This is a genomic window from Neisseria weixii, from assembly GCF_002327085.1.
Classification (GTDB): Bacteria; Pseudomonadota; Gammaproteobacteria; order Burkholderiales; family Neisseriaceae; genus Neisseria; species Neisseria weixii.
In genome coordinates this window covers 1839214-1954556 of record NZ_CP023429.1, presented here as the reverse complement: position 1 = coordinate 1954556, position 115343 = coordinate 1839214, and the positions used below count along the sequence as shown (strand labels likewise).

At 48.4% G+C, this 115343-nt stretch carries 77 protein-coding genes, 2 tRNA genes and 34 pseudogenes (2 of these 113 only partly in view); 73 read left to right on the top strand and 40 right to left on the bottom strand.

Annotated features, from left to right (window positions below):
* On the top strand, positions 1–665 hold the 3' portion of the coding sequence (locus CGZ65_RS09925) for a formate dehydrogenase subunit gamma (protein WP_198345278.1). Its footprint begins 7 nt before the window's first position; only the last 665 of its 672 coding nucleotides appear in the window; the start codon falls outside the window, past its left edge; the stop codon is at positions 663–665.
* A gap of 91 nt (positions 666–756) precedes the next feature.
* Here the strand turns inward: CGZ65_RS09925 and CGZ65_RS09920 are convergent, their stop codons facing one another.
* From CGZ65_RS09920 to CGZ65_RS09910, 3 genes are all read right to left on the bottom strand, one after another.
* Complete coding sequence (locus CGZ65_RS09920; protein ID WP_378595734.1) at positions 757–1554, bottom strand: formate/nitrite transporter family protein; 798 nt, start codon at positions 1552–1554, stop codon at positions 757–759.
* A gap of 136 nt (positions 1555–1690) precedes the next feature.
* Positions 1691–3076: a Re/Si-specific NAD(P)(+) transhydrogenase subunit beta gene (gene pntB / locus CGZ65_RS09915; RefSeq protein WP_096295690.1), complete on the bottom strand. Its 1386-nt coding sequence runs from the start codon at positions 3074–3076 to the stop codon at positions 1691–1693.
* 11 nt (positions 3077–3087) lie between these two features.
* A complete protein-coding gene (locus CGZ65_RS09910; protein ID WP_096295689.1) occupies positions 3088–4629 on the bottom strand; it encodes a Re/Si-specific NAD(P)(+) transhydrogenase subunit alpha in 1542 nt (513 codons plus the stop codon).
* Positions 4630–4866: 237 nt separating this feature from the next.
* Here CGZ65_RS09910 and gloA point away from each other — a divergent pair, with 237 nt between their 5' ends.
* Positions 4867–5280, top strand: a complete 414-nt coding sequence (gloA, locus tag CGZ65_RS09905; protein WP_096295688.1) for a lactoylglutathione lyase — start codon at positions 4867–4869, stop codon at positions 5278–5280.
* A gap of 70 nt (positions 5281–5350) precedes the next feature.
* Here gloA and CGZ65_RS09900 read toward each other — a convergent pair.
* The 3 genes and pseudogenes from CGZ65_RS09900 to CGZ65_RS15370 all read right to left on the bottom strand — a co-directional run.
* Positions 5351–6412, bottom strand: a pseudogene (locus CGZ65_RS09900) (2,3-butanediol dehydrogenase).
* A 234-nt stretch (positions 6413–6646) separates the two neighbouring features.
* Positions 6647–7726, bottom strand: a complete 1080-nt coding sequence (locus tag CGZ65_RS14300) for a calcium-binding protein (protein WP_232507600.1) — start codon at positions 7724–7726, stop codon at positions 6647–6649.
* Positions 7727–8185: 459 nt separating this feature from the next.
* Positions 8186–9071 (bottom strand): annotated as a pseudogene (locus CGZ65_RS15370) (hypothetical protein); the annotation flags it as partial.
* Positions 9072–9377: 306 nt separating this feature from the next.
* Here CGZ65_RS15370 and CGZ65_RS12945 point away from each other — a divergent pair.
* Entirely contained in the window at positions 9378–9593 is a 216-nt protein-coding gene (locus tag CGZ65_RS12945; protein WP_157742770.1) for a hypothetical protein, read from the top strand.
* 358 nt (positions 9594–9951) lie between these two features.
* On the opposite strand, the gene CGZ65_RS12940 is transcribed toward CGZ65_RS12945, so the two are convergent.
* Entirely contained in the window at positions 9952–10107 is a 156-nt protein-coding gene (locus CGZ65_RS12940; protein WP_157742769.1) for a hypothetical protein, read from the bottom strand.
* 285 nt (positions 10108–10392) lie between these two features.
* Here CGZ65_RS12940 and CGZ65_RS09880 point away from each other — a divergent pair.
* Positions 10393–11047: pseudogene (locus CGZ65_RS09880) on the top strand (IS1595 family transposase).
* 625 nt (positions 11048–11672) lie between these two features.
* Here CGZ65_RS09880 and CGZ65_RS09875 read toward each other — a convergent pair.
* From CGZ65_RS09875 to CGZ65_RS09860, 3 genes and pseudogenes are all read right to left on the bottom strand, one after another.
* Positions 11673–12281, bottom strand: a pseudogene (locus CGZ65_RS09875) (calcium-binding protein); the annotation flags it as partial.
* A gap of 490 nt (positions 12282–12771) precedes the next feature.
* Positions 12772–13296, bottom strand: a complete 525-nt coding sequence (locus tag CGZ65_RS09870; protein WP_096295685.1) for a hypothetical protein — start codon at positions 13294–13296, stop codon at positions 12772–12774.
* Positions 13297–14308: 1012 nt separating this feature from the next.
* Positions 14309–15354: pseudogene (locus CGZ65_RS09860) on the bottom strand (histone deacetylase family protein).
* Positions 15355–15518: 164 nt separating this feature from the next.
* On the opposite strand from CGZ65_RS09860, the gene yajC reads away from it, so the two are divergent.
* The 8 genes and pseudogenes from yajC (at position 15519) to CGZ65_RS09825 (ending at position 23826) form a co-directional block, all read left to right on the top strand.
* Positions 15519–15782: a preprotein translocase subunit YajC gene (yajC, locus tag CGZ65_RS09855; protein WP_096295683.1), complete on the top strand. Its 264-nt coding sequence runs from the start codon at positions 15519–15521 to the stop codon at positions 15780–15782.
* Between the two features lie 71 nt (positions 15783–15853).
* On the top strand, positions 15854–17716 hold the full coding sequence (gene secD, locus CGZ65_RS09850) for a protein translocase subunit SecD (protein ID WP_096295682.1): 1863 nt from the start codon (positions 15854–15856) through the stop codon (positions 17714–17716).
* Positions 17717–17719: 3 nt separating this feature from the next.
* Positions 17720–18655 (top strand): protein translocase subunit SecF, encoded by a 936-nt coding sequence (secF, locus tag CGZ65_RS09845; RefSeq protein WP_096295681.1) that lies wholly within the window; start codon positions 17720–17722, stop codon positions 18653–18655.
* Positions 18656–19107: 452 nt separating this feature from the next.
* The gene (locus CGZ65_RS09840; protein WP_096295680.1) at positions 19108–20400 is read left to right on the top strand and encodes an MFS transporter; all 1293 of its coding nucleotides are present in this window, start codon (positions 19108–19110) and stop codon (positions 20398–20400) included.
* A 243-nt stretch (positions 20401–20643) separates the two neighbouring features.
* A pseudogene (locus CGZ65_RS09835) lies at positions 20644–21293 on the top strand (IS1595 family transposase).
* Between the two features lie 327 nt (positions 21294–21620).
* Positions 21621–21767: a hypothetical protein gene (locus CGZ65_RS13455; RefSeq protein ID WP_198345275.1), complete on the top strand. Its 147-nt coding sequence runs from the start codon at positions 21621–21623 to the stop codon at positions 21765–21767.
* Positions 21731–22942 (top strand): sugar porter family MFS transporter, encoded by a 1212-nt coding sequence (locus CGZ65_RS09830; protein WP_198345274.1) that lies wholly within the window; start codon positions 21731–21733, stop codon positions 22940–22942. Before CGZ65_RS13455 ends, CGZ65_RS09830 begins: the two co-directional genes overlap by 37 nt.
* Positions 22943–22944: 2 nt before the next feature.
* Positions 22945–23826 carry a carbohydrate kinase family protein gene (locus CGZ65_RS09825; RefSeq protein ID WP_096295679.1) on the top strand — a complete coding sequence of 294 codons (882 nt, stop codon included), beginning with the start codon at positions 22945–22947 and terminating at the stop codon, positions 23824–23826.
* A 290-nt stretch (positions 23827–24116) separates the two neighbouring features.
* Here CGZ65_RS09825 and CGZ65_RS09820 read toward each other — a convergent pair.
* Positions 24117–24673, bottom strand: a pseudogene (locus CGZ65_RS09820) (nitroreductase family protein).
* A 125-nt stretch (positions 24674–24798) separates the two neighbouring features.
* Positions 24799–25905 (bottom strand): phosphoserine transaminase, encoded by a 1107-nt coding sequence (serC, locus tag CGZ65_RS09815; protein WP_096296167.1) that lies wholly within the window; start codon positions 25903–25905, stop codon positions 24799–24801.
* A 365-nt stretch (positions 25906–26270) separates the two neighbouring features.
* Between serC and rimP the strand changes: the two genes are divergently transcribed.
* From rimP to CGZ65_RS15210, 12 genes and pseudogenes are all read left to right on the top strand, one after another.
* Complete coding sequence (rimP, locus tag CGZ65_RS09810; protein ID WP_096296166.1) at positions 26271–26702, top strand: ribosome maturation factor RimP; 432 nt, start codon at positions 26271–26273, stop codon at positions 26700–26702.
* Between the two features lie 26 nt (positions 26703–26728).
* Complete coding sequence (nusA, locus tag CGZ65_RS09805; protein WP_096295678.1) at positions 26729–28234, top strand: transcription termination factor NusA; 1506 nt, start codon at positions 26729–26731, stop codon at positions 28232–28234.
* A gap of 11 nt (positions 28235–28245) precedes the next feature.
* Positions 28246–31053, top strand: a complete 2808-nt coding sequence (gene infB / locus CGZ65_RS09800; protein ID WP_096295677.1) for a translation initiation factor IF-2 — start codon at positions 28246–28248, stop codon at positions 31051–31053.
* 337 nt (positions 31054–31390) lie between these two features.
* Positions 31391–31656: pseudogene (locus CGZ65_RS09795) on the top strand (FeoA family protein).
* Positions 31657–31765: 109 nt separating this feature from the next.
* A pseudogene (feoB, locus tag CGZ65_RS09790) lies at positions 31766–33630 on the top strand (ferrous iron transporter B).
* Positions 33630–33779, top strand: a complete 150-nt coding sequence (locus CGZ65_RS09785; protein WP_096295676.1) for a FeoB-associated Cys-rich membrane protein — start codon at positions 33630–33632, stop codon at positions 33777–33779. Before feoB ends, CGZ65_RS09785 begins: the two are co-directional and overlap by 1 nt.
* Positions 33780–34078: 299 nt before the next feature.
* Entirely contained in the window at positions 34079–35596 is a 1518-nt protein-coding gene (locus CGZ65_RS09780) for a calcium-binding protein (RefSeq protein ID WP_096295675.1), read from the top strand.
* Between the two features lie 14 nt (positions 35597–35610).
* Positions 35611–35877 (top strand): calcium-binding protein, encoded by a 267-nt coding sequence (locus CGZ65_RS09775; protein ID WP_096295674.1) that lies wholly within the window; start codon positions 35611–35613, stop codon positions 35875–35877.
* Positions 35878–36159: 282 nt separating this feature from the next.
* Positions 36160–37113, top strand: a complete 954-nt coding sequence (locus CGZ65_RS14290; protein WP_232507428.1) for a PhoX family protein — start codon at positions 36160–36162, stop codon at positions 37111–37113.
* A complete protein-coding gene (locus CGZ65_RS14285) occupies positions 37026–37619 on the top strand; it encodes a PhoX family protein (RefSeq protein WP_415906984.1) in 594 nt (197 codons plus the stop codon). The genes CGZ65_RS14290 and CGZ65_RS14285 overlap by 88 nt, the downstream gene beginning before the upstream one ends.
* Positions 37541–37756 (top strand): alkaline phosphatase PhoX, encoded by a 216-nt coding sequence (locus CGZ65_RS15215; protein ID WP_232507599.1) that lies wholly within the window; start codon positions 37541–37543, stop codon positions 37754–37756. The genes CGZ65_RS14285 and CGZ65_RS15215 overlap by 79 nt, the downstream gene beginning before the upstream one ends.
* Positions 37717–38018 (top strand): annotated as a pseudogene (locus CGZ65_RS15210) (alkaline phosphatase PhoX). Before CGZ65_RS15215 ends, CGZ65_RS15210 begins: the two are co-directional and overlap by 40 nt.
* A 117-nt stretch (positions 38019–38135) precedes the next feature.
* Here CGZ65_RS15210 and CGZ65_RS09765 read toward each other — a convergent pair.
* The 3 genes from CGZ65_RS09765 to rnhA all read right to left on the bottom strand — a co-directional run bounded on the left by CGZ65_RS09765 (position 38136) and on the right by rnhA (position 40603).
* Positions 38136–39323 (bottom strand): LD-carboxypeptidase, encoded by a 1188-nt coding sequence (locus CGZ65_RS09765; RefSeq protein WP_096295673.1) that lies wholly within the window; start codon positions 39321–39323, stop codon positions 38136–38138.
* A 278-nt stretch (positions 39324–39601) separates the two neighbouring features.
* On the bottom strand, positions 39602–40000 hold the full coding sequence (locus tag CGZ65_RS09760; protein WP_096295672.1) for an HIT family protein: 399 nt from the start codon (positions 39998–40000) through the stop codon (positions 39602–39604).
* 165 nt (positions 40001–40165) lie between these two features.
* Positions 40166–40603 (bottom strand): ribonuclease HI, encoded by a 438-nt coding sequence (gene rnhA / locus CGZ65_RS09755; RefSeq protein ID WP_096295671.1) that lies wholly within the window; start codon positions 40601–40603, stop codon positions 40166–40168.
* Between the two features lie 167 nt (positions 40604–40770).
* Between rnhA and tehB the strand changes: the two genes are divergently transcribed.
* On the top strand, positions 40771–41580 hold the full coding sequence (tehB, locus tag CGZ65_RS09750; RefSeq protein WP_096295670.1) for an SAM-dependent methyltransferase TehB: 810 nt from the start codon (positions 40771–40773) through the stop codon (positions 41578–41580).
* Between the two features lie 55 nt (positions 41581–41635).
* On the opposite strand, the gene CGZ65_RS09745 is transcribed toward tehB, so the two are convergent.
* Both CGZ65_RS09745 and pmbA read right to left on the bottom strand, forming a co-directional pair.
* Positions 41636–42808 carry a glycosyltransferase gene (locus CGZ65_RS09745; RefSeq protein ID WP_096295669.1) on the bottom strand — a complete coding sequence of 391 codons (1173 nt, stop codon included), beginning with the start codon at positions 42806–42808 and terminating at the stop codon, positions 41636–41638.
* A 288-nt stretch (positions 42809–43096) separates the two neighbouring features.
* A pseudogene (gene pmbA, locus CGZ65_RS09740) lies at positions 43097–44427 on the bottom strand (metalloprotease PmbA).
* Between the two features lie 151 nt (positions 44428–44578).
* On the opposite strand from pmbA, the gene yjgA reads away from it, so the two are divergent.
* The 4 genes and pseudogenes from yjgA (at position 44579) to CGZ65_RS09720 (ending at position 48243) form a co-directional block, all read left to right on the top strand.
* Positions 44579–45118 (top strand): ribosome biogenesis factor YjgA, encoded by a 540-nt coding sequence (gene yjgA / locus CGZ65_RS09735; RefSeq protein ID WP_096296165.1) that lies wholly within the window; start codon positions 44579–44581, stop codon positions 45116–45118.
* Positions 45119–45198: 80 nt separating this feature from the next.
* Positions 45199–45911, top strand: a pseudogene (locus CGZ65_RS09730) (hypothetical protein).
* A 117-nt stretch (positions 45912–46028) separates the two neighbouring features.
* Positions 46029–47728 (top strand): annotated as a pseudogene (gene recJ / locus CGZ65_RS09725) (single-stranded-DNA-specific exonuclease RecJ).
* Between the two features lie 86 nt (positions 47729–47814).
* Complete coding sequence (locus CGZ65_RS09720; protein WP_096295668.1) at positions 47815–48243, top strand: hypothetical protein; 429 nt, start codon at positions 47815–47817, stop codon at positions 48241–48243.
* A gap of 68 nt (positions 48244–48311) precedes the next feature.
* Here CGZ65_RS09720 and ppsR read toward each other — a convergent pair whose 3' ends face one another.
* Positions 48312–49133, bottom strand: coding sequence for a posphoenolpyruvate synthetase regulatory kinase/phosphorylase PpsR (gene ppsR / locus CGZ65_RS09715; RefSeq protein ID WP_096295667.1), 822 nt, complete (start codon positions 49131–49133; stop codon positions 48312–48314).
* 433 nt (positions 49134–49566) lie between these two features.
* On the opposite strand from ppsR, the gene ppsA reads away from it, so the two are divergent.
* The 3 genes from ppsA (at position 49567) to CGZ65_RS12935 (ending at position 53864) form a co-directional block, all read left to right on the top strand.
* Positions 49567–51954, top strand: coding sequence for a phosphoenolpyruvate synthase (gene ppsA / locus CGZ65_RS09710; RefSeq protein ID WP_096295666.1), 2388 nt, complete (start codon positions 49567–49569; stop codon positions 51952–51954).
* Positions 51955–52299: 345 nt separating this feature from the next.
* Positions 52300–53037, top strand: a complete 738-nt coding sequence (locus tag CGZ65_RS09705; RefSeq protein ID WP_096296164.1) for a toxin-antitoxin system YwqK family antitoxin — start codon at positions 52300–52302, stop codon at positions 53035–53037.
* A 659-nt stretch (positions 53038–53696) separates the two neighbouring features.
* Positions 53697–53864 carry a hypothetical protein gene (locus CGZ65_RS12935; protein ID WP_157742767.1) on the top strand — a complete coding sequence of 56 codons (168 nt, stop codon included), beginning with the start codon at positions 53697–53699 and terminating at the stop codon, positions 53862–53864.
* Between the two features lie 122 nt (positions 53865–53986).
* Here the strand turns inward: CGZ65_RS12935 and prmB are convergent, their stop codons facing one another.
* Together prmB and CGZ65_RS09695 are read right to left on the bottom strand one after the other, a co-directional pair.
* Entirely contained in the window at positions 53987–54886 is a 900-nt protein-coding gene (gene prmB / locus CGZ65_RS09700; RefSeq protein ID WP_096295665.1) for a 50S ribosomal protein L3 N(5)-glutamine methyltransferase, read from the bottom strand.
* 183 nt (positions 54887–55069) lie between these two features.
* Positions 55070–57325 (bottom strand): nitric-oxide reductase large subunit, encoded by a 2256-nt coding sequence (locus CGZ65_RS09695; protein ID WP_096295664.1) that lies wholly within the window; start codon positions 57323–57325, stop codon positions 55070–55072.
* Between the two features lie 375 nt (positions 57326–57700).
* On the opposite strand from CGZ65_RS09695, the pseudogene nirK reads away from it, so the two are divergent.
* From nirK to CGZ65_RS09670, 5 genes and pseudogenes are all read left to right on the top strand, one after another.
* A pseudogene (nirK, locus tag CGZ65_RS09690) lies at positions 57701–58878 on the top strand (copper-containing nitrite reductase).
* A gap of 118 nt (positions 58879–58996) precedes the next feature.
* The gene (locus CGZ65_RS09685) at positions 58997–59590 is read left to right on the top strand and encodes a c-type cytochrome (protein WP_096295663.1); all 594 of its coding nucleotides are present in this window, start codon (positions 58997–58999) and stop codon (positions 59588–59590) included.
* Positions 59591–59719: 129 nt separating this feature from the next.
* Positions 59720–60478, top strand: a complete 759-nt coding sequence (locus CGZ65_RS09680; protein WP_096295662.1) for a formylglycine-generating enzyme family protein — start codon at positions 59720–59722, stop codon at positions 60476–60478.
* Positions 60479–60703: 225 nt separating this feature from the next.
* A complete protein-coding gene (gene rpsO, locus CGZ65_RS09675; protein ID WP_095503573.1) occupies positions 60704–60973 on the top strand; it encodes a 30S ribosomal protein S15 in 270 nt (89 codons plus the stop codon).
* Positions 60974–61094: 121 nt separating this feature from the next.
* Positions 61095–61628, top strand: a complete 534-nt coding sequence (locus CGZ65_RS09670; protein ID WP_096295661.1) for a glutathione peroxidase — start codon at positions 61095–61097, stop codon at positions 61626–61628.
* Positions 61629–61711: 83 nt separating this feature from the next.
* On the opposite strand, the pseudogene accD reads toward CGZ65_RS09670, so the two are convergent.
* The 3 pseudogenes from accD to CGZ65_RS09655 all read right to left on the bottom strand — a co-directional run bounded on the left by accD (position 61712) and on the right by CGZ65_RS09655 (position 64072).
* Positions 61712–62584 (bottom strand): annotated as a pseudogene (gene accD, locus CGZ65_RS09665) (acetyl-CoA carboxylase, carboxyltransferase subunit beta).
* A gap of 58 nt (positions 62585–62642) precedes the next feature.
* Positions 62643–63427: pseudogene (trpA, locus tag CGZ65_RS09660) on the bottom strand (tryptophan synthase subunit alpha).
* Positions 63428–63575: 148 nt separating this feature from the next.
* Positions 63576–64072, bottom strand: a pseudogene (locus tag CGZ65_RS09655) (FxsA family protein).
* 340 nt (positions 64073–64412) lie between these two features.
* Between CGZ65_RS09655 and CGZ65_RS09650 the strand changes: the two are divergent.
* Positions 64413–65081 (top strand): murein hydrolase activator EnvC family protein, encoded by a 669-nt coding sequence (locus tag CGZ65_RS09650; protein ID WP_096295660.1) that lies wholly within the window; start codon positions 64413–64415, stop codon positions 65079–65081.
* Positions 65082–65278: 197 nt separating this feature from the next.
* On the opposite strand, the gene dcd is transcribed toward CGZ65_RS09650, so the two are convergent.
* From dcd to CGZ65_RS09635, 3 genes are read right to left on the bottom strand one after another with little or no spacing between them, the layout of a single operon-like run.
* Positions 65279–65845 carry a dCTP deaminase gene (dcd, locus tag CGZ65_RS09645; RefSeq protein WP_095502485.1) on the bottom strand — a complete coding sequence of 189 codons (567 nt, stop codon included), beginning with the start codon at positions 65843–65845 and terminating at the stop codon, positions 65279–65281.
* A gap of 60 nt (positions 65846–65905) precedes the next feature.
* The gene (locus tag CGZ65_RS09640; protein ID WP_096295659.1) at positions 65906–66331 is read right to left on the bottom strand and encodes a hypothetical protein; all 426 of its coding nucleotides are present in this window, start codon (positions 66329–66331) and stop codon (positions 65906–65908) included.
* Between the two features lie 50 nt (positions 66332–66381).
* Entirely contained in the window at positions 66382–67281 is a 900-nt protein-coding gene (locus CGZ65_RS09635; protein ID WP_096295658.1) for a recombination-associated protein RdgC, read from the bottom strand.
* A gap of 151 nt (positions 67282–67432) precedes the next feature.
* Between CGZ65_RS09635 and CGZ65_RS09630 the strand changes: the two genes are divergently transcribed.
* Positions 67433–67508: transfer RNA gene (locus CGZ65_RS09630), tRNA-Glu, on the top strand.
* Positions 67509–67689: 181 nt separating this feature from the next.
* A complete protein-coding gene (gene serS, locus CGZ65_RS09625) occupies positions 67690–69036 on the top strand; it encodes a serine--tRNA ligase (protein ID WP_096295657.1) in 1347 nt (448 codons plus the stop codon).
* Positions 69037–69309: 273 nt separating this feature from the next.
* Here serS and CGZ65_RS09620 read toward each other — a convergent pair whose 3' ends face one another.
* Together CGZ65_RS09620 and CGZ65_RS09615 are read right to left on the bottom strand one after the other, a co-directional pair.
* Entirely contained in the window at positions 69310–70116 is an 807-nt protein-coding gene (locus CGZ65_RS09620; RefSeq protein WP_096295656.1) for a basic amino acid ABC transporter substrate-binding protein, read from the bottom strand.
* Positions 70117–70233: 117 nt separating this feature from the next.
* On the bottom strand, positions 70234–70485 hold the full coding sequence (locus tag CGZ65_RS09615) for an NGO1151 family protein (RefSeq protein ID WP_096295655.1): 252 nt from the start codon (positions 70483–70485) through the stop codon (positions 70234–70236).
* 86 nt (positions 70486–70571) lie between these two features.
* Here CGZ65_RS09615 and CGZ65_RS09610 point away from each other — a divergent pair, with 86 nt between their 5' ends.
* The 5 genes and pseudogenes from CGZ65_RS09610 (at position 70572) to CGZ65_RS09590 (ending at position 74018) form a co-directional block, all read left to right on the top strand.
* Positions 70572–71372, top strand: a complete 801-nt coding sequence (locus CGZ65_RS09610) for a hypothetical protein (protein WP_096295654.1) — start codon at positions 70572–70574, stop codon at positions 71370–71372.
* 5 nt (positions 71373–71377) lie between these two features.
* A pseudogene (locus CGZ65_RS09605) lies at positions 71378–71865 on the top strand (DUF3465 domain-containing protein).
* A 239-nt stretch (positions 71866–72104) separates the two neighbouring features.
* Entirely contained in the window at positions 72105–73274 is a 1170-nt protein-coding gene (gene metZ / locus CGZ65_RS09600) for an O-succinylhomoserine sulfhydrylase (protein ID WP_096295653.1), read from the top strand.
* Positions 73275–73356: 82 nt separating this feature from the next.
* Positions 73357–73563: a DUF2788 domain-containing protein gene (locus CGZ65_RS09595; protein ID WP_095502476.1), complete on the top strand. Its 207-nt coding sequence runs from the start codon at positions 73357–73359 to the stop codon at positions 73561–73563.
* 134 nt (positions 73564–73697) lie between these two features.
* On the top strand, positions 73698–74018 hold the full coding sequence (locus CGZ65_RS09590; RefSeq protein WP_198345273.1) for a hypothetical protein: 321 nt from the start codon (positions 73698–73700) through the stop codon (positions 74016–74018).
* Between the two features lie 281 nt (positions 74019–74299).
* On the opposite strand, the pseudogene CGZ65_RS09585 reads toward CGZ65_RS09590, so the two are convergent.
* Positions 74300–74934: pseudogene (locus CGZ65_RS09585) on the bottom strand (bifunctional 4-hydroxy-2-oxoglutarate aldolase/2-dehydro-3-deoxy-phosphogluconate aldolase).
* An 83-nt stretch (positions 74935–75017) separates the two neighbouring features.
* Positions 75018–76853, bottom strand: coding sequence for a phosphogluconate dehydratase (gene edd, locus CGZ65_RS09580; RefSeq protein WP_096295652.1), 1836 nt, complete (start codon positions 76851–76853; stop codon positions 75018–75020).
* 454 nt (positions 76854–77307) lie between these two features.
* Here edd and zwf point away from each other — a divergent pair.
* The 5 genes and pseudogenes from zwf to pgi all read left to right on the top strand — a co-directional run bounded on the left by zwf (position 77308) and on the right by pgi (position 83178).
* A pseudogene (gene zwf / locus CGZ65_RS09575) lies at positions 77308–78751 on the top strand (glucose-6-phosphate dehydrogenase).
* Positions 78752–78963: 212 nt separating this feature from the next.
* Positions 78964–79658 (top strand): annotated as a pseudogene (gene pgl, locus CGZ65_RS09570) (6-phosphogluconolactonase).
* Positions 79639–80616, top strand: coding sequence for a glucokinase (locus CGZ65_RS09565; protein ID WP_096295651.1), 978 nt, complete (start codon positions 79639–79641; stop codon positions 80614–80616). The pseudogene pgl and the gene CGZ65_RS09565 overlap by 20 nt, the downstream one beginning before the upstream one ends.
* Positions 80617–80681: 65 nt before the next feature.
* Complete coding sequence (locus CGZ65_RS09560) at positions 80682–81530, top strand: SIS domain-containing protein (protein ID WP_096295650.1); 849 nt, start codon at positions 80682–80684, stop codon at positions 81528–81530.
* 6 nt (positions 81531–81536) lie between these two features.
* Positions 81537–83178 (top strand): annotated as a pseudogene (pgi, locus tag CGZ65_RS09555) (glucose-6-phosphate isomerase).
* Positions 83179–83424: 246 nt separating this feature from the next.
* On the opposite strand, the gene CGZ65_RS09550 reads toward pgi, so the two are convergent.
* The gene (locus CGZ65_RS09550; protein ID WP_096295649.1) at positions 83425–84099 is read right to left on the bottom strand and encodes a DUF3108 domain-containing protein; all 675 of its coding nucleotides are present in this window, start codon (positions 84097–84099) and stop codon (positions 83425–83427) included.
* A gap of 14 nt (positions 84100–84113) precedes the next feature.
* Positions 84114–84740, bottom strand: coding sequence for a phosphoribosylglycinamide formyltransferase (gene purN / locus CGZ65_RS09545; protein ID WP_096295648.1), 627 nt, complete (start codon positions 84738–84740; stop codon positions 84114–84116).
* Between the two features lie 195 nt (positions 84741–84935).
* Between purN and CGZ65_RS15365 the strand changes: the two are divergent.
* Both CGZ65_RS15365 and CGZ65_RS14270 read left to right on the top strand, forming a co-directional pair.
* Positions 84936–85698 (top strand): annotated as a pseudogene (locus CGZ65_RS15365) (integrase core domain-containing protein); the annotation flags it as partial.
* Positions 85631–85769, top strand: a pseudogene (locus tag CGZ65_RS14270) (lipoprotein signal peptidase); the annotation flags it as partial. The pseudogenes CGZ65_RS15365 and CGZ65_RS14270, both read left to right, overlap by 68 nt.
* Positions 85770–85824: 55 nt before the next feature.
* Here CGZ65_RS14270 and CGZ65_RS09535 read toward each other — a convergent pair.
* A pseudogene (locus CGZ65_RS09535) lies at positions 85825–87869 on the bottom strand (AsmA family protein).
* 232 nt (positions 87870–88101) lie between these two features.
* Here CGZ65_RS09535 and CGZ65_RS09530 point away from each other — a divergent pair.
* The gene (locus CGZ65_RS09530; protein WP_096295647.1) at positions 88102–88974 is read left to right on the top strand and encodes a chorismate mutase; all 873 of its coding nucleotides are present in this window, start codon (positions 88102–88104) and stop codon (positions 88972–88974) included.
* A 161-nt stretch (positions 88975–89135) separates the two neighbouring features.
* Here the strand turns inward: CGZ65_RS09530 and CGZ65_RS09525 are convergent, their stop codons facing one another.
* On the bottom strand, positions 89136–89984 hold the full coding sequence (locus CGZ65_RS09525; protein WP_096295646.1) for a c-type cytochrome: 849 nt from the start codon (positions 89982–89984) through the stop codon (positions 89136–89138).
* Between the two features lie 284 nt (positions 89985–90268).
* Between CGZ65_RS09525 and CGZ65_RS09520 the strand changes: the two genes are divergently transcribed.
* Positions 90269–90344, top strand: a tRNA-Arg gene (locus tag CGZ65_RS09520).
* 78 nt (positions 90345–90422) lie between these two features.
* On the opposite strand, the gene CGZ65_RS09515 is transcribed toward CGZ65_RS09520, so the two are convergent.
* Positions 90423–91616 carry an amino acid aminotransferase gene (locus CGZ65_RS09515; protein WP_096295645.1) on the bottom strand — a complete coding sequence of 398 codons (1194 nt, stop codon included), beginning with the start codon at positions 91614–91616 and terminating at the stop codon, positions 90423–90425.
* A gap of 176 nt (positions 91617–91792) precedes the next feature.
* On the opposite strand from CGZ65_RS09515, the pseudogene folP reads away from it, so the two are divergent.
* The 8 genes and pseudogenes from folP to CGZ65_RS15195 all read left to right on the top strand — a co-directional run bounded on the left by folP (position 91793) and on the right by CGZ65_RS15195 (position 99145).
* Positions 91793–92636 (top strand): annotated as a pseudogene (folP, locus tag CGZ65_RS09510) (dihydropteroate synthase).
* Positions 92637–92790: 154 nt separating this feature from the next.
* Entirely contained in the window at positions 92791–94131 is a 1341-nt protein-coding gene (glmM, locus tag CGZ65_RS09505) for a phosphoglucosamine mutase (RefSeq protein WP_096295644.1), read from the top strand.
* A gap of 222 nt (positions 94132–94353) precedes the next feature.
* Entirely contained in the window at positions 94354–95046 is a 693-nt protein-coding gene (locus tag CGZ65_RS09500) for a DedA family protein (protein WP_096295643.1), read from the top strand.
* Between the two features lie 162 nt (positions 95047–95208).
* Positions 95209–95508 carry an EF-hand domain-containing protein gene (locus CGZ65_RS09495; RefSeq protein ID WP_096295642.1) on the top strand — a complete coding sequence of 100 codons (300 nt, stop codon included), beginning with the start codon at positions 95209–95211 and terminating at the stop codon, positions 95506–95508.
* 95 nt (positions 95509–95603) lie between these two features.
* A pseudogene (locus CGZ65_RS09490) lies at positions 95604–96607 on the top strand (asparaginase).
* A 44-nt stretch (positions 96608–96651) separates the two neighbouring features.
* Positions 96652–97422 (top strand): annotated as a pseudogene (locus CGZ65_RS09485) (TatD family hydrolase).
* A gap of 675 nt (positions 97423–98097) precedes the next feature.
* Positions 98098–98292, top strand: a complete 195-nt coding sequence (locus tag CGZ65_RS14260; RefSeq protein ID WP_232507427.1) for a hypothetical protein — start codon at positions 98098–98100, stop codon at positions 98290–98292.
* Positions 98289–99145, top strand: a pseudogene (locus CGZ65_RS15195) (YeiH family protein). Before CGZ65_RS14260 ends, CGZ65_RS15195 begins: the two are co-directional and overlap by 4 nt.
* 99 nt (positions 99146–99244) lie before the next feature.
* Here the strand turns inward: CGZ65_RS15195 and CGZ65_RS09475 are convergent.
* Positions 99245–99893: pseudogene (locus CGZ65_RS09475) on the bottom strand (IS1595 family transposase).
* A 576-nt stretch (positions 99894–100469) separates the two neighbouring features.
* On the opposite strand from CGZ65_RS09475, the gene prfA reads away from it, so the two are divergent.
* On the top strand, positions 100470–101546 hold the full coding sequence (gene prfA, locus CGZ65_RS09470; protein ID WP_096296162.1) for a peptide chain release factor 1: 1077 nt from the start codon (positions 100470–100472) through the stop codon (positions 101544–101546).
* Between the two features lie 8 nt (positions 101547–101554).
* Here prfA and CGZ65_RS09465 read toward each other — a convergent pair whose 3' ends face one another.
* Together CGZ65_RS09465 and CGZ65_RS09460 are read right to left on the bottom strand one after the other, a co-directional pair.
* A complete protein-coding gene (locus CGZ65_RS09465) occupies positions 101555–101746 on the bottom strand; it encodes a hypothetical protein (RefSeq protein WP_096295641.1) in 192 nt (63 codons plus the stop codon).
* A 133-nt stretch (positions 101747–101879) separates the two neighbouring features.
* Positions 101880–102122 carry a hypothetical protein gene (locus CGZ65_RS09460; RefSeq protein WP_096295640.1) on the bottom strand — a complete coding sequence of 81 codons (243 nt, stop codon included), beginning with the start codon at positions 102120–102122 and terminating at the stop codon, positions 101880–101882.
* Positions 102123–102288: 166 nt separating this feature from the next.
* On the opposite strand from CGZ65_RS09460, the pseudogene CGZ65_RS09455 reads away from it, so the two are divergent.
* From CGZ65_RS09455 to trmA, 3 genes and pseudogenes are all read left to right on the top strand, one after another.
* Positions 102289–102926: pseudogene (locus CGZ65_RS09455) on the top strand (IS1595 family transposase).
* Positions 102927–103116: 190 nt separating this feature from the next.
* The gene (pta, locus tag CGZ65_RS09450) at positions 103117–104649 is read left to right on the top strand and encodes a phosphate acetyltransferase (protein ID WP_096295639.1); all 1533 of its coding nucleotides are present in this window, start codon (positions 103117–103119) and stop codon (positions 104647–104649) included.
* 392 nt (positions 104650–105041) lie between these two features.
* Positions 105042–106123, top strand: a pseudogene (gene trmA / locus CGZ65_RS09440) (tRNA (uridine(54)-C5)-methyltransferase TrmA).
* Between the two features lie 106 nt (positions 106124–106229).
* Here the strand turns inward: trmA and lolA are convergent.
* A complete protein-coding gene (gene lolA / locus CGZ65_RS09435) occupies positions 106230–106850 on the bottom strand; it encodes an outer membrane lipoprotein periplasmic chaperone LolA (RefSeq protein ID WP_096295637.1) in 621 nt (206 codons plus the stop codon).
* 672 nt (positions 106851–107522) lie between these two features.
* Here lolA and CGZ65_RS12925 point away from each other — a divergent pair.
* From CGZ65_RS12925 to CGZ65_RS09415, 5 genes and pseudogenes are all read left to right on the top strand, one after another.
* A pseudogene (locus CGZ65_RS12925) lies at positions 107523–107767 on the top strand (hypothetical protein); the annotation flags it as partial.
* Between the two features lie 19 nt (positions 107768–107786).
* A complete protein-coding gene (locus CGZ65_RS09430; protein ID WP_096295636.1) occupies positions 107787–108758 on the top strand; it encodes a cation diffusion facilitator family transporter in 972 nt (323 codons plus the stop codon).
* 67 nt (positions 108759–108825) lie between these two features.
* Positions 108826–109473: an HAD family hydrolase gene (locus CGZ65_RS09425; RefSeq protein WP_096295635.1), complete on the top strand. Its 648-nt coding sequence runs from the start codon at positions 108826–108828 to the stop codon at positions 109471–109473.
* 75 nt (positions 109474–109548) lie between these two features.
* Complete coding sequence (locus tag CGZ65_RS09420) at positions 109549–111024, top strand: hypothetical protein (protein ID WP_096295634.1); 1476 nt, start codon at positions 109549–109551, stop codon at positions 111022–111024.
* Between the two features lie 237 nt (positions 111025–111261).
* Entirely contained in the window at positions 111262–112455 is a 1194-nt protein-coding gene (locus CGZ65_RS09415) for an amino acid aminotransferase (protein ID WP_096296161.1), read from the top strand.
* Between the two features lie 120 nt (positions 112456–112575).
* Here CGZ65_RS09415 and CGZ65_RS09410 read toward each other — a convergent pair.
* Positions 112576–112787, bottom strand: a pseudogene (locus CGZ65_RS09410) (YqaA family protein); the annotation flags it as partial.
* A 213-nt stretch (positions 112788–113000) separates the two neighbouring features.
* On the opposite strand from CGZ65_RS09410, the gene CGZ65_RS09405 reads away from it, so the two are divergent.
* Together CGZ65_RS09405 and nhaC are read left to right on the top strand one after the other, a co-directional pair.
* On the top strand, positions 113001–114215 hold the full coding sequence (locus tag CGZ65_RS09405; RefSeq protein WP_096295633.1) for a sugar MFS transporter: 1215 nt from the start codon (positions 113001–113003) through the stop codon (positions 114213–114215).
* A 167-nt stretch (positions 114216–114382) separates the two neighbouring features.
* Positions 114383–115343: the 5' portion of a Na+/H+ antiporter NhaC gene (nhaC, locus tag CGZ65_RS09400; protein ID WP_096295632.1), read on the top strand. 419 nt of this gene lie beyond the right edge of the window; the window shows 961 of its 1380 coding nt (coding positions 1–961); the start codon lies at positions 114383–114385; its stop codon lies off the right edge, out of view.

Sequence of the window (115343 nt, the reverse complement as noted above, 5' to 3'; positions counted from 1 at the left end):
CAAAGTTAATTCAGCGTTACAAACGCAGTGAACGCATCAATCACTGGGTTGTTGCCTTGTGTTTTATTTTGCTGGCCGTATCCGGTTTGGCTTTCTTCTATCCGGCATTTTTCTGGTTGACCGGTATTTTTGGTACGTCGCAATTGGCGCGGATTTTGCACCCGTTTATCGGCGTGGTGATGTTTATCGGCTTTTTCATTCAATTTTTCCGTTATTGGAAATTCAACTTCTTTGATAAAGAGGATGTGAAATGGATGAAGTCGGTGACCACCATTTTGAAAGGCCATGAAGTGGGTGATGTCGGCAAATACAATGGCGGTCAGAAAGGCATGTTTTGGTTAATGACGGCTTGTATGCTGGTGTTGGTGATTACTGGTGTCATCGCATGGCGTCCGTATTTTGCCGAGATGTTCCCGATTTCGGTGATTCGTTTGGCGTTGCTGTTCCATGCCGGTGCTGCGATTGTCTTGATTGCCGGTATTATCGTGCACGTTTATGCAGCTATTTGGGTTAAAGGCACGGTTCGTGCTATGACCGAGGGCGTGGTTTCGCAACAATGGGCGAAAAAACACCACCCGAGATGGTATCGTGAAGTGATGGCCAAAACCGATGAAAAACCGGTTGAAACGTCAATCACAGATGTCAACCAGCAACACAAGCTATAAAAGCTTAGGATAGCGCCAGAATAATTTAGGGTGCTGCATAGCAAAAGGCCGTCTGAAAAATATTTTTCAGACGGCCTTTTTAATCGTTTTATCAATGCGTAGAATCAGCTGCTTCTGCTTGCTTTCGGTAAGCCAACACATAAAGCATACCGACAAATATTGAGCCACCGACCGCATTACCCAAGTAAACCGACACCATATTGTGCATAAACTGCGCCCAAGAAATATCGGCACCGCCCCAAATCGCAGCCGGAATGACAAACATGTTGGCAACAACGTGTTGAAAACCGATTAACACGAAAATCATAATTGGAAACCAAATCGCCAAAATCTTGCCACCGTAAGTATGCGCGCCGTAGCACAGCCACGCACCCATCGCCACCATCCAGTTACAACCAATGCCGGACACGAAAGCATGTGCAAAGTCTGCCGAGACTTTGGTTTTTGCCACGGTAATGGTTTCGTGTAGGTAATGACCTTCGGTCAAGCCCAAAAAATGGCCGAAAAACCAAGCTACAAAAAATGCGCCGAGTACATTTGTCAACGATACAATCAGCCAGTTGCGCATCCATTGAGCAGCAGTAATCTTTTTCATCATCAGGGCCACTGGCAGCACCATCATATTGCTGGTAATTAGTTCCGCGCCACCCAATAAAATACAAATCAGGCCGATGGGGAAAACAGCCGCGCCGAGCAAGGTGGCCAAGCTGCCCATTTCTTCCGGCATGCCGCCGACTACGCGGATGTAGGCCAGATAGCCGATGGAAATAAATGCACCACCCAAAAAGCCCAAGACGCTGAGTTGCAGCGCGTCACCATTGCCTTTTGCGACGCCTTTATCAGCGGTGGCGCGCAGGATTTCATGTGGATATAAATCACTCATGTTTATTGTCCGTATTGAATATAAGCGTTATTTTACGGTGGTGAAACGCTGTCGCGCTTGATATAACTCAAGGGTGTATTTTTGTTATTCCATGTAATGAGGCCGTCTGAAACGTTTCAGACGGCCTCAAGTCGGTTTCGGCTTATTTTTTCAGTTCGGCCAAAATATCATCAACGGTTTTCTTGGCATCGCCGAAGCACATCACGCTGTTTTCGTTGAAAAAGAGCGGGTTTTGCACACCTGCGTAGCCGGTGTTCATCGAGCGTTTGAACACCACCACTTCTTTGGCTTTCCACACTTCCAACACCGGCATGCCGGCAATCGGCGAATTGGGGTCGGTTTGTGCGGCGGGGTTGACCGTATCGTTGGCGCCGATCACCAGCACCACGTCGGTGTCGGGGAAATCGTCGTTGATTTCATCCATCTCCAATACGATGTCGTAAGGTACTTTGGCCTCGGCCAGCAACACGTTCATATGGCCGGGCAGACGGCCGGCAACGGGGTGGATGCCGAAGCGCACTTCGGTGCCGTTTTTACGCAGAAGCTCGGTGATTTCGGCCACCGGATATTGCGCCTGTGCCACCGCCATGCCGTAGCCCGGGGTAATGATGACGCTCGAGGCGTTTTTCAGCATTTCTGCCACTTCGGCAGGCTTGGCTTCGCGGTATTCGCCCACTTCTTCGCTGCCTGCGGCGGCAGAGGTGCCGTCGGTGCCGAAGCCGCCGGCAATCACCGAAATAAACGAGCGGTTCATGGCTTTACACATGATATACGACAGAATCGCGCCGCTCGAGCCTACCAGCGCACCGGTAACAATCAGCAAATCGTTGCCGAGCATAAAGCCCGCCGCTGCGGCCGCCCAACCGGAGTATGAGTTCAACATCGATACCACTACCGGCATATCGGCGCCGCCAATGGAAGCGACCAAATGCCAGCCGAAAGCCAAGGCGATTAAGGTCATCACAATCAGGGCGAACCAGCTGCCGTCGGCGCCGACAAACAGCAGCAGCAACAGAAACGACACCACAATCGAAGCCAGGTTCAGCTTGTGTTTGTGCGGCAGTTGCAGCGGTGCGCTGCTGATTTTGCCGTTGAGTTTGCCGAAGGCCACAATCGAGCCGGTAAACGTTACCGCGCCGATAAACACGCCTAAAAATACTTCCACCAAATGAATGGTGTGCATTTCCGGGTCAACGTTGCCCGCTTCGATAAAGCTGTTGAAGCCCACCAGCACGGCGGCCAGGCCGACGAAGCTGTGCAACAGCGCGATCAGTTCGGGCATTTCAGTCATTTCGACTTTTTTGGCTTCGTAAATACCGATAGCAGCACCGGCAGCCATCGCCAACACGACCCAGAAAAAGCCTGAAGACTGTTCACTGAAAATGGTAGCAAACAAGGCAATCGCCATGCCGACCATGCCAAAATAGCAGCCTTGCTTGGCCGTTTCCTGTTTTGACAAACCGGCCAGCGCGAAAATAAACAAAATTGCGGCGACGATGTAGGCCGCAGTTACCAAACCTAAAGACATATCGTAACCCCTTATCCTTTGCGGAACATATTCAACATGCGGCGGGTGACATAGAAGCCGCCGAAGATGTTAATGCTGGCAATCAACACTGCGATAAACGCCAACAGCGACACAAAGCCGTGTCCTTGGCCGATTTGCAGCAGCGCGCCGACCACGATGATGCCCGAAATCGCATTGGTTACCGACATCAGCGGCGTGTGCAGCGAATGGCTCACGTCCCACACCACATAATAACCAATCACACAAGCTAACACGAACACGATAAAGTGGTTCAGAAAGGCGGCCGGTGCCACCGCGCCCACCCATAAAACCAACACCGCGCCGATTACGGCAGGTGCCAGTTTTTTCCAAGCGGGAACGGGTTTCGGCTCGGGTTTGGCTGCGGGCGCGGCTTTTTCAGACGGCGTTTGCTGCGGTGCGGCGGAAACCTGGATGGCGGGCGGCGGGAACGTGATTTCGCCCTCGCGGGTAACGGTCATGTTGCGGATAATCACGTCTTCGAAATCCAGCGCGATTTCGCCGTCTTTATTGGGGCTTAACAGCTTGGTTAAATTGACCAGATTGGTGGCGTAAAGCTGGGAAGACTGCCCCGCCAAGCGGTTGGCCATATCGGTGTAGCCGATGATTTTCACGCCGTTGTCAGTGATGAACAATTCGCCCGGTTTCGTCAATTCGCAGTTGCCGCCGGTGGCCGCAGCCAAATCCACAATCACGCTGCCCGCCTTCATGCTTTCCACCATTTCTTTGGTAATCAGCTTGGGCGCGGGTTTGCCGGGAATGGCGGCGGTGGTGATGATGATGTCCACCTCTTTGGCCTGCTCGGCAAACAGCTTCATTTCGGCGGCGATGAATTCTTCGCTCATCACTTTGGCGTAGCCGTCGCCGCTGTCGCCCGCTTCCTGTGGGAAATCGAGTTTTAAGAACTGGCCGCCCATCGATTCGATCTGCTCGGCCACTTCCAAACGGGTGTCAAACGCTTTCACCACCGCGCCCAGCGAGTTTGCCGTGCCGATGGCGGCCAAACCGGCTACACCCGCGCCGATAATCAGCACTTGTGCGGGCGGCACTTTGCCTGCGGCGGTAATCTGGCCGGTGAAGAAACGGCCGAACGCGTTGGCCGCTTCAATCACGGCGCGGTAGCCGCTGATGTTGGCCATAGAAGAGAGCGCATCCAAAGCCTGCGCGCGCGAAATGCGCGGCACCATATCCATCGCCAGCACATCCACTTTTTTATCGGCAAGTTTCTGCACGAGTTCGGAGTTTTGTGCCGGCCACAAAAAGCTCACTAGCGTTTGGCCGGCGTTCAGAAGGCCTATTTCTGATTCGGCCGGCGCGTTTACTTTATAAATTAACGGGCTTTGCCACACCGTATGCGCATCGGCCACAACGGCACCGGCGGCTTCGTAAGCGGCATTATCCAAGCTGGCAGCCAAACCGGCATCGTGTTCCACCACAACCTCAAAGCCCAGCTTCTGCAACTGGGCTACGGTCGCAGGCGTACATGCCACGCGGGTTTCACCGGCCAGAGACTCTTTAGGAATACCAATCCTCATGTCTTCGTCCTTTAAGTTGGTTAATCAAGCTTATGTAAATGAATCTTAACCAATACTTTATAACTAATTTTTGCCTGAAAGACAATGAAAAAATTCTTTTTCTTAATATATTAATTTTAACTATACTTAGTCCGAAAAAGACTTTAGACTGCGGAATTAGACTGCGGAAAAGGAGGTGGATAGCGTAGAGATTGTCGTGTTAAAATAAGAATTTAAAACCAATAAAAGGAACACATCATGCGGATGCTCCACACTATGCTGCGTGTCGGTAATCTGGAAAGATCACTTGATTTCTATCAAAACGTTTTGGGCATGCAACTTCTGCGCCAACACGATTATCCGGACGGTAAATTCTCTTTGGCTTTTGTCGGTTACGGTAACGAAGCGGAAAATACCGTATTGGAGCTGACCTATAACTGGGATACTGAAAACTATAATTTGGGCGATGCCTTCGGCCATATTGCGATTGAGGTGGACGATGCTTACCAAGCCTGTGAAATGGTGAAACAAAAGGGCGGCAAAGTCGTGCGCGAAGCCGGTCCGATGAAACACGGTACCACCGTGATTGCGTTTGTGGAAGATCCCGACGGTTACAAAATCGAGTTCATCCAAAAAAATTCCGGCCATGATTCGGTACAATACGATAAGTAATTCAAGGCAATTAAGAAAGGCCGTCTGAAATTTAAGTTTCAGACGGCCTTTTATTTAACAATTCAATAGGTTAAAGATTCGGGTTCACAATGATTTTTACCGCAGACTCATTGTTGTGAATCAGGCGCTCGAAGCCTTCGGAAATCAATTCGTCCAATTTAATACGCTGGGTAATGAACGGCTCGAGATTGATTTGGCCTTCTTCCACCAGCTTGATGGTTTCGGCATGGTCGTTGCAGTAGGCGATGGTGCCGTGTACATCCAATTCTTTCATCACTACGCTGTGCACATTGATGGTTGCCGGCTGGCTCCAAATCGATACAATCACCACTTTGGCAGTCGGCTTGCAAGAAGCCACTAAAGTATCCAATACTTTATTCACGCTCGTGCATTCAAATGCCACATCCACGCCTTCGCCGTTGGTCAGTTTCAGCACTTCTTCGGTCACATCGACTTCGGAAGGGTCGAGAATATAATCAGCTACACCGGCTTCTTTGGCTTTGTCTTTACGGGCTTTGCTCAATTCGGTGATGATGGCTTTAATACCTTTGGCTTTCAAAATCGCCGCCAGCAACAAACCGATGGAGCCTGCGCCGCCTATCAAGGCAACATTGCCTTCTTTTGCGCCACTGCGCACATAAGCATGGTGACCAACAGATAAAGGTTCAATCAAAGCGGCCTGATCTAATGGGATATCGTTGGGAATCGGATGCACCCAACGGTGCTTAACGGCAATTTTTTCCGCCAAACCACCGCAGCCGCCTAAGCCGATGAAGTTCATATCTTTAGACAAATGGTAATTGCTGCCTTCGCCGGTGTCCACATAATCACGGATAATGTAAGGTTCGACAACCACATGCTGGCCGACTTCGATGTAGTCCACGCCTTCACCTACAGCGTATACCACGCCGGAAAACTCGTGACCCATGGTGACCGGTGCTTCCTCGCCGGAAATCGGATGCGGATGGCCGCATGGCGGAATAAAAATCGGCCCTTCCATAAACTCATGCAAATCCGTACCGCAAATGCCGCACTAAGCCACGTTGATGCCGACGGTACCCGGTGCCACGGTAGGTTCGGGGATGTCTTCAATGCGGATGTCGCCTTTGTCGTAGAAACGTGCTGCTTTCATATGTAACTCCTTATCTGATGGGTTGGGAAATAAATGATAAACAAGTAACAATGTATATGGATTTAAGTAACTGAAAAATATTTTTATAATAAATTCATATCACAATATACAATTCATTTTCAATAAATTATAAATAAATATAAAAGAGGCAAACTATCTTACTCCCATTCCACCGTGAAATAAAGTGTAGCAAAAAGGCCGTCTGAAAATTTTCAGACGGCCTTTAAAGCCTAATCAGACAACTGCAACAGCATTCATTGCATCATTCGCCGAAACAGTTTTGTCCTCAAACGCAAACTCGGTATAACGGTAATGACTGCTACTAAAGAAGTTTTGAACATTAACCTGATCACCTTCTCCATAAGCCTTCACCACCAAATCATTACCGAAACGGCTGAACACCGCATCAGAAAACTCAGCACCATCAAACAGCAAGGTATCGATATGCTCGTCTTTGCTGCCGTAGTCCGATACGGTATCAGTACCGTGGCCTTTGGTAAAGACGTATGTGTCGGCCTCGTTGCTGCCGCCTTCCAATCTGTCATTGCCTTCACCGCCCATGAGAATGTCGCTGCCGCTGCCTCCGACCAATGTATCATTACCGCTCTCTCCGAGCAGACGGTCATTGCCTTTATCGGCTTCGAGACGGTCGTCGCCGTCGGCACCGTTCAAAACATCATTGCCTTCGTAACCGTAAATGGTGTCATTGCCCGCACCGCCGTTAACCGTATCGGCATTGCTCCACCCCTGTAAGGTTTCGTTTTGCTCCGTACCGTTTACAGTCAGTGCAACATCAGCACCTTTAACGGTTTGGTCATCGAAAACAAAATTGAAATTCTGACGGTCACCGTTATAGAAAAAGTAGTCGAGAGTCACTTGGTCTTCCGAACCGTAGGCTTTGACAATCAAGTTATAGCCGTTACGGATAAAGGCAGTATCGGAAAGCTTCGCGCCTGTGAACACCAATGTATCGGTATGTGCGGCTTTGCTGCCGCTGTCGGAAACCACATCCTGTCCGTGGCCTTTGGCGAAGACGTAGGTATCGGCTTCGCTGCTGCCGCCGTTCAGTTTGTCGTTGCCCGCACCGCCGGTCAGGGTGTCGTTGCCCGTTCCGCCATTAAGGGTGTCATGACCATTACCACCGGAGAGAATATCATCTCCATTTCTACCTTCTAACGTATCATTGCCTTCACCACCCAACAGGAAGTTGGATAAATCTGTGCCGCGTAATGTTTCATCGGCATCAGTACCTAATTGATGCCCAAGCTTTGTCAAGGCCGTGCCGCCAAGTTGTTCCGCATATTGTTCGAACATACCTTGCGCCACTGCTGCCTGAACATATTGCGCAAACAGTGATGAAAGCTGCTGAATCCCTACGCTGCCGTTATCCTGAGAATAAGCGACAAACTCCCCCAAATCCACAAACGCTTTTTCAGGATTTTCCGCGTGTACTTCGCCGAATTTAGCCAATACGCCGCTGTAATCGAGTTTGAACTCGTCATTTTCGAGGACGAGGCCGATTTCGTTCAAATACGGCTGCAAACGGGTTTGGAACAACAGTGCCCGGTAGACATTTTTATTAAGGGAATCGTATGCCTTGTCGATAACCGAGAAAATGCGCTTGGTTTCGGTATCGTTCATGCTGAACATTACGTGTGATTTTTCACCGGAGAACGCATCGAGTGTGGCGACTTTTTGGCGGTAGTGCTGGATTTTGTCCAAATATTCTTGCGGAATGGAATAACCCAGAACCAAACCGGCTTGAGTAGGCGTAAGGGCCACACCTTCGTTAGCGGTGCGGAACATGGCGGTAGAGAAAGTGAAGCCGACGTGATAATCCGGATCGGTTTTCGCCCACTCCTGAACCAGTTTGTTCAGCAAAGCCTGTTGCTCCGCCTTGGTTTCCGCATCCGAATAAGCCTTGAGCGTTTCCGCCAAATCAGGCGACAATGCCGCCGCTTCGCGCAAATCGCGTAAGCGGCCGATGCCCTGCAGGTTTGCCGCCCGCATTTGTTCTTCGGTCATTCTTACCGAACCGGCATAGCGGCTGTGCAAAGTATCGTTGGCCAACAGCAGGTCGCCCATATCGCGGGTTTCGCCGCCGGCAGTAGTGTATGAACCTTTTTGGGCGAGGGTGTTGCCGTTGCCCAAACGGGTGTTGACATCTTGATAGGCGGCATCAAGAGATTGGATATTGAGTTCGGCAAGGGTAAACAGTTCGCCTTCCTGAGATACGCCGTCCTGATTCAAATCGCGCCATACCTTGAGTTTGTCGAAATCCGCATCTTGGGCATCGACTTTGCCGTCTGACATTGGTATCGGACTCGGCCAATGCGGCATAACCGTGTGCGGCGTTGCTGCCGTCTTTCAATACGGTGCTGTCGCCGAACAGTTCGCCGCCGTTGTTGATCAGGCCGTCTGAATTGCGGTCAATTACCAGCAAACCGTCGTCGGCGGCCGCCCAGCCCGTTGATGTGCGGATACCGTCTTTATCGTGGTCGAACAACGCACCCGCATAACCTTGCGTGCCGATGGTTTCGATGCCGTCGCCGTCAAGGTCGAGAACCAGCGGGTCGTAGACGTGGTATTTGCCGTCGCGGTTGATGTCTTTCCACGGGTTAAGTTCATCGGGAATAGTTCGTAGAATTGACGCGACCATCGTTCAGCCAAATCCCATCCAAAGCCTTTCCAATTATCAGCATTGAATAAATCATCAGGGGACATTGTTTGATTTCCTAAAGTAGCTTCTCCGTATGCTTTAATACTAAGCCCAATAGCATTCAACTCAAGACCAAGAGCTTCACCTGCTTTCCCACCCACTAATGATGCAGTATCGCCCGCAATACTGAAAACATCACCAATTACATTTTGAACATCTGTAAGTTTTATTGGTTCATTTTTTTCTACTTGTTTCGATAGCCTATTTATATTCATTGTCAAACTGGTAGCAGCAGCACCAAGTGCAATGGCATCGGAACCTTTTGAATTATTTCCAGCAATAGTTGCAATTGAATTTGCTGTAGAAATAACACCTGATGCGGTAGATAAAATACTTCCTGCATCCCCTTTGCTGACCGCTTCTCCAAAGCTGGTTAAAGCCCCATACATATTAGTTGCACCACCACCAATTTGCGTCATTGCTTGTGCTGATTGCTTTGCTATATTAAAAATTTTCATTTAAAATTCCTTTCGAACTGAGAAGATTTTTTTTGTTAATGAAATAAAGAAAACAGATGGAATGGAAAGAATAAAAATAGGAAATATAAATATTTTATAATTTTCAATATCTAAAATTAATGTTAAAAATAAACATATATTCAAAGCAATTAATACTGTTTCAAATTTCCTAATATTCATATCTTTATCATAAGTATCAATCTTTATTCTTCTAAAGAAGAATAAAGATAGCAAAATGAGATATGAACAGACTACAGAAATTCCCACATTATTCTTAAAATTCAACATATTGAATAATATAGATGATATTGCATATAAATAATATAGATAGCAAAAATATTTTTTTTGATTTACCATAAATTTTATCTTTCTGTTTTCCCTAAATTAACTCCTACAATTAAAGCTGTTCCCACTTGCCCAACAGAACCAGGAAACATTAAAGCTACGCTGCCAATTGCCGTTACGGTACCTGAAACGGCTGCTGTGGTATTCCCTTGACTTGTGCTTGCACCAATCATTCCATCTACCGTACCAATCTTACCCCAATATTGGATAATAAATACGTTACACCCTGTTTAGACATAATTTTCTCCTAAATAACAAAAGAACAAATCCTAGAATAAAAAAACAAAAGACACCCCTAAAAAAACAACAAATGATCTCACTGTATTTTTCTGTTCAATTTCCATTAGTATTTTGGCTTGCTCCACCTCCAAATTCTTATATATTTTTCCATCTTTAAAATATATTTCATTAATAAAAAAGGGGCTGACGTAGATTAGCAGTTAGGTTACACTCAAAAAATGAAGATAACCCATTGCAAACTAAGCAAGCCTACCCAGCGAAAACTCCTCCACTTTTTTGTATTGGAAGTTACTGCACGCGCAGCAGCCAACGTACTCGATATTCAACCCAATCCAGCTATGCTGTTTTACCGCAAAATCCGCCAAGTCATTGCCTGCCATTTAGAGCTTCAGGCAGACGAAGTTTTTGATGGTGCTGTCGGGCCGGATGAAAGCTGTTTTGGCGGGCAGCGTAAAGGCAGGCGCGGTCACGGTGCTGCCGGTAAAGTGGCTGTCTTCGGTATTTTGAATACGCAATGGTAAGGTCTATACCGTTGTGGTTAAAAATACCAAACAGGATACTTTACTGCCTGTTATTAAAAGAAAAATCATGCCTGACAGTATTGTTTATACTGATTGCCATAAAAGCTATGATGTGCTGGATGTGAGCGAATTTACCCACCATCGCATCAATCATTCCCAGCTGTTTGCAGACCGCCAAAATCATATCAACGGCATTGAAAACTTCCGGAATCAGGCGAAGCGCGTCCTACGAAAATATAATGGAATTGACCGTAAATCTTTCCCTTTATTCTTGAAAGAATGCGAATTTCATTTTAACTTTGGTACACCAAAAGAACAGCTGAAAACACTGCGGATTTGGTGTGGTATTTAAAGCTAATCTACGTCAGCCCCATAAAAAAAGTTGATTTACTCTGTTGAACTCCAGTGATTTTTTTAGCATCTATCTTTACAGCAAAGCCAACCGAACCACATAAATCATCACCTTCCAAAACAAAGGGCTGTAAAAATCTTTCTTTTTTCTTTATAAATAGCTACTCCTGACTTAGCTGAATTTGTAGCTTTTACTGCTATAATTTGTACATCTTCCAAATTAATTTTTTTTATTTTTTTAGTCACTAAAAAAATATTAAAATTAAAAATAAATAATTAATATTAAAAATATAATAAATATTACCCCAGATAAAGAAAAAAGAAGATTCTGCCATGACTTTAATCTCGCACCTAATTCTTCCATAAAAGTTCCTAACGATAAGATAAATATGCTTGTTAGCATATTTTGAAGTCAGCATATTTATAATAAACACAAAAAACTAAAGGGGTATTTCAGATAACACGGCTTATTCAAAACCATTTAAGATAACCCTAGCTATCTAGAGCAACCCAAATTGAAAGCAAATACCAAGTCTTCCAAATTTTTTCATCTTAATATACAAGCCTAAATTACTCCACCGCAATCAAAACAAACGGCATATTAAGATATCAAATGGCATATATTATGCCGCCAGCAGCAAATCGCCCATTTCGCGGGTTTCGCCGCCGGCAGTAGTGTATGAACCTTTTTGGGCAACAGTGTTGCCGTTGCCCAAACGCTGGTTAACGTCTTGATAACCGGCATTCAGGGACTGAACGCCAACTTCGGCCAAGGCAAACAGTTCGCCTTCCTGAGATACGCCGTCCTGATTCAAATCGCGCCATACCTTGAGTTTGTCGAAACCCGCATCTTGGGCATCGACTTTGCCGTCCGAATTGGTATCGGACTCGGCCAATGCGGCATAGCCGTGCGCGGCATTGCTGCCGTCTTTCAATACGGTGCTGTCGCCGAAAAGTTCGCCGCCGTTGTTGATCAGGCCGTCTGAATTGCGGTCGATGACCAGCAATCCGTCGTCGGCAGCCACCCAGCCCGTTGATGTGCGGATACCGTCTTTGTCGTGGTCAAACAATGCACCCGCATAGCCTTGCGCGCCGACGGTTTCGATGCCGTCGCCGTCAAGGTCGAGAACCAGCGGGTCGACAATGTGGTATTTGCCGTCGCGGTTGACAGAATCCTGCCACTCTTTCCAGTCGTTAGGGTCGCACCAATTTTTTTGATTTTCAGGATTACCCCAATCATCTTGTCGATTATTATCAGGATGACTTTTTATAATATCCTTTAATGTTATCGCACCATTTTTATTCTCCCAAATGGTATAACCTAAACCTGCAACAGTTAGTCCTACCGCAACTAATTGCCCACCTGGAATCATGGCAGCTACTGCCGCACCAGTTGTTAACATATCACCTACAGTCACTTTTCCAATAGTTTCTCCTACACTCCCTGTATCTTTATAATTATTATGAGCATTGATACCAACTTGTAGCATTCCTAATGCTCCGCCTGCTTTGGTAAATTTTGATATACTGGATCCAGTAACTACTTCTCGAATATTACCTATCTGGCCTAAAGTTGCTCCTGTAGCTCCTACTAGTGCAGAAGTTGAATTATTTGGGTTAGTGTTAACAGAGATAGCTTGACCCGCCAAATTACTTACAGTTCCTGCATTTCCTGATGAATAGCTAATAAAAGCTGAATATTTTGATGCCATTTTTAAAATATCCTTAATTAATAGTTTGTTTTTTGTAAAAAATAAAGTAAATAAAAGACATAACCATTAAGTATGAAAATACAATAATGCTAAATGCTCTTTTTATTTTAAAACCGTAAATAGTTGTATTTGCATATTTTTCAATGTATTCTCTAGGAACAGGAAAAACCTTTAGCGTCTGCCCCCCAGATAAAAATTCACCCTCAGTAACCATTGAGTGAGCTATCATATCAGTACCAACGATTTTCAAAACATAAACACTTTTCCCTTTGAATTCCTGACCATGTTTGCTATTTAAGCATAGTGAATCCAAAAAATAAGTACATGATGATAAATATTTAACCCCATTATAGTTAAATGAAATTGAACCACGAGCCCCTCGGTTTTTAACTTCATATAAAACTCCATCAGGAATTTTTTCATGTACTAAATATATTTTCTCATATCCCAATGAAGGAAATAATTCAAAAATCACACTTAAAAAGAATAAAAAAACAGCTAATAGAAAATTTTTTCTTATACTGATTTTATTAAACATTTCATTTATTTCTTTCTAGTTATTAAAAAAGCATATTTTAGAACTCATAGAATCCGTAGGTACGGTCAGCCGCCTCCAACGGCATAACCGTGCGCACCTCCATAAAAGCCATCAGCCCTATCTGCTCCCAGTTTTCCAAATCCGTTTCAGACGGCCTTGTATCGGTTCGCCATCCATTCGTACGGTTATGCTGCCGGGGGAGGCTGACATACCTACGGCTTGCTATCGATTTGTATAGCAATCGTAACATGGGGATTATAACAATCAATTATTGCCGTAAAGTGGGCAATTATGCCCTTACATCAGTATGCCGTCTGAAATATCTGCCCGACCCTAACTTGCCCTTAAAATCCTGTGTCATCATCACATCATCCTACTGTGCATTCTACAATCCAATCATCTTTCATAAAATGACTATCGGATGATCGATTATTCTGTATATCAAACGGAAAAACAGGTTTATTTTTGTAAAATAATTTAAATGACATTTGCGTTTTCATACAAATGAGGCTGTCTGAAAACCCGCTTGGATTTTCAGACGGCCTTTGTTTTTCAAAAATGGGGAAGCAAAACGAACGGGCTTATACGGCAAGTGTTAAGATTGGTATTTATATCCGCTGTAAAATGGCAAACCGTCAGTTTCATTAATCCGCAATTATTTGATGTGGGCAGCAAGTGCCCCTTACGGCTTGCTTTGATTCGTCATTCCCGCGCAGGCAGGAAGCCAGAATTTTAACCGGCTGTAAATTTTTAATATTTCTGAAACCGATAAGTCTGGATTCCCGCCTGTACGGGAATGACGAGCATAGAACTCGTAGAACTCGTAGGTACGGTTAGCCGTCCGCAGCGGCGTAACCGTACGCAGTCACGGCAGACATAGAAAACGGTAATGCCGTCTGAAACGGTTTTCAGACGGCATGTCGGCGTGCAGGGTTGAATTAATGTGTTTGTACGGTTACGCCGCAGTGGGCGGCTAACCTTACCTACTGGTGTGATTTCAGATGGCCTGTTCTCAATGTTTCAGCTGTTTTTGGTATTCCGTAACATAGGCGGCTTTTCTCATGCCGGCCAATACGCGGATATGGGCGGCGGCGGATTTGCCCAGTGATTCGGAGGTATAGCCGCCTTCGAGTGCGGAGACGATGCGGCCGGGGCAGCTTGAGGCCGTCTGAATGATCTTGTGGGTCAGCCATGCGTAGTCGGCTTCATGCAGGTTGAGGTAGCTGGTTTGGTCTTGTTTATGGCCGTCGAATCCGGCGGAAATCAGAACTAATTCGGGCTTGAACTGTTTGAGTTTGGGCAGCCATTGTTCGCGGATTACGGTGCGGAACCGGCGGCTGTCGGTGCCTGCTTTCAGGGGAGTGTGGACGATATGGGGATTACGGCCTGTCGGGATGTTTTCTTTGGGAAAAGGGAAAATGTCGGCTTCGAAACTGTCGAGCAGCATGATGCGCGGGTCATCTTTGAAGATTTCGAGCGTGCCGTCGGCATGGTGGGCGTCGAAATCGATGATGGCGATGCGTTGCAGGCGGTGTTCGGCGATGGCGTGCATGGCGGCGACGGCGATGTTGTTGATGATGCAGAAGCCGCCGGCGCGGTTGCTTTGGGCATGGTGGCCGGGCGGGCGGGCAGCGCAAAAGGCGTGGTGGGCTTTTTTTTGGATGACCATGTCGACGGCTTTGATGAGTGCGCCTGCGGCGAAACGTGCGGCTTCTAAGGATTGATGGCTGATGACGGTGTCGTCGTCGACGCGGTAGATTTTTCCGGGCTGCGGCTGTACGCTTTCGAGAAAGCGCAGGTAGTTGCGCGGATGGACGAGTGCCAAGCGGCTGTCGTTGATTTCGGGGGCGACGGTTTTTTGCAGGCGGGGCCAGATGTTTTCGGCTTTGAGTGCGGCTTCGATGGCTGAAATGCGCTGCGGTGACTCGGGTGGTGGGTGTCGGGTCGGGATTGGGTGAATATGGGATGGCTTATCCAGACTGTGCGGGCGTTTTTACCGATGAGACGGCGCAGGCGTGTGCGGATACGTTGGATAAGGCGTGTAAGAAGGGGATTCATGGATTGCGTGTTTTTCAGACGGCCTGACTGATAAATATGGTTAATAAGTACGGAAATACTTGGAAATTTTTCAGACGGCCTTTAGAATAGCGTAATTTCGGGGCTGGCTCAACTGAAATTTCGGTCCTGCTTTTCAATTGCAATGATTATAGAATGGAAAAACTATGGAACAAAGCATGTTGGCTCAATTTGCACCGCTGGTTTTGATTATGGTGGTGTTTTATTTCCTGATTATGCGCCCGCAACAAAAGAAATTCAAAGCCCACCAGCAAATGCTGTCTGAATTGAAAGCCGGTGACAAAGTCGTCTTGGCTGCCGGTTTCAAAGGCCGTATTACCAAAGTCGGCGAACAGTTTTACGGCGTAGAAATTGGCCGCGGCGTGGAAGTGGAAGTTGACCGCAACGCCATCGCCAGTAAAGCCGAATAAAATTGATTGCCGCAAAAGCCGCCTCATTGTGAGCGCGGCTGTTTGTCTTTAAGAAAAACTGAAGGTTTCCCATGAACCGTTACCCTTTATGGAAATACCTGCTGATTGCGTTCACGATTGTTGTGGCGGTGATTTACGCACTGCCCAATTTGTTCGGTGAAACGCCTGCGGTACAGGTATCGACCAACCGACAATCTATTGTCATCAACGAACAAACCCAAAACAGGGTTGAATCTGCTTTGAAGGCGGCCAATATTTCGACCGACGGTATGTTTATCGCCGATAATTCGCTGAAAGTGCGTTTTAAAGATGCGGAAACGCAGCTGAAAGCACGCGATGTGATCGAAAATACCTTGGGAGAAGGCTATATTACCGCGCTTAACCTGCTGGCTGACAGCCCCGAATGGATGGCGAAAATGAATGCCAATCCGATGTTCTTGGGCTTGGACTTGCGTGGCGGCGTGCATTTCACCATGCAGGTGGACATGCAGGCGGCCATGCAGAAAACATTTGAGCGTTACGCAGGCGATATTCGACGCGATTTGCGCCGTCAAAAAATCCGGATTGGCACCATCCGCCATACAGACAGTAGCCTGACTGTGCCATTCCAAGATGCGGCGGATGTGCAGAAAGCCTTGCCGCAACTGCAAAACCTGTTACCGGAAGCCACGCTGACGGCGGAAGGTAATAATGTGGTGTTGACCCTGTCTGAAGCGGCGGTGGCCAAAATCCGCACTGATGCGGTGAAGCAAAACATCACCACGCTGCACAACCGTGTGAACGAGCTGGGCGTAGCCGAACCGGTGATTCAGCAATCCGGTGCCGAACGCATTGTGGTGCAGTTGCCGGGTGTGCAGGATACGGCTAAAGCCAAAGACATTATTGGCCGTACCGCTACTTTGGAAGTGCGTATGGTGGAAGACGATCCGGCGCAAATTACCGCTGCTTTGAACGGCAATGTGCCGAGTGGTTACGAATTGCTGTATAGCGCGGGCGAGCAACCGCAAGCCACTTTGGTGAGCAAGCAGGTTGAACTTACCGGCGACAACATCAACGACGCACAACCAAGCTTTGATGAAATGGGCGCACCTGCCGTGAGCATTAATTTAGACGGCACCGGCGGTACTATTTTTGCCGAGCTGACTTCACAAAATGTCGGCAAACGCATGGCGATGGTGTTGATTGACCAAGGCAAAGCCGAAGTGGTGACTGCGCCGGTTATCCGCTCTGCCATTACCGGTGGTCGTGTGCAGATTTCCGGCAGTATGAGCAGCGCGGAAGCCAACGATACTTCTTTGCTTTTGCGCGCCGGTTCGCTGGCTGCGCCGATGGAAATTGTGGAAGAACGCACTATCGGCCCGTCTTTAGGTAAAGAAAACATCGAAAAAGGCTTTAATTCGACACTGTGGGGTTTTGCTGCCGTCGCTGTGTTTATGGTCATTTACTACCGCTTGATGGGGGTGTTTTCTACCATCGCATTGACCACCAATATCCTGTTTTTGATTGCGATCTTGTCTGCCTTGCAAGCTACGTTGACCTTGCCGGGTATTGCTGCTTTGGCTTTGACTTTGGGTATGGCTATTGACTCGAACGTATTGATTAATGAACGTATCCGTGAAGAATTACGCGCCGGCGTGCCGCCACAGCAGGCAATTAATTTGGGTTACCAGCATGCGTGGGCGACCATTGTCGATTCCAACTTAACTTCGTTGATTGCCGGTATTGCTTTGCTGATCTTCGGTTCGGGGCCGGTGCGCGGTTTTGCTGTGGTGCATTGTTTGGGTATTTTGACCTCGATGTATTCGTCTGTGGTGGTGTCGCGCGCATTGGTGAATTTGTGGTATGGCCGCAAACGCAAACTGCAAAGCATTTCCATCGGTTCGGTATGGAAGCCGGAGCCGGTTGCCTCAAATACTGTGGCGGATAAGGAGTAAAACATGGAATTATTTAGAATCAAACGTGATATTCCATTCATGAGCTACGGCAAACTGACCACATTTATTTCGTTGGCGACGTTTATCGCAGCTGTATTTTTCTTGATTACCAAAGGATTGAATTTCTCGGTGGAATTTACCGGCGGTACCGTGATGGAAGTGCAGTATCAGCAAGGTGTCGATGTCAATCAAACCCGTGAAAAGCTCAATACGTTGAATTTGGGTGAGGTGCAGGTGCAAGCCTTAGGCACCAACAAGCACATCCTGATTCGCCTGCCTAATAAAGAAGGCGTGTCATCGGCGCAACTGTCGAATCAAGTGATGGATTTGTTGAAACAAAACAATCCTGATGTCACGTTGCGCCAAGTCGAGTTTATCGGCCCTCAGGTTGGTGAAGAGTTGGTTACCAACGGTTTGTTGGCGTTGGGTATAGTTATCGTCGGCATCATCATTTACCTGTCGATGCGTTTCGAATGGCGTTTTGCCGTGGCGGCGATTATTGCCAATATGCACGATATTGTGATTATTCTCGGCTGCTTTGCGCTGTTCCAATGGGAGTTTTCATTGACTGTGTTGGCCGGTATTTTGGCAGTGTTGGGTTACTCGGTAAACGAATCGGTGGTGGTCTTTGACCGTATCCGTGAAAATTTCCGCAAACCGGCCATGCGTAACCATAGCGTGCCGCAAGTGATTGACAATGCGATTACTGCAACCATGAGCCGTACCATCATTACCCACGGCTCGACCGAAGCAATGGTGCTGTCGATGCTGATTTTCGGCGGAGCTGCCTTGCACGGTTTCTCGTTAGCTTTAACCATCGGTATCGTATTCGGTATTTACTCATCGGTTTTGGTGGCAAGTCCGCTGTTGCTGATGTTCGGCCTGAATCGCGAAAATATCTCGAAAGCACCGAAGAAAAAAGAAGAAGTGGTGGTGTAAAAAACATCATGTTTTCAGATGGCCTTATTTGCATACTAGGCGGTCTGAATTAAGAACACGCTGATTTTCAGTGTGTTTTTTTTACGGGTATTCCATTCATATAAAAAATGGAGGCCTTTGCAAAATCCCTATCTTTAGCACATTCCTTCGTTATGCGCTGCTCGAAAGCTTATCTGCCTTAATGATATATCTGCGCTTTCTGTGCTGCTCTAACTTCGAACTGCATTCAAACCTAGGGTTTTGCAAAGGTCTCAGCAGATGGCATTTGGGAAGTGAATTTACGTTTTCAAGGCCGTCTGAAATATTCAGACGGCCTCACAATGAATTCCATTCATATCATATACGCAAATTTAGAATTTGCTTGCACACAGTGAAGTCGTTATAGTGGCGTATTCGGGTGGTATAGCGAATGATAACAAAGCCCGAGTTCTTATTGAAAGAGAAGGTTATTCATGGATTTAAGACAAAAAATTGCCCAAAGCCCGATGAGTGGTTTTCAATGGATGGTGGTTGCATTGACCTTCATTTTAAATATGCTCGACGGATTTGATGTGTTGGCGGTAGCGTTTACTGCAAAAAGTATTCAAACCGAGCTGGGTCTGGATGGTGCGCACATTGGTACTTTGATGAGTGCCGGTTTGCTGGGCATGACTTTAGGCTCGGTATTTTTGGCGCCTTTGGCTGACCGTTTTGGCCGCCGCCCGCTGCTGATTTTTTCAACGTTGCTGTCTGCCATTGGTATGCTGATGACGTATTTCTCGCATTCGATGGAAACGATTGCGTTTTGGCGTATTGTTACCGGCTTGGGTGTGGGCGGTATTTTGCCGTGTACCAATGTGATTGTGAGTGAGTATGCCAACCAAAAATGGCGTGGTTTGGCGATTGCGATTTATGCGTCAGGCTTCGGTATCGGGGCGATGTTGGGCGGTATGTCGGCAGTGATGCTGCAGGGTGAATACGGTTGGCGTTCGGTATTTTTGGTTGGCGCGGTGCTGACCATGTTGGCGGTAGTGTTATTGATGGTGGTGTTGCCGGAATCGGTGGATTTCCTACTGACCAAACGTCCGGCCAATGCCAAAGCGCGTTTGGATAAGATTGCAGCCAAAATGGGCTTAAGCGGCGATTGGGTATTTTCTGAGGTCGAGCAGGGCGTGAAGAAGGCCAAAGTGTCGGTTCTGCGTTTGTTTGAGCCGCAATACCGGGCGACCACGCTGTTGATTTGGCTGGCGTTTATCACTGTGATGGCTTCGTATTATTTTATCAACTCATGGACACCCGCGTTGTTGGAGCAGGCCGGTATGGCAAAAGAGCAAAGCCAGTCGGTCGGCATGGCGATTTCGGTGGGCGGTGCAATCGGCTCGTTGATTTTCGGCTTCTTGGCCAGCCGTTGGGCGGCGCGCACGGTGTTGATCAGCTTTGGGGTGTTGGCAGTGGGTGCAATTTTCGCCTTCTTGTCATCAAGTGCCTTGAGTGCGGCACTGGTGTTTGCCGTATTGTTGGGCGCCTTGATGAACGGTTGCATTGCCGGTCTTTACACCATCAACCCGACCCTTTACGCCGCTGATTTCCGCAGTACCGGCGTGGGCGTAACCATCGGAATCGGCCGCTTGGGTTCGATTTTGGCACCGATTATGGCCGGTGGTTTGCTTGACTCAGGTTGGGCGAAAGATGATTTATATGGTGCAACCGCAGCCGTGATTATATTGGCGGTGGTAGCATTGTTCTTCTTGAAGCCTAAGGTGTAGCGGCTTAAAAAAAATATGCTCGATTATTGAGAATCAGGTCGTCTGAAACGGGAAATCAACCTTTCAGACGGCCTTAATATTTTATGAATGGTTAGTGTTTACAATACATTAATAAATGTAGTTGAATTTCATTTTTTGTGTTTGAAGTGGATATTGTGCAGAGGGAATATGAAATAAAAATAAAAAATTTAGGGGCTGTACTAGATAACTAGGGAAATCTAATTTCAGGTTAGAATAACCCCTATGAGAAGAAGCCGTTTAAGTCAGTACAAGCAAAACAAACTGATTGAACTGTTTATTGCGGGTGTTACTGCCCGTACTGCAGCTCAATTAGCCGGTGTTAATAAAAACACGGCAGCCTATTGCTTTCATCGTTTGCGCGTACTGATTTTCCATAACAGCCCGCATCCGGAAATGTCTGATGGCGGAGTAGAAGTTGATGAAAGCTGTTTTGGCGGGCAGCGCAAAGGCAAACGTGGTCGCGGTGCAGCCGGCAAAGTCGCTGTATTCGGGCTTCTGAAGCGCAACGGCAAGGTTTACACCGTTGCTGTGCCCAATACACAAACTGCCACTTTATTGCCGGTAATACGTGAGCAAGTAAAGCCTGACAGTATTGTTTACACTGATTGTTACAAAAGCTATGACGTACTTGATGTGAGTGAGTTTAGCCACTTTCGCATCAATCACAGTACACACTTTGCTGATCGGCAAAATCACATCAACGGAATTGAGAACTTTTGGAATCAGGCAAAACGCCGCTTACGTAAGTTTAACGGCATTCCCAAAGAGCATTTTAAGCTGTATTTAAAGGAATGTGAATGGCGTTTTAACCACAGTGAGATAAAGTCTCTTGTTCTATTTTAAAACAATTAGTAAAGCAGAATTTATTCTAGTTGTCTAGTACAGCCCCAAAATTTAAGTGGTTAAAGTATTTATTTGCATAGGTTTTGCGGTGTATCAAATTTATATTTCAGATTCTTAAAGGATTGCTTGTCAGTTTCAAACTTTTTAAACATAATAGCTTGTATGTAAATCTTATTACAAATTTTAGATTTACAATAACATGAATTTAAATGAACCAAAGCCCCATTTCTCACACAGAATTCAAACCGAAAATAGTAATTAGCAGGCCGTCTGAATGCAGACGGACATCGGTTATAAATTAAAGTATTCGAACATATACTTTTTTCATTTTGATACTTAGAGTGAGGACTCTTTTTATGAATCAATCCAAACTTCTTTATTGGTCCGTGACCGTTGCATTGGCCGGGTTTTTGTTCGGTTTTGACACAGTGGTGATTTCCGGTGCCGACCAAGCATTGCAGGATTTGTGGGCAGTTCGCCTTTATTCCATGGTTTGGTGGTGATGTCGTCCGCCTTGTGGGGTACGGTAATCGGTGCGCTGTTCGGCGGTATTCCGACTGATAAATTCGGCCGTAAGAAAACACTGATTGTGATTGGTGTGTTATATGTAACCAGCGCTTTGGGTTCGGCTCTGGTGTCGGATCCTTATCTGTTTGCTTTTTTCCGCTTTATCGGCGGTTTGGGTGTGGGGGCGTCCACCATTGCCGCGCCGGCTTATGTAACCGAAATTGCGCCGGCCGAAAAACGCGGCCGTTTGGTGGCGATGTATCAGTTCAATATCGTATTCGGTATTTTAATGGCGTATTTGTCTAACTTCATCATCAGCAATATGGATTTGGGTGAACAGACTTGGCGCTGGATGCTGGGTATCGAAGTGATTCCTGCCGTGATTTATACTTTGATGGTGTTTGGTGTGCCGATGTCGCCGCGTTGGTTGGCGATGAAAGGCCGTCTGCAAGAAGCGGAAGCGGTGTTGAAAAAAATCAACCCGGATGCTGATGTGAAAAGTTTGCTGGAAACCAATCTGGAAGAAGGCCACAAACATGAAAGCATGTGGTTGAAAAAATACCGCTATCCGGTGATTCTGGCCTTTTTGATTGCCTTCTTTAACCAAATGTCGGGCATTAACGCTTTCTTGTACTACGCGCCGCGTATTTTTGAAATAGCCGGTTTGGAGCAAAGCGCCGCGATGTTGAGCAGCGTGGGCATCGGTGTGATTAACTTGTTGTTTACCTTTATCGGTTTGTCGCTGATTGATAAATTCGGCCGTCGTCAATTGATGTATATCTGCTCGTTCGGCTACATCATTTCGTTGAGCTTGGTATCGCTGGCGTTCTTTATGGGTTGGAAAGGCATGGCTGTGCCGGTGTTTTTCTTCCTTTTTATCGCCGCCCACGCGATTGGCCAAGGTACGGTGATTTGGGTGTTTATTTCCGAAATTTTCCCAAGTCATTTGCGTGCTCAAGGCCAGTCTTTGGGTAGTTCAACCCACTGGTTATTGGCTGCTGCGATTCCGGCTGCGATTCCGTTCTTGTTCTCAAGCATCGGTGCGGCATGGGTATTCGTTTGCTTCACGCTGATGATGGTATTACAACTGCTGTTCGTGATGTTTATGATGCCGGAAACCAAAGGTGTTCCGTTGGAAGAATTGTCTAAGTCGTTAATTAAGGAAGATTAAGAATGAAAGTAACCAGTTTCGGTGAAGTGCTGTGGGACGATTTCCCAAGCGGGAAAGTATTGGGCGGTGCGCCGCTGAATGTGGTCGTGCGGCTGAGGGCCTTGGGTGCGGATACCAGCATCATCAGTTGCCGTGGCAATGATGAAGACGGCGAAGAATTATTGCGCCAGATTCTGAGTAAGCATGTGAATGCCGACCTTGTGCAGATTTGTCCTGACCAAGCCACCAGTTTGGTAAAAGTATCGCTTGACAAAAGCGGCAGTGCTTCATACGAAATTGTTTACCCTTGCTCTTGGGACCGTATTCGGGTGCAGCCCGAAGCTTTGCAGCGTGTGGCCGAATCGGATGCCTTTATTTTCGGCAGCCTTGCCACGCGTGACGAAGTTTCCCGCAATACCTTGGCACAATTATTGGAGCAAGCCAAATTCAAGATTTTCGATGTCAACCTGCGCAAGCCGCATTACGATACTGACCGTTTGTTGGCAACCATGAAAAAAGTAGATATGGTGAAATTGAATGACGATGAATTGTACGAACTAGCTGAAGTATATGGTTCGCCTTATCATTCGATTGAACAAAACATCGCCTACATCGCCAAGCTTACCGGCGTGGAAACCTTGGTGGTGACGTTGGGCAGCCACGGTGCGGCTTTGTATCGCGACGGCCAGCTTTACCGCCACAGCGGTTTCCGCGTCAAAGTAGCGGATACCGTCGGCTCGGGCGATAGCTTTTTGGCCGGTCTGACGTATAAACTTCTGAATAACGCCGACCCGCAAGAAGCCATAACTTTTGCTTGTGCATTAGGTGCTTTAGTCGCTTCGCGTCATGGTGCGACACCTGAAATTTCTTTGCAGGAAATCGAAACTTTTATGAATCCGGCTTAATTCTTCCGTCATGCATAAAAGGCCGTCTGAAAAATATTCTTAACTTGTCCAAGTATTGGGGGCAGTTCATATTGTTCAGACGGCCTTTGCCTCTTCATTCAATCCAAATCAAGAAACCTTTGCAACATCCCCATTTGGGCACATTTTTTCGTTGTGCGCTGCTGGAAAGCTTGCCTATCTTTATAGGTTTTTGCTTTCTTTGCTGCTACGACTTTGAACTGCACTTCAATCTAGGGTTTTGCAAAGGTCTCGGTTTTTCTTTTATTTGTATTTGGTTTTGTTCGATTGAATCACCAATACGTCACGAACGAATCCAAATCGGTATTTTTCGCGCCGCCGGTTTCCTCATCGGGCGTACCGACCATAATCAGACCGATGATTTTGTCTTTTTCGCCGCATTCAAAGGCTTTTCGCAACAGCGGGCTGTTGGCCCACAAACCAGTAATCCAGACATTATCGAAACCTTGGGCAGTGGCAGCCAATTGCAAGCCGTAGGCCGAACAGGCTGCGCTGAGCAATTGTTCCCATTCAGGTTTTGGTTTCGGTACGTTTTGATTCGGTGCAAAGGTCACCCCAATGACCATTGGCGCCATATGCCCGACTTTTTCTGCTTTTTGCATTGACTCTTCGCCGAAGTTCAATTCGGTAACGGTTTGGCGCAAGAGTTCACGAAAACGGAATAAACCGGCTTCGCTTTGAATCACGGTAAATTTAAACGGACGCATATTGCCATGATCCGGCACTTGGGTCGCAGCTTGCAACATGATTTCCAATTGCTTGGCATTGGGGCGGGAGCGACCAATTTTTTAGACGAGCGTCGGGTGGTTAATAATTCGAGGGCGTTCATGAGAAATTCCTGTGATTTGATGTGTGATGGTTCTTTATAGCACAAAATATTTTTTCAAGCGAATGGACGAATCATAAAAGAAGGCCGTCTGAAAATGTTCAGACAGCCTATGACTTTGGGTTTAATCAACCATAGCGGCGTTGGAAATCCTGCATAAATTCGACCAAGGCTTCAACACCGGCCAGCGGCATAGCGTTGTAAATGCTGGCGCGCATACCGCCGACGGTTTTGTAGCCTTTGAGCAAACGCAGGCCGCGCAGATCGGCTTCTTGCACGAACAATTTATCCAGCTTGGCGCTGTCGGTTTTGAACACCACATTCATTTTAGAGCGGGCGCTGACGGCAATCGGATTGATATAAAAGCCGCCGCTGCCGTCGATGGCATCATAAAGCGTTTTGGCTTTGAGATTGTTCACCGCTTCGATGGCCTGCACGCCGCCTTGCGTTTGCAACCAACGGAACACCAAGCCCGACATATAAATCGGGTAGGTTGACGGTGTGTTGTACATGCCGTCTTTTTCGATGTGGGTACGGTAGTTGAACACGCTCGGAATGTTTTTCGGGCAGCGGTCCAGCAAATCATCGCGGATAATCACCACCGTCACACCGGCCGGGCCGATGTTTTTCTGTGCACCGGCATAAATCAAACCATAGTCAGCCACATTGAATTCGCGCGATAAAATCTCGCTCGACATATCGCATACCAAAGGCGGCATGCTGTCTGAAAGTTTGGGGACATCTTGATATTGCAAGCCGTTGACGGTTTCATTGATGGCGAAATGCACGAAAGCCGAATCTTTGGAAATGTTCCAATCTTCCACGGCAGGCAGGTCTTTGTAATCAAACAATTCACCGCCGTGTGCAGCGATATTGACCTTAGCGTTGCCTAACAGCGGCATTTGCTCGGCGGCCAAGCGGCTCCAGTTGCCGGTGATGACAGCATCGATGCTCTTGAAACCATGCGCCAGATTCATCGCCGTCATGTTAAATTGCGTGGTGGCGCCGCCTTGTAAAAAAAGCACTTTATAATTATTGGGAATGTTCAATAGTTGGCGCAAATCTTGTTCGGCGTGATGCAGAATCGACATAAACATATCGGAGCGGTGGCTCATGGCCATCACGGGAAAGCCGGTGCCGTTGTAATCCAGCATTTCATGCTGGGCGGTACGCAAAACGGCTTCAGGCAAAACGGCAGGACCGGCGGAGAAATTGTAAATCGGTTGGGTAGACATGACGTGTTGTTCGCAATAGGGAATGATGGAGCTTTTGATTTTAGGGTTTGCCATCAGGTTTAGCAAGTATTTAAACGGACATTGAGGCCGTCTGAAAAGTTATTATTGATTTTAAAATATTGTTTATACTATATTTTATTAATATTTTGTGCGATTGTCGGAGAATGCAATAAGATTATTTTGTTGACAATCAATGCATATGAAAAGGTTTGGCGAAATGCAAGAATACGACTATGCCGTCTGAAAAAAGGTAAGCGAAATCAATGCTTTTCTTTTGCTTTTAAATGCGTTATAATACGGCAATTTTTCAAATTTATAGAAAAATGGCCGCCGGGCCATTTTTTGTTTTTATACTGTGGAGTCGCATGGATATTCAAAATATTCTTGATAAAACCCTGCCCGGTTTGGGCTATGAGCTGGTGGATTTCGAGCTGGCCGCGCAAGGCGATTTGCGCGTGTTTATTGATAAGCCGCAAGGCATTACCGTGGAAGATTGCGCTACGGTGAGCAACCATCTGAGCCGCGTTTTCATGGTGGAAGACGTGGATTACAAGCGTTTGGAAATTTCCAGCCCGGGCTTGGATCGTCCGCTGAAAAAAGCTGCCGATTTTGTCCGCTTTGCCGGCGAAAATGCCAAAATCAAAACCCGTCTGCCGATTGACGGCCAGAAAAACTTTATCGGCCGCATCGAAAAATGTGAAAAAGATGTGGTGACCGTTGCTTTCGACGGCAAAACCGCTGAGATCGAAATCAGCAATATCGACAAAGCCCGTCTGCGTCCTGAATTCAAATTTTAAACATATACATAACGGAGATTCTAAAGATGAGTCGTGAGATGTTACAACTTGCCGAAGCTTTGGCAAGCGAGAAAAACGTAGAAGCAGAAGTGGTGTTTCAGGCTTTGGAGTTTGCGCTGTCAACCGCTGCCAAAAAGAAAGCCAACCGCGAACACATGGATGTGTGTGTTGAAATCGACCGAGATACCGGCGAATACCGCACTTTCCGTCGTTGGTTGATTGTGGCCGACGAAGATTACACTTATCCGGATGTGGAAAAAACCATTGAAGAAATTCAAGAAGAAATTCCGGGTACCGATATTCAAATCGGTCAATATTACGAAGAGCAGCTGGAAAACGAAGGTTTCGGCCGTCAAGCTGCGCAAACTGCCAAACAAATTATTCTGCAACGCATCCGCGATGCCGAACGCGAGCAAATCCTGAATGGATTCTTGCAACAAAAAGAAGACATCATTATGGGTACGGTAAAACGTGTCGAGCGTCACGGCATCATCGTGGAGGTGATTTCGGGCAAACTGGATGCGTTGATTCCGCGCGACCAAATGATTCCGCGTGAAAACTTCCGCAGCGGCGACCGCATTCGTGCCTTATTTGTGCGTGTGGAAGAAATCGGCAATACCAGCCGTAAGCAGGTGGTGCTGAGCCGTACTTCGGGCGAATTCTTGGTCAAACTCTACGAGCAGGAAGTGCCTGAAATTGCCGATGGCCTGTTGGAAATCCGCGAAGTGGCGCGCGATCCGGGGCAACGTGCGAAAGTAGCGGTAAAAGCCAACGATCAACGCATTGACCCGCAAGGCACCTGTATCGGTGTACGCGGTTCGCGTGTGAATGCGGTGAGCAATGAGTTGTCGGGCGAACGCATCGATGTGGTGTTGTGGTCGTCTGAAACTGCACAATTTGTGATTAATGCATTGTCGCCTGCCGAAGTCAGCCGTATTTTGATTGACGAAGATAAACACGCTGTTGATGTGATTGTGGCGGAAGACCAATTGGCCTTGGCTATCGGCCGTGGCGGCCAAAACGTGCGTTTGGCCTCGGATTTGACCGGCTGGCAGCTGAATATTATGACTGTTAAAGAAGCAGACGAGCGCAATGAAGCAGAAGATGCCGCCATTCGCGAACTGTTTATCGGCCACATGAACATCGATGCTGAAACGGCGGATGTCTTGGTACAAGAAGGTTTCCAAACTTTGGAGGAAGTAGCTTATGTGCCTGCGGCCGAGTTGTTGGAAATCGAAGGTTTTGACGAAGAAATCGTTGAAGCTCTGCGCAACCGCGCCCGCGACGCGATTTTGACCTTAGCCATTGCCTCTGAAGAGAAATTGGCCGATGTGTCGGAAGAGATGCGAAATCTGGAAGGTTTGGATTCGGATATGCTGCGCGATCTGGCACAAGCGAGTATCGCCACGCGTGATGATTTGGCCGAATTGTCTGTGGATGAATTGATTGAAATTACCGGTGTAACCGAAGACGAAGCCAAAACCGTGATTATGGCTGCGCGCGAACATTGGTTCACTGAAGAAAGTAACTGAGGGGGTAATAGATGAGTAACACAACCGTAGAACAATTTGCCACCGAAATGAATAAATCCGTCGATGTCTTGCTGAAACAATTGCAAAGCGCCGGCGTGAATAAAAGCAGCGGCAGCGACTCTTTGACTTTGGAAGACAAGCAGCTTTTGGCTCAATATCTGAAAAAGCAAAACGGCAGCGACAATACCACCATCAGCATTTCCCGCACCAAAAAAGAAGTTAGCACGCTGGGCAGCGTTAAGGTAGAAACACGGCGCCGCAGCCGTGTCGTGAGCATTCCTTCTGCCGACGAAATTGCCGCTGAAGCCAAAGCCAAGGCGGAAGCGAAAAAAGCAGCCGAAGCGGAAGAAGCGCGCAAAGTACAAGCTGAAAAAGAAGCAGCTGAAAAGGCCGCTGCCGAGCGCGCTAAAGCCGAAGCGGAAACAGCCCGCTTGAAAGCAGCGCAACAAATCAAAACAGAAGAGAAAAAAGCTGTTGAACCTGAAGTGAAGCCGTCCGAAGAAAAGGCTGAAGAAGCCAAACCGGCTGCTAAACCAAAACAAGACAAACCGCAAAACAAAGGGAAAGAAGCACCGAAAAAAGCCGCGCCTGCACCTGAAGCACCTAAACCTGTGGTGAGTGCTGCGGAACAAGCTGCGCGTGATGAAGAAGCAGAACGTGCCGCCAAGCTGAGAGCTGCCCAAGAAGCCTTGTTGCGTGAAAAACAAGAGCGCCAAGCGCGTCGTGAAGCTGTGAAGCAACAGGCTGCTCAAGAGGCGAAAGAAGCTAAGGCAGCTAAAGAAAACAAAGCGGGCGAAGTACGTAGTGCGAAGCCTTCCAAACCGGCCAAGCCTGCTGATAAAGCAGCTGATGGTGATAAAGGCGCGAATCCGGCCCGTGCGAAAAAAGACGATCGCCGCAACCGTGATGATGCGGATGCCCGTCCGCGCGGCGGCAAGAATGCCAAAGGCGGCCGCAATCAAAACAGCAGCCAAGATGAGCGCGTTCGTGGCGGCAAAAAAGGCAAGAAGCAATTGAAGCTGGAACCAAATCAACACGCTTTCCAAGCACCGACCGAGCCGGTAGTGCATGAAGTGTTGATTCCGGAAACCATTACTGTGGCCGATTTGGCACACAAAATGGCGGTGAAAGGCGTGGAAGTGGTGAAAGCCCTGATGAAAATGGGCATGATGGTCACCATCAACCAATCCATCGACCAAGATACCGCATTGATTGTGGTGGAAGAACTAGGCCACATCGGTAAACCTGCGGCGGCTGATGATCCGGAAGCATTTTTGGATGAAAACGCCGAAGTCGTCGAAGCGGAATTGTTGCCACGTCCGCCGGTGGTAACCGTGATGGGTCACGTTGACCACGGTAAAACCTCCTTGCTCGACTACATCCGTCGTGCCAAAGTGGTTCAAGGCGAGGCTGGCGGTATTACCCAGCACATTGGTGCCTACCATGTGGAAACCCCGCGCGGTGTGATTACCTTCTTGGATACACCGGGTCACGAAGCGTTTACCGCCATGCGTGCCCGCGGTGCCAAAGCGACCGATATTGTGATTCTGGTGGTGGCAGCCGATGATGGCGTGATGCCGCAAACCATCGAAGCGATTGCCCACGCGAAGGCAGCAGGTGTACCGATGGTGGTTGCCGTCAATAAAATCGATAAAGAAGCAGCCAACCCTGAGCGTATCCGCCAAGAATTGACCGCACATGAAGTGGTACCGGACGAATGGGGCGGCGATGTGCAGTTCATTGATGTTTCGGCCAAAAAAGGTCTGAACATTGATGCCTTGCTCGAAGCTGTGTTGCTGGAAGCTGAGGTATTGGAATTGACCGCACCGGTAGAAGCGCCGGCCAAAGGTATCATCGTTGAAGCCCGTTTGGACAAAGGCCGCGGTGCCGTAGCTACCCTGTTGGTGCAAAGCGGTACGCTGCGTAAAGGCGATATGCTGTTGGCCGGTACGGCCTTTGGTAAAATCCGTGCCATGAGCGATGAAAATGGTAAGTCGATTAGCGAAGCTGGTCCTTCTATTCCGGTGGAAATTTTGGGCTTGTCTGATGTGCCGAATGCGGGTGAAGATGCCATGGTGTTGGCCGACGAGAAAAAAGCGCGCGAAATTGCTTTGTTCCGTCAAGGTAAATACCGTGATGTCCGTTTGGCCAAACAACAAGCGGCGAAGCTGGAAAACATGTTTAACAACATAGGCGAAAGCCAAGCCCAATCTTTGTCGGTTATCGTCAAAGCCGATGTACAAGGTTCTTACGAAGCTTTGTCAGGCAGTCTGAAAAAACTGTCGACCGACGAAGTCAAAGTCAATGTATTGCACAGCGGTGTCGGCGGTATTACCGAGAGTGACGTCAACTTGGCCATCGCTTCCGGCGCAGTGATTATCGGCTTTAACGTGCGCGCTGATGCATCTGCACGCAAACTGGCTGAAACCGAGAGCGTAGAAATCCGCTACTACAATATCATCTACGACGCGATTGACGATGTGAAAGCAGCCATGAGCGGTATGTTGGCACCTGAAGAAAAAGAACAGGTAACCGGTACCGTGGAAATCCGTCAAGTCATCAGCGTATCCAAAGTCGGCAATATTGCAGGCTGTATGGTGACCGATGGTGTGGTAAAACGCGATTCGCACATCCGTCTGATCCGTAACAACGTGGTGATTCATACCGGCGAACTGGCTTCGTTGAAACGCTATAAAGACGATGTCAAAGAAGTGCGCATGGGCTTTGAGTGTGGTTTGATACTCAAAGGCTATAATGAAATCATGGAAGGCGACCAGCTCGAATGCTTCGATATCGTCGAAGTGGCGCGTTCGCTGTAAATATTATTGGCTGGTCTTAATAGGCCATCTGAAAAACTGCACCTTTCCAATTGGAAAGGTGCAGCAGTTTTTTTATATGTGAATGTTGCTTTTTAAATATGTTTGATGTGGTGTATTTAATTGATGTTATGTTCTTTTCTTAGGATAATTCCTTTGATTTTAAATGATTTTTTAATTTTTGAGATTTAGTCAATAATTTTTAAAGAAATTAATTGATATTTAAATTCAGGTAAGTTGGCTGAGAAAACATGGCAGTAGTTGTTTGCTTATTTTACTCATATTATAATAATATAAATAAAAATTATTTCTATTTATTTTTTTATAGAAGGAAGAAGCAATGACTACTATCGTCTTAACTGATTTAATCAAGGGTAAGCAGGCTCATATTGATTCCATTGGCAGTAATCCGGAATTTGGCGCATGGGATGCTATTGTCAGTCGAAGGTTGGCGGATTTGGGTTTTTCCCGGGAATGCCGTTGCTGGTTATTGCTACCGGATTGATGGGAAAAGGGCCGTATGCGGTGCGTTTGGGCAACCAGTCCCAATTTTCATTGCGAAGTGGTGAGGCGAAGAAAATTTTGTGCCGCATTGCGGATGGGTAGAAGTTCTGAGATAAAACACTTAATGAAATGAATAAGTTAGAAAATTTTAATAATAAATACAGGTTTTAATTTTCATTTCAGACAGCCTCGTATGCCGTTGGGAGATATCATGAATTCTATACGTTATTATGCACTGGTCGGTGCACCTAATTGTGGTAAAACAGTATTATTTAATGGTTTGACAGGAGCGAATGCCAAAGTTGCCAACTATCCGGGAGTAACGGTGGATCGGCGTGAAGGTGCGTTTATTCATCATCCTCACAATCGTGTCATTGATTTACCCGGTACTTATAGTTTGCGTACCACCAGCCTTGATGAGGCGGTTGCGCGTGATGTGGTTGTCGGAAAGCTAGGGCAGCGTCCGAATGCGGTGATTGCTGTTGCTGATGCCACGAATCTACGCATGACATTACGCATGATTTTGGAACTTAAGACCTTAGGGCTGCCGATGGTAGTTTCCCTGAATATGAGTGATGTGGCCAAATCACGCGGTTTGCAAATTGATGCGGAGAAGCTGAGCCAGCTGTTGGGTGTCAAGGTGTTGGAAACGGCTGCCATTCGTTCTGAGTCTATCGAAGCGGTTTATCAGGCCGCGCTTGAATTGTCGGAAGAGACGCCGATTTTGCCGCGAAGTGAAGATGTGTTGGCAAAACTAGAGAAACTCGACAGTAATCAGCTTTATGAAGAAGTTGAAGATATTTTGAAACAGGTTGTCCGCACTCAGATGGTGTTGCCTGAATGGCATCGGCGTTTGGACGGTTTGTTTCTTCACCCTGTTTGGGGTATTCTGATTTTGCTGGCGATTTTATTGTTGGTATTTCAGGCCGTGTATTCTTGGTCGGAGCCGATTATGGATGCCATTGAAGGCCTGTTTGCTGCCTTGGGCGAGTGGGTGGCGGCAGTTATGCCGGCAGGTCTGTTGCAGGATTTATTAATCAACGGGTGATTGCGGGCTTGGGTAGCGTGCTGGTTTTTCTGCCGCAGATTACGATTTTATTTGCATTTATTTTGCTCTTGGAAGATTCGGGCTATCTGCCGCGTGCTGCGTTTTTGCTCGACAATGTGTTGGCAAAAAGCGGTTTGTCGGGGCGCGCGTTTATTCCTTTGCTGTCGAGCTTTGCCTGTGCCGTGCCTGCCGTGATGTCGGCGCGTACCATTCCCAATCCGCGTGAACGTTTAGTTACCATTACGATTGCCCCGATGTTGACTTGTTCTGCCCGATTGCCGGTTTATGCTTTGATTATTGCAGCCGTTATCCCTGAAAAAACAGTGTGGGGCATATTCAATTTGCAGGGTTTGACATTGTTTGGCCTGTATCTTGCCGGTATTTTGTCGGCAGCTTTGACGGCGTGGGTAATGAAACGTTTTGCTGCGAGGCAGGGCAAAATACGCGCTTTTCCGTTGCTTATGGAATTGCCTACCTTCCGTATGCCGAATTTTAAGCACATTATGATGACTTTGTGGGATAGGGTTCAGGCATTTTTAAAACGAGCCGGTACGATTATCTTTGCTTTATCGGTGGTGCTGTGGGCCTTGGTTAGCTTTCCATCCATGCCGGGAGATACAACAGGCGCCGCGATTGATTATAGTTATGCCGGTACATTGGGGCGCTGGATTCAACCTATTTTTGAACCGCTGGGATTTACTTGGCAAATGTGTATTGCCATGATCCCGGGTGTGGCTGCGCGTGAAGTGGTGGTGGCGGCATTGGGAACGGTATATGCGGTTAGTGCCAGCTCAGAAGACGCGGTTCAGACGGCCTTGATTCCTATTGTGCATGATCAGTGGGGCTTGCCGACTGCATTTGCTTTCTTGGCGTGGTATGTTTATGCACCGATGTGTATGGCAACCTTGGCAGTGATTAAGCGTGAAACCAAATCTATGCGCGATACTTTATTGATTACTGCCTATTTGTTTGCATTGGCATACTTTTTTGCCTTTGTGGTTTATCAGGTCAGCTTGAGGATAATGTGATGATACAAAATATTTTGGTTGGCATAATTGTATTAGGCTGCGTTGTGTATGTATTGAAACATTTCTTCTTTAAACCTAAAGCACAATCTTCAGGTTGTGGCTGCGGTTGCGAAGGTTGCAGCGGAAAAAGCAATGGCTGTCATCATTAAAACCGATATATCCTGATTGTAGTGTCAGAGTATGGAGCTTTATGTTAGGCCGTTTGAAAAATCGATTATCGGTTTTCAGACGGCCTTAATGTTGGCAGAAAACTTAGGATAATATTTGGGCGGTATTGGAACTTTTAGATTTTGATTTGCTGAATATATTTTGTATTTGTTTTTATTAAACTATTTTGTTGGTTGGTGAGGCTAAAACAAGCACTATACGGTCTGGTTTTATTCAGTTTTCAGACGGTCTATAGGCTGCATTCCATTTCACAATTAACTTAATTTATGCAGGCTTAACCATGGAAACGAATCAACAATTACTTGCTGCTCAAAACTTGATCCAACATTTCGAAGGCACGGCTGCCGATGATGCTTATTATGTGAAACCAACCCAAGATACCATTAAAGAACAGGCCAATGGCGGTTATGATACGGTGTACAGCGATGTCAGCTATGTGTTGCCGACCCATGTCGAAGCGCTGGTGTTAAACGGCAGCGCCAATATTTACGGCTCAGGCAACAACAGCGGCAATATGTTGGCAGGCAATGAAGGCAAAAACCGCTTGAACGGCGGTCGTGGTAATGATGAAATATTCGGTAATCACGGCAACGATGTGCTCAACGGCGGTGAAGGCCACGACAAACTTTATGGCGGTACCGGTAATGATGTTTTGAACGGCCAAACCAGTAATGATGAGCTATACGGCGGCTTGGGTAGCGATACTTATCTTTTCCAAGCCAATAGCGGTAAGGATTTTTTATCTGACCGCGAAGGCAATAATACCGTACGTTTTGCTGCCGGTGTCAGTCCTGAGGGCATTCGTATTGAATCGCGTTTAGACAGCGGCGGCAACACCGGCTGGATACTCCATTTTGACGAGCAAAATGCTTTGATTATCGCCAATCAATACACAGCTTCAAGCAACAAACCTGCCGTAGCTGATTTTGTGTTCAATTCCAAAACTTACTCACATACTGAATTGGCTGCTTTGCATGGTGTGGCACTGCCTAGCGCTCATGTGGCGGAAAAAGGCCAAACCATTGAAGGCACACAGCAAAACGATGTGTTAACCGGCACGGCAGGTCACGACAAAATCTACGGCTTGGCCGGCGATGATACACTTTATGGCCTAGACGGCGATGATTTGCTGGATGGCGGCAGCGGCATTGATGTGATGCATGGCGGTTTGGGTAACGATACTTATGTGGTCGAAGGTGTGAAAGACCAAGTCATTGAATCAGAAGGCGAAGGTATTGATACGATTCAAGCTTCGGTAAGCTATACCCTCAGCCGTAATGTCGAAAACCTGATGCTCATCGGCTCGGCCAATATTTTCGGCGCAGGCAACAGCAGCGATAATGTTTTGGTGGGCAACATCAGCAGCTACACCGCCGATGAAATGGCGCGTTTGTATGATTTGCCATACGGTGTGGTTACGCAGTCTGAAGGTCCGAATGGCGAAGTGGTCTATACCGGCAGCAACCGGGACGACATTATTGAATTCAGCGAAGTTGATTTCAATAGCGACCAAGTCATTATCAACACTTTTGTCGGTAGCGACAGCATTCGTGTCGGCACGTTTGCCGGTTCGCACATCAATTACACCATTGACAGTGGCGAGGGCGATGACAAGATTGAGTTCTTGAGCGGCAATGTCACCATCAATGCCGCAGATGGCTACGGCCGCATCGAAACGGGCGAAGGCTATGATGTGATTACCGGCGGTAAGGGCAATGATGAGATTTTCGATTTATACGGCGAAACCCTGGTGAATTTCGGACGGGCGACGGTAAAGACAGCCTTAATCTTGACTTGAATTCTGAGAACGAAATGTTGCATTTCACCGGTGGTTTAACCTTGTCGGACTTAACGCTGACCACTACCACGCAAGGTGTGTCGACATCTTGGATAGTCGGCATCAAGGGCAGCAATGATTCGGTCACCATTGCGCAATACGAAGACGGTATATTGAATGTCAACGATCAACCCGGTACCGGCGTTGACCGCTTTACTTTTGAAAACGGTCAGAGTTACAGCGCTGCCGAATTCAGCGCCGCATTATGCCAGCTTGAGCAAAACAATACTGCTGTGATCTGATGATTATTGATAGGTAACAAAAATAAAAGGCCGTCTGAAAGCCATTGGCTTTCAGACGGCCTTTTTTGTGCTTTATTAATTAATCGTTGATTTATATTGGTTTTGTGATGGTCAAAAGATTAAAGAATTTTTAGTTTTCAATTAACATCGTCACATCTTTGTCACATTCCCTTGCTAAACTGCCTGCGGTCATTGAGCAACAGGCTGTCTGAATTGAGCGGGCATTTTGTCGGGCAAATATATTCAGCAGGCCGTCTGAAACATATCTGAATAGGGAATATCATGGGCAAACCATTTGTCGGCACCATCAAAAAATCACACGCCGAAGACATCGACAACAGCAGCAATAATCCGGCGTTTTCTCAAATTATGGACGCACGCCTGTCACGCCGCCGCGTGTTGCAGAGCTTCGGCGCATTGGGCGTGACCAGCATGCTGCCGTTGAGCCTGATGAGCAAGGAAGCGCAAGCCGCAACCGAAGCAACACGTTTCCAACCGGTGCCGCGCTTTGCCCGAGCCACCGCCTTAGGCTTTAAAAGCGTACCGTTTTCCACCAAAGACAAGGTGATTGTACCGGAAGGCTACACCGCGCAAGTTTTGTACCGTTGGGGCGACAGCACCGGTATTGCCGGTAATATGCCGGCGTTTAAAATTAATGCAGGCAACAGCGCGGCCGATCAGGCAGTACAAGCCGGTATGCACCACGACGGCACCGCCAACTGGTCGCTGGAAAAAGCACGCAAAGGTCAAAACGTGATGGGCATTTCGGTGGTAGAAGTGCGCCGCGATCCCAATGGTTGGCAAGTGGTGCGTCCGTCACTGTTTGCCCGCCGCATTACCGCCAACACCCCGATGAGTGTGACCGGTCCGGCGCGCGGCCACAGCCTGATGCGCACCGAAGCCGACAGCCAAGGTGCGCTGGTGTTGGGGATCATGCAAAACTGTGCCAACGGCCGTACGCCGTGGGGCACTTACTTAACCTGTGAAGAAAACTGGAGCGATATTTTTACCAACAACAGCGGTGAAATCACGCCTTTGGAAAAACGCTACGGCATCGGTAAGGAAGAAAACGATTATCTCTGTGGAGCAAAGTGGACGAGTGTTTCGACAGTAGCAAAAATCCGAATGAGCCCAACCGCTTCGGCTGGATTGTCGAAATCGACCCGTTCAATCCAAAATCTACTCCGCGCAAACATACCGGTTTGGGCCGCTTCAAACATGAAGGCGCCGAGATGACCGTAACCCCGAGCGGCCGCCTGGCAGTATATATGGGTGACGACCAACGCTTTGAATATATTTATAAATTTGTCTCAAAAAAACGTTATCAACCGGGTGAGCAACACCGCGCTGCCAATATGCATTTGTTGGAAGAAGGCACGCTGTATGTGGCACGCTTCAATGAAGACGGCACCGGCGAATGGTTGCCGTTGGTACATGGCCAAAACGGTTTGACCGCAGAAAACGGTTTTGCCGACCAAGGTGAGTTGTTGGTGAAAACCCGTTTGGCGGCAGATAAAGTCGGCGCCACCAAAATGGACCGTCCGGAATGGATTTCTGCCGACCCGTTTAAATCCGGCAGCCTGTATTGCACGTTGACCAACAACAGCGACCGCGGCAAAGAAGGCAAGCCGGGGCGGATGCGGCCAATCCGCGCAATAACAACCTGTTCGGCCACATCATCCACTGGCAGGAAGCCGACGGCGACGGCACGCAAACCGAATTCAAATGGGATATTTTGGTGATGGCGGGCAAGCCGGATGCCGAAAAAGAGCAGCATCGCGGCAACATCAGCGCGACGCCTTCGGCAGTCCTGACGGCTTGGCATTCGACCATCGCGGTGTGTTGTGGATTCAAACCGACGTATCGACTTCTACGTTGAACATGAAAGAATACGCCGGTATGGGCAACAACCAAATGGTGGCCACCATTCCGGGTACCAATGAATACCGCCGTTTCCTGACTGCCCGAACGGTTCGGAAGTGACCGGTATTGCGTTCACGCCGGACAATAAAACCCTGTTTATCAACATCCAGCACCGGGCGAACCAGCCAAAGGTGCGTCTGATCCGACCAATCCGAAAGCGGTATCATCATGGCCGGAAGGCATTCGTGGCGGCCGTCCGCGTTCGGCGACAGTGGTGATTACCAAGAATGATGGTGGTTTTATCGGTAGTTAAAGAAAAACATTTCCCCCCGTTTGATGACAACACAAAGGCCGTCTGAAAATATTTTCAGACGGCCTCTCATATTGAAGATGAATTACTCAATCACTTCTTCGATAATCGTGTTGTAAGAAGAAGGTTCGTAAACCGGCATCGGCGGCGGCAACAGTGCATCCAGGCTGAGGCTGGAGGCTTGCAGGGTCGGGTAGCCGCTGAAGGTCACCGAATAGCCGCCGTTTCCGGTGCTGCGCACTTTGGCATGCGCTCCCAGCGGGAAGGTGGCTTTATTGGTGATGTGGCCGAACGGGAAACCGCTCAACACCGGCACACGCGTGACGCGGTTGATTTGGTTGATGACCGCCGACAAATCATAGCTTGAGTCGTACACATCGCGGATGGTGCCCATGCGGAAATCGCCGAAGATAATCGCGCGTTGCTTTTGCAACACGCCGGAAAGATACAGCGTATTGAGCATGCGCTCAATGCGGTAAGGCTGTTCGCCTACGTCTTCGATAAACAGGATGCCGCCGTTAATGTCTGGCATGTAAGGCGTGCCGGCCAACGAAGCCAATACGCTCAAGTTGCCGCCCCAGAGCGTGCCTTCCACGTTCACATCGCTGCGCTGGATGGCGGCGACATCGATGGTGTTGGTGGTATGGGTGGTGCCGCGGATAAACGAATCCATGGTGTACACGCTCGGGTTGGGTTTGCCGAATTCGCTATACACCATCGGGCCTGCGAAACTCATCATATTGCCTTTGGCCAACAAAGCCAATTGTACGGCGCACACGTCGCTGAAACCGAAAAACAAGGTGCCGCGCTCACGCATACACGCGCCCAACGAAGCAAAATCAATGCTTGGCAACAAACGTGCCGCACCATAACCGCCGCGCAAGCCCATCAATACTTTAGGTGTTTTCACACGGCCGCCGGCGACTTCTTGGAAATCGTTGATGCGCTCGGCATCCGTTCCGGCGAAACGCTGATAACGGCGCGAACCGGCCTGCTGGTTGGTTACGGTAAAACCGGCGTTATAAAGACGGGTCAGGCCGACATTGACGCGGTCGTAAGATTCGGCAAAGCCGGAAGGAGCGACGACACGCAAAATATTGTCGCCGGAGCGGGCAGGTTGAGGACGGCGGGGTTGCACAGTTTGGCTTCTTGGCGGGGTACGGTTAACAGTAGGTTTCTGGGTAGAGCTGGTGCCACAGGCTTGCAGCAATCCTGCGCCGGCCACTGCGGCCGAAGCGCGCAAAAAATGGCGGCGGGAAGGTTTCCAAGACATAAAACATCCTTTTTGATGCGGCGGAAAACCGCCTGTATGTTATTTAACTCAGGCCGGAACCTTTGCAATCTCTCCATCTTTGGCACATTTCTGCGTTATGCGCTGCTTGAAAGCTTGCTATCTTCATGATATGTCTGCGCTTTCTGTGCGGCTATAACTTCGAACTGCACTCAAACCTAGGGTTTTGCAAAGGTTTCAGGCCGTCTGAAAGGCAGCCGAATAAATGGGGTTGATTGACTACTTCAGACGGCCTGCTAACACAAAAAGCCGTCTGAAACTTAAGCCAACAAGGCTTTGACTTGTTGCGGCCAATCTTGCGGCAGCATCATTTCGTGGCTGCGGACAGCCGCTGCCCAAATTGGTGCCGGAAAGTTGGCGTCGTTTTCAAAACGGGCAATCACATGCCAATGCAGGTGCGGTACAACATTGCCCAAGCTCGCCAAATTGATTTTGGCCGGCTGCAGCACTTGGCGCATGGCCGATTCCACTCGATAGACCATGTCCATGATTTCATCGCGTTGTGCTTGCGGTAAATCAGTCATTTCCGCGACATGTTGCTGCCAAATCACGCGGCAGAATGCAGGCGAACCGGCTTCGTTGTGCACGGCAATCACACGCAGGTTCGGCGTTTGCAGCAAAACATCTTCATTTTCCGCATGGCAAATCGGGCAACTCATGACAATCCTTATGACATCAATCGAATCGAAGCGTATTTTAAGGGAAAAGGCCGTCTGAATCATCTTTTCAGACGGCCTTTTGACATAACTTTAGAAAAATGTGGCAATTTGTCGGCCGGAAAACAAGTTGGCAGGAATATATAATGAATCTTTGATTGGCACAAACTACCTAAATTTCGCCGCACCGCGGTTGGCCAATTCATCAGCGCGTTCGTTTTCCGCATGTCCGGCGTGGCCTTTGACCCATGTCCAATGCACATCGTGTCGGCTGACCAATTCATCCAGCGTTTTCCACAAATCATCATTTTTGACCGGCTTTTTGGCGGCGGTTTTCCAGCCGTTTTTTTTCCAGCCGGCAATCCAGCTTTCCATGCCGTTTTTGACGTATTGCGAGTCGGTGCAGATTTGCACGGTGCAGCGGCGTTTCAAGCTTTTCAAACCTTCGATGACGGCGGTGAGTTCCATGCGGTTGTTGGTGGTTTCGGCTTCGCCGCCGAACAGCTCTTTTTCATGCCCGCCATACCGCATCAACACGCCCCAGCCGCCTGCGCCCGGATTGCCTTTGCAGGCGCCGTCGGTATATAGGTAAACGGTTTTATCCATAAAATTCCTCTTGATTCAACCGCCGAATCATAACACAGGCCGTCTGAAAAGATTGAATTTAAAATAAACAAGCATATAATATGAATGTTATTTAAAAAGGAAACCACATGAGCGCGTCACAAGCATTATTCCGCTATCAGCAATCGCCGGCCTAGACGGCCGACACCATTCCCGAAGCCTTATTGAATCAGCACAATACCCAAGAAGGCACATGGGGCAATTTGGTCATCAAAAAAGGCCGTCTGAAATTTTATGAATTGTCGGAAACCGGCGAAATTCTGGCCGAACACGAACTCACCCCCGAGAGTCAAGACTGGCTGATTGCGCCGCAGCAATGGCACAAAATCCAAGCGCAAACGGATGACACCGAAATCCAGCTCGAGTTCTACTGCCGAGCCGCCGATTATTTCCACAAAAAATACGGCATGAGCGCCACGCATTCCGCCGTACGCGCCGCCGGAAACATCGTGCCGCCGGGCAAAGCGCTGGATATGGGCTGCGGGCAAGGCCGCAATGCGCTGTATCTCGCGTTGCAAGGTTTTGACGTGACTGCCGTCGATAACAACCCAATGGCGGTGCAAAACGTGCAGGAGCTGGCCGCGCGCGAAGGGTTGAAAGTTGACGCGTTTGAATACGATTTGAATGCCGCCGATATTCAGGACGATTTCGATTACATTGTGGCGACCGTGGTGATGATGTTCCTCCAACCGCGTTTTATTCCGCAAGTAATTGCCAACATGAAAACGCGCACCAAAGCCGGTGGTTATAATTTGATTGTCTCGGCGATGGATACCGAAGATTTTCCATGCCCGATGCCGTTTCCGTTTAAATTCAGCGAAGGCGAATTGAGCGAATATTATCAGGATTGGGAATTGGTCGAATACAAAGAAGAATTGGGTGCCATGCATGCCAAAGACGAATTCGGCAATCCGATTCGGTTTAAATTTGTGACCATGTTGGCGAAGAAACCGGTATAAATCAATAGGCCGTCTGAAATGTTCAGACGGCCTTATGCTGATTAATATTTTATGGTTATGCCAATATTTCTTCGAATTTGCTAATCAATCGATTGATGACGGCTTCTTCGCTGAATTCGGCCAAACAATCTTGACGCAGCTTTTGCGGTAGGAAACGGTTGCGCTGTTCATACATTTGAATCAAGGCAGCGGCGAGGGCATCGATGTTTTCAGTCGGAATCAGAAAACCGTTTTCCGGCCGCACAATCGACTGTGGGCCGCCGCATTTTGTAGCAATCACCGGTAAGCCTTGTGACAGGGCTTCGATGTACACCACGCCGAAGGTTTCGGTGCGGCTGGCCAACACAAACGCATCGCTTTGACGCATTAAATTCAATACTTCATCGGTTTTCAGCGCACCTAAGAAGCTGACTGAATCGATGATGCCCAATTGTTTGGCAAGATTTTTCAGATTCTCGCCTTCAGGGCCGGCGCCGCCGATGTTGAGTTTTAAACCGGGATATTTCTGTAAGGCTTTGGCAAAGGCGGGCAACAGCAAATCATGGCCTTTTAAGTGGCGCAAATGGGAAACGCTGCAAAAGGTGAAACCGCCGCCTGATTTTTCTGGAAATTCAAACGGCTCGGTAAAATTTTTGCCCAAGATATTCGGCAGATACGACCAATGTGTGCCGGGGTATTTTTGATTGAGTAAGTCGGCGAAATCGCGGCTGACGGCGTAAAGGCCCGAAGCATGTTTGGCTGCTTCACGCATGGCCGGCCATTGGTCGTCACGAATCAGATCGCGGGCGTAGGTGCTGCTGTGTTCGGTGATGATGTAGGGAATGCCGTATTTTTTAAAGATTTTACAGGCCAAAATGCCGGCATAATTCACCACGTGCGCATGAATCAAATCGGGTTTGCCGTTTTCTTTGATGTAGGCTTCAAATGCTTTCATGCCTGCGCGTACCCACAACACGCGGTTTAAATCAATAAAAGGCGAGCGGGGGAACAGATACATGCCGTCATAAGCATAGATATCTATTTGGTTTTCCTGATATTTTCTAAGGCCGTAAGGGCCGCTAAGCAAGGTTTTCGGCTGCGCACGCAGGTGGCGGAACATCGGCGCAACGACACTGACTTTCTTGATTTTACTGCTTTTTTGCAAACCTTGAGCCTGAATTCCGAAAAAAATTCCATCAACATCTTGCTCGGATTTGGGATACCAAGAAGGGAGAACGACAACGTGCATGGGGATTCCTGAAAAGAGATGGGGAATGATTCAAGTCATTCAGACCTAAAGAATCGAAAATAATTCAATTTCAATAATGGATGTTTGATTGGAAGAATGTGCCGTCTGAAAGAAAATAGTTTCAGACGGCCTGAGACTTTGCAAACCCCCGGGTTTGAGTACAGTTCGAAGTTAGGGCAGCACAGAAAGCGCAGACATATCATCAAGACAGGTAAGCTTTCGAGCGCATCACGAAGAAATGTGCCCAAGATGGGGATTTTGCAAAGGTTCCGGCCTGAACATTAATCCTTATTCACCCGCCACAGTCATTTCGCTAATCAGTATCGAGCCGATTTTGTTGGACGAGCGGCGCAGGGCATCGTTGGCAACGCCGAGCACGTTTTGATACATATCTTGCAGCCGTCCGGCGATGGTGATTTCGTGTACCGGGTAGGCAATCACGCCGTTTTCGATCCAGAATCCGGCAGCCCGCGCGAGTAGTCGCCGGTGATGGTGTTGACGCCTTGCCCCATAAGTTCGGTTACCAGCAAGCCTGTGCCCATTTCTTTGAGCAGGTCGGCTTGGGTGGCGTGGGTGTGGTTGAGATACAGGTTGTGTGCGCCGTCGGCGTTGCCGGTGGAGGTCATGCCGAGTTTGCGGGCGCTGTAGCTGCTCAAAAGATAGCCTTGTACCACGCCGTTTTCAATCAGGAAGCGAGGGCGGGTGGCGACGCCTTCGGAGTCGAAATAGGTACTGCCGAAGGCGCGCGGGATGTGCGGTTCTTCGCGTAGGTTGACGAAATCGGGCAGGATTTTTTTGCCCAAACTGCCGATTAGGAAGCTGCTTTGGCGGTAAAGCGCACCGCCGCTCAGTGCGCCGACCAAATGGCCGATTAAACCGCCGGCAACGGTGGTGTCAAACATCACCGGGTAGCTTCCGGTGGGTAAAATCCGGCTGTTGAGACGGCGCACGGTGCGTTCGGCAGCGATGCGGCCGATGTTTTCCGGTAAATCCATATCTTGATGAAGGCAGGACGCATCATACCAATAATCGCGCTGCATGCCTTGCTCGTCGGCGGCGACCACGCTGCAAGAAATGCTGTGGCGCGTACCCTGCTGGTGTGCCATAAAGCCGTGCGAATTACCGTAAACGTATTGATAATGGCTGGTTTGCACGCCCGCACCTTCGGAGTTTTCGATGCGCACGTCAAACGACAAGGCGGCTTGTTCGCATTGTTTGGCCAATTCTATGGCGGCTTCTGCGCTTAAATCCCACTCGTGATAGCGGTCGAGATCGCCGATTTCGGCGGGCATCAAATCTTTATCGGCCAAGCCTGCGCAATCGTCTTCGGCGGTGTATTTGGCGATGTCTATGGCGGCCTGTACGGTATCCTGCAAGGCATGGGGTGAGAAATCGGCGGTGCTGGCACGGCCTTTGCGTCGGCCGACGTAAACGGTAATATCCAGCGATTTATCCTGCTGGAATTCGATTTGCTCGATTTCGTTCAGGCGCACGCTCACGCCTTGGCCGATGGATTCGCTGAAGTCGGCTTCGGCAGCCGTGGCACCCAATTGCTGTGCCAGCGACAGGGTTTGGCCGCACAGTTGGATCAGTTCGTCTTGAGAGTGGTTAAACAGCATAAAGATTATCCGGAAAAAATTGCGCTTATTTTAACTGTTTTCAGACGGCCTCGGTAAAAATGTCGTCATTGGCAGAATATATTGAACCGACAGCGGCGTCATCTCATGGTAAAATCAGCGATTGAAAAATTTTACCGAATCGAATAACGAGATGATTGAAAACGAAGAAGAATGGGTGAGCAAAACCCAGATGAAAAAGCAGATGAGCCATCTGCAGGATTTGGGCATGGAGTTGACCAAGCTGTCGAACGAAACGCTGAAGAAAATCGGTTTGGACGAAGATTTATACGAAGCTGTGCAAGGCTATAAAAAAATCACGTCCAACAGCGCGCTTAAACGCCAAGCGCAATACATCGGCCGCCTGATGCGCGATACCGATCCCGAGCCGATTGAACGTTATCTGGCCAAGCTGCGCGGTGACAATGTGGCGCACAATGCCTTTTTGCAACGCGTTGAGCAAGCCCGTGAACGCCTGATTGCCGACGATGAGGCGTTCACCGCGTTTATGGCCGATTACCCGCAGGCCGATGCCGGTAAGCTGCGCACCTTAATCCGCAATACGCGCAAAGAGCAGGAGCAAAACAAACCGCCGAAAAGTTTCCGCGCGCTGTTTCAGGAAGTGAAGGCTGTGATGGAGGGTAAGACGGGCAGGTATGAAGGCGGCAGCGGTTTGGAAAGCATTGACGGATAAGTGCGGAATGTTTTGTTTCAGACGGCCTTCTCTTAAAGGCCGTCTGAAAAAGCGGTTTGTCCTAAACGAGGAGCGTTAATATGAAGCTGATGAAAACAATGGCTGTTGCAGTGTGCGCGGCGATGACTTTAAACGGTTGTACCATGTTTTATGGGGGGAAAACGACCCGTTCAGTGAAACGACGACGACCCGCCAGGCGGCTCAAGACGAGATTCAGGCGTTCGGCGTCGTGCAACAGGCCAACAGCCAATTGGAAAAAGGCAGCTTGGTGATGATGGGGCGGAAAAACTGGTTTGTCGTCAACCCTAAAGATTCGGCCAAAATTCAGAGCATATTGAACGTAAAACTGGACAAGGCTTTCCAAATCGTCGACAGATACGCCCACAAACCGTTGGAAAGTTTTCCTGTTACCCTCAAGTCGGCAAAAAGCCATGAGTTCACGACCGATTTCTGCCTGCGTTACGATACGGCCAAAGCCGACGACATCGCCAAGCTGAAAGCCTTGTCGTTTGAAATGCGCAAGCCGTCGGAGAAAGGCAAAGACCAAACGCCGTATTATGTGCGCTGCGATACGGCGGCAGGGAAGTTTTACCAATCCCCGCCGAATTACCGCGCCGATTACCACTTTGGAACCCCGTTCCCCGTGTCGGTGAACTATACCGTTAAGCATAAATCCACCGATGCCGGAAAATTAATCAGCAATCTTTTCTGGACGCCGATAACGCTGGCCGGAGATGCTGTTTTGGCGGTGGTGGCCGTGGTTGTATCGCCGTTTTCCCTGATGAACCGGTAAAACTGTTTTTGAAGCGGAATGCGGTTATGTTGCCGTTCCGTAATATTTCAGACGGCCTCTTACATTATTAATGAGGCCGTCTGAAAATCTTTTGAATTCTATCTAAGAAAATCAGAAATGACCGTAAAAATCCAAATTCGCCCTGTCAACCAGTCGGTTTGCAATACTTTGATTAACGCAGGAGCCGACCCGCTGATTGCGCGCCTGTGCGCCGCGCGCGATGTACAGACGCCGCAGGAATTGGAAGACAGACTTAACGGATTGCTGCCGTATCAGTCGCTGGTACAATGCGAAGCGGCGGCGGCGCGTCTGGCGGATGCGGTGCAGAAACAGGAAAAAATCCTGATTGTGGCCGATTACGATGCTGACGGTGCGACGGCTTGCGCTGTCGGTATGAAAGGCTTGGGCGCAATGGGTGCGGTAGTGGATTTTCTCGTCCCCAACCGTTTCGAACACGGCTACGGCCTCACGCCCGAACTGGCGGAAATTGCGGCAGAAAAGGGCACAAACCTGCTGCTGACGGTGGACAACGGCATTGCCAGTTTGGCCGGTGTGGCGCGCGCACAGGAATTGGGCCTGGACGTTGTCGTTACCGACCACCACCTGCCGGCCGAGCAGGTGCCGGATTGCATTATTGTCAATCCCAACCAGCGCGGTTGCGGTTTCGAGAGCAAAAGCTTGGCCGGTGTGGGCGTGATTTTTTATGTGTTGATGGCTTTGCGTGCCGAATTGCGCCGCCGCCACTATTTTTCAGACGGCCTGCAAGAGCCTAATTTGGCGGAATTGTTGGATTTGGTGGCGTTGGGTACGGTGGCCGATGTGGTTTCGCTTGACCACAACAACCGCATTTTGGTGTCGCAAGGTTTGAAACGTATGCGGCAGGGCAAGATGCGGCCGGGTATCCGCGCATTGTTTGAAGTGGCGAGGCGTGATTGGCGTAAGGCGCAGCCGTTTGACATGGGTTTTGCACTGGGCCGCGCATCAATGCAGCCGGCCGTTTGGACGATATGTCACTCGGCATTGCCTGTTTGCTGGCCGACAATGACGCACAGGCTCAAGAGCTGGCGGCGCAGTTGAACAACCTTAATATCGAGCGGCGCGAAATCGAGCAGTCCATGCTGCAAGATGCTTTGGATTCGTTCCCCGAAACCTTGCCAAGCCGGCAAACCACGCTGGTGGCTTACCGCGAAGACTATCATCAGGGCGTGGTCGGCATTGTCGCCAGCCGCTTGAAAGACCGTTTTTACCGACCGACCATTGTGTTTGCGCCGGCGGATAACGGTGAAGTGCGCGGCTCGGGCCGGTCCATTCCCAACCTGCACTTGCGCGATGCGCTGGATTTGGTCAGTAAACGCCATCCCGATTTGATTTTAAAATTCGGCGGCCACGCAATGGCAGCGGGTTTGAGCATTTTGGAACACAATATCCCCGCGTTTCAGACGGCCTTCGAACAAGCCGTGCGCGATATGGTGCGCGAAGACGATTTGTCGCAAACCTTCATCACCGACGGCAGCCTGCCTGCGGTCGAAATTACCTTGGAACAAGCACAAAACCTTGCCCGTCATGTGTGGGGGCAGGGTTTTGCGCCGCCGAGTTTTACCGATGAATTTCATGTCGTGCGCCAGCAATGGATGGGTGCGGAGGGCAAGCACAAAAAAGTGTGGCTGCAAAAAGACGGCTTTGAGTTTGAAGCAATGTTTTGGCGATGCTGCGAAGAAATCCCCGAATACATCCGCACCGTGTATCGCCCCGTAGCCAATGAATGGCGCAATCATGTGGAATTGCAGCTTTATATTGATTACTGGGAAGCGGCGTAAAGAATATGTAAGGTTTAGGCCGTCTGAAATATTGGGTTGGTTTCAGACAGCCTGAATGTTGTTTGGATTTTAACTTAAGTCGTACCATGAAATTTCTCATCTTTTTACTTGTTGCCACTTTAGGTAATGTGCTGTACCACACCGGACAAAAATCCCTGCATGATGTAGCAGCCAATCCGATGAGTGTGTTGTCGGTGTATTATGCCGCGGCGCTGGTGTTGTGTCTGCTGCTGTTGCCTTGGTTCGGCAAAGTGTCGTTTAACGATACCGCCACGCTGGCAGCGAATTGGCGCGTTTGGTTGGTATCCGGTGGTATTTTGCTGATTGAGTTGGGTTTTTTGTTGGCCTATCAATCTGGCGGCTCGGCGCAATGGTCGGGTGTGGCGGTGAACGGTATGGCGGCTTTGCTGTTGATTCCGTTGGCGATTTGGCTGTTTGGCGAGCAGTTTTCATGGCAGAAGATAGTGGGGATTGTGCTGACCTTGAGCGGGCTTTATTTTTTGGTGAGAAAATAGAACGCTGGATTCCATCATAAAAGGCCGTCTGAAACACGATGTTTCAGACGGCCTTTGTGATGCATATATTAGAAACGGCGTTTCAACTGACAAGCTTGCAGGATGTACACGGCCAATTCTTCTACCGATTTATCGGTGGTATTGGTATAAGGAATGCCGTGTCGTTTAAACATCGCTTGCGCATCGGCCACTTCGCTGCGGCAAGTGTTGAGTTGTGCATAGGTCGAATTCGGACGGCGCTCTTGGCGGATGGCTTGCAGGCGTTCGGGCTGAATAGTCAGGCCGAACAATTTGTCTTTATAAGGTTTGACCATGCGCGGTAAATCGCTGGATTCCAAATCATCGGGAATCAGCGGATAGTTGGCGGCACGGATACCGTATTGCAGCGCAAGATAAAGGCAGGTCGGTGTTTTGCCCGAACGCGATACCCCCATCAAAATCACATCGGCTTCCTGCAGGTTTTTGTCGCTGACGCCATCGTCGTGATTGAGCGAAAAGTTTACCGCCTCCATACGCGCATCGTAGCGTTGGGTATTGCCGATACTGTGGTGGCCTTGCGCGGCCAAAGTGGCTTCGGCATTCAGCTCTTTTTCCAATGCACCCAAGAAGGTTTCAAAGAAATTGATTTGGTAGGCATTAGCGGTTTTAATCATGTTGCGGATTTCATCATCCACCACACTGACAAAGGCAATCGGGCGTTCGCCGTTGGCTTCGGCATTGGCGTTGACTTTGGCAATCACTTCCTTTGCTTTTTCAACGGTGTTGATAAAAGGATAGGTGTAGCGTTTGAATTCGAGATTGCCGAATTGGTTGAGCAGCGCTTCGCCGATGTTTTCGGCGGTCAGGCCGGTGCGGTCGGAAATATAAAAGATATGGCGGGGTTGGGGCATACGTTTCTCTCTAATGAATAAATGTACAAGATATAAACTTATTATATATAGCAAGATAATAGCAAGAGACATGGCCGCAATAAAGCAAATCGTTCCAAGCTACAAAGAATTACAACAAAATTAAATAAAGTTAAAATACCAATTTTTTGTAGGAAAAAATTGTTTTTTTGGAATTTTATGCCAATTTATATGATTAACAGAGGTGCCGTAATTTCATTAATTTGTTTTAAACCCTATATTTTACAAGGGTATAAGCTATTTTGATTCGTTTATGATAAATTGATTTCATTTCGCTACATCGATGTAACCCGCAATTTTTCAGACGGCCTGAAGCGTTTTTGAAGTATAAAATGCATGACAGGAATAGTTTGAATGTCTTAGAATTAACGGGCAGATTCATTTCTTTTTTAACATAATACGAATTGGATGAAAAATGGCAGCAAACTATGTGATTTGGTTTGAAAACTTACGCATGACCGACGTTGAAAGCGTAGGTGGTAAAAATGCTTCTTTGGGTGAAATGATCAGTCAGTTGACTGAAAAAGGCGTACGCGTACCGGGCGGCTTCGCCACCACGGCCGACGCATACCGTGCTTTCTTGGCACACGAGGGCTTGAGTGACCGTATCTCTGCTGCATTGGCTGAGTTGGATGTTGAAGATGTGGCCGAGCTGGCGCGTGTCGGCAAAGAAATCCGCCAATGGATTTTGGATACACCGTTTCCTGAACAGCTCAATGCCGAAATTGAAGAAGCTTGGAACAAAATGGTTGCCGATGCCGGCACTGCGGATATCTCTGTAGCCGTTCGTTCATCTGCAACCGCAGAAGACTTACCAGACGCTTCATTTGCCGGCCAGCAAGAAACATTCCTGAATATCAATGGTTTGGAAAATGTAAAAGAAGCCATGCACCATGTATTTGCTTCACTTTACAACGACCGCGCCATTTCTTACCGCGTACACAAAGGGTTTGAACACGACATCGTGGCCTTGTCTGCCGGTGTTCAACGCATGGTGCGCTCAGACAGCGGCGCTTCAGGCGTAATGTTCAGTATCGATACCGAATCAGGTTACGATCAAGTGGTATTCGTGACTTCGTCTTACGGTTTGGGTGAAAACGTCGTACAAGGTGCGGTGAATCCTGATGAGTTCTACGTATTCAAACCGACTTTAAAACAAGGTAAACCGGCGATTTTGCGTAAGACCATGGGTTCTAAGCAAATCAAGATGATTTTTACCGATAAAGCCGAAGCCGGTAAATCTGTGACCAACATCGACGTGCCGGAAGAGGATCGCAACCGCTTTTCGATTACCGATGAAGAAGTAACCGAGTTGGCACACTACGCACTGACCATTGAAAAACACTATGGCCGCCCGATGGATATCGAATGGGGTCGTGACGGTATCGATGGTAAGCTGTATATCCTGCAAGCCCGCCCGGAAACCGTTAAATCTCAAGAAGACAGCACCCGCAGCCTGCGTCGTTACACCATCAACGGCGACAAACAAGTATTGGCTGAAGGACGCGCTATTGGCCAAAAAGTCGGTCAAGGCAAAGTGCGCTTGGTCAAAGATTCTTCGCAAATGGAAAGCGTGGAAGCCGGTGACGTATTGGTTACCGACATGACCGATCCGGATTGGGAACCGGTAATGAAACGCGCTTCTGCGATTGTGACCAACCGTGGCGGCCGTACTTGTCACGCGGCGATTATTGCGCGCGAATTGGGTATTCCTGCGGTAGTAGGTTGCGGTAATGCCACCGAATTGCTGCAAGAAGGCCAAGAAGTGACCGTATCTTGTGCCGAAGGCGACACCGGTTTGATTTACGCCGGTTTGCTGGATGTGAACGTAACCGACGTGGCGTTGGACAATATGCCGAAAGCGCCGGTAAAAGTGATGATGAACGTCGGCAATCCTGAATTGGCGTTCAGCTTTTCCAGCCTGCCGAGCGAAGGAATTGGTTTGGCGCGCATGGAATTCATCATTAACCGACAAATCGGTATCCACCCGCAAGCCTTGCTCGAATTTGACAGCCAAGATGACGAATTGAAAGCCGAAATCAGCCGCCGCATTGTCGGTTACGCTTCTCCGGTTGATTTCTACGTGGATAAAATCGCCGAAGGCGTGGCCACATTGGCTGCTTCGGTTTACCCACGCAAAACCATCGTGCGTATGTCCGATTTCAAATCTAACGAGTATGCCGGTTTGGTCGGCGGTGAAAAATACGAGCCGCACGAAGAAAACCCAATGCTTGGCTTCCGTGGTGCCGCACGTTATGTGTCGGAAGATTTTGCCGAATGTTTCGCGCTGGAATGTAAAGCACTGAAACGCGTTCGCGATGAGATGGGTTTGACCAACGTTGAAATCATGATTCCGTTCGTGCGCACGTTGAGCGAAGCCGAAGCCGTAATTAAAGCTTTGAAAGAAAACGGCTTAGAGCGCGGTAAAAACGGTCTGCGTTTGATCATGATGTGCGAAGTACCAAGCAACGCATTGTTGGCCGAGCAATTCCTGCAATACTTCGACGGCTTCTCAATCGGTTCTAACGACATGACACAATTAACTTTGGGTGTGGACCGTGACAGCGGCGGCCCGATTGCAACCACTTTCGATGAACGCAACCCTGCCGTGAAAGTGATGCTGCACTTGGCGATTTCTGCCTGCCGCAAGCAAAACAAATACGTCGGTATTTGCGGCCAAGGTCCGTCAGATCATCCTGATTTCGCCAAATGGTTGGTTGAAGAAGGCATCGAAAGCGTGTCTTTGAACCCGGATACCGTGATTGAAACTTGGTTGTATTTGGCCAATGAATTGAATAAGTAAGGCCGCCTGAAAAGATTGGCCTAAACCATCAACCGTCCTGTAAATACAGGGCGGTTTTTTTATGACTTGGATTAAATGGTTGCAATTTCAGACGGCCTTGCTTATGTTGGATTTATCGGTTTAAAAATCAGGTTATTCCATTATCATTTTAATGAATTTATTTGCACTTATCCAAAATCGCCTTGACCAACAATAAAAATATTGTATTTAACAAATATAGATACTTTGTTTTATAATAGTTAAATTGCAAAACAATACTTGATTTCTGAATATCGCATGATAGTCAAGCATGTAAATAAATGAAGGCTGGTTGCAGTAGTGCCAAACTTTCTATGGATAATGAAAATGAACCGGATTTTGACAATGGGTTTGGTGGCGGTAACGGTGAGCGTCGTATCAACGACAGCCTGGGCGCAAACTCATTCTGTATATTTCAATCAGCAAGGTAAAATTACTGCGACCATGTCGTCAGTGGCTTATGTACGTCAGTATAAAGTCAACGCCGGTTTGGCACAGGTGCAGGATTTCTATTATCCATCAATGAAAAAGTATTCCGAGCCTTATCAGGTGCAAACCAGTCAGATTAAAGTGTTTGTGCCGGTGTTGGAAAATGGCACATTGACTTTATGGCATTTCAACGGCCAGAAAAAAATGGTTGGCAGTTACCGTAACGGCAAGCCTAATGGCGAATGGATCAACTGGTATCCGAATGGTAAAAAATCAGCAGTGATGCCTTATTTAAACGGTTTGAGCAACGGTGTCGGCGCACGTTATTACCGCAACGGCAATAAAGAGAGCGAAATCCAGTTTAAAAACGATAAAGCCAACGGCTATTGGAAACAATGGTATGCCGATGGCAACTTGAAAACTGAAATGTGGATGGTAAACGATCAACCGGTGGAAATGCTCAGTTGGGATGAGTCTGGCCGGTTGTTGACCGAGATGTCGTTTAGAAACGGGCGCCGTAACGGGATTGTGTTGGATTGGTATGAAGACGGATCGAAAAAATCAGAAGCCGTGTATCAAAATGATCAATTGGTGAAAAAGACCCTGTGGGATCAAGATGGGTTTGAGATTGAATAAATAAGTAAGGGTTGTATCAAGTAAGTTAACGCAATATCCTATCTTTTTCAGATCAAAAAATGGCATATTCTATTTAATTACGAAATAAAGCATTAAGTTATTATTAACAATGCCCAAATATCAGCAAAATTGTCTAAGCTTGCCAAATTTTTAGAAATACACTCTATTTGTTGATTAATTTGAAATAACAAACAGGCAGTTTTACCCATCGGGCCAAAGGTCAAAATACGGCTAAACTGGATAAGCAAAGATCGGCTGAATATGAATATATGGTAGAGCGCCTACCGCCTATTTTTTGAACTGCCCCCAAAAGTTGGATACTCCCGCCAACTTTAAAAGGTGCAGTTTTCTTATGCTCAAATATACACTAGACTTCAAATACCGAGCCGTACTCCATACCACCAAAATACACAGCCAACAGCGCACCACATGACACTTTAACGTCTCACGCACCCACCTGTGCCGTTGGGTAGCCACCTATCGGCAAGGCGGTATCACCGCACTTCAACATCTGCAGACTGTCTCTGTGAAGATCAAACCAAAAAACCATTTATCACCGGCAAACCTGATCACGAAAAAACAAGCGGAACCGATTGAAGACTGGCGTGATATGAGGGTAGAGAAAGGCTGCACCGACAGGGAAAGGAATGGTGCAAAGCATGTCGCGCAAAGACACGTTGGGAAAATGCGCCGATGGAAAGTTGCTTGGGAGCGCTGAAAACGGAGAGCTTCTATCAAGAAGTTATGCTATCGGTGGCAGGCTGATAGAGGACATAGATGATGACATTCATGACTACTACAATCATGAACGGATGAGCTTAAACTGAAAAAAGCTGAGTTCTGTCGGCTACAAAACCCAGCTTGAAAAGGCCGTTTGGGGAGGATTCTTAACTTGTTCAAGTGTTGGGGACAGTTTACCGTTTCAGACGGCCTTGTTGTATGTTGAACCTTATTCTTCGCCCAACAGTTGTTCACGGGTCAGCAGGAAGACGAAACCGTCCCCACCGCTGGTTTCGAGCCAGGTAAATGGCAGTTCAGGGTAGGCGGCTTCAAGCGCATCGCGGTTGTGGCCGATTTCGACCAGTAACACGCCTTTCGGATTGAGGAATTTGGCGGCTTGTAAAATAATTTCTCGGGTGGCATCCAAGCCGTCTTGGCCGCTGCCGAGTGCTAATTCCGGTTCGTGCAGGTATTCGTCGGGCAGGGTGTCGACGGATTCGGCATCAACGTATGGCGGATTGGAAACGATTAAGTCGTATGTGCCTTCCAAACCTTCGAATAAGTCAGTGTGAATCAGGCTGATTCGGTCTTCTAAGCCGTATTCTTCAACATTGATGGCGGCGACTTCGAGTGCGTCCAAGCTTAAATCGACGGCATCAATTTCAGCGACAGGGTAATGATGGGCCATTTGAATGGCCAAGCAGGCGCTGCCGGTGCAGAGATCGAGTGCACGATTGACCAATTCGGGGTACTCAATCCAAGGGGTGAGCGAGTCGCCCAGTAATTCATAGATAAAAGAACGCGGCACGATAACGCGTTCGTCAACGTAAAAGTCAAAATCCCCTTGCCATGCTTGATTGGTCAGGTAGGCAACCGGCAGGCGCTCAGTGACGCGGCGTTCGATGAGTGCTAATACTTCTTCTTTTTCGGTTTGTAACAGCTTGGCATTGAGGTAAGGATCCAGCGTGTCGAGCGGTAAATTCAGCGTGTGTAAAATCAGATAAGCAGCTTCGTCGTGTGCATTGTCGGAGCCGTGGCCGAAGAAAAGCTCGGCATCGTTAAAGCGGCTGACGGCAAAGCGCAAAACGTCGCGGATGGTAGAGAGCTCTTTGGCTGCTTGGGTAAACATGATGATGTCGCCGGAAGGGTTGGAATAGGGGGCATTATAGCAGAAAAGCCGTCTGAAAAATTGTCGGTTTCTGCGCAAAGGAATGAGTTTAACGAGTAAAGTGATGGGTAGGGTTTCTGAAAGTAAGTATGTAAAAGGCCGTCTGAAATATTTCAGACGGCCTTTAAAGTCAGCAATCAAACATTATTTGCTGCGACTGAATACCATTTTGGTGGCTTGCCAGGCGACACAGAACGCACCGCCGATAAACACCAAGTCAGCAGCTGTACGAACCCAGCGCAAGGTATCCAAGAGCTCCATTTGCAGGAATTCTTCGCTACGGGCATACCACAAACCCTGTGATACAGAAGCCCAAGCTTGGATGGCGCCAATCGGCAACAGGCTGATGACAATCATGCCGACCAAACCGCCGTTGAGCAACCAGAATCCCCAAGACATCAATTTGTCGTCGAATTGCACTTCAGGTTTGATGTAACGGGCTACCAGTAATACGAAGCCCAGTGCCAAGAAGCCATATACGCCGAACAAAGCCGCGTGTGCGTGAACTGCAGTAGTGTTCAGACCTTGGATGTAGAACAATGAAATCGGCGGGTTAATCAGGAAGCCGAACACACCGGCACCGATCATGTTCCAGAATGCCACGGCAACGAAACACATCAGCGGCCAACGCAGGCGTTTTGCCCATTCGGTAGTGTTTTGGTAAGACCAATGTTCATAAGCTTCACGACCCAGTAATACTAAAGGTACTACTTCCAATGCAGAGAAACATGCGCCGATGGCCATAGAGGCAGAAGTCGAACCGGTAAAGTACAAGTGGTGCAGGGTACCTGGGATACCACCCATCATGAAGATGGCGGCAGCGGCCAGAGTAGAGGCAGTGGCTGTGCTGCGGCGTACGAAGCCCATGTTGTAGAAAATGAACGAAAATGCGGCAGTGGCAAATACTTCAAAGAAGCCTTCTACCCACAAGTGAACCACCCACCAGCGCCAGTATTCCATCACGGCGATCGGAGATTTTTCACCGTAGAACAAGCCCGGTGCGTAGAACACACCCACACCAACCATAGATGCTACGAAAATCGCCAGCAAGTTTTTGTCGGTGCCTTTTTCGCGGAAGGCATTTACGGTACAACGCAACATCAGGAACAGCCACAACAGCAAGCCGACCATCAGCAAGAGCTGCCAGAAACGGCCTAAATCTAAGTATTCATAGCCTTGGTGGCCGAACCAGAAGTTCAATTCAGGCGGCATGATGTGTGACAAGGCGAAGAAGTTACCGGCGTATGAACCGACTACCACGATAAACAGGGCGATATACAGGAAGTTAACGCCTGCTACTTGGAATTTAGGGTCTTTACCACCGTTGACGATTGGTGCCAAGAACAAACCGGCAGTCAGGAAGCCTGTGGCAATCCAGAAAATTGCCGATTGGATGTGCCAAGTACGGGTCAGCGAGTAAGGCAGCCAGTCGGAAATTTCAATACCCAACGCTTTATCAATGCCATAGAAACCTTGACCTTCAACGGTATAGTGCGCAGTCAAACCGCCTAATAACACTTGTGCACAGAACAATGCAACAGTCAGGAATACATATTTACCCAAGGCTTTTTGAGAAGGGGTCAGCGCAATTTTCGCTACCGGATCTTCAGTCGGGATTTCCACTTCTTCATGTTTGGTCAGGAACGAGTACCCCCACATCAGCAAGCCGATACCCAACAGCAACAGAACGATACTGGTGAACGACCACATATAGTTTTCAGTAGTCGGCACATTGTTGACCAAAGGCTCGTGCGGCCAGTTGTTGGTATAGGTAAAGACTTCGCCGGGACGGTTGGTCGAAGAAGACCATGCAGTCCAGAAGAAGAAGTTAAACAATTTTTCACGCGCTTCTTCACTTGGCAATGTGTTGTTTTTCATTGCAAAGTGTTCACGGGTAGTTTGCAGGGCAGGATCGTCGCCGTAAACGCCATGGTAGTAAGGCAGAATGGTTTCGATGGCTTTTGCACGCGTATCGCTGATGACTACCGAACCGTCTTCTTTTATTGCGCTTTGAACACGGTATTCATCTTGAACACGGGTTTTCAACACAGCTTGCTCTTCAGCGGTCAATTCATCGAATTTTTTGCCGTAATCGGCTTGGGCAGTCAAGTCTAACCATGCTACAAGCTCACGGTGCAGCCAGTCAGCAGTCCAGTCAGGCGCTTGGTATGCACCATGACCCAATACAGAACCGACTTCCATACCGCCGGTGGTTTGCCAAGCGGATTGGCCGGCGAGAATGTCATCTTTGGTCATCAACACTTTGCCGGAACTGGTAACGACTTGTTCAGGGTAAGGAGGTGCTTTTTTATAGATCTCGCTACCCATATAACCAAGAATGGTGAAACAGACTGTCAGCACTGCAATCAGCAGTAGCCAAAGTTTCTTGTACTGTCCCATTTTAGTACTCCTTGTTTTGGTAAATGGTAAATGGCTTATTTAATTCATAAAATATGAATGTTAAAGATTGTAGCATGATTTGTATTTTAGTAAAACGTTTTCTATGCTTATTTATCATTAAAATCTTGATATAAGTTAAATATAAAGTGTTTTAGGTAGTTTTTCAGGAAATGTCTAGGAAGAAACTATCGAAAATTAGGTCTTAATATTCATGGCTTAAGTGCAAAAAAGTAGCAACTGAACATGAAATTTTGATTAAAAAAATACATATTTTATGAATTAATTGATTTAAGTCAAGATACGTAAATTCATAAAGCTACATAATGAGCTCAAACAACAAGCCAATTAACATTTCTTCAAAAAAAGGAAATCACTATGAAACGCCAAGCCTTAGCTGCAATTATTGCTTCTGTATTCGCTTTGGCTGCTTGCGGTCAGCAAGCAGCGGAAAAACCGGCCGAACAACCGGCTGCCACTGCTGAAGCTTCTGCACCTGCCGCTTCAACTGCTGAGCAATCTGCTGCTGCCGAAACTCCTGCTGGTGAACTGCCGGTAATTGATGCAATCGTGACTCATGCACCTGAAGTACCACCTGCAATCGATCGCGATCATCCTGCTAAAGTCCGTGTGAAAATGGAAACCGTAGAAAAAACCATGAAAATGGCTGACGGTGTGGATTACCGCTACTGGACATTCAACGGCGACGTTCCTGGTCAAATGATTCGTGTGCGCGAAGGCGATACGGTAGAAGTGGAATTTTCCAACCATCCTTCTTCTACTGTACCGCATAACGTCGACTTCCACGCAGCAACTGGCCAAGGTGGCGGTGCTGAAGCGACCTTTACCGCACCCGGCCGCACTTCAACCTTTAGCTTCAAAGCATTGCAAGCCGGTCTGTACATTTACCACTGTGCGGTTGCCCCTGTGGGCATGCACATCGCCAACGGTATGTATGGTTTGATTTTGGTTGAGCCTAAAGAAGGTTTGCCAAAAGTAGATAAAGAGTTCTACATTGTTCAAGGTGACTTCTACACCAAAGGCAAATATGGCGCCCAAGGTCTGCAAGCCTTCGATATGGACAAAGCAGTTAAAGAACAACCTGAATACGTGGTATTCAATGGTCACGTTGGCGCGATTGCCGGTGACAATGCATTGAAAGCCAAAGCTGGTGAAACCGTGCGTATGTACGTAGGTAACGGCGGTCCTAACTTGGTGTCTTCATTCCACGTAATCGGCGAAATCTTCGACAAAGTATATGTTGAAGGCGGTAAGCTGATTAACGAAAACGTACAAAGCACCATCGTTCCTGCCGGTGGTTCCGCAATCGTAGAATTTAAAGTGGATATCCGGGAAGCTACACTTTGGTTGACCACTCTATCTTCCGTGCATTCAACAAAGGTGCGTTGGGCCAATTGAAAGTAGAGGGTGAAGAAAACCCGGAAATAATGACCAAAAAAATGAGTGATACTGAGTACAAACCTGCTGATGCATCTGTAGCCGCTACAGCTTCTGCTCCAGCGGCCGAAGCTTCTGCATCGAAAAATGCTTACTAATATACTGAAAGCAGTAAAGTAATAAAAAAAGCCACTGTTATCTTGGCTCAAACTAGGATAACGGTGGTTTATTACATAAAAATATAACAATACAGCGTGTTAACGCAAAAGGAATACCATGAATACCATCATGAAATGCCGAACCATCGCAGCCTTATTGACATCCGTATTCGTATTGGCAGCCTGTTCCGGTTCTGAACCTGCTGCCGAAAAGCTGGCAGAAACCTCGCCTGTAGCCGAAATCCCTGAATCTGCTGAAGCCGATCCTGCCGGGCAGTCTGCCGCTGAAGCACCGGCATCCGTCGGAGTCCCTGCGCCCGCTGCTGAACCAGCATTGGCCGCCGAAGCCGAACCTGCGCCTGCCACCGCAGCCGAATTGTCGCAAGACGAGCAGATCAAGTTGGGTAAGGCTGTTTATGATTCCAATTGTATGGCATGTCACGGTGCCGAAGGTAAGGGCGTAGAAGGTACATTCCCACCATTGGAAAAATCGGATTACTTTGCCAAAGACAATACCAAATTGGTTCATGCTGTTACCAAAGGCGTGAACGGTGCGATTAAAGTGAACGGCAAAGACTACAACGGCGTGATGCCTGCCGTGCCTTTGAGCGATCAAGACATTGCCAATGTGGTGACCTATGTTTTGAATAGCTTCGGTAATAACGGCGGTCAAGTATCTGCTGCCGAAGTCGCTGAAATCAAAAATAAATAAACTCAGTTTCAGGCCGTCTGAAATTTTTTCAGACGGCCTGTCACACCTTAGGTTTATTTTTCAGGCGGTCTGATTACAAATATACCGTCTGAAAAATAAATTTGCGTCATAATCATAAGGGCACACATCATGAAAACCATTTCACTATTTGTTATGAACTTATTGATCTGTGGCAACGCAATGGTGGTTGAAATGGCCACCATTGAAGCGGGCAGCTATCGTCCGCTGTATCTGAAAAAAGATACTCCGATGATTCATGTCAAATCATTCAAAATCGACAAATATCCGGTTACCAATGCCGAATTTGCCGAATTTGTGAAAAAGCATCCGCAATGGCAAAAAGGCAGGGCCAATAAAAAACAAGTTGAGCCGACTTATTTGAAACATTGGAACCAAACCGGCAGCAATACCTACGCACCTAAACCCAATGAAATGAAACATCCTGTAACCAATGTATCATGGTTTGCCGCTAATGCCTACTGTACCGCACAAGGCAAACGCCTGCCGACCATCGATGAATGGGAATTGGCGGGCTTGGCATCGGCCACCCAGAAAAACGGCTCCAGCGAAGAAAGCTACAACCGCACTATCTTAGATTGGTATGCCGATGGCGGTCGCAACGGCTTGCGTAATGTCGGTATGGGGAAACCCAATTATTATGGCTTGCACGATATGCACGGCCTGATTTGGGAATGGACGGAAGATTTCAACAGCAGTCTGTTGAATTCCGGTTCGGCAGACAGCTCCATGTTCTGTAGCGGAGCCTCTTTGGGCTCGACCGATCCGACCAACTATGCCGCATTCTTGCGCTTCGGTATCCGCACCAGCCTGCAATCCAAATACGGTTTGCATAATTTAGGTTTCCGCTGCGCCGCGTCAGCGAAATAAAGGTTTTTTGGCGTTTTATATCACCAAAGCAGCTTGGGCGATGTCGTAAGGCATCGCCACTTTTTTGTCGCTAAAGCAGCAAAGTTGCAATTAGAACGTGCAACATTATCCGAAATATGGCATAATTCAGCCATCTTTGAAAAAGATATCAGGAGTTTGCATCAGTTTCGGCTTGGCAAACTTGTCCGAACCTTAAAGGTTCTTTTATTTTTGGAGTATTCCATCATGGCATTGACCGTAGAACAAAAAGCGCAAATCGTTAAAGATTTCCAACGTAAAGAAGGCGATACCGGCTCTTCTGAAGTACAAGTTGCATTGTTGACTTTCCGCATCAACGACTTGACTCCTCATTTCAAAGCCAACCCTAAAGACCACCACAGCCGTCGCGGTTTGTTGAAAATGGTGAGCGCGCGTCGTCGCCTGTTGACTTACTTGCGTCGTACCAAACCTGAAACTTACCGTAACGTAATTACTCGTTTGGGTCTGCGTAAATAATCTTTATGCATTTGAAAACACCGCTTTTAAAGCGGTGTTTTTTTATTATGGAGGCCGTCTGAAACTTGTGTTTCTTTTCAGACGGCCTTATAGTGAAGCCATATCAATCAAGGAGTGTAAGATGAAAGTGTACGATTTCGTGGTGAAAGACACCCAAGGTCAGGAAGTGAGTTTGAGTGATTACAAAGGCAAAGTATTGTTGATTGTGAATACTGCCACCCGTTGCGGTTTGACACCGCAATATGAAGAATTGCAGCAGCTCTATGCGCAATATGCCGAACAAGGCTTGGAAATTTTAGATTTTCCATGCAACCAATTCCGCGAACAGGCGCCGGAAAGCAGCAGCGAAATTGCCCAAGTTTGCCAAATGAAGTTCGGCACGAAATTTAAGATTTTCGATAAGATTGATGTCAATGGCGAAAATGCCGCGCCTTTATATGTCTATCTCAAATCTGAAAAAACGGAAGACAAGGGCAATCATGTATTCAAAGATTTACTGCTGAAGCTGGCTTCGATCGGTGAGAAGCGTGAAGGCAGCGACATTAAATGGAATTTCACAAAATTTTTGGTAAACCGCAATGGTGAAGTTGTGGCACGGTTTGCTCCGAGCGTGAAGCCGTCTGAAATCGAACAAGATATCCGCGCTTTGCTGTAGTTGATTCATACAGTATAAAGGCCGTCTGAAAACCATTTGATTATTTTCATGGTTTTCAGACGGCCTTTTATGATGGCAACCAATTAAGCGGCGGTGATTTTACCGCGATGAGTCAATAACGTAATCAAATCGCAGAGGCGTTGTTTCATGTCGCGGCGGTCAACGATTTGGTCAATCGCACCTTTTTCCAGCAAGAATTCAGCGCGTTGGAAGCCCTCCGGTAAGGTTTCACGCACGGTTTGTTCAATCACGCGTGGGCCGGCAAAGCCGATTAAGGCGTTCGGCTCGGCCAAAACCACATCGCCCAAGAAGGCAAAACTGGCCGATACGCCGCCCATGGTCGGGTCGGTCAATACGGAAATAAACGGTAGGCTTTTTCAGTCAGCAAATGAAGTGCGGCGCTGGTTTTGGTCATTTGCATCAATGAGTTGACGCCTTCCTGCATACGCGCGCCGCCCGAAGCGGACACACAGATAAATGGGCAATTGTCAGCCACGGCGCGGCGCACGCCTTGGACAAAGCGTTCACCACAACCGACCCCATCGAGCCGCCGATAAAGCGGAATTCAAAGGTGGCAATCACCACCGGCAAGCCGTTCATGGTGCCTTTCATAACCACCATGGCATCGTCTTCGCCGGTTTGTTTTTTCGCGGCGCTCAGGCGGTCAGGGTATTTTTGCTGTCTTTAAATTTCAGCGCATCGGTTGGTTTGACATGTGCGCCGATTTCTTCACGGCCGTTTTCATCCAACAGCAGGTTTAAGCGTTCGCGGGCAGACAAAGGATTGTGGTAGTTGCACTTGGTGCAGACCATATCGTTTTGTTTCAGCTCAGAAGAGTAAATAGTTGCGGAGCAAGAAGGGCATTTGTGCCACAAGCCTTCCGGCACGGTAGAAGATGCACTTTCGGCACCGTCGCGTTTAATCTTGGGTGGCAGGATTTTATCTAACCAACTCATGGATGACTCCTAAGGAATGTTTCAGACGGCCTTGTCATATTCAGGCAGATTGTCCGGCTTAACGGATGGCGTCTTTCAGTTCTTTCACCAACAGGCCGACCGCTTCCGCTTCGAGGCCTGTGTTGTCTTCGATTTCTTTGACGATGCGGCTGCCGACAATGACGGCATCGGCAACGGCACCGATTTTGCGGGCGCTCTCGCATTGTTGATACCAAAGCCGACGCCAATAGGGATATCGATATATTTACGCAAAAGCTCTATTTTACGCGAAACTTCATCAGTATCCAAGCTGGCCGCACCGGTGACGCCTTTTAAGGAAACGTAATACACGAAGCCGCCGGCCAACTTGGCGATGGTTTGAATGCGTGCTTCGGTGGTGGTTGGGGCAACCAGGAAAATGCAGTCGATGTCGCGTGATTCCAGCGCTTTTTGCAGCGGATTGATGGTTTCAACCGGCGAGTCCACGGTTAACACGCCATCCACACCGGCTTCGGCGGCCGCTTGGGCAAAGGTTTCATAGCCCATTTTGTGAACCGGGTTGAGATAACCCATCAAGACCACCGGCGTGCGGCTGTTTTGTTCACGGAAACGGCGCACCACGTTCAATACATCTTTCAGCGAAACATGGTTTTTCAAAGCGCGTTCGGCGGCGCGTTGAATGGTTGGGCCATCGGCCATCGGGTCGGAGAAAGGCACGCCCAATTCTAAAATATCGGCGCCGTTTTCCACCAAGCTGTGCATCAGCGCAAGCGTGGTATCTGTATCGGGGTCGCCGGCGGTAATATAGGGAATCAGGGCTTTGGCACCGTTTAAATCGGCAAAGGTTTGCTGGATTCTGCTCATCTTGTTCTCGTGTTCAAGCTCAGGCGCCCAAACGCAGCGCCTGAATGCAAATCAATAACCGCCTAAGTATAACATTGCCGCCTTGTAAATAGACAGGCCGTCTGAAAAAATTATTCATTTTCAGACGGCCTGTTTGGGATGGGGCAGATTAATCGGGTTTGTGTTCGATAAAATCTTTGTTTTTACTGCGCGGATCAACGCGGGTGACGGTGGTGTATTCGGCATCGATGATGTCGTCGTCTCTTGGCTGGGTTGATTGTTGGGTAAACGGATTTTGTGCGCGGTTGGGATCGAAAGTGGCGGTATGCACGCTCATATCGGCAATCGGTTTGCCCTTAATCGGCAGCAACAAAATCAGTGCAACAAGCATAGACGCAAAGCCCGGGCTCATCAGCAGCAAACCGGCCAATGCAAAACGAATCGGCCACAAAAGCTGATACATGGAAATGTCTTTGCCGCTGCGCATGGTCGCTCCTGCCAATAATACGCCGACATACCGGTGCGGCGTAACATGAAAACGCCGAGTGCAAAGTTGGCAATCATCAGCAAAAATGTCAGGCCGCCGCCGAGCCAATCGGCAACCCAAACAATCGACATGATTTCTAAAAAGATCAGTACCAAAAAGCCGATACCTAAAAATTGCATGGTTGTTCCTTATGGATTGTAGCGTTAGTTTGAGATATTAACATAAAGGTGTTTGCGCTGCCTTTCAAGGTAGCAAAATGTGAAAACGAGTAAGCTTATGTAGCAGTAAAAGTAAGTAAACAGAATGTTAAAAACTCAGCTTTAGGCAGGCATGATTGCGTTTAAATTTTTTGTGTTTGCCTAGGTTTTTGAAATGGCTTGTTTTATGAAAAGGCCGTCTGAACGGTATTTCAGACGGCCTACAAATATTTTGGGCAAACATGCCGGTAAACGTCATGCCGGCATTATCCGCTAATCCCCACATGGCGGATAAACGGCAGATTTGGTATCCTTATGCCTTATGAACACACAAATTATCATCTCAACCCACTGCAAAACGATTTTGTTTACCGGCATGATGGCGCTGCTTACCGCCTGCGCTTCCAATCAAACCAAACCGGTGCCGGAAGGCTATTACCGCGTTCAAGCCGGCGATACCTTATACCGCATCGCCAAACGTTACGGCCAAAACGTGCAAACTTTGGCCGCTTGGAACAATTTGCCTAATTCTTCCAAGATTGAAGTCGGGCAAGTTTTGCGTGTGCGCCGTAATGCCGCCGCTAATCCTTCAGCTTCACGTTCGGTTATGCCGGTCAACCGCCTGCAGTTGCAATGGCCGGCGGATAACGGCAGCAACAGCATTATCCAGCGTTATAACGGCGTCACCAACAAAGGCATCGATATTTCAGGTTATCGCGGCCAAACCGTGAAAGCCGCTGCGGCCGGTCAGGTGATTTACGTCGGTGAAGGTGTGCGCGGCTATGGCAAATTGATTTTAATCAGCCACAACACTTCAACCATCACCGCCTATGCGCATAACGACAATATTTTGGTGCAAAAAGACCAAAACGTGAGTGCGGGTCAGCCTATCGGCAATATGGGCAGCACCGACAGCGGTCAGGTAAAGCTGCATTTTGAAGTGCGGATTAACGGTAAAGCTGTTGACCCGATGACGCATTTGCCACGATAAGCTTTAAAAAAAATCCAAAAAGCCGTCTGAAAACTAAGTTTTCAGACGGCTTTTTGGATGGGTATAGTCGTTTGAAATAAAACTAATCAGCGCCAGCTCCCTTATGTACGGATATGTATCGATATATACCGAGTGTACATAGCGGCCGCTGTCGCCTTGTCTTATTTCTATTTTAAACGACTGTATTTGAGTGCAGATCAAGTTTTTGGCAAGGTCACGCCGGTTTGGCCCATGTATTTGCCGTTGCGGTCCTTGTAAGATGTTTCGCATACTTCGTCACTCTCAAAGAACAACACTTGCGCCACGCCTTCGCCGGCATAGATTTTGGCCGGAAGCGGGGTGGTGTTGGAAAATTCCAGCGTGACATAGCCTTCCCATTCCGGCTCAAACGGGGTCACGTTGACAATAATGCCGCAACGGGCGTAAGTCGATTTGCCCAAGCACACGGTCAACACATTGCGCGGAATGCGGAAATATTCCACCGTACGCGCTAGGGCGAATGAGTTTGGCGGAATGATGCAGCAATCGTCTTCGACGGTGACGAAGTTTTTCGGGTCGAAATTTTTCGGGTCGACGATGGTGCTGTTGATGTTGGTGAAAATTTTGAATTCGTTGGCGCAGCGGATGTCGTAGCCGTAGCTCGATGTTCCGTAGGAAATAATGCGCTGGCCGTTGATTTCCTTGATTTGGTTCGGCTCAAACGGCTCAATCATGCCGTGTTCTTCGCTCATGCGGCGAATCCATTTGTCTGATTTAATGCTCATGCTGATTCCTTGTAAGCGGTATAGTTTTCAGACGGCCTTGTTGATGAGGCCGTCCGGACACTATTTTTTCTTAGGCCGATTGGCGAGTTTGACATCTTTCATCACACCTTTGTCAAACGTGATGACAAACAGCGGTTCATTGTTTTGCGTCACTTGGAACCTCCCTTCGGCAAAGCCTTGTTTGAATCGGCCGGTCAAAACCATTTTATTCAGGCGGGTACTGTTGACGGAAAACGGTTCTAAAAATAAATGCTTGCTGACATTGACGGTATAAATACCTCTGCCGTCGAAGCGGCCGTTTTTGAACCGGCCTTGATAGCTGCGGCCGTCTTGGCAGGCCCATGTGCCTTTGCCGTGCGGCGTGTTGGCTTTGTCCACCTCGCCTTCATAACGGCAGCCCTTGATTTGGTAAGGGTCGATGACTGCCGCACGCACCGGTTGCCACAATGCCAAGCCCAAAGGCAAAAACGCTAAATATTTCAACATAAACCACTCCTTAATGGTTTCAGACGGCCTGTTTATCAGGCCGTCTGAAATTATTCTTGCCAGCCGCCTAAATAAGAAACCAATTCTTCCAGCATGGTGCTGAGCGCTTCGGTCATCAGAATTTGCGAAGCAAAAGTCAGGCTGGCGGCATCATCGCCGTTGTTTTCCGCTTCTTCCTGCAACACATCCAAATACTGAATGCGCTTGAGCGTGAAATCCTGCGTCAGGATAAACGCAATCTGCTCGCGCCACACCAAGCCCAACTGGGTTACGGTTTTACCGTTTTTCACGTGCTGCACCACTTCATCCGCAGTCAAATCCTGCTTGGATATTTTTACCGTCGGTACCACATCGCCCACGCCTTTGAGTTCGCAATCGCTGTCCAACTCGAAACCGCCTTCGCAATGCCCGTCGAGCAGCCAAGAAGTCATCAGCGAAGAAGGCGATTGCTTGGTATCCGGCAGGCCCGCTTCCAAGCCGCCCAAGGCTTCGCGCAATTTGGTCAACAGGTTTTCCGCTTTGGCAGAAGAAGCATTGTTCACCAGCAAGTAACCATGCCGCGTATCCAATACCGCCTGCGTGCGGCTGGAACGGGTAAACGCGCGCGGCAGCAGGTCATCGGTGATGATGTCTTTCAATTCCTGCTTTTCCTTGCGGCCGACATTGCGGCCTTCGTTGTTTTGGATTTCCAAAACCTTGCCGTCCAAAATATCGCGGATCACACCCGCAGGCAAGACTTTCTCTTCTTTTTTCAAAGCCACGCGCCAAGTGTAATCGGCCGGAAAAACCAGTTCCGGCGAGAAAGAAACCGGTGCGGCAAAGCCCTCGCTGAACCAATCCAAACCTTGGCAATGGGTAAATTCCGTTTCGCCCAGCTTAGCCGCCAAAGCCTCCAATTCAGGCAGTTTTTCCTTGTTAACAGGGTAAAAACTGATTTGCTTAAACCACATCTGATTTTCCTTTCCTTAAAACGCTCTCATTATACAGATTTTAGCCGAAAAAATGGATAAAGGCCGTCTGAAAAACATGGCCTGATGAAAATAATCGTGCGGTTATGTTGACAGTATAAAACGGCTTCGGTATAGTTTCGCCTTCGGTTACGCGCCCATCGTCTAGAGGCCTAGGACACTGCCCTTTCACGGCGGCAACCGGGGTTCGAATCCCCGTGGGCGTGCCAGATTTCGATTAAAGCCCTGCTGTAAAGCCCTGCTGGTTTCAGCAGGGCTTTGGTTTTTGTTTGGTTAAGCCCAGGATTTTCAGGCAGCCTTTCCGTTTCACACCGTTTTCAGGCTGCTGAAAATACTTCGGATTTGGTTTACAATACCACTATTCATATTTTTAGTTATTGAGAGAGATTCATGTTAGACATCCAACTTTTGCGTAATGGCACCCATGCGGTGGCGGCCCGTTTGGCGGCGCGTGGTTATGAATTTGACACGGCGCGTTTTCAGGCTTTGGAAGAGCAGCGTAAGGCGGTACAGGTTAAGGCTGAGGAATTGCAGGCGGCGCGCAACAGTATTTCCAAGCAAATCGGTGCGCTCAAAGGTCAGGGCAAACATGATGAAGCTCAGGCGGCCATGGATCAGGTGGCGCAAATTAAGGTGGATTTGGAACAGGCGGCCAAGGATTTGGAGGCAGTGCAGCAGGAATTGGACGCTTGGTTGCTGACCATCCCGAATCTGCCGCATGAGAGTGTGCCTGCGGGTAAAGACGAAACTGAAAACGTAGAAGTGCGTAAAGTAGGCACGCCACGCGAATTTGATTTTGAGATTAAAGACCATGTTGATTTGGGCGAACCGCTCGGCTTGGATTTTGAAGGCGGCGCGCGTTTGTCGGGTGCGCGTTTTACCGTGATGAAAGCCCAAATCGCGCGTTTGCACCGTGCATTGGCGCAATTTATGTTGGACACGCACACGCTGCAACACGGCTACACCGAGCATTACACGCCGTATATCGTTGATGACGTAACCTTGCAGGGCACGGGTCAGTTGCCGAAATTTGCCGAAGATTTGTTCCATGTGACCCGTGGCGGCGATGAGGGCAAGAAAACGCAATACCTGATTCCGACGGCGGAAGTGACGCTCACGAATACCGTGGCCGACAGCATCGTGGCTGAAAGCGAATTGCCGCTGAAGCTGACCGCGCATTCGCCGTGTTTCCGTTCGGAAGCGGGTGCGTATGGCAAAGACGTGCGTGGTTTGATTCGCCAGCACCAGTTTGACAAAGTGGAAATGGTGCAAATCGTGCGCCCGGAAGATTCTTACCAAGCTTTGGAAGAGATGGTCGGCCATGCGGAGAATATCTTGAAGGCTTTAGAACTGCCTTACCGCGTGATTACCTTGTGCACCGGCGACATGGGCTTTGGTGCGACCAAAACGTATGATTTGGAAGTGTGGGTGCCGGCGCAAAATACCTACCGCGAGATTTCCAGCTGCTCCAACTGCGAAGATTTCCAAGCGCGCCGTATGAAAGCGCGTTTCAAAGACGAAAACGGCAAAAACCGCTTGGTGCATACGTTAAACGGTTCAGGTTTGGCAGTTGGCCGCACTTTGGTTGCTGTTTTGGAAAACCATCAAAACGCCGACGGCAGCATCAACATTCCTGCCGCCTTGAAGCCGTATATGGGCGGTGTGGCTAAGTTGGAAGTGAAAAAAATAAAGGCCGAAACCTTTGCAAAACCTCAAGAACTACCAATAAAACCCTAAATGCCGCCATTCCCGCGCAGGCGGGAATCTATCTTGGAATTTAAGAAACCTATTTTATTCAATAGCTTGTCATGTTTAAAAATGGATTCCCGCCTGCGCGGGAATGACGGCGATTATGTTCTGGTATTCAGATGGGTTTTGCAAAAGTCTCTGTTTATCAGAAAATGCCATTTGCTTCTGATTTTACCTTAAGCGATTTTGCAATAATAATAAGGCCGTCTGAAATATTATATTTCAGACGGCCTTATTTATATTTTACCGCATTAAATCAAATTATTTCTTCGCTTCGTCAGCAAAATATTTGGCTTTGATTTGATCGTATTCGCCGCTCTCGCGTACTTTTTTCAGCGCGTCGTTCAGCATTTGAACAGTCGCTTCGTCGCCTTTTCGGGTAGCAATGCCGTAGTTTTCAACAGTGAAATCAGGCAGGGTAACAAAATCCATGCCTTTGGTCGGATTGTTTTTCACATAGTTGGCAATGACAGCGCTGTCACTCACCACAGCATCCAAGCCGCCGTTTTCCAATTCTTTGACTACCAACGGTACGGTTTCAAAGCGGGCGATTTTCGGGCTGTCGTTACCTAAGATTTTAGATACTGAGAAATCGCCAGTTTGGCCGGTTACCACGCCGACTTTGTTCAGGTTTTTCAAGTCTTCAGGATTGGAGATGGTTTTACCTTGCGGCACCAACACCACTTGGGTAATTTCAAAATATGAATCAGTAAAGTCCATCGATTGTTTACGCTCATCGGTGATGGTTACGCCCGAAATCACGATGTCCACATCGCCATTTTTCAACGCCGGGAACAAGCTTTCCCAAGGCTGGTGTTTGTATTCGATTTTGAAGTTGCCGGCTTTGGCCATGACATTCATCAAGTCAACGTCGAAGCCTTCGACTTTACCGTTGGCATCGCGTGATTCGAATGGCGCGAATTCGGCATTCATGGCCACGCGGTATACTTTATTTGGATCGGCAGCAGCAGGTGCAGCGCCGGTGGTGTCTTTGCTTTGGCCGCCGCATGCGACCAAGGTCAGTGCCGAGCAGGCAATGGCTGCGGCCATCCATTTTTTCATGTTCATGGTGAGTTTCCTCTGTGTGGTGAATCGGAATTAAATAAAATAAAGCGCGATTTTAGCATAAGTCTATCATGACAGGGCAATGCGGAGCATAAACTTTTTGCCGTTTATCCGCTTGAATCAGCGCTCTTTTTCTCGGAAAAAGGCATAAGTCACATCGTGGAACAAATCTGTGTGCGGGCTGTCTTGGTAGCTGAGTTCGGCCAAGGCATCTTCAAAGGCCAGTTGGATGGATTCGACCACGTCTTGAGCGGTGTCGCCGGGCAGGGCGCGAATCAAGCCTTTGAGTGCGGTTGCCAATACGTGATTCTGCATACGCAAAACTTCGTTTGACTCTTCCAAAAATTCTAATCGTTGCTCAATGCCGCTCATGTCTATTCCTTAGGAATCTGATAGAATGTCGCATTATAGCAAATCAAGCGGTTTGATTGCGAAACGGAAATTGCAACGAGATAAAAATGGATACCAAAAAGCCAAATCCCTCATCACAAACGGAAAACGATTTCAACTGGGAGCGCCGGTTGGAACAATTGCGCCAAACCCGTCAGATTAACGCGCCTTACACCCACGCACCCTTGATTCGCGAATCGAAAGATGCGTGCCAAAATGTTGCCGCCAAAGCCGACAAACCTTATGAACTCGACCAAAAATCGCGCGATAAGGTATTGCGGGAATACATGCGCAAATGGCAGGAAGAGCACAATGCCGAAGTAGCGCAGCATGAAGACATCGAAACTGACGATATGGTGCTACTGCAGGAAAACTGGTTGAGCGCACAAAACGCGTTGCAAATGCGTGCTTCCGAGAAACACATCGAATCGACCCGCACCGTGTGGCTGAATCCGAAACGCCAAACCGTTGAATTTCCCGAGCCGCAAACCGAAAGCGAAGACATCATGCCGTCTGAAAATATGAATAAAACCGAGCATTCAGACGGCTTTGATGATGTGCCCGAACAAAAAGTAGTGGTGAACATCAATGTATTGAACCCGCAAGCCATCGGCCGCCGAGAAGTGTTTTGCATCTCCGAACAAGAATTGGCCGAGCGCCTGATCAAGCGCATGCGTCCGCACGTTACCGATGCGGTCAACGGCATGATTCGCGTGGCGCTGCAAAAACAAATGGCTTTGCTCTCTTATAATTTGCAGCAAACCTTAAACGAACAAGCGCCGGCTTTGGTGGAGGATTTGCTCGATCACAATGTGAAAAAAGTGCTGGCCGATTTGAAATACGAAATGAAATACAAGCGTGAGAAGTAAGCCGAATGAATAAATGGATTTGGATTGTCGTTGCCGCTGCGGCGTTTTTCGGCTATCAGAAATGGCAGGATACGTCGCAAGAGCCGAAGCAGGGGCAAACGCAGTCAGGGCCGTCTGCACAAGATCAAACACGTTCCGGCAGTGCAACGGGCAGCACCAATGCCGAAGCCGTGTTGCAGCGCGCATTTGAACAACGACGCAACAACCTGCAAATTGAAGGCGAGGGCGTGGTAAAAAAACCTTGCCTGATGACAACAAAGGTTCGAGTCATCAACGCTTTATTTTGAAATTATCCGGCGGCCAAACCTTATTGGTGGCACACAATATCGATTTGGCGGATAAAATCAAAGGCTTGAAAAAAGGCGATACCGTCCGCTTCTATGGCGTGTATGAATGGTCGGAACAAGGCGGCGTGATTCATTGGACGCACCATGACCCCAACGGTCGGCATATTGACGGCTGGTTGAAACACAACGGCAAGATTTACCAATGATTGTTTAAGGCCGTCTGAAATTATATTGCTTTCAGACGGCCTGAGTTATTCAAAAATAGAACGGATAATCTTAGTTTTAGCTTAATAATGACTATCTTATTTTGCATGGTTTTTGTTCTTGAAACCCAATGAAAATAGGCGCAAAATATTAATACATTACATGAAGGCCGATACAGCAGACGCAACGCTGCTTTTTTTATTTCCGTTTTCAGACGGCCTTGGACATTCAGGATTCAACCATGATGAAAAAGCTTCACCCGCAAACCTTGGCCATCCGCGCCGGCAAAGAGCAAACCGCTTACAACGAACACAACCAAGCATTGTTTTTAACCAGTAGTTTTATGTGGGAAAGTGCGGCGCACGCGGCGGATTTGTTTTCCAAAAAGGTAAAAGGATTCACCTACACCCGTACTGCCAACCCGACCACTGCTGCTTTTGAAAAACGCGTGGCGGCTTTGGAAGGCGCTGAGCGCGCAGTGGCGACATCGAGCGGTATGTCGGCGATTCAGGCGGCATTTTTAACTTTTTTGAGTGCGGGCGACCATGTGATTTGCAGCCGCGGTTTGTTCGGTACGACCGTCGGTTTTATCGATACCGTGGTGCAGCGCTTCGGTATCGAGGTAAGCTATGTGTCGACCGTTGATGTGGCCGAATGGCGTGCAGCAGTAAAGGGTAACACCAAGCTGTTTTTTTTGGAAACACCGTCTAACCCTTTGAGTGAAGTCGCTGATTTGCCGGCCTTGGCGGCGTTGGCACACGAAAACGAAGCTTTACTGGTGGTGGATAACAGTTTGATGTCGCCATTCGGCCAACAACCTTTGCAATGCGGTGCTGACATTTCCGTGCAATCCGCAACCAAAGCGATTGACGGCCACGGCCGCGTGGCAGGCGGTGTGTTGTCCGGTTCGGAAGCCTTGATGAATCAGGTGGCGGTATATGCCAACTCTTGCGGTTTGGCGATTTCGCCGTTTAATTCGTTTGAATTGTTGAGCGGTATTGAAACGCTTTCCATCCGCATGGAAAAACAATTCGACAATGCGTTGAAGGTGGCGCAATGGCTGCAACAGCAACCACAGGTGAATGCGGTATATTACGCCGGTTTGCCCGACCATCCGCAGCGCGAACTGGTTGAGCGCCAGCAAAACGGCGGCGGCATTGTGGTCGGTTTCGAACTGGCCGGCCAAGATGCGGCTTGGAAGGTGATTGACAGTGTGAATGTATTTTCACGTACGGCCAACTTAGGTGATGTACGCTCGACCATTACCCATCCGTGGACAACCACCCACGCGCGTATGTCGCCGGAAGACAAGCTTGCCGCCGGTATCCGCCAAGGCTTGGTGCGTTTGTCGGTCGGCCTCGAATATATTGATGATTTGATTGATGATTTGAATCAGGCTTTACGTGCTTGACGTGCGGATTATTCTGTTTCAGACGGCCTTTTGTAAGCAACGGCGCCGTCTGAAAAATTGGTGAGAATCATAAGGAGTGGTTATGGATGAGGCGGTATTTTCCGCATGGGCATTGAAAATTTGCCTGACAGTATTGGTGATTTTTCTTGGTTTTATTGTGTGGAATTTAGGCAAAGAGTCAAAAGCCGGAAAATTCGGCATGATCATGCTGTTTTTAGTGTTGGGCTTGGGTGTGTTTGGCTTTTTGTTCAAAGAATTATTGATCAGTTTTTTGGTGCTGCCAAAGTAATGGCAGCGGGTAGTATGAGTTAAAGTTTTTTTGATTGTTTAAACCGTTTTTTAAAAATAATGACAATCCTTAAATCATTTAAATGTTAAATTTGCCAATGGTAATAAATTGAGTTAATGAAAGGAATCATTCATATGAAAACCGTTAATTCAGCCTATACTGCTACTGCCGTATTGGTGGCAACGTTGGCTTTGGGCGGTTGTGCCATTCCGGTTTATGAAGGAGTGGCTGTTCAGCCAGTTCCGGTTGTTATCGGTGTGCATGATGTTGATCGCAGTTTGGTAAAAAATAACGGTAAAGTGCATGTTTGTAGTATGACTCCGTTTACTCAAACTTATCGAAGCGAACATAGTAGTTTGGGGCGTGCCAAATTGGAGGTGCGCAAACAGTGTTTGACCCGACATCATGAAATGTTCTGCAAACCCCGTGATATTAGTTGTGAAACATATGACTAAATCAAATAAAACAATATGATTATTATGAAACAGGCCGTCTGAATTTTCAGATGGCCTGTTGTTTGGAAGCCTCGTATTTTTCAAAATTTAAATCCAAGTGAGCGGATGGAGGTCATTGGGAAATGATGCGACGTAAGTGACCGCTATGAGTTAGACAAATGCCGTAATAACGGCCAAACCATATTGGATTATTTCGGTTTTCAAAAGTCATCCCGAGGTGTTGGGCATCATAATACAAACCAAAATCACTGGCTTCGCTTTAGGTGTTTCTGATAGGGGGGTTAAGATTTTAGTGCCGCAGCTTCTTTTGCCAAGCGGGTGATGCTATCCCAGTCCTTATTTTGCACTGCTTCTTTTGGAGTCAGCCATGAGCCGCCGACACACAATACATTCGGCAAGGCCAAGTATTCAGGTGCGCTTTCCAAAGTGATGCCGCCGGTCGGGCAGAAGCGGATATCCGGATAAGGTCCGTAAAGTGCTTTGAGCATCGCTTGGCCGCCAACCACTTCGGCGGGGAACAGCTTCAAGGTATCGATGCCGTGTTCCAAGGCCAATTGCACTTCGCCCGGTGTCGCCACGCCCGGAATCAGCGGAATGCTGCTTTGGTGGCTGGCTTTAGCCAAGGTTTCATGCAATCCCGGGCTGATGGCGAAGAGTGCACCGGCATCTTCCACGGCTTTGAGTTGCTCGGGTTGGTTACCGTGCCTGCGCCGACGATGGCGTTAGGCACTTCTTTGGCGATCAGGCGGATGGCATCCACGCCGACCGGTGTGCGCAAAGTAATTTCCAGCGTGGGAATGCCGCCTTCAACCAAGGCGTGTGCCAAGTCAACAGCCGTAGATAAATCGTCAATCGCCATCACAGGGATAACCGCACCTGCACTTAAGATTTCGCGTGGGGTGAGTGTTGCAGACATGTTTGTTCCTTGAAAATAAGTTCGCTTCGTTAATAGGTTTCAGACGGCGTTGAAGATTCATCAGCAGGCCGTCTGAAAAAGATTCAGGCAAATTCGCCGCCGAAACTCATGGCGCCGGTTTCTGCCGAGCTGGTCATGCTGCGGAAGTTGGCAAACAATTCTCGCCCGCAACCTTGCTGGTTGGCGCTCAAATCGATTTGCTCGACTTCGCGTGCTGCCCATTCGGCTTCGCTGGTTAAGACGTTCAGTTCGCCGGTAACTGAATCAAAACGGATTAAATCGCCGGTGCGGATTTTGCCGATGCCGCCGCCCATCAAAGCTTCCGGTGTCATGTGAATGGCAGCCGGAACTTTGCCCGATGCGCCCGACATACGGCCGTCGGTCAGCAGGGCAACGCTGAAACCGCGGTCTTGCAAAATACCCAAAGGCGGGGTGAGTTTGTGCAATTCCGGCATACCGTTGGCGCGCGGACCTTGATAACGAACCACGCACACGAAGTCGCGTTCAAGTTCGCCGCGGTCGAAGGCTTCCAATACTTCGCGCTGGTCGTTGAACACGATGGCCGGTGCTTCGATGATGCGGCAGCCTTCGCGGATAGCAGATACTTTAATCACGCCGCGGCCGATGTTGCCTTGCATCAGACGCAAACCACCATCGGGTGAGAATGGGTTATTGATTTTGCGCAAAATGTCGTCGTTGCCGCTTTCGGTCAGGGCTTCGCGCCATTCCAGTTTGCCATCAATCAAGAACGGCTCTTGGGTGTAGTGGCGCATGCCGCGGCCGACTACGGTGTCGACATCGTCATGCAGCAAACCGGCATCCAGCAATTCGCGAATCACAAACGGCAAACCGCCGGCTGCGGCAAAGTGGTTGACGTCGGCCTTGCCGTTCGGGTAAATACGAATCAGCAATGGAATAATTGAAGAGATTTCGTCAAAGTCATCCCAATTCAGGATTACACCGGCTGCGCGCGCCATAGCGACTAAATGCATGGTGTGATTGGTCGAGCCGCCGGTGGCCATCAGGCCGATCAGGGCGTTGATGAATGATTTTTCCGTCAGCATTTCACCCAATGGCATGGCGGTGCCGTTGCGGATGCTTTGTGCCAAATGGGCAGCGGCGTAGCGGGTGAGGGCTTCGCGCAAATCAGTATAAGGATGCACAAATGCAGCTGCCGGTAAATGCATGCCCATCATTTCCATCATCATTTGGTTGGAATTGGCCGTACCGTAGAAGGTGCAGGTGCCGGGGCTGTGGTAAGACCCCATTTCGCTTTCGAGCAAGGCATCGCGGCCGACTTTACCTTCGGCAAATAATTGGCGTGTCCGCGCTTTGTCTTTATTGCTGATACCGCTGGCCATGGGACCCGCCGGTAAAAACACCGCCGGAACGTGACCGAACGACAAGGCGCCAATCATCAGACCCGGTACGATTTTGTCGCATACGCCCATATACAGGCCGCCGTCGAACATTTGATGCGACATGCCTACTGCCGTACTCATCGCAATCACGTCGCGTGAGAACAAAGATAATTCCATACCGGCATAACCTTGGGTGATGCCGTCACACATGGCCGGTGTGCCGCCGGCAACTTGTGCGGTGGCGCCGTGTTTCTGTACTTCGTCCTTAATCCAGTCAGGGAAATCTTTAAATGGCTGGTGCGCCGACACCATGTCGTTGTAAGAGGTAATGATGCCTAAGTTCGGCACTGTTTCCTGGAGCATTTCGATTTTGATGCTTTTGGGCATAGAAGCATAGCCGTGGGCAAGATTACTGCAACCCAATTGATTGCGCTCCAGACGGCCTTGTTGTTTAGCGGCGCGGATTTTGGCTAAGTATTTGGCGCGAGTTGTCTGGCTGCGGTCGATGATGCGCCGGGTAATTTCCGCGAGTTTGGGATGGATAGGAGTGTGGCTCATGTATGGCTCCTTTTTGGTCGATCGATGCGACTCGGTTTTGTGTGGGCGGCTTGTTGAGGCCGTCTGAAGGAAGTTTGAAGCAAATAAATATGGTCAACATTATAATACAAATATTGTAATTTTGTTACAGTTGGTCTGACTTATCTGCATGAAATTTGATGCAAGTCTTAGTTTGGTCTGATTGTAAGAAACTGTAATCGTGAATGTGTTAAAAACTTAAACTAAGTCAAATAAATTCTGAAAATGAAGATAGACAAAACCTGTAGCGATGTGTAGTATTACTACTAATTTACTGGTTTCGTTGGATTTTCAACAGGCAATATGCATTTAAATTTTCCGATATGCTTACAATGTATCTGATTTTATGCGGATTTGTCACGTTAAGGTTTGTGGGTTTATAAAAAATATTTCTTAAAAATGGCATTTAAGCCTCCTCTTGATGAAAGATGAAACAATGAGTACTCAAACAAATTTTGATTTGGTGTTGTTCGGTGCAACAGGCGACTTGGCCATGCGCAAATTGCTTCCGTGCCTTTATCAGGCACATGTGGCCGGATTGCTGAATCCGCAAGGCCGCATCTTGGGCGTCAGCCGCAGCGAAATGGATACTGAAAGCTTCTTGGCTAAGGTGGAAACCAATTCAAAAATTCATGTGAAACAAAATTTTTCGGATGAGCAATGGGCATCTTTTATCAAACGCATCGAGTATCTCACCGTTGACGTAACCCGTTCTGAAGACTTTGCTGCGCTGGGTGAAAAGTCAAATCCCGCACTGAAACCGAAAGTGTGGTGGTTTATCTTTCGACTGCGCCAAAATTCTTCGCCCAAGCCTGTGAAAATCTGGCGGCAGTGGGCTTGAATGCCGATAATGTGCGCGTGGTATTGGAAAAACCGTTGGGTACCGATTTAGCCTCATCACAACAAATCAATAATGATGTCGGCAGCTTCTTTAAAGAAGAACAAATTTACCGTATTGACCATTATCTGGGCAAAGAAAGCCTTCAAAATGTGTTGGCCTTGCGCTTTGCCAATGTGATGTTCGAGCCGATGTGGAACAATAAATATATTAAAAGTGTGCAACTCACTATCGCCGAGCAGTTAGGTGTGGAAGAGCGCGGCGAGTTTTACGACATCACCGGCGCCTTACGCGATATGGTGCAAAACCACTTGATGCAGATGTTGTGCATGACCGCCATGGAACCGCCTAAAAGCTTGGATGCCGATGATGTACGCGATGAAAAAGTAAAAGTAATTAAATCACTGAAACCATTGACGATTGAATCGGTAAATGAAAACGTCGTTCGTGGTCAATACACTGAAGCACGCGACATGAAAGGCTATCTGCAGGAATTGAATATCCCGGCTGAGAGCTTCACTGAAACTTATGTCGCCATTAAAGCCGAGATTGACAATGAGCGTTGGCAGGGCGTGCCGTTTTATCTGCGTACCGGCAAACGCATGGCCGATAAAGTAGCGGAAATCGTGTTGAATTTCCGTGATCTAGACAGCCACATTTTCCCGGGCAGCCAACCTTTTGCCAACCGCTTGGTGATTGAGTTGCAGCCGTTTGATTCCGTTCGTTTGTGTGTGCAAGTGAAAACACCGGGCACGGGCAATAATGTAGAAGTCACACCGATGACCATCGATTTGGACAAACAATTGACAGGCCGGCGTCCGGAAGCTTACGAACGTTTGCTGCTGGATGTGATTAACGGTAATCTGGCCTTATTTAACCGTCGTGACGAATTGGAAGCCGCGTGGGAATATGTGATGCCGATTTTGGATAACTGGGCGAAAAATACCCAAGCGCCACACGGCTATGCTGCCCATTCATGGGGCCGGAAACAGCGCGTGAATTATTGGCGCGTGACGGCAATAAATGGCACGAAGAGCAGTAGTATCGTTTAGGCAGCCTTCAAATAAATAGGCCGTCTGAAAACAGTTGTCGGTTGGGATAATCGTTCAGACGGTTTAAAGAAGAGCGTGTTGATTAGGCCGTCTGAAACGTTTGCAAAGAATTATACCCATCTTGATTTAATTGAGAGTCTACTTAAATGTTTCAGACGGCCTGATTATCTGAAAGCCGTCTGAACAACGAAAGGAGCGCACGATGTTTACTTGGCACGAATATGAAAACGCAGCAGTTGCCGCCCGCGCACAAGCGGATGCGGTGGCGATCGAATTGCAAAATGCCCTGAATGAAAAGGTAATGCCGTGTTAGCGGTATCCGGCGGCCGTTCACCGATTGCTTTTTTTGAGGCCTTGTCGCAAAAAGACTTAGATTGGGCCAATGTGAGCATCGGCTTGGTGGATGAGCGCATTGTGCCGACCACTCACCCCGACAGCAATACCCGCTTGGTGCGCGGACATTTATTGCAAAACAAAGCGGCGGCGGCCCAGTGGATTCCGATGGTGGAAGACGGTAAAACCGAAATTGAATTACAATCACAAGCTGTGGTGGACTATGCTTTGAAACAATACAAGCATCCTGATGTGCTGGTGTTGGGCATGGGCGGAGACGGTCATACTGCTTCGTTGTTCCCGCAAGCGCCACAATTGCCGGACGCGATTAATCTGGAAAATAACCTGACCCTGATTCACACTACACCGGTTACTGCGCCGCACGAACGTGTGAGCATGACCTTGGATGCAATTTTGAATACCTTGAATGTGTTTTTGGCCATTCAGGGGGCAGACAAAAAAGCCGTGTTTGATAAAGCGGCGGAAGAACCGACTACCGAATATCCAATCAGCCTGATTTTGAATAACGAACGAGTGGATTGCCATGTCTTCTATACCAACTGATTACCCACGTTTGGTCGCCGATATCGGCGGCACCAATGCCCGTTTCGCGCTGGAAGTGGCGCCGCAACAAATCGAGCAAGCGCATGTGTTGCCGTGTAAGGATTACGACACCATCGTTGATGCTGCGCGTGAATACTTACGCTTGACCGGCCAACCGAATGTTGCCCATGCGGCGGTGGCGATTGCCAACCCGATTGTCGGCGATTGGGTGCAAATGACGAATCACCATTGGGCGTTTTCCATTGAAACCACCCGTCAGGCATTGGGTTTGAAGACATTGATTTTCCTGAACGACTTCACCGCGCAAGCTTTGGCTGTGACTCAAACCGAAGACAAAGATTTGGTGCAAATCGGCGGCCAAGTGCCGGCTGAAAAACAGCCTAAAGCCGTAATCGGTCCGGGTACAGGTTTGGGCGTGAGCGGCTTGGTTTATAGCCCGGCCGGTTGGGTGGCATTGGCAGGCGAGGGCGGCCATACCAGCTTTCCGCCGTTTGATGATATGGAAGTGACCATTTGGCAATACGCTAAAAACAAGTATGGCCATGTTTCTGCCGAGCGTTTCTTGAGTGGCGCAGGCTTGAGTTTGATTTACGAAGCCTTGGCAGCCAAAGAAAAAGCCAAACCAAGCAAACTGACGCCGTCTGAAATTACCGAACGCGCCTTGAGCGGCTCATCGCCTTTGTGCCGACAAACTTTGGATATTTTCTGCGCCATGTTAGGTACGGTTGCTTCCAATTTGGCGCTGACTTTGGGCGCGCGTGGCGGCGTGTATTTGTGCGGCGGCATTATTCCGCGTGTGTTGGATTATTTTAAAAATTCCTCATTTCGCAGCCGCTTTGAAAACAAAGGCCGTTTTGAAGCCTATTTAGCCGCGATTCCGGTGTATGTCGTGTTGAGTGAATTCCCCGGCATTACCGGTGCTGCTGCAGCTTTGGATAATCATTTGAAAACAGTTTAAGCAAATGAGTTTGCAGTGCAGAAAAACAGTCTGTCACATTGCGATAACGGAGAGGGATTACCATAATGTTAAGTAAAATCAGTGAGTCATTGCCGAACTTATCGGGCGCGGAACGTAAAGTCGCTGAATCTGCCTTGGCTGAGCCGAAATGGTTTGTGCATGCGGCGGTGGCCGAAATTGCCGAGCGTGCTTCGGTCAGCCAGCCGACGGTGATCCGTTTCTGTCGCAGTTTGGGCTATAAAGGCTTGCCGGAATTCAAATTGGCTTTGTCGGCCAGTATCGGTCACGAAGGCATGCCTTATGTGCATGAAGAATTGAATGCCGATGACGACATGAACAATGTGGTGGAAAAGGTATTGGGCAACGCGGCCGCTTCTTTATTGGGGGAACGCCGTTACCTGAAAGAGGCGGAATTGGAAAATGCCATCGCGACCTTGATGCATGCCCGTCGTGTAGAGTTTTACGGCGTAGGTAGTTCCGGCATTGTCGCGCAGGATGCGCAGCATAAGTTTTTCCGCTTCGGCATTTCAACCGTCGCCTACGTGGACACCCACACCCAACTGATGGCAGCATCGGTATTGACAGATAAGGATGTGCTGGTGGCGATTTCCAACACCGGTTCGTCGATTGAATTACTGGATGCGGTCAGTATTGCCAAGCAAAACGGCGCAGCCGTGATTGCAGTCACGCGTGCCGAATCGCCGTTGGCGCAATTGGCCGATTGCGTGTTGAGCGTGGCTACGCAGGAAAACGCCGAGCTATACACGCCGATGGTGTCGCGTCTGCTGCAATTGGCGGTAATCGACATTTTGGCCATCGGCTTGGCCTTGCGCTTGGGCGATCAGGCCAGCCTGCAACTGCAAAAAAGTAAAAGAAGTATTCACAATAAACACGTTGAATATGATAAGGACTAAAAAATTATGAGACACCTTCACGACCTACCAAGCTGGTCGAAATTGTGGAAGCATTTCGATCAAACCAAAACTGACCACATGCGTGCTATGTTCGAGCAAGACCCACAACGTGCCGAACGTTACTGGTTACAAGTCGGTGGTTTGACGCTGGATTATTCCAAAAACCGTATCAACGATGAAACCTTGTCTTTATTGCTGGATTTGGCACGCGAAGCCGGTGTGCCGGAACGCATCAAGCAAATGTTCCATGGCGAGAAAATCAACTCAACGGAAAACCGCGCCGTATTGCATATTGCTTTGCGTAACCGCACCAATTCACCGATTGTGGTGGATGGCGAAGACGTGATGCCGAAAGTGAACCATGTATTGCACCGCATGGGTGAGTTTGCGCATGAAGTGCGCAGCGGCAATTGGTTGGGTTATACCAATCAAGTGATTACCGATGTGGTGAACATCGGTATTGGTGGTTCGGATTTGGGTCCGTTGATGATGTGTACCGCGCTGAAGCAATATGGGCATCCGCGTATGCGCATGCATTTTGTGTCTAACGTTGACGGTTCACAATTGCGCGATGTATTGGAAAAAGTGCATCCTGAAACCACGTTGTTCATCATTGCGTCCAAAACCTTTACCACCCAAGAAACCCTTACCAACGCCTTGACCGCGCGCGAATGGTTCTTGGCGCATGCTGGTGATGAAAGCGTCGTGGCAAAACACTTTGTTGCCGTATCGACCAACAAAAAAGCCGTAGCCGAATTCGGTATCGACACTGCCAATATGTTTGAATTTTGGGATTGGGTCGGCGGCCGCTACAGTCTGTGGTCGGCGATTGGTTTGCCGATTATGCTGTATTTGGGCGAAGAAAATTTCATCGAAATGCTCAACGGCGCCCACTTGATGGACCAGCATTTCTACAATACACCGCTGGAACGCAATATGCCGGTAATTTTAGCCTTGATCGGCATTTGGTACATCAATTACTACGGCGGCGGCAGCCATGTTATCGCCCCTTACGACCAACATTTGCACCGTCTGCCGAAGTTTATCCAACAGCTCGACATGGAAAGCAACGGTAAACAGGTTACACTCGACGGCCAAGCCGTACAACACGAGACATCGCCGATTATTTGGGCGAGACCGGTATCAACGGCCAACACGCCTTCTTCCAATTGCTGCATCAAGGCACGCACATCACACCGATTGACCTGATTGCCTCTTTGGAAAAACGCAGTAATCTGCGCGGCCATCACGAAATCTTGCTGGCCAATGTCTTTGCACAAGCAGAAGCCTTTATGCGTGGAAAAACCCCGAAGAAGCGCGTGCCGAATTACAGGCGCAAGGCTTGGACGAGAATCGCGTCGAAGAATTGGTGCCGCACAAAACCTTCTCCGGAAACCGTCCGACCAACCTAATCTTGATGGATAAGGTAAACCCACGCAATATGGGCAGCCTGATTGCTCTATACGAACACAAAACTTTCGTTCAAGGCACTATTTGGGGCATTAACAGCTTTGACCAATGGGGCGTAGAGTTAGGCAAACAATTGGCCAAAACCATTTTGGCAGAACTGACCGGTGAGAGCGAACCGCAAAAACACGACAGCTCCACCGAGCGTTTGATTAATCTGTATTTGAATACCAATAAGTAATTCACTATAAATTTGAGAAGAGGCCGTCTGAAAAAATATTTTCAGACGGCCTTGTATTTCACATATCAAGTGCAACAGCACACGAACATTGCTGAAAACAAAACCCGCGGATGTTGCACTTGATATGCGGTTGCGGGCTTCTTAAAATTAATTGAGTCAAATTAGGTGCTGGTTCATCGATCATCTAAACAAAACCATACCGTGTGAAATTTTCAGACGGCATGGTTTTTACCAAAGTGATGTCAATCAAGGTTTGACTGTTTTGCCGTCAACAGTCAAACGAGTCAGACGAAGATTATATGATTTACCGTCGTCTTCTTTATAGACGATTTGTGCCGGAATATTGTTCAATTCGGTAGCAAACGAATAGTTAATCGTATCATCGCCGCGATGAACTACATATTTAGTTACAGGTGTGGAGCCACCACCAAATTTATAGCTGGAAGTGCCTGCATTGGTCATATTGTTGACCGTATAAATTTTTTTACCGTTCGTTACGCTTAAGTTAGGAGGCAATTGGGCATCATTTGCGGCCAATTGCCATGCTAGGGTAAACAAATCCATGGTGGTACCGGAAACGGTTTTGCTTTTCTTGTCGCCGGCTTTACCGTAAGTCACATTGTCACCATTGAAGGTTACCTCGGTATAAAGCTTACCGTCGCGAGTTTCTCTGTAATATTTTGGTTGCAGCGTGTCGCCCGAAATGGTACCGCCGGATTCAAAACGGATGCGGTACAGCGGTACTTTGATGGTCGAAACGATTTTGTAGCTATTACCCGAGCGGGTAAAGTTCATTGTTGCCGGGATCTTGTAATTACCGGAATATTGTAACGTTGCCGATTTGGGCAATTCGGCAGCCATAAGTCCAGGCGCGGCCAAAGCGGCGGTTAATAAAGCAGTAAGGGTAGCGATTTTTTTCATTCTCTCTCCTAATCTTAAACCAGCAATGCGGATGATTGAGGCTGTGAGTCGGTATTTAAAACACGGTTGCCTTGGATGTTCAGACGGCCTGCGACAAAATCGGCTACGGCTTTGGGGAACAATTGATGCTCGACGCACAATACGCGTGCAGCCACATCATCCGCGGTATCGTTATCCAAAATCGGCACCACGCCTTGGGCGATAATCGGTCCGCAGTCTAATTCGGCAGTCACGAAATGAATGGTACAACCAGCCACTCGGCAACCGGCTTCCAAGGCGCGTTCATGAGTATGCAAACCGGTAAACGAGGGCAGAATCGATGGGTGAATGTTCATCAGGCGGCCTTCGTAATGCACGCAAAACTCAGGGGTCAGAATGCGCATAAAACCGGCCAACACTACCAAATCGGGCTGATAAGCGTCGATTTTTGCCATCATGGCTTGGTCGAAAGCCAAACGTGATTCAAACGATTTGTGGTTCAGGCTGTCGGTGGGAATGCCGAGTTCTGCCGCCCAAGCCAAACCGGCTGCGCTTTCGCTATTGCTCAATACCGCGGCAATGCGGGTGTTGGGAATTTGGGCGTTGACAATGGCTTGCATATTGCTGCCGCGACCTGAAATCAAAATAACAACGTTTTTCATGACATAGACTTTCTGTACATGGTTAAATTAAAGCCAATGAGAGATGAGGACAAGCATTTTAGCCTGATTTAACTGGCGTTAAGTTTAAATTTAATATTGTAAATGATATGGGAAAGGCCGTCTGAAACTTTTTTCAGACGGCATGGATTTAAGAAAAGCCAGTGTTGTTTACATTATTTGAAAGGCAATACTCTCCGGCAATACCAAGTCAGCAGAGTCACCATTTACCGTATCCTTAAGGCCGCACGGCTGTAACTTCCCGCACCGCAAAACAGCACCAACAACCGTTTCAAACAAGCCAAATATGGCATGAAACGTTTGGCTAAAGTTGAAAAAGCCATCGAAGAAAAGCTCAAGAAACAGGCTAAGCGCTACAATAAGCCGTACTCCGGCGAAATGGTGCATTTCGACACCAAACGGCTGCCCTTATTGCAGAATCAAAAAGCAACCGAACCGAGGGATTACCTGTTTGTCGCCATTGATGACTATTCCCGCGAACTGTATGCGGCCATTTTGCCTGACCGTACTGCCGCCGGTGCAGCCAAGTTCCTTTTGCATGATGTGATTGATTGCTGTCCGTATACCATTGAGTGTACCTACTCGGATAATGGGATGGAATACCGGGGCAATGCGTCACATCCGTTTGCGGTTGCCTGTGTGCAAAACAATATCGGTTAAAAGTTTGCCCGTATTGCCCGACCGCAGACGAACGGTAAAGCGGAACGGGTGATCCGTACCTTAATGGAAATGTGGCATGATAAGTTTGTGTTTAAAGATTCGGAAGACCGGCAAAAGGAGTTGTGCCGTTTTGTGAATTTTTATAATACGGTTAAGCCGCATAAGGGTTTGAAAGGTTGATACGCCTTTTAAGGTTTTACAGGCTGAGACCTTTGCAAAACCGCCATCTGCGGCACATTTCTGCGTTGAGCGCTGCTCGCTCGCTTGCCTATCTATCTGACTATGTCTGCACTCGCTGCGCTACGCCTTGAACTGCATCCACATCTGGCGGTTTTGCAAAGGTTTCAGGCTTATTTTTCCCAACTTGTATGTAAACAACGCGGCTATTTCTTATCTCAGTGTATCTTTATTTGCGCTTTGGCATCAACCAATTCCATTGTTCGCGGAACGTATCTTCCAAAGCTTTTTGTTTTTCTTGCGGCGTTTCCAAACCATCGGTTAATTGCGCGTAATCCAAGGTAATCGAAGGGTTATGCACAGATCCTTTGATTTTTAACGGTACGGGCCGCGAATCGGGATTGCGGGCATTGTAGATGAGCAGTTCTTCCGACAATTCCTGCGTTTCCAAATTGGTGAAACCGCTGCTGATGACGCGCACGCTGTCGGATAATAATTCGGTGTTAATATGGCGGCTCACGCCTTTTTCAATCACGCTGTGCAGCGAAAAGTGGTGAAAAGGCGTTTGCAGGTTGTTTTCCGTATCTTTTTTGATATTACCGCTTTGCAGAATATTGTTCATGTCGAGGCCGTGCCATGCGCCGTTTGAAACATTCAGGCTGAGCGTGCCATCTAAAAGCTGTAATAAGCTGCGGCGGTCTTGGCCTTTGGATGTCAGATCAATCACCGCATCGCCGGTGCCGCTGAAGCTGTGGAAGCCGAATAAATCCTGTAATAAAGGACGGATTTGCACGCCTCGCGCGTTTTGTTGCAAGTGGTAAGAAGTCGGTACGGTATTGGCCATGCTGATGCCCCCTCAGTTTGACCGCCGTATAGACCGGCTTTGAAATTGGTGAAGGCGATGTGTTGGCGGTTGGCTGAAATCAATGTTTCGATATTATCCAACTTTAAACCTGGAAAATTCATGTTGTTGATTTTAACTTGCGCTTCGATGTTGGGCAGACTGTCGTCGTTGAGAAATTCGGGATAAATATTGCCCGATTGCGCTTCTAAATCTTCCCAGTAGGGCGACAGAGAGAGCTTTTGCAACGCAAGTCCGGCTTCAAACAGAGGCACTTCGCCGGCTTCATTGCTATATTTGAAGCTGAGCGCAGCGGGTTGGCGGTCGAAATAGCCGTTGAATTTGCCTTGCCAATGACGTAAATCAGTCATGCTGAAGCTACCGTCGAGCAAGCTGATGTAGCGTGGGCGTGGCGCACGGTTAACCGTATCCTGTAGGGTCGTAATGTGGAGGGCATCTGATTTTAAGCCGTCGGTTTTTTGCCAAACCAAAGGCCCGGAAACGGAAAGATTGGTTTGCCATTGCGCGGTGCGGTGGTTGGCGTTGAGTTTGAAGCTTTCCAATAAAGCTTTGCCGTCGAGCAGCTTGCCTTTATCCAATTTTAACGAGCCGCTCCATTGTTCGGCTTCGCTGCCGGCGGTGAATGCGCTGTTGAATGTGTCCACAAACACATGGTCGGTATTGAAGGTCAAGCGCGGCACTTGCGCGGTCAGGTGGAAATCGTGGTAAGAGCTGTCGGCACGCAGAGCAAGGTTATCCGCCTGCAAAGAGCTTTGTTTCGGCAGCCAGGTAAGCGCGCTATCGGCGACGACTTTAATGGTTTCATCGTTCAGACGGCCTTCTCCAGTCAAGTGGAATGTGGGGATTTTCCAGCCGTTGGGTGCGGTTTCCAGTAAGCCGGAACCTTGCCAGGAAACGGGGATTGTGCTGTGATTGAAATTACCGCTGACGCTGAATTCACGCGTGCCTGAGTCGGGTGCTTTGGTATTGAGGCCGAATTGTTCAATCAGGTATTCGCCGTTAATCAGGCGCAAACGCAAGGAGCTGTTTTCAATAATCAGTCGGTTAAGATTGGCGTTACGGCTTTGCTGTTGCCAAATGTCCTGCAAGCTCCATTTGCCGTCTTGTGTACGCTGCAAGGTGGCATCGGCGCCGGAAACCACCCATTTTTCGATGACCGGACCATCCGTCCATAAGCTTTGCCAAGCCAGCCCGATCTTCATTTCTCTGATATGAATGGCGGTATCGGTGCTGCGCGGTCGGCTGATGATGAGGTTTTTTAGGGTAATGGTTGGGCGCGGAAACAGATTGCGCGTGATGCTTTTATCGAAGCGGATACTGCGTTCGGTTCGTCCCAAGCTTTCTTGGGCAAACTGGTGAATGCGATCGGCGCTGAGAAAATGGTAAACCGATGCATATAGGCTGACGAACATCAAAAATGATGCCAGCAGGCTGAAAAAAACAATTTTCAACCAGAATTTTCCTGAGTTCAGCAAGCGGTTCAACATAGAAAAAGGGAAACATACAATTAGGTATGTAGTATAGCACAAGGGTTATGCGGTTAATGTAAAGCAGTATGATGAGCGGTAGTGGAACTTATTCGATTAGGCCGTCTGAAAGGTCGAATTATGTTAATATCAGATTCTCAATAGCAGGGAGCACAAAATGATTATTGTGATGCAGAAGCAGGCTTCGGTTGAGGCGGTGGCGCGTGTCATTGAATGCATCCGCAGCCGCGGTTTGCAGGAACATGTTTCCCAGGGCGAGGAACGCACGATTATCGGCGCGGTCGGCGATGAACGCGTGTTTCATCCGAATGAATTGGAGCGTCTGCCGGAAGTAGAACGGGCGATTCGGGTGTTGAACGATTGGAAAATCATCAGTCGTGAAGCGCAGCTGCAAGACAGCCGGATTAGCGTTCGCGGGGTGGTGTTCGGCGGCGAAAAAATGTTGGATATTGCGCTAGGGTTTAAAGCGGATGCCGATGCAGTGTTTATTGATCCGTTTTTTATGTCAGCCAGGCCGTATGCAGATGTGGACAACAGCAGCGAAAAAGCACAAATCATTGCTATGCAGCAGGAAATTGAGCACATTCATGAATCAGGTAAGCCGGTATTGGTGCGGATTCGTGATGTGCGCCAAATCAAATCAGCTTTGGCCGCACAAGCGGATATTTTGTATTTGGGCGGCGAATTGATGAGTAATCGTGCTTTACAAGATGAAGTAGGCCGTCTGAATACGCCGCTGGTACTGTGTAAAGACAAGCATCACCGTGTTGATGATTGGCTGGTAGCTGCCGAACACATTGCCTTGCGTGGTAATCATCATATTATCTTGGGTGAGGCGGGTACGTTGAGTTTTGAGCCCGAGCACACCTACCGATTGGATGTCGATGCGATTGTTCGCGTGCGCAAAGTGACCCATCTTCCGGTAATTGCCAATATTACCGGCTTGTGGCACAGCGATATGCCGCAAGAAGTGTTATACCGTTTGTCAGTGGCATCGGGTGCCAATGGCGTGGTGAGCAGCTTAGACTGATTTTTTAGTATGGATAAGATAAAGGCCGTCTGAAAAATATGTTTTCAGACGGCCTTTTTATCATGTTTTAAAAAAACTCGCAATTAACTCAAATGAAGTTGCGAAAATATAAAAATGCACCGTGTAAACGGTGCATTTTTATACTCAAATTCATGACAGAATTATTTAATCATGTAATCCACAGCAGCTTTGATTTCGTCGTCGGTCAATGAAGGATTACCACCTTTAGCGGGCATCATGCCTTTTTTGCCGGTAAAGCCTTCAATCGAGTGTTTGTACAAGGTTTCTTTACCTTGGGCCAGACGTTCTTTCCAGTCAGCAGCATCACCGACTTTAGGGGCACCGGCTACGCCTGAAGCGTGGCAGGCCATGCACAAACCGTCATAAACAGCTTTACCGTCAATACCGGCAGTGGCTGGTGCAACGGCTTCAGCGGCAGGGACGGCTTCTGCAGGTGCAGCAGTAGCGGCTCCACCTTCGACTGGTGCGGCACCTGAAGCAGCAGCTTCGGCAGGAGCGGTGGCAGCGGCTTCATCAGGGTTAGGGAAAGAGCCGCCTGATTTGTTGGCCATAAATACGATCACGCGTTTTAACTCTTGGTCGGTCAAGTCAGCTGCACCACCTTTGGCGGGCATAGCGTTGAAACCGTTAAGCGCGTGGTTGAACAGGGTGTCGAAACCTTGTGCAATACGCGGTGCCCATTCGGCGTTGTTTTCTAATTTAGGCGAATTCGGCACGTTGCTGTCAGATGCGTGACATTGAATACAGATTTTATTGAAGATAGCTTCGCCTTGGCGTTCCCCTACTGGGATGCCGTCGCCTAAAACAATTTGGCCGGTCGGCTGAATACGGGTTTGTGTAGCTGATTCGGTAGTTTGGTCGACATCGCTGAATGATGCGCTGCCTGCCAGTTTAATCAAGAAAAATACGGTCGCGAGCAAAATAACGATACCGCTCACAAGGGTGAACAATGCTGAGCCTTGGGCTTTGCTGTTACTGAGTTGTTTCATTTGGTAGGCCTCGCCGTTGGGTTAGGTTGTGCTATAAGGTTATATTTGATTTGTTAAACGGAATTAACAATATTTTGCTGGATTATACTGAATTCACAGGTGCTTTCCAATCTATATGCTCGAAATTCTGCAAAAAACTTTAAAAATAAAAATTTTATCCGAGTTAAGGGTTTGTAATATATAAATATTCTAAAGATCGGATTGTGTTGCCGTGTGTAACCTTTCATTCACTTGGCACATTAATTTTGCCAAATGCCCGAATTTAAGCTAATCTTACGTTTTATGTACCCGTAGCTCAGTTGGAAGAGCATCAGTTTCCGAAGCTGAAGGTCGCTGGTTCGATCCCAGTCGGGTGCGCCAAAAAGGTTATTATGTAAGAGGCCGTCTGAAAAGAGAAGTTTTTTCAGACGGCCTTTTGATTTACTTCAAATTACCGCCTTATTTCAATACTCCGGCAAAGGCATCGGCCACATATTCGACGTTGCTCGGATTCAATCCCGCCACACACATGCGGCCGGAAGCCAAGAGATACACGCCGAATTCTTCGCGCAAACGGGTAACCTGCGCTTCAGTCAAGCCGGTGTAGCTGAACATGCCGCGCTGCTTGATGAAGTAGCTGAAATCCTTATCCGGAATTTTTGCGCTCAACACCTCATACAAACGCTGACGCATGGCACGGATGCGGTCGCGCATGCCGTATACTTCGCTTTGCCACAGTGCAAACCATTCCGGCGTGTTCATCACATCGGCGGCGATATAGGCACCGTGGGCGGCAGGGCTGGAATAGATGCGGCGCACGGTGAATTTCAATTGGCCGAATACCAATTCCGCTTCTTCCTGCGTCGGGCAAACTACGCTCAGACCACCAACGCGTTCGCCGTAAAGCGATAAATTTTTCGAAAATGAATTGCTCACAAACAGCGGCAGGCTCATGTCGGCAGCTTTGCGGATGGCGTAGGCATCACTGTCCAAATCTTCGCCGAAGCCTTGATAGGCAATGTCCATAAACGCAATCAAACCACGCGCCTGAATCACATCCAACACTTTATCCCATTGCGCTTCGGTCATGTCCACGCCGGTCGGGTTTTGGCAGCACGGATGCAGAATCAGCACGCTGTTTGGCGGCAGCGTTTCAAAAAACGCCACCATTTCATCGAATTTCACGCCGATGGTGGCCGGGTCGTAATACGGATAAGTGCCGACTTCAAAGCCTGCGCCTTCAAAAATGCTTTTGTGGTTTTCCCAAGTCGGGCCGCTGACATAGGCTTTCGCCTCGGGAAACCAGCGGTGGATAAAATCAGCACCGATTTTCAATGCGCCCGAGCCCCCCAAGGTTTGGATGGTGGCGATGCGCTTTTCTTTTACGGCAGCATGGTCTTTACCGAACAACAAATGCTGCACCGCTTCACGATACGCAGCCAAGCCTTCCATCGGCAGGTAAGGGCTGGTGCGCGGTTTGGCCGCACGTTTCACTTCTGCTTGGCGCACCGATTGCAACACCGGCATTTTGCCTTCATCGTCAAAATAAATGCCGATACTTAAATTGACTTTTCCCGGCCGGGCATCGTTGTTATACACTTCGACCAGACTCAGAATCGGGTCGCCGGGGTAGAATTCGACATGCTGGTACATGATGTTTCCTTTGAGTCACTCAAGAAAATAAGGGGGATAGGTTTTGATGAATCGGATTTTGGCATAAACCAAGATTGTTGACAATTCTATTAACAGGCCGTCTGAATATTTAACCCTTTCAGACGGCCTGTTATAATGCCGTGTTTATGTGTAGCCGTTTGAGATAAGGAAGATTCATGACGCAAACCATCTGGCAGGCAGGTCGTTTCAAGATTGATTTGGCCGAGCCGAAAATCATGGGATTGTCAACCTCACGCCGGATTCGTTTTCAGACGGCGGCACTTATTCGCAAAATGTTCAGACGGCCTTACGGTATGCGAGCAGTTGTTGAAAGACGGGGCGGATATTCTTGATGTCGGCGGCGAATCGACGCGGCCCGGGGCAGATTTTGTTCCGCCCGAAAAAGAGTGGCAGCGGGTGCAGCCGGTGTTGGCGGAAATCGGCAAATGGAATGTGCCGGTGAGTTTGGACACGCGCCGCGCTGTGGTGATGCAACAGGCGTTGGCGCAAGGCGGTGCGGACATCATCAATGATGTGGCTGCGTTGACTGATGAAGGCGCGGTGGAGGTGTTGGCGCGTTATCCCGATATCGGTATTTGCCTGATGCACATGCAGGGCTTGCCGGAAAACATGCAGGATAATCCGCAGTATCAAGATGTGGCCGGCGAAGTGGCGCGTTATTTGAATGAACGCGTGGCGGAGTGCGCACAAGCCGGAATTGCCGCCGAACGCATCACGCTCGATCCGGGTTTCGGTTTCGGCAAAACCTTGCAGCACAATATCGCTTTGTTACGCCATTTGCCCGAACTGATGCAGGCGACCGGTTTGCCGATGTTGATTGGTGTGTCGCGCAAACGCATGATTGGTGAATTGACCGGTGAAAACACGCCGTCTGAACGCGTTCACGGCAGCGTGGCGGCGGCGTTGGCGTCGGTGGCGCGCGGTGCGCAAATTATCCGTGTGCATGATGTGAAGGCCACTTGCGATGCGCTGAAAGTGTGGCAGGCACTGGGCGTTTAAGCGATGGATCAATATCTTGAGGCCGTCTGAAATATAAGGGTCATGAAACTATACCTTTCAGACGGCATCTAATCGCGTTAGGCAGATTTCGCCTGTTGGGTCATCTATACTCTTTTATAATTTTTTCTTACTTTTGAATAACGGAGCAACCTCCATGGCAAAAAAATATTTTGGTACCGACGGTGTGCGCGGTGAAGTGGGGCAATTTCCGATTACCCCTGAATTTGTGTTGAAACTGGGCTATGCCGCCGGTCAGGTGCTGGTGCAGCATGATGCCGAGCAAAAACCGACCGTGTTAATCGGTAAAGACACGCGTATTTCCGGCTATATGCTGGAAGCGGCGCTGATTGCCGGCTTCACCGCGGCCGGTGTCAACGTGATTCAAACCGGCCCGCTGCCGACCCCGGGCGTAGCTTATCTGACCCGCGCTTTGCGTTTGTCGGCCGGTGTGATGATTTCCGCATCGCACAATGTCTATTCCGACAACGGTATCAAATTCTTTGCCGAAGGCGGCGTGAAGCTTTCTGATGAAATTGAGCTGGAAATCGAAGCCAAAATCGATCAGGAAATGAAAACCCTGCCATCCGACAAACTCGGTCGCGCGCGCCGCATTAATGGCGCCGATGACCGCTACATCGAATTTTGTAAATCGACTTTCCCGGCCAGCTTGGATTTGCGCGGCCTGAAATTGGTGGTCGATACCGCCAACGGCGCGGGCTACGATGTGGCGCCGAAAGTGTTCCATGAATTGGGTGCCAAGGTGATTTCTATTGGTGCCGAACCGAATGGTTACAACATCAATGAAAAATGCGGAGCCACCCACACTAAAACCCTGCAAGCCGCGGTATTGCAAAATGAAGCCGACTACGGCATTGCCTTGGATGGCGATGGCGACCGTCTGATGATGGTCGATAAAAACGGAAAAGTGTACGACGGCGACAACTTGATTTACGTCATCGCCAAAGCCCGCGCGCGCGAAGGCATTGAAATCGGCGGCGTGGTCGGTACCGTGATGACCAACATGGCCATGGAAATTGCTTTGAACGAACAGGGCGTGAACTTCTGCCGTGCCAAAGTCGGCGACCGCTATGTGTTGGAACAATTACACCAACGCGGCTGGCTGATAGGCGGCGAGGCCAGCGGCCATATTTTGTGCATGGACAAACACAACACCGGCGACGGTTTGATTTCGGCCTTGCAGGTATTGGCCGCATTGCGCATTTTGGGTCAGGATTTGGCTACCGTGTGCGCCGATTGGCAGCCGTTTCCACAAACCATGATTAACGTGCGCATCCAAAAAGGGCAAAACTGGCAGGAAGCGTCAAAAGATGTATTAGCCGAAGTGGAAAAAGAGCTGGAAGGCAAAGGCCGCGTGGTATTGCGCGCTTCAGGTACCGAGCCTGTGGTGCGTGTGATGGTGGAAGCCAAGCAAGCCGATTGGGCGAAAAAAGGTGCCGAGCGCATCGCTGAAGCAATTCAGGGGGCGAAAAAATAATTCCATTGTAATCAATAGTGAAAGGCGGCTGACCCGGGCCGCCTTTTGTTGCGTTCGGTTAATTTAATGAATATTTGATGAAATCGGCTTGTTATGCTTTCAGACGGCCTTATCTATTGGTAGAATAGCGATAATCAAAAGGCGGTTATACCGCATTCAAATATCAGGCCGTCTGAAACGGTCTGCCAGAATAACTACTTCACTGATGAGAACTACCTGCCGATGTTTGCGTTTTTGGAAGCCTTTTTCGTTGAATACGGTTATGCCGCCGTCTTTTTGGTGCTGCTGGCATGCGGTTTCGGTGTGCCTGTTCCTGAAGACGTAACCTTAGTTACCGGCGGCGTGATTTCCGGTTTGGGCTATACCAATGTGCACGTCATGGTCGTGGTGGGTATGTTGGGCGTGTTGGTGGGCGATGGCTGTATGTTTGCCGCCGGCCGCATTTGGGGGCACAAAATCCTGCAATTCAAACCGATTGCCCGCGTGATGACTCCGAAACGCTATGCACAGGTGCAGGAAAAATTCGATAAATACGGCAACTGGGTATTGTTTGTAGCCCGTTTCCTGCCGGGTCTGCGCACACCGATTTACATTACCGCCGGCATCAGCCGCAAAGTTTCATATATGCGCTTTTTGATGATGGACGGTCTGGCCGCCCTGATTTCCGTGCCGGTGTGGGTGTATTTGGGCGATTATGGTGCCAATAATATCGATTGGTTGATGGCGAAGGTACACAGCTTCCAATCCGGTTTGTTTGTGATAATCGGTATCGGTGCTGCCGTGTTGCTTTGGTTTTGGTGGCGCAAACGCCAGCGCATCCGTTTCTATCACGAAAAATTGGCGGAATTGCGCCGCAAGCGCAAAGCTGCGGCGGCTGCAAAAGCCAGTGCCAAGGCCAAAAAAGCCGATATTTGACTCTTTGTGAAACTTTATTCATTCAAAAGCATCTGACGTTCAGATGCTTTTTTTACGGCCGTACATCGGCACAACCTGCCATTGAAACACATTGATTCATAGGCAAAGGCGGCTGTGCCATGATGTTCGTTACGAATCATAGAGAACAATGGGAGTGGATCAATGAAATGGATGTTAACGGCTTTGCTGTTGGCTGCGGTAATCCCCGCGCAAGCATGCGAACCTGATTTGGCGGCGAAGTTATTTATCGGTGCCAACGACAAAAACAGCGACGGCGTGCTGACAGCCAGCGAATGGGCAAATGTCGATACCGCCGGTTTGATTTTGAATTTTGAAGCAGGTGATGCCGGTGCGTTCAAACAGCTCGACCGCAACCGAAACGGCAAAATCGAAGTGGGCGAACTGATTCACGCCGTGCGCTTTGAAACCAGCCCATGCGAAGGCTGGCCCTGGCAGAAATAATCGGAATTTGAACCGCACTCACAAATATCGTTACAATAGGCCGCCTGAAGGCGTGTAAACTGCTTTCAGACGGCCTTTATTTTCGAGTAAAACCCATGACACAAAAAATCTTCGTTCTCTATACCGGCGGCACCATCGGCATGCGCAGCGGTAGCGACGGCCTGCGCCCCGATACCGATTTGGTTGGCAAAGCCCTGCAACCGTTTTCAGACGGCCTTCGGTTCGACTGGCATGTATGCGAACCTTTAATCGATTCATCAGCGGTCAGCCTGAGCCATTGGCGCGACTGGCTGGCATTGCTAGTCGAAAAAATGCCGCAATACGACGGCATCCTGATTCTGCACGGCACCGACACCATGGCCTACACCGCCAATCTGTTGGCGCTTGCTTTACAAGGTTTGGATAAGCCGGTGATACTGACCGGTTCGCAATGGCCGTATGACGCGTCCGACAGCGATGCGCCGCTGAACTTGGCGACCGCCGTTGCCGCGTTTGAACTGGCCTTGCCGCAAGTGCTGATTGCGTTTAACGGCAAGCTCTATCCGCGATCGGCAGCAGCAAAGTCAGCACCGAAACCGCCGCCGGATTCGGCAACCCACATTTCGGCGCACTCGCGCAATGGCAGCAATCGGGCGGTTGGCAATGGCTGGCAAGGCCGTCTGAAAACCGCAGACAACCCGTTTCAGACGGCTTAGATATTCTATCGCTCGATATTCAAGCCAAAGTGATTGCCCAAACGCTGATTCCCGGTTTCAGCACGCAATATTTTTCAGACAGCCTGTTGCATACCGACGCGCAAGCTGTGGTGTTGCAAAGCTACGGTCACGGCAATGCGCCAAGCGAGGCCGCGTTCATTAAAGCGGTAGAAAGCTTTACCCAAGGCGGTGGCTTGTTGCTCAACATCAGCCAAGTGCCGCAAGGGTGCGCCGCTGCGGTGTATGCCCAAGGCAGCGCATTGCGGCAAGCCGGTGTGGTAAACGGCGGCAAGTGCAATTTGGAAACTGCCGCCGCGCTGCTGACCTTGGCGGTATCGAATCGGTGGAACGCCGAGACTGTGCAACAAAAATTACACGCGCTCGGCTTGATTGAGACCGTCTGAAACGGCTTCTCAGCGCAAATGAAATCTTTTCAGACGGCCTAACCATGCATTTTACCGACAGCCATTGCCACCTTGCCGATCCTGCCTTGCGTGACCGTTTGCCCGACATTTTGGTACAAGCGGCCGGCAGGGCGTGATGCGCTTTATCGTGCCTGCTACACAGCGCAGCGATTGGGCGGATGTGGTACGCTTATTGGCAATGAACACGCCGTCTGAACAGTGCGTACATATTGCTTTGGGCATTCATCCGTGGTTTGTTGAAGCTGCCACCCCCGGGATTTTGCCGGACTCGAACGCTTATTGCTGCAATATCCGCAAGCATGGTGGGCGAAACCGGTTTGGATTTTCTGGTAAATAGGCCGTCTGAAAGGCAAAAGCAGCGGCAAATCGACGCCTTTTGCCGACATCTGGCGTTAGCGCAAAAGCTGGCAAGACCGGTGATTGTGCACAACGTCAAAGCCACAGCCGCGATTGCCGATGCGGTGCAGCAAACCGGTTTTACCCAAGGCGGCATTGCACATGCATTTTCCGGCAGCGTGGAAGAAGCACAGATTTTACTGCGTTGTGGTTTTAAAATCGGTATCCGCTCGCTTCTGTTGAATCCGAAGGCGAAAAAAGTGCGTCAAGTTGTACGGTATCTGGATTTGGACGATATGGTTTTGGAAACCGACAGCCCGTTTATGCTGTGTGACGGGGTTAATACGCCGGAAAACGTACGGCGGATTGCCGAAATTGTAGCGGATTTGCGTGCCGCCGATTTGGCGGAAATTGCCTTTAAAACGGAAAAAACTGTGGAAAAAATACTTAAACCGTAAGTAATATGTCGGGAATTTTACTTGATAATTGGAAAAACCGACTTCTCGGATTGGCATGTTCCCTGTGGAGATAAAATTGCTTTCACGGCCGGAGCGGAGTAAAGGCAAATGCGTTCGCGATGCGGCAGGAAGTATCGGCATACGGTTTTTTGAAGCGCAATGTTATATACCGTTGTTTTCCCCGATAGACCAGGCAATGGTTATTGCCGGTAATCCCTGAAAAAGTGCCGTACGACGCATTTATACCGTTGCCGCCGCAGCCGCGGTATATTTTGAGGAAAGTGGATTTTAACCGCTTCCGCACCGGCCAAGGACACATGTTGCAGAACGGCAGATCACATTAACTGAACCGGGAACGTTGGGAACCGGACAAAACGACATTTACGCAAGTTTGACGGCATTATTCCCAAAGAGCATTTTGATCTGTATTTGAAGGAGTGCGAACGCGTCGTTTTGACAACAGTGAAACAGATATCAAATTTCCATTTTAAAACAATTGGTAAATAATGATATATCCTGGTTATCTAGGATAGCGCCTTATTTTTTATTAAAATAACTGTTCTGTGATTTTTGGATTTTCAGAAAATCAGTATCTTTCGGTACTTTTAACATTCTTAAAAATCTTAAAATGAGCTTTTAACTGAAAAACGAAAAGTGTAAACAACGCTAGGATCTTTGAAGGAAATGAAAGAAAAATGCAAATATTATGGTGTGGTTGCCGTTCAGATGATTCCGGTTGCTGTGGCGGCATGGATATGTATGCGGTTGGCCCGACTGCCGGAACTGTCGGATTCCGGTATCGGCCCGCTGACAGTGGCGATCATTGCCGGAATCGCGGCAGGCAACATCATCCCCCACAGTATGTTATGAAACTGTTTGAAGGTGTGCAGTTTGGCAAAACCAAGCTGCTGCGTTTGGGTATCGTTCTTTACGGTTTCAGAATCACATTGTCGCAGTTGGCGTATGCCGGTTGGCCGGCGTTGCTGACGGATGTCTTCGTCGTGGGCAGTACTTTCTGGCTGGCGATGGTAATAGGCCGGCGTTTCAAACTGGACAGCCATACGGCGGCATTGGTCGGCGCGGGTAGTGCCATTTGCGGTGCGGCGGCGGTGCTTGCGGCGCAGCCGGTGCTGAAAGCCAAGGAGCATGCCGTCAGTGTGGCGGTTGCTACGGTGGTGGTGTTCGGAACGGTTGCCATGTTTCTGTATCCTTTGCTGGCAGGGTTACTGTTTTCCGGCGGAATACCGGATGCCGGACAATTCGCTTGGGGAGTTTTTACCGGCGGCACAATCCATGAGGTGGCGCAGGTGGCGGCGGCCGGATCGGCCGTCAACCAGACTGTGGCCGATGTGGCGGTGATTACAAAAATGATTCGGGTGATATTACTCGCCCGTTTTTGCTGCTTCTGCCGTGGATTATGAGGTATTTCGACAGCATGCCCGCGGAGGAAGGCGGCATAGTTATTCCGTGGTTTGCCTTCGGGTTTCTCGCTGTAGCGGGCGTAAACAGCTTCTTGAAGTTGCCGCCGAAGATTCACGATACAATCCTTAATCTGGATATGTTTTTGCTGACAGCCGCCATGTTTGCCCTCGGTCTGACGACGCGTTGGCAGAGTATCCGCCAGGCAGGCGTAAAACCCTTGTTGACGGCAGGCATACTAATGCTGTGGCTGATGGCGGGCGGCGGGCTGATTTCTTATGCTGCCTGCTGCCTGCTCGGATAACTGCATCTGTTTGAAATGTCATCTGCTATCCGTCAAAAATTGCCGATTAGTGGAGTTTTTTTGGGGGATGGCATTACAGTTTGGGGCTGTACTAGACAACTAGAATAAATTCTGCTTTACTAATTGTTTTAAAATAGAACAAGAGACTTTATCTCACTGTGGTTAAAACGCCATTCACATTCCTTCAAATACAGCTCAAAATACTCTTTGGGAATGCCGTTAAACTTACGTAAGCGGCGTTTTGCCTGATTCCAAAAGTTCTCAATTCCGTTGATGTGATTTTGCCGATCAGCAAAGTGTGTACTGTGATTGATGCGAAAGTGGCTAAACTCACTCACATCAAGTACGTCATAGCTTTTGTAACAATCAGCGTAAACAATACTGTCAGGCTTTACTTGCTCACGTATTACCGGCAATAAAGCGGCAGTTTGTTATTGGGCACAGCAACGGTGTAAACCTTGCCGTTGCGCTTCAGAAGCCCGAATACAGCGACTTTGCCGGCTGCACCGCGACCACGTTTGCCTTTGCGCTGCCCGCCAAAACAGCTTTCATCAACTTCTACTCCGCCATCAGACATTTCCGGATGCGGGCTGTTATGGAAAATCAGTACGCGCAAACGATGAAAGCAATAGGCTGCCGTGTTTTTATTAACACCGGCTAATTGAGCTGCAGTACGGGCAGTAACACCCGCAATAAACAGTTCAATCAGTTTGTTTTGCTTGTACTGACTTAAACGGCTTCTTCTCATAGGGGTTATTCTAACCTGAAATTAGATTTCCCTAGTTATCTAGTACAGCCCCTACAGTTTTGATTACCGGCCGGTGACGGATATTGATAAAATTGATGTTGTAGTTGGAAATGCCGGTAAAGCAGGATTTACGGTCACTTTATTTTCCCGACGTATATTGGGGAGAGTTACACATGGCTTGAAAGCATTACCGATTTGCTGCGCCGGCGGGTGCAAAGACTCGGACAAACAATAAAGTTTGGGACATCGGTGGAAGCACCGGCGTTGTGCATTGGGGTCGGATTGCGCGGTAGGACGGTAAAAATCACCTGCCGTCCAAACGGTTAAAAGCTGTCTCGAACGGTTAGCCTGAAATGGGCATGCGGTTTAAACCGTTTCCAGCAAGCCTGCATATGCCTTTAATTTAAAATGGTGTAACACCGGCCAAAACACGGGTCATTTGCCGCAGATAAATAAAATGCCGGTGGCGGAGTACCGATGTATGAAGGATTCCACCTCAGTCTGAAACAGATTATAATAATGTCCTTTGATGCCGTCTGAAATCAGTTTCAGACGGCCTTTGTCTTGGAAGAAAATATGAAACCGTCTATTTTAGAGAAATTACAACAACTTAGCGAACGTTTGGAAGAAGTTGCCCATCTGCTCGGCCAGCCTGAAGCTACCGACGATATGGACAACTACCGCAAGCTCACGCGCGAACATGCCGAGCTGACGCCGGTGGTGGAAGTGTTCCAAAAATATCAGCAGGCGCAAAGTGATGTGGCGGAGGCGCAGGAAATGCTGGCCGATCCCGATATGAAAGAATTTGCCGCCGAAGAAATTGAAGCGGCCAATGCGCTGATTGAAGAATTGGATGTTGCGCTGCAAAAGTTGCTGCTGCCCAAAGATGCAGATGATGATAAAAACATTTTCATCGAAGTGCGCGCCGGTACCGGCGGTGATGAAGCGGCTTTATTTGCCGGCGATTTACTGCGTATGTACAGCCGCTACGCCGAGCGCAACCGCTGGCAGGTGGAAATCGTGTCGGCCAACGAAAGCGGGTTGGGCGGCTATAAAGAAGTGATTGCCCGCATTGTCGGACTGGGGGCATACAGCCGTTTGAAATTTGAATCCGGCGGCCACCGCGTGCAGCGTGTTCCCGCCACCGAAAGCCAAGGCCGCATCCACACATCTGCCTGCACCGTCGCCGTGATGCCCGAAGCCGATGAGTTGGAAGATATTGAATTGAACACCGCCGATTTGCGTATCGACACTTTCCGCGCATCAGGCGCAGGTGGCCAGCACATCAACAAAACCGATTCCGCCGTGCGCATTACCCACTTGCCCACCGGCATGGTGGTCGAATGCCAAGACGGCCGCAGCCAACACGCCAACAAAGCGCAGGCGATGAAAGTTTTGGCCGCGCGTTTGAACGATGCCCAAAAGCATGAAGCGCAGGCCAAGGAGGCCGCCGAACGCAAATCGCTCATCGGCAGCGGCGACCGCAGCGAACGCATCCGTACCTACAACTATCCGCAAGGCCGCGTCACCGACCACCGCATCAACCTGACTCTGCACAAGCTTGATTTCATCATGGACGGCGATTTGGAAGAATTGACCAATGCACTGATTGCCGAGCATCAAGCCGAATTGTTAGCTGCCATGGGCGATTAACAAACTATTTATTTTTCAATGATGCTGTAAACGGCCATTGCTGCTGCCGCAATGATCAGATAAACCCAATTAATGCCGAAGCCGTATTTCTCTGCGGGAAAAGAATCTTTGAGTTTGAATAATCTACCGAAGAAGAAGCAAAGTAGGAAAATACATACAAAAAATAAAGCAAGGTCATGACGCATAAGTTGATGCTCCATATATCGTCAAAAGTTTTGTAACGCTTTAAAGGGATTAAAGAAGGGAAGGTTTCTCTAAAACTTACCAGATTAAACCTTCCCATTCTTTAGTTAATGTCGGCAATTATTATTTAGTAAGAAAACCTTGAGCCATTCAACCTACCGTAGAGAGACCTACCAAATCAACTGCTGCAGTAATTCCCATTGGCCCACCTATTGCACCTCCTGCTGCGCCTAAGGTTGTGGCGTAACCTGCATCCCGCCAATTGAACTTTCTTCCGCTTGCAGCAACACTTCCGGCATAAGCTCCGTAACCGGCAATGCCTCCGGCAATCGCTCCCGGAACAGCAAAACCTCCATTGACAACCAATAATTCACGGTTATTTAATTCATGCATGGTATATCTCTCTGGTTAATTAACAAAAATATTTGTACAAGAAAAGTGTATATTGTTGTGTCAAAGAAAATAAAAAATAGTTCAAAAATGATAATAATTACTTTTAATTTTAAAGGGGCTGTACTAGATAACTAGGGAAATCTAATTTCAGGTTAGAATAATCCCTATGAGAAGAAGCCGTTTAAGCCAGTACAAGCAAAACAAACTGATTGAACTGTTTATTGCGGGTGTTACTGCCCGTACTGCAGCTCAATTAGCCGGTGTTAATAAAAACACGGCAGCCTATTGCTTTCATCGTTTGCGCGTACTGATTTTCCATAACAGCCCGCATCCGGAAATGTTTGATGGCGGAGTAGAAGTTGATGAAAGCTGTTTTGGCGGACAGCGCAAAGGCAAACGCGGTTGCGGTGCAGCCGGCAAAGTCGCTGTATTCGGGCTTCTGAAGCGCAACGGCAAGGTTTACACCGTTGCCGTGCCCAATACTTTATTGCCGGTAATACGTGAGCAAGTAAAGCCTGACAGTATTGTTTACACTGATTGTTACAAAAGCTATGACGTACTTGATGTGAGTGAGTTTAGCCACTTTCGCATCAATCACAGCACACACTTTGCTGATCGGCAAAATCACATCAACGGGATTGAGAACTTTTGGAATCAGGCAAAACGCCGCTTACGTAAGTTTAACGGCATTCCCAAAGAGCATTTTGAGCTGTATTTGAAGGAATGTGAATGGCGTTTTAACCACAGTGAGATAAAGTCTCTTGTTCTATTTTAAAACAATTAGTAAAGCAGAATTTATTCTAGTTATCTAGTACAGCACCATTTTAAATTATTGTTGATATGCATATTTGAAGAGAATATGCATTTTTTTCTCTGATTTCAAACAAAATTCAGTCGATTTAAGCCGAAATTCCGTTGTAATCGGTGTAAACCACTGCGCCGAAGTGCTAAAATGAACGCGAATTTATTTTTTATCCCAAGAAAAGGAATAAACATGTCAAATGTATTGGTTGTACCCGTTTCCGCCCGCATCGACAGCTGGGCGACCACTCAGGCCTTGGCGGCTGCATTGCCGAATGCCCAAGCCCTGCGTGCATTGGATGAAAACGGCTTTGGCGAAAAGCTGTTGGCACAAGGCAAAAGCGATGACTGGTTGGATGCGCTGGTCGGCAAAATCAGCGAAATGAACGCGGAAAACGTGGTCATCAAGGGCATTCGTCCAAACGCGGATAAAGTATTCTTGGCCACCAAAAACTTTGAATTGGCCTTGTCGTTGGATGCGGCAGTGGTGTTTGCCGTAGGCGCGTGCGACGAGGAAAGCGAATTATGCGAAACCGACGTTGAGGACATCGTGCAAAAATTAAATTTGGCCAAGCAGTCCTACATTACTGCACCGGGCGTATTGGCCGGTTTTGTGTTGGACAATGCCGCGCCGGGTGTGGGCAAAGCCGCTGCCGAGCAAACCGGTTTGACTTTCTTCGGTTCGACCGAGCAGTTGGGGGACGTAGACGAATTGGCCAACCACGGCACCAACCGTTTGTCGCCGTCACAATTCCGTGTGAACATGATGGACTCCGCCCATAAAGCCAACAAACGCATCGTATTGCCGGAAGGTGCCGAGCCGCGCACCGTTCAAGCTGCGGCGATTTGTCATGAAAAAGGCATTGCCCGCTGCGTATTGCTGGCGCCGCGTGCCGAAGTGGAAGCCGTGGCCAAAGAACGCCACATCAACCTGCCGGATTCTTTGGAAATCATCGATCCTGCCGATTTGATCGAGCAATACGTCGCGCCGATGTGCGAATTGCGTAAGAGCAAAGGACTGACCGAAGAGCAGGCGCGTGAGCAGCTGCAGGATACCGTGGTGTTGGGCACCATGATGATGGCGCAAAACGACGTGGACGGCTTGGTTTCCGGGGCTGTTCACACCACCGCCAACACCATCCGTCCTGCATTGCAATTGATTAAAACTGCACCGGGTGCAAGCTTGGTATCGAGTATTTTCTTCATGTTGCTGCCAAACCAAGTCTTGGTTTACGGTGATTGTGCAGTAAATCCTAACCCGACGCCTGAACAATTGGCCGATATCGCCATTCAGTCTGCCGATTCAGCCAAAGCCTTCGGCATTGAGCCGAAAGTGGCGATGATTTCTTACTCAACCGGTACTTCCGGCGCCGGTCCCGACGTAGAAGCCGTGGCACAAGCCACTCAAATTGCGCAACAAAAACGCCCTGATTTGGCGATTGACGGCCCGTTGCAATACGACGCCGCTACCGTGCCAAGCGTGGCTAAATCTAAAGCGCCGAACAGCGCGGTTGCCGGTCAGGCGACTGTGTTGGTGTTCCCGGATTTGAACACCGGCAACTGTACCTACAAAGCCGTTCAGCGCAACGCCAACGTATTGAGCGTGGGTCCAATGTTGCAAGGTTTGCGCAAGCCGGTGAACGACCTGTCGCGAGGCGCATTGGTGGACGACATCGTGTACACCATCGCGCTGACTGCCATCCAAGCAGCGCAAATGGAAGCCTAATCGCTCGAAATATCGCATAAACTCAATCTAGGCCGTCTGAATGATTTCAGACGGCTTTTTGTTTGGCATAATTTATTTATGCAATATGAGACCTTTGCAAAACCCCGGATTTGAGTACGGTTCGAAGTTAGAGCAGCGCATAACGAAGAAATGTGCCAAAGATGGGGATTTTGCAAAGGTCTCAATATATATGCAACGCAATCTATCCCAATCCCCGGCCGCATTTTCTGTGTAATCCTTGTGGATAAATCAGATGATGGTTTGAAAATAAAAGAGAAAATTAGGCTGCTTAAATAATAAGCAATAAATTATTCCAAAACCTGAAGCCATGTTTTCAGACGGCCTATTGGGTTATAATCCGAGCCTAAATCCCTACACAGAGCCAAAAAAGAATGAGCGCTTACCAACAGCAGTTAAACGACAAAATCCGCTACTTATCAGAATTATTCCAAGGATTAGATTTTCCCGAAATCCAAGTATTTGAATCGCCTGAACAACATTACCGCATGCGCGCCGAATTCCGCGTGTGGCACGAAGGCGGCGAGATTTTTTACGCCATGTTCGAGCGCGGGCAAAAAGCCAGCGGCGCGAGCCTGGTGCGCCGCGACCAATTTGATGCCGCTGATACCGCCATCAATGCTTTAATGCCGCGCCTGATTGCCGCAGTCACAGAACAGCCGATTTTGAAAAACCGTTGGTACGCAGTGGAATTTTTGGCTACGCTCAGCGGAGAAATGTTGCTTACCATGATTTACCACAAAAAGCTCGATGCCGAATGGGAAGCTACCGCGCGTGCCTTGCAAGAGCAATTGGGCGTGTGGATTATCGGCCGCAGCCGCGGGCAAAAGCTGGTGTTAACCCAAGATTTCGTCACTGAAATTTTGCGCGTCGGTAATCAAGATTTCCGCTACCGCCAAATCGAAGGCAGCTTCACCCAGCCCAATGCACGCGTGTGCGAAAAAATGCTGGCATGGGCGTGTGAATCCGCAGAAGGGCTGGGCGGCGATATGCTTGAGCTTTATTGCGGCAACGGCAATTTTACCTTGCCTTTGGCCAAGCAGTTCCAACGCGTATTGGCCACCGAAGTCTCGAAAACATCGGTTAACGCTGCGCTGTGGAACATCGAAGCCAACCGAAGCCACAATGTCAAAATCGCCCGATTGTCGGCGGAAGAATTTACCGAAGCCTACACCCAAAACCGCGAATTCCGCCGCCTGCAAGAGCAGGGCGTGGTGTTGGCCGATTATCGGTTTTCCACCATCTTTGCCGACCGCCCCGCGCCGGCATTGATGACGAAACGCTCAAGCTCGTCGCGCAATTCGACAACGTGATTTACATTTCCTGCAATCCCGAAACCTTGCGCAGCAATCTTGAGAAGCTCACGCAAACCCACAGCATCGAGCGAGCGGCATTGTTCGACCAATTCCCGTTTACGCACCATATTGAAAGCGGTGTGTTGTTGAAACGGAAATAAACCCAAGCGCAGGCAGTACGCTTGCGCTTGTTTTTTTTTTTGAAGAAGCAATAAATAATGCCGTCTGAAATTAGAAAATTTCAGACGGCATTTAAACTTAAATAAATTAATTGCTTAACACATCAACACCCTTAGGCGGTGTAAATTTGAATGCGTTGCGCGACAGGTTAGGTTTGGTGTTCAAACCGCTGAAGTTAATCGTGGTTTGGTTGCCGAAGCTGTCTTTTAATTGCATGGCGGCCAAGATATCGCCTTTGAAGCCGATGCGGATGTATTGATAGCCGGCGTTGTTTTTCTTCGGCGTAGCCAAGACGTAATCAATGCCGCCTGCTGAGCCGTCTTCTTTCAGCGTGTAGCTGCTGTCGAGCGCGGTTTTGTTAGACAAAATCGCCGCAGGGCTGTCGCCGATGGCTTGGTTTTGTGATGATTTGGTCACTTGGGCTAAATCGACATCGTAAAGCCAGATGGTGTTGCCGTCGCCGACGATGGTTTGTTTGTAAGGTTTGGTGTATTCCCATTTAAACAAACCGGGGCGCAGGATTTGGAAGGTGCCGTGGGTAGTTTGGGTTTTCTTTTTACTTTTGACGGTTTGGCTGAAGTTGCCGCTGATGCCGTCTGAATCGCTGTTGAATTTTTTCAGCGCATCCACGCCATCGGCTTGGGCCAAGCCGATGGCTGCGCTCATACCGACAGCTGCAATCCATTTCAAAAGAGTTTGTTGTTTCATACTGCGTTTCCTTCGTTTAGGGGAAGATGGCTTAAGTATAGGCGTAATTTCGTGGCTTACAAGGGCAGGAGGGGAATTTAGTTTTTGTAAAGGTGTCAATTTTGGTCTAGAGGTTTGAATCTTAAGTGTTCTTGCACGGGAAAACAGATGGTTTTTCACATTTTTTTAATTTGGAAATTGTTGGATAAACCGTGTTTGCGATGGCCTTTACACAATCTGAGACCTTATAATAATATATAAAATATATAAAATATATAAATATATAATATATAAATATATAAATATATAAAATATATAAAATATATAAAATATGGGAATAATCTAAAGATATAAAGATATAATCTGTCATTCCGGACTGCGCGGCAGCATAGCGGATTTGTGTAGCTAAGTGACGGGCATAGGTCTTTCTTCAGTTTTCTTCCCGGCTTTACTTATAATACTGGCAGGTAAATTCGACGCTGTCTGAAAGGTTTCGCCGCGTTATAATGCGCATAAACCCCGATACGGAGAAATCATTCCTTAATATAATCCTTATCCGTTGCTCGAATGCGCGTTGCTTTCTGATGCGCCCGATGAAAAAGCACGCTGACCAAGCAATTGTTTGCCGAAACCCAGAATGCTGGATTAACGGATGACAGCACGTATCCGTCTTTGGATTTCAGCTTCGCCGGTATCGGCAACCATTGGTACCAATATTATGCCGCGCGCGGTTTGGCCGATAGGCTTATTCCGTAAGACTGCTGACGCGTTACGATATGTTTATTTTCCGTGGCATGCCAACATCGAAGCCCAGGGGGCAGGTGGGATTCAGCGCGTTTGAACTGCCCATGCTGGAAGAATTTGAACACGGATTGAAAGAAAGGCTGTCTGAATTTAAAGGCTTTCAGACGGTCCCAACAAAAATAGAATCAGATTAAGATTGATTAAGGAGTAGCTATGGCACATCATTCACACACTCATTCGCATAATCATTCACATTCCCATTCCCATACCAGCAATAAAACGGTATTGCGCATCTCGTTTTTCATCATTTCTGCCTTTATGCTGGCGGAAGTTGCAGGCGGTTGGATTACTAATTCGCTTGCGCTGTTGTCGGATGCGGGACACATGTTCAGCGATGCTTTTTCCTTGGGCATGGCTTTATGGGCGTTCAAAATCGGCGAAAGGCAAAATACGCTGCAGAAAACTTTCGGCTACAAACGCTTTGAGATTCTCACGGCATCGTTTAACGGTTTGCTCCTGGTGGCGATTGCCGTACTGATTATTTACGAGGCGGTGGAACGTTTTGTCTCCCCGCCGGAAATCGCCACCGCCGGTATGTTGGTCATCAGTGTGTTGGGGTTGCTGGTAAATATCGGTGTCGCCGTGTATATGGTGAAAAACAGCGATACCGAAGCGAACGTCAACATGCGCGGTGCTTATCTTCATGTTCTCAGCGATATGCTCGGCTCCGTCGGTGCCATTGTTGCGGCCGTGCTGATGATGGCTTTCGGCTGGGCATGGGCGGATCCCTTGGCCAGCATATTGGTGGCGGTATTGATCGGACGCAGCGGTTGGAAATTGTTCATAAAGACGCTGCACATTTTAATGGAAGGCACACCGGAAAACCTGCGTACCGATGAAGTATTGGCCGCCATCCGGCAGGTTGAAGGCGTACAGTCGGTACACGATTTGCATGTTTGGACGATTACCAGCGATATCAATGCGTTGTCCTGCCATATTGTGGTGGACGGCAGGCTGGCGGTTGCCGAGGCCGAGCAGATCGTTTACCGACTCGAACATCTCTTGGCGCATCACAACATCACCCACAGCACGGTGCAAATCGAAAGCGACCGCCACCCGCATGAAGATAGCGTGTTGTGTTCTTTCGATACACACACCCATCCGCACACACACGGACATCATTAAAATCTGTTAAAATCATACCGTCCGAAGTTTACATCTGTTCGGACGGCTTTTAAAATAAGGAATAGCCATGATCCAAGCCGTATTATTCGATTTAGACGGCACGCTTGCCGATACTGCGCTCGATTTGGGCGGTGCATTGAATTTCGTGTTGCGCGCTAATGGTTTGGCCGAGAAAACCATGGATGAAATCCGCCCGTTCGCCAGCCACGGCGCAAACGGTTTGCTGGAAATGGGCGCAGGCATGACGCCCGGCCATCCCGACCATCCTCAATGGCGGCAGGCTTTTCTCAATCACTATGATAAATGTTATGCCGATGAAACCGCACTGTTTGAAGGCGTAAACGATTTATTGCGCGAACTCGATCAACGCGGCTTGGCATGGGGCATCATCACCAACAAGCCGGCGCAGTTTACCGATAAGCTGGTGCCGAAGCTTGGTTTTGCCGTGCCACCCGCAGTGGTCGTGAGCGGGGATACCTGCGGAGTCGCCAAGCCAAATGTAAAACCGATGTTGCACGCCTGCGAAAAAATCGGCGTAAAGCCGGAAGATTGCGTGTATTTGGGCGATGCCGAACGCGATATGCTGGCAGCCAAAAATGCCGGCATGAAAGCTGTTTTGGTCAATTGGGGTTACATCGCGGAAACCGACGGTACGGAAGCTTGGTTGCAAGATGCGCGCATTGATGCGCCGATGGATTTATTTGCGGTTTTGTAAAACAAACCATGCCGTCTGAAACATTTCAGACGGCCTTGAGTATAAATTAAACCATACAAAACAAAAGTATATAAAATGGATGTTATTTTAATCATAGGGTTGATTGTATTACTGATTGTGGCTTTGGCCGTGATATTGAGCTGGGCGGAGCAGCGCAAGAAAGCCAAGCTTGAGGCCGAAAAACAGACCGAGCAGGAAAAAGCCTTGTCGCGTCAGGCTGCGAAAGAAAAAATGCAGGTGGCGGTGGTGGCCAATCACGGTGATGAGCCTTTGGAAGAAGGCCAAACCGATATTTCCGACAATGATTTAAATAAAATCAAAGCCGCTTACGCCAAATTTGAAAAAGACGTGTTGTCGTGGGAAGCCAAACTGCAAGTGAAATCGGAATTTTCCGCCGATGAAGAAGCCTTAATCCACAAAGAGCAGCTCAAATACCGCATGTATTTTGAAGAAGCATTTTATGAAAAACACGGCAATTCAGTCGCATCACGAGAGTGGCGCCAATGGACGGATGCCTTTAGCGAATTGCTCGAACGCCACGCACGTTTGATTGCGGAAGACGTATTGCCCGGCGAAGACAATGAAGATGACGAAGAAATAGAAGCTCCGCAAGCCGAAGCGCTCAATCAGATGCTTTCTGAAATAGCATCAGAAGATATGCCGTCTGAAAATCATCAAGGGGCTGAAGAAAATGAAACTGAAGCCAATGACAACACACGAGCGGAAGCAGAATCTTTGTCTGCCGTCGGTCAAAATGAGCTTGAAGGCGAAGCTATTGGCAGGCCTATGCAGCCGCAAACAGCTGTTGCCGCAGAAAATAATGCGCCGGCTACCATTCTGAGTGCCGCCGTATTTCCTGCCGGTTTTACCGCTGCTGATGCGCCGCTTGCCGAAGTCGATGAAGACGAACTGAAAGGCCGCGAGCGCGAATTGTGGGAATATGCCAACCGCCGCAATTTATCCAAACGCGAAGCAGGCGACCGCTATGAGCGTTATCTCGGTTATCTTTACGAGCGTGCAGGCTGGCGTGTGGAATATTACGGCTTAACCGAAGGCGTGGCCAACTCCAACCGCGGCATTGATTTGATTTGTGAAAAAGACGGCATTACTCATTTCGTGCAAACCAAATATTGGAGCGATGGCGTGGCAGCGAAAACCAATGTCAATAATGTCATCTACCGCCTCGTGAAAAACATGCAGAGTATTATCGATAAATGCGTTATTCGCGGTGATGTGCATGCGGTGTTGGCGGCCAAGCCGAAATTATCCGGGAAGGCGGCGGCTTATGCGCAACAGCAGGGCGTGCTGCTGCTGGACGATTTGGCGCTGCAACCGTATCCGCTGGTGAAATGTCATACTGGCAAACGAGGCAGCAAAAAATATTTTCTGCCTTATCTGACCGATAAAAATCCGGCCAAATATGAAGAAATACGCCAAGGCGCATGGGAACCGTATGATTTGGTGCGTATGGATACGACTAACGGCGATGTGTATGTCCATACCATCGAAGAAGCCGAAACCTTGGGCTATAAATACAGTAACCGCGCCTAAGATATTAAAAAAGCACACTGATTTAGAGTGTGCTTTTTGTCGCAAAAAGATTGCAGTTTGTCTGCATAACGTGAAATCCGGTTTGCAGGCGGTCTTAAAAGGCGTAAAATTTTAAAAGTTACTGTTTTATATTCTTATTTTTTTATGGTGGGTCAAACTTGAATCAAAGTCGGTCAGGTGTACCGTTACTTTATCCAAATGATCCGCGATATTCTTCAAATTAAAGCGAGCAAACACATGTTTTTTGATACCATTCAAGCTGCGCCCGCCGACCCGATTTTGGGCTTGGGCGAAGCGTTTAAAGCAGAAGCCCGTCCTGAAAAAGTCAATCTCGGTATCGGCGTGTATAAAAACGCCAAAGGCGAAACTCCGATTGTCAAGGCGGTAAAAGAAGCGGAAAAGCGCTTGCTGGATACCGAAACCAGCAAAAACTACCTGACCATCGACGGCGTGGCCGAATACAATGCGCAAACGCAGATTTTGCTGTTTGGTGCGGATCATGAAATCATCGCCGGTCGCCGCGCCAAAACCGCGCAAAGCTTGGGCGGCACCGGCGCGCTGCGCGTGGCTGCCGAATTGGCCAAACGCCAGTTGAATGTGAAAAAAGTATGGATTTCGAATCCGACTTGGCCGAATCACAATGCCATTTTCAAAGCTGTCGGCATTGAAGTATGCGATTACCGCTATTACAACGCCGCCGAACACAAGCTGGATTGGGACGGTTTGATCGAAGACTTGAGTCAGGCCGGGAAAGGCGATGTGGTGTTGCTGCACGGCTGCTGCCATAACCCGACCGGTATCGACCCAACCCCTGAGCAATGGGACAAATTGGCGCAAATGTCGGCCGACAAAGGTTGGTTACCGCTGTTTGACTTTGCTTACCAAGGCTTCGGCAATGGTTTGGAAGAAGATGCTTACGGTTTGCGCAGTTTTTTGAAGTGCAATAAAGAATTGCTAATCGCCAGTTCATATTCGAAAAACTTCGGCATGTATAACGAGCGCGTGGGGGCGTTTACCGTGGTGGCAGAAAACGAAGACATCGCCAACCGTGTTCACAGCCAAGTTAAAACCATTATCCGCACACTGTATTCGAATCCCGCTTCTCACGGCGCCAATACCGTTGCGCTGGTGTTGAAGGATGACGCTTTGAAAGCACAATGGATTGCCGAACTCGACGAAATGCGCGGCCGCATCAAAACCATGCGTGAGAAATTTGTTGAATTGTTGAAAGCCAAAGGTGCGACACAAAATTTTGATTTCATTATCGAACAAAATGGCATGTTCTCATTCAGCGGTTTAATGCCCGAGCAAGTTAACCGTTTGAAAAACGAATTCGCCATCTATATCGTGCGTTCAGGCCGCATTAATGTGGCCGGCATGACTGAGAATAACATTTCTTACATTTGCCAGAGTATTGTAAAAGTTTTGTAATTAAAATCTTATTGATTAGAAGGCCGAGACCTTTGCGAAATACCAGCCATCCCATCCAAACGGTTACCTGAACAATTAGGTAACCGTTTGGATGGGATGGCTGGTATTTCGCAAAGGTCTCGGCCTTTTTTTATCGGGTAATAACCGCCCCATGCCGTATGAAACCATACTGCCTAAGCCATTGAATAAACCTGCGCATAGCCAACCGCCCAAGCATGGGCAGGGAATTGGTACACAAACACGCCAAACGCGGCTTCGGATGTGCCGGGTAAAATAGTAGCGGAAGTGAAGGCAGAAAATGCCAAGCCAATGTAAGCGTAGAGTAAAGACATTATTAAATTATTCTGTAGGAATATAACGATGAAATTGATTGTAAGCAGTTCAAACAACAATATTATTTGATTTACCACAATTTTATGGCAATTCTGACAAAACCGCAGAAATAATGGTTTGCAAAATAACAAAATGGCAGTATGATTCCGTCTAAATTAACGTAAGTTAACTGTATTAATTTAATTTGATTACAATAAGACGAAAGGCACTTCATGTCTGCGCAAACTCATAAAGGTAATACGCCGGCTTTAACGGTATTAGGTTCTCTGTTCTTCATGCTGGGTTTTATCACCTGTATGAATGATATTTTGATTCCTCATTTGAAAGAAATTTTCAACCTGACGTATGTTCAGGCGATGTTGATTCAATTCTGTTTTTTCAGCGCGTATGCGATTATGTCGATTCCGATGGGTCATTTTGTTGAAAAATTCGGCTACAAAACCGGCGTGATCGGCGGTTTCGTAGTGGCCGCAATCGGCTGTTTGCTGTTTTATCCGGCTGCCGGCAGCCACTCTTATGCCGTATTTTTAGGTGCTTTGTTTATCTTGGCCAGCGGAATTGTATTGCTGCAGGTGGCGGGCAACCCTTATGTGACTTTGCTGGCACCCAAAGGCAAAGAATCAACCACGTTGACCCTGATTCAGGCATTTAACTCGTTGGCGACCATGATTGCGCCGCCGTTGGGTGCAATGTTGATTTTTGTAGACGCGACTGCTTCTGAAGCTGAGCGTATTTCGTCTGTACAAAATCCATACTTGGGTTTGGCCGGCTTTATGTTGCTGTTGGCCGTGGCGGTAGCACTGATTAAGTTGCCGGATGCACGCAAAATTGCTCAAGAAGAAACTGAAGCCAATCACGACGGTAAAACCAGCGTATGGCAATACAAGCATATGGTGTTTGGCGCGGCCGGTATTTTCTGCTATGTCGGCGCGGAAGTGGCCATTGGCTCAATGATGATTAACGCATTGGAAGTGTTGGCCGGTTTGAACCACAGCACCGGCGCGGCATACTTGTCGATTTATTGGGGCGGTGCCATGGTAGGCCGTTTCGTAGGCTCGGCTTTGATGAACAAAATCTCGCCAAACAAATATTTGGCTTTTAATGCGACTGTCGCCATTGCGCTGATTATTACAGCAATTTTGGCCGGCGGCGGTGCGGTAACCATGTGGGCATTGTTGTTGATCGGTTTCTTCAACTCAATTATGTTCCCAACCATCTTCTCTTTGGCAACCAAAGGCTTGGGCAAATTCACCAGTACCGCTTCCGGCGTGATTTGTACCGCGATTGTGGGTGGTGCGGTTGTACCGGTAGTACAAGGTTGGGCGGCCGATACTTACGGCTTGCTGCCTTCTTATATCGTATCGGCGATTTGTTATGTGTACATCGTATTCTTTGCTGTAAAAGGTTACAAAGCCGACGAAGCATAAACTGCTTAACTTTCAAAAGGCCGTCTGAAATTCAGACGGCCTTTTGTTTATTGGATAACCATCAAATGCTGAAGTTTGATGAAAACAGGTGGCTGACGTAAAAAATTGTTTGTAAAATGACGTAAACCCGATAAAATGCCACATGTCTCAAAGATAGGAAGCAGAATATGTTCAGCTTTAAATCACTGCTCGATATGCCGCGTTTAGAAGCGTTGGCAGTGGCCGTTTTATTGGTTGCCATGATGGGCTATACCATTATCTCACTCGGCTGGCTGCCGCATATGTCGATTATCAGCGCGATTGTTGTTCTGATTTTGTATGGTTTGTGCCGCGGTTTGAAATACAACGAGATGCAAAACGGCATGATTCAAGCCATAAGCCAAGGTATGGGTGCAGTGTATCTGTTTTTCTTTATTGGTTTGATGGTGAGTGCGCTGATGATGAGCGGGGCGATTCCGACGCTGATGTATCACGGTTTCGGCTTGATTTCACCGACTTATTTTTATTTCTCGGCATTTGCCTTATGTTCGGTGGTCGGCGTGGCTATCGGCAGCAGTTTTACCACTTGTGCCACGGTGGGCGTGGCCTTTATGGGTATGGCGACAGCATTTGAAGCCAATCTGGCGATGACTGCCGGCGCTGTCGTATCAGGTGCGTTCTTCGGCGATAAAATGTCGCCTTTGTCGGATACCACCGGTATTGCTGCCTCGATTGTCGGCATTGATTTGTTTGAACACATCAAAAATATGATGTACACCACCGTTCCGGCGTGGCTCATCAGCGCGGCTTTGATGTTGTGGGTATTGCCGACGGTGGCGATTGATGATTTAAATAATATTGAAAACTTCCGTAATGCCTTAGAAGCCACGGGCTTGGTACATTTGGATTCACTGATTCCGTTTGTTTTGCTGGCGGTATTGGCGTTGATGCGCGTGAATGCGGTAGTGTCGATGATTTTCTGTACCATCGCCGCTTTAGTAGTGACGTATTTCCACAGCAGCCCTGACTTGCAGCAATTGGGCGCATGGTTTTTCGGCGGCTACAAGCTGGAAGGCGAACAATTTAAAGACATTACCCGCCTGATTTCGCGCGGCGGCTTGGAAAGCATGTTCTTCACACAAACCATCG

Excerpts from the sequence above, each read along its gene's own strand:
- pntB (WP_096295690.1), bottom strand. The coding sequence starts at position 3,076 with ATGTCTTTAGGTTTGGTAACTGCGGCCTACATCGTCGCCGCAATTTTG.
- CGZ65_RS09910 (WP_096295689.1), bottom strand. The coding sequence starts at position 4,629 with ATGAGGATTGGTATTCCTAAAGAGTCTCTGGCCGGTGAAACCCGCGTG.
- gloA (WP_096295688.1), top strand. The coding sequence starts at position 4,867 with ATGCGGATGCTCCACACTATGCTGCGTGTCGGTAATCTGGAAAGATCA.
- CGZ65_RS14300 (WP_232507600.1), bottom strand. The coding sequence starts at position 7,726 with ATGTTCGAACAATATGCGGAACAACTTGGCGGCACGGCCTTGACAAAG.
- CGZ65_RS12945 (WP_157742770.1), top strand. The coding sequence starts at position 9,378 with ATGGCATCGGAACCTTTTGAATTATTTCCAGCAATAGTTGCAATTGAA.
- CGZ65_RS12940 (WP_157742769.1), bottom strand. The coding sequence starts at position 10,107 with ATGATTGGTGCAAGCACAAGTCAAGGGAATACCACAGCAGCCGTTTCA.
- CGZ65_RS09870 (WP_096295685.1), bottom strand. The coding sequence starts at position 13,296 with ATGTTTAATAAAATCAGTATAAGAAAAAATTTTCTATTAGCTGTTTTT.
- yajC (WP_096295683.1), top strand. The coding sequence starts at position 15,519 with ATGGAACAAAGCATGTTGGCTCAATTTGCACCGCTGGTTTTGATTATG.
- secD (WP_096295682.1), top strand. The coding sequence starts at position 15,854 with ATGAACCGTTACCCTTTATGGAAATACCTGCTGATTGCGTTCACGATT.
- secF (WP_096295681.1), top strand. The coding sequence starts at position 17,720 with ATGGAATTATTTAGAATCAAACGTGATATTCCATTCATGAGCTACGGC.
- CGZ65_RS09840 (WP_096295680.1), top strand. The coding sequence starts at position 19,108 with ATGGATTTAAGACAAAAAATTGCCCAAAGCCCGATGAGTGGTTTTCAA.
- CGZ65_RS13455 (WP_198345275.1), top strand. The coding sequence starts at position 21,621 with ATGAATCAATCCAAACTTCTTTATTGGTCCGTGACCGTTGCATTGGCC.
- CGZ65_RS09825 (WP_096295679.1), top strand. The coding sequence starts at position 22,945 with ATGAAAGTAACCAGTTTCGGTGAAGTGCTGTGGGACGATTTCCCAAGC.
- serC (WP_096296167.1), bottom strand. The coding sequence starts at position 25,905 with ATGTCTACCCAACCGATTTACAATTTCTCCGCCGGTCCTGCCGTTTTG.
- rimP (WP_096296166.1), top strand. The coding sequence starts at position 26,271 with ATGGATATTCAAAATATTCTTGATAAAACCCTGCCCGGTTTGGGCTAT.
- nusA (WP_096295678.1), top strand. The coding sequence starts at position 26,729 with ATGAGTCGTGAGATGTTACAACTTGCCGAAGCTTTGGCAAGCGAGAAA.
- infB (WP_096295677.1), top strand. The coding sequence starts at position 28,246 with ATGAGTAACACAACCGTAGAACAATTTGCCACCGAAATGAATAAATCC.
- CGZ65_RS09785 (WP_096295676.1), top strand. The coding sequence starts at position 33,630 with ATGATACAAAATATTTTGGTTGGCATAATTGTATTAGGCTGCGTTGTG.
- CGZ65_RS09780 (WP_096295675.1), top strand. The coding sequence starts at position 34,079 with ATGGAAACGAATCAACAATTACTTGCTGCTCAAAACTTGATCCAACAT.
- CGZ65_RS09775 (WP_096295674.1), top strand. The coding sequence starts at position 35,611 with ATGTTGCATTTCACCGGTGGTTTAACCTTGTCGGACTTAACGCTGACC.
- CGZ65_RS14290 (WP_232507428.1), top strand. The coding sequence starts at position 36,160 with ATGGGCAAACCATTTGTCGGCACCATCAAAAAATCACACGCCGAAGAC.
- CGZ65_RS09765 (WP_096295673.1), bottom strand. The coding sequence starts at position 39,323 with ATGTCTTGGAAACCTTCCCGCCGCCATTTTTTGCGCGCTTCGGCCGCA.
- CGZ65_RS09760 (WP_096295672.1), bottom strand. The coding sequence starts at position 40,000 with ATGAGTTGCCCGATTTGCCATGCGGAAAATGAAGATGTTTTGCTGCAA.
- rnhA (WP_096295671.1), bottom strand. The coding sequence starts at position 40,603 with ATGGATAAAACCGTTTACCTATATACCGACGGCGCCTGCAAAGGCAAT.
- CGZ65_RS09745 (WP_096295669.1), bottom strand. The coding sequence starts at position 42,808 with ATGCACGTTGTCGTTCTCCCTTCTTGGTATCCCAAATCCGAGCAAGAT.
- yjgA (WP_096296165.1), top strand. The coding sequence starts at position 44,579 with ATGATTGAAAACGAAGAAGAATGGGTGAGCAAAACCCAGATGAAAAAG.
- CGZ65_RS09720 (WP_096295668.1), top strand. The coding sequence starts at position 47,815 with ATGAAATTTCTCATCTTTTTACTTGTTGCCACTTTAGGTAATGTGCTG.
- ppsR (WP_096295667.1), bottom strand. The coding sequence starts at position 49,133 with ATGCCCCAACCCCGCCATATCTTTTATATTTCCGACCGCACCGGCCTG.
- ppsA (WP_096295666.1), top strand. The coding sequence starts at position 49,567 with ATGGCAGCAAACTATGTGATTTGGTTTGAAAACTTACGCATGACCGAC.
- CGZ65_RS09705 (WP_096296164.1), top strand. The coding sequence starts at position 52,300 with ATGAACCGGATTTTGACAATGGGTTTGGTGGCGGTAACGGTGAGCGTC.
- CGZ65_RS12935 (WP_157742767.1), top strand. The coding sequence starts at position 53,697 with ATGTCGCGCAAAGACACGTTGGGAAAATGCGCCGATGGAAAGTTGCTT.
- prmB (WP_096295665.1), bottom strand. The coding sequence starts at position 54,886 with ATGTTTACCCAAGCAGCCAAAGAGCTCTCTACCATCCGCGACGTTTTG.
- CGZ65_RS09695 (WP_096295664.1), bottom strand. The coding sequence starts at position 57,325 with ATGGGACAGTACAAGAAACTTTGGCTACTGCTGATTGCAGTGCTGACA.
- CGZ65_RS09685 (WP_096295663.1), top strand. The coding sequence starts at position 58,997 with ATGAATACCATCATGAAATGCCGAACCATCGCAGCCTTATTGACATCC.
- CGZ65_RS09680 (WP_096295662.1), top strand. The coding sequence starts at position 59,720 with ATGAAAACCATTTCACTATTTGTTATGAACTTATTGATCTGTGGCAAC.
- rpsO (WP_095503573.1), top strand. The coding sequence starts at position 60,704 with ATGGCATTGACCGTAGAACAAAAAGCGCAAATCGTTAAAGATTTCCAA.
- CGZ65_RS09670 (WP_096295661.1), top strand. The coding sequence starts at position 61,095 with ATGAAAGTGTACGATTTCGTGGTGAAAGACACCCAAGGTCAGGAAGTG.
- CGZ65_RS09650 (WP_096295660.1), top strand. The coding sequence starts at position 64,413 with ATGAACACACAAATTATCATCTCAACCCACTGCAAAACGATTTTGTTT.
- dcd (WP_095502485.1), bottom strand. The coding sequence starts at position 65,845 with ATGAGCATTAAATCAGACAAATGGATTCGCCGCATGAGCGAAGAACAC.
- CGZ65_RS09640 (WP_096295659.1), bottom strand. The coding sequence starts at position 66,331 with ATGTTGAAATATTTAGCGTTTTTGCCTTTGGGCTTGGCATTGTGGCAA.
- CGZ65_RS09635 (WP_096295658.1), bottom strand. The coding sequence starts at position 67,281 with ATGTGGTTTAAGCAAATCAGTTTTTACCCTGTTAACAAGGAAAAACTG.
- serS (WP_096295657.1), top strand. The coding sequence starts at position 67,690 with ATGTTAGACATCCAACTTTTGCGTAATGGCACCCATGCGGTGGCGGCC.
- CGZ65_RS09620 (WP_096295656.1), bottom strand. The coding sequence starts at position 70,116 with ATGAACATGAAAAAATGGATGGCCGCAGCCATTGCCTGCTCGGCACTG.
- CGZ65_RS09615 (WP_096295655.1), bottom strand. The coding sequence starts at position 70,485 with ATGAGCGGCATTGAGCAACGATTAGAATTTTTGGAAGAGTCAAACGAA.
- CGZ65_RS09610 (WP_096295654.1), top strand. The coding sequence starts at position 70,572 with ATGGATACCAAAAAGCCAAATCCCTCATCACAAACGGAAAACGATTTC.
- metZ (WP_096295653.1), top strand. The coding sequence starts at position 72,105 with ATGATGAAAAAGCTTCACCCGCAAACCTTGGCCATCCGCGCCGGCAAA.
- CGZ65_RS09595 (WP_095502476.1), top strand. The coding sequence starts at position 73,357 with ATGGATGAGGCGGTATTTTCCGCATGGGCATTGAAAATTTGCCTGACA.
- CGZ65_RS09590 (WP_198345273.1), top strand. The coding sequence starts at position 73,698 with ATGAAAACCGTTAATTCAGCCTATACTGCTACTGCCGTATTGGTGGCA.
- edd (WP_096295652.1), bottom strand. The coding sequence starts at position 76,853 with ATGAGCCACACTCCTATCCATCCCAAACTCGCGGAAATTACCCGGCGC.
- CGZ65_RS09565 (WP_096295651.1), top strand. The coding sequence starts at position 79,639 with ATGTCTTCTATACCAACTGATTACCCACGTTTGGTCGCCGATATCGGC.
- CGZ65_RS09560 (WP_096295650.1), top strand. The coding sequence starts at position 80,682 with ATGTTAAGTAAAATCAGTGAGTCATTGCCGAACTTATCGGGCGCGGAA.
- CGZ65_RS09550 (WP_096295649.1), bottom strand. The coding sequence starts at position 84,099 with ATGAAAAAAATCGCTACCCTTACTGCTTTATTAACCGCCGCTTTGGCC.
- purN (WP_096295648.1), bottom strand. The coding sequence starts at position 84,740 with ATGAAAAACGTTGTTATTTTGATTTCAGGTCGCGGCAGCAATATGCAA.
- CGZ65_RS09530 (WP_096295647.1), top strand. The coding sequence starts at position 88,102 with ATGATTATTGTGATGCAGAAGCAGGCTTCGGTTGAGGCGGTGGCGCGT.
- CGZ65_RS09525 (WP_096295646.1), bottom strand. The coding sequence starts at position 89,984 with ATGAAACAACTCAGTAACAGCAAAGCCCAAGGCTCAGCATTGTTCACC.
- CGZ65_RS09515 (WP_096295645.1), bottom strand. The coding sequence starts at position 91,616 with ATGTACCAGCATGTCGAATTCTACCCCGGCGACCCGATTCTGAGTCTG.
- glmM (WP_096295644.1), top strand. The coding sequence starts at position 92,791 with ATGGCAAAAAAATATTTTGGTACCGACGGTGTGCGCGGTGAAGTGGGG.
- CGZ65_RS09500 (WP_096295643.1), top strand. The coding sequence starts at position 94,354 with ATGTTTGCGTTTTTGGAAGCCTTTTTCGTTGAATACGGTTATGCCGCC.
- CGZ65_RS09495 (WP_096295642.1), top strand. The coding sequence starts at position 95,209 with ATGAAATGGATGTTAACGGCTTTGCTGTTGGCTGCGGTAATCCCCGCG.
- prfA (WP_096296162.1), top strand. The coding sequence starts at position 100,470 with ATGAAACCGTCTATTTTAGAGAAATTACAACAACTTAGCGAACGTTTG.
- CGZ65_RS09465 (WP_096295641.1), bottom strand. The coding sequence starts at position 101,746 with ATGGAGCATCAACTTATGCGTCATGACCTTGCTTTATTTTTTGTATGT.
- CGZ65_RS09460 (WP_096295640.1), bottom strand. The coding sequence starts at position 102,122 with ATGCATGAATTAAATAACCGTGAATTATTGGTTGTCAATGGAGGTTTT.
- pta (WP_096295639.1), top strand. The coding sequence starts at position 103,117 with ATGTCAAATGTATTGGTTGTACCCGTTTCCGCCCGCATCGACAGCTGG.
- lolA (WP_096295637.1), bottom strand. The coding sequence starts at position 106,850 with ATGAAACAACAAACTCTTTTGAAATGGATTGCAGCTGTCGGTATGAGC.
- CGZ65_RS09430 (WP_096295636.1), top strand. The coding sequence starts at position 107,787 with ATGGCACATCATTCACACACTCATTCGCATAATCATTCACATTCCCAT.
- CGZ65_RS09425 (WP_096295635.1), top strand. The coding sequence starts at position 108,826 with ATGATCCAAGCCGTATTATTCGATTTAGACGGCACGCTTGCCGATACT.
- CGZ65_RS09420 (WP_096295634.1), top strand. The coding sequence starts at position 109,549 with ATGGATGTTATTTTAATCATAGGGTTGATTGTATTACTGATTGTGGCT.
- CGZ65_RS09415 (WP_096296161.1), top strand. The coding sequence starts at position 111,262 with ATGTTTTTTGATACCATTCAAGCTGCGCCCGCCGACCCGATTTTGGGC.
- CGZ65_RS09405 (WP_096295633.1), top strand. The coding sequence starts at position 113,001 with ATGTCTGCGCAAACTCATAAAGGTAATACGCCGGCTTTAACGGTATTA.